The following is a 97,992-nucleotide window of genomic DNA, read 5'->3' as shown; positions in this document are numbered from 1 at the left end:
AACAACCCACCACCCCCCCCCCCCCCGCCCGCGGGCCCGCCCGGGCGGGGGGGGGGCGGGGGGCGGCCCCCCCCCCCCCCCCCCCCCCACCCCTCCGTCGTGTTGTCGGTCGGATGTGTCGGATGTGTTGGCGGCTGTGTCGGCTGCCGGAACGGGCCGGCCTAGGAGAAGCGGCGCGCCGCGCGCCTCAGGTCGTACTCGTGGACGATCGCTTTCGCGTGTCCGTACGCGAGGTCGTGCTCACTCCGCAGCCAGCTCACCTTCTCCTCGAAACGGACAAGGGATGGGCCGTCCTCGACGGTGCGGAGCCAGTCGGAGATCTCACGACCGGTGCAATGGGGGATACGTGCGAGCAGATTGCGATGGGTCTCTTCGGAGAAGACAAGGGACATCGGCGCCTCCGGACGCTCTGCGCTTACAGGGCCTTCTGGACGGATCCTTTCGGTCCTTCTGGTCCTTTACGCCCACCGTGCCTGAGCCGGGACGTGTTGGCAAGGGCTGTTGGCAAGCCGGTGGCCCCGCGCCCCGGGGGCCGCGTAGGGTCGGGCGGGTGCTCGATACAACGCCGCTGACAACTGCCGTGGACCGCTTCGCCGACCGGCTGAGGGCCGCCCCGCAGAGCCGGCTCCAGCGCGGCGCCGCGGCCCGCGCGCTGGGACTGGCCAGGGAGTTGTCCGTACGGGCGCAGCGGCTGGAGAGCCCGGGGACGGAACCGCGGATCATGCCGGACGCCGGTGTCTTCGCCGTCGCCGACCAGCTCGCGGTCGCGGCCGGCGACCTGACCGAGGCGCTGCGAACGGCCCCGTCCGAGGCGGAACTGGACGAGGCCGTACGGTCGGTGGAGAAGACGGTCGCCGAGGCGGCGCTCTGAGGCGTCGCGCTGGAGCGTTGCTCCGAGGCGTCGCTCCGGACGGGGCGGCGGGGGTCAGAGCGAGGCTATGACGCGGTCCGCGAGGATGTAGATGTGCTCGGCGCCGGCGTCGTCGTGCGGGTAGCTGTCGCCGCCGCAGGAGAACGTCAGGGTGTACGCGCCCGAGACACCGGACCCGCCCAGCAGGAACGGGGCCTCGCCCTCGCGCAGCGCGTCGGAGAGCCGCTCGGCGGTCTCACGGTGGCCGGGGGTCATGCACAGCGTCGTACCGTCCGCGAAGACGTAGACGTCGAGCGTGCCCAGCGGACCCGGGCGGACGTCGGCCAGCGCCGTACGCGTCCTGGCCAGCTCCTCCAGCCGGGCGACGGTGCGCTCGTGGTCGGTGACGACCGGGGTCTGCACGGGGACGAAGTCCGGGTGCGAGGGGTGGCGGCGGCGCGCGGCGGCCAGTTCGGGCGAGTCCTCCGCGAACTCGACGGCCTCGCTCATGCCGCCGTCGAACGCCTCCGTGGCGTCCAGGTCCAGCGCTTCCAGGGCCTCCAGCGACTCCAGGCCGACGAAGTCCATCTGGCGCGGCACGTAGAACGGCGTCTCCTCGGTGCCGAGTCCGGAGAGCCCGCCCAGCATCGACGGGGCGTCGGTGGCGTCGCGCGCCTCCTGCGCGGCCCAGAAGGCCCGGGCCTCGGCCAGCTCGCGCTCCCGCTCCTCGGCGAGGGCCTCGGCGACGGCGCCGCGGATGGCGTCGGCCTGGGCGGGGTCGGTGGCGCTTCTGGCCTGCGGGACAGCGGCGGCGAACCCACCGGGGTGCACCGCGGCCAGCTCGCCACGGAGGGCGCTGACCTGCCGACGCAGCGAGTGAGCGGCGTGCAGTGCAGCGACACCCACGGCCGTGGCGGTGGCCGTGGTCAGCAGCAGGGCAAGAGACATGGTGCTCACTGACTACTCCCGTTCCGATCGATACCCCCGACTTCCTACCTCAGCTTGTCGCGGGCGAGTACCGCCCGGCAGTGCATTACGTCATGAAATGGACAGGTCTTTCGGCCTTACGTATCGGCGCTTCAAGGTCCTGACCAGGGCAAACGAATCTCCCCCGGGCATAGGTCACATCCTGGGGGAGATTCAGTCACGACTGGGGATCGGGGGGCGCGGTCGTCGCTTTCCCGAACCGGATGATCACATTGGGTGAGTGTGGGGGTGGGTGAGCCCTTCAGCTGAGCCGCTCGTGTTTTCGGTCGCGCTGAGCTTCGCCTCCGCTGCGGGCAGGTGCCGCCCTCGTGCCTCGGGCGACCCCTACCCTCCGCTGCGCCTCAGCTCAGCCGCTCGATCACCATCGCCATGCCCTGCCCGCCCCCGACGCACATCGTCTCCAGGCCGAACTGCTTGTCGTGGAACTGGAGGCTGTTGATCAGTGTGCCGGTGATGCGCGCGCCGGTCATGCCGAAGGGGTGGCCCACGGCGATCGCGCCGCCGTTGACGTTCAGCTTCTCCAGGGGGATGTCCAGGTCCCGGTAGGACGGGATGACCTGCGCGGCGAACGCCTCGTTGATCTCCACCAGGTCGATGTCGCCGATGGTCAGGCCGGCGCGGGAGAGTGCCTGCCGGGATGCCTCGACCGGGCCGTATCCCATGATCTCCGGCGACAGGCCGGTGACGCCGGTGGAGACGATCCGGGCCAGCGGGGTCAGGCCCAGCTCGCGCGCCTTCGTGTCCGACATGATCACGAGCGCGGCGGCGCCGTCGTTGAGGGGGCAGCAGTTGCCCGCCGTGATCCGTCCGTCGGGGCGGAAGACGGGCTTGAGGCCCTGTACGCCCTCCAGGGTGACGCCCGCGCGAGGCCCGTCGTCCGCCGTGACGACCGTGCCGTCCGGCGTGGTCACCGGGGTGATCTCACGCTCCCAGAAGCCGTTCTTGAGGGCTTGCTCGGCGAGGTTCTGGGACCGTACGCCGAACTCGTCCATGTCCGCGCGCGTGACGCCCTTCAGCCGGGCCAGGTTCTCGGCGGTCTGCCCCATCGCGATGTACGCGTCGGGGAGCAGGCCGTCGGCGCGCGGGTCGTGCCAGTCCGCGCCCTCGCTCTGCGCCACCGCCGCGGTCCTGGCCTCGGCGTCCGCGAAGAGCGGGTTGTGGGTGCCCGGCATGCCGTCCGAGGAGCCGTTGACGGAGCGGGAGACCATCTCGACGCCCGCCGAGATGAAGACGTCGCCCTCGCCCGCCTTGATGGCGTGCAGGGCCATCCGGGAGGTCTGGAGCGACGAGGAGCAGTAGCGGGTGATCGTGCAGCCGGGAAGGTGGTCCATACCGAGCTGTACGGCGACGATCCGGCCGAGGTTGTGGCCCTGTTCGCCGCCCGGCAGGCCGCAGCCGAGCATCAGGTCGTCGATGTCGCGGGGGTCGAGCTCGGGGATCTTGTCGAGCGCGGCGCGGACGATCGTGGCGGTCAGGTCGTCGGGGCGCAGCTCCTTGAGCGAGCCCTTGAAGGCCCGGCCGATCGGGGACCGGGCGGCAGAGACGATCACGGCTTCGGGCATCACGGCTCCAAGGGTGCGGGGGTAGAACTCACTGGGAAGTTACCCGTACGTAGTGCACGGGTCACCCAGTGCGGCATGTGATGCGGGCCTCTTTTCTAAGCGCTTGCTCACCTGTTCCTGTCCTTGTTCCTGTCCTTGTTCCTGTTTCCTGGACCTCACGACTCCCGGACCCCGTGCGCCTCCGCAGTGCTCGGGTCCTCCGGGGTCGCCTCCGCGGGCGTGGGCAGCGGGTGGCGCCTGCGCCGGTGCTTGAGCAGGGCCCACGGTGCCCGGACGCCCGTGACCTCCGTACCGGCCCGGGACGCCGCCGCCGAGGCCGCCTTCGCGACCGGCAGCAGGTCCTCGTCGCGCGCGGCGTCGAGGCGGTCCGTCTCCGGCCACAGGCCGAGCACCGCGCAGAGCGTGGGCAGCACCGCCATGGCGGCGGTCGCGTACCCCTCCGCCGAGGGGTGGTAGTTGTCCGGGCCGAACAGCTCACGCGGGTTCGCCGCGAACTCGGGGCCCAGCAGGTCGCCCAGCGAGACCGTACGGCCGCCCTGCTCCACCGCCACGATCGTCTGCGCCGCGGCCAGCTGCCGGCTCGCGCGCCGGGCGAGCCAGCGCAGCGGCTGGTACACCGGCTCGATCGTGCCGAGATCCGGGCAGGTTCCGACGACCACCTCCGCGCCGGCCGTGCGCAGCCGCCGGACCGCCGCGGCCAGGCACCGTACGGACTCGGTGGCCGGCATCCGGTGCGTGACGTCGTTCGCGCCGATCATGATCACGCAGACGTCCGGGACGCGGTCCGCGACGGAACCGGATCCGGGGCCCGAACCGCCCCCGGGGCCGGAACCGCGGCCAGGGTTCGCCCACGGGCCCGGTGCCGTCAGGAGCTGACTCACCTGCCGCTCCAGATCGTCCGACCGGGCCCCGGGCAGCGCCACGTTCCGCAGGTCGACCGGGCGCTCCGCGACCGCCGCGAGCCCCGAGGCCAGCAGCGCCCCCGGGGTCTGCCCGGCCCGTCGTACGCCCTGTCCCGCCGCCGTGGAGTCACCCAGAATGCCCATCCGCAGCGGCTCCGTGTGGCCGAAGGCCAGTCCGTACCAGCCGTCGCCGCTGGGCGGTACGGGGGCGGTCCCGCCGCCCACCGACCGCTTCGCCAGCTGGACCTCCGCCAGTACCACCCCGATGCCCGCCGCTCCCAGCAGGCCGATGGATCCGCCGCCGTAGGCCGCGCCCGCCGCGATCCGTCGTGCCACCCTCGCCCTTGACACAGCGCGAGCCACCTCCTCGTCGTCCCGCTCGTCGTGCTACGCACGAGTACATACACCAGCTCATTGCCCCGTGAGGACGGTCACCCAATCCCGCCCGCGGGCGCATACGCTGGCCGGACCATCACGGAGACCCCGGAGACAACGGTGCAATTCCACGACTCGATGATCAGCCTGGTCGGCAACACCCCGCTGCTGAAGCTGACCAGCGTGACCGAAGGCATTCAGGCGACAGTCCTGGCCAAGGTCGAGTACTTCAACCCCGGCGGCTCGGTCAAGGACCGGATCGCCCTGCGCATGATCGAAGCGGCCGAGGAGAGCGGCGAACTGCAGCCCGGCGGCACGATCGTCGAACCGACGAGCGGCAACACGGGCGTCGGCCTCGCCATCGTGGCCCAACAGAAGGGCTACAAGTGCATCTTCGTCTGCCCGGACAAGGTCTCCACGGACAAGATCAACGTACTGCGCGCGTACGGCGCCGAGGTCGTCGTCTGCCCGACGGCGGTCGACCCCGACCACCCCGACTCGTACTACAACGTCTCCGACCGGCTGGTGCGTGAGACGCCGGGCGCCTGGAAGCCGGACCAGTACAGCAACCCGAACAACCCGCGCTCGCACTACGAGACCACCGGTCCCGAGCTGTGGGACCAGACCGACGGGAGGATCACCCATTTCGTCGCGGGCGTCGGCACGGGCGGCACGATCTCCGGCACCGGGCGCTACCTGAAGGAGAAGAGCGGCGGTCACGTACGGATCGTCGGCGCCGACCCCGAGGGGTCCGTCTACTCCGGCGGCTCCGGGCGTCCGTACCTGGTCGAGGGCGTCGGTGAGGACTTCTGGCCGACGGCGTACGACCGTACGGTCACGGACGAGATCGTCGCCGTGTCCGACAAGGACTCCTTCCGGATGACGCGCCGCCTCGCCAAGGAGGAGGGCCTGCTCGTCGGCGGCTCCTGCGGGATGGCCGTCGTCGCGGCGCTGAAGGTCGCGGAGGGGCTCGGCCCCGACGACGTCGTGGTCGTGCTGCTGCCGGACAGCGGCCGCGGCTACCTCAGCAAGATCTTCAACGACGAGTGGATGAACGACTACGGCTTCCTGGACCACGAGGGCGACACCGCGAGCGTCGGGGACGTCCTGCGCCACAAGGCGGGCCCGGTCCCGGCGCTCGTCCACATGCACCCCGAGGAGACCGTGGGTGAGGCGATCGACGTCCTCCGGGAGTACGGCGTCTCCCAGATGCCGATCGTGAAGCCGGGCGCCGGCCACCCCGACGTGATGGCCGCGGAGGTCATCGGCTCGGTGGTGGAGCGGGAGCTGCTGGACGCGCTGTTCACCCAGCGCGCCTCGCTCGGCGACCCGCTGGACAAGCACATGTCCTCCCCGCTGCCGCAGGTCGGCTCGGGCGAGCCGGTGGCCGATCTGATGGCCGCACTGAGCGGCGCGGACGGCGCGGACGCGGCGATCGTCCTGGTCGAGGGGAAGCCGACAGGGGTGGTGAGCAGGCAGGATCTGCTGGCGTACCTCGCCGGCGGCCTGGCCGGCGGCGCGAAGTAGCCACCTGTGGGCGGCCGGATCCGGCCGCCCACACACCCGTCGACGAGCTGTCAAGGGTCATGCGGAATCTCGGGTTCGCGAAAGTGGTACGAGCGCGACACGTCCACGCAGCACCCGCTTAACACGCGCCCTGCATAGTCGTTGTTGTCGGCGTCAAGGACCTCCGGAGCGGCTCCCGGACCTCCATGGACGCCAGGACACGGCAACCGGCCCTGACCCGGACCGTGTCCCTCGCGGGGACCGCCGTCGTCCCGCCCCCCGGTAACGGGGGTGCGGCGGTCCCCGCGACTATCTCCCCGGCGAGGCGCTCGTCCCCCGGTCCGCTCTGCTCCGCCTCAGCCGCCGCAGCCGCCTCAACCCTCCCAGTCGGACTCCGTACGCTGCCGCCGGGACGGCCACGGCACGCCGCGCGAGGCGTGCACCGCGTTGACCGCGACGATGCCGATCCAGCAGACGACCAGGCCCTTGAAATCCGCGTTCACCACGGCGATCGCGGTGAGCGGGACGGCGAGGACGAGGGAGACGAGACCGAACCCGAAGCGCTCCCCGAACCCTTCCACGGGGACGGCCGACGGCGCGCTGCCACGGGCGGCGACCATCTGCTTCTCCGCGAGTTGGCGCCGGACGCGGCGGTCGACCGTGCTGTCCAGACGCTGTTCCACTTTCTCCAGGAACGACTCGATGAGCGCGGAGTCGTAATCGGCTCCCAGCTCGCTGCGGGCCTGGAGCGTGGCGTCGAGTTCCTTCTTGAGCTCAGGGTCGCGGGCTTCCATACCGGTACGGTACGGAGCGGGCGGGCCCCGGTCATTGGGGCTAACCCCCGTCTTCGCCTGCGGTACACCCGAGGACCCCGGTTACACCCGAGGACCCCGGGGCCCTGAGCGCCGGTTCGTACTCAGGCCTTCTTCGTCAGGCCCCGCTCGGCCGTCCACGCCCGCGCCACGTCCTCCGGGTCCTTCTTGTCCTTGTCGACCTTGCGGTTCAGCTCCGTCAGGTCCTCCGTCGACAGCGCGTTGCCCAGCTCCGCCAGCGCCTTGCGCACGGTGGAGTCGGCCTTGCGGTCGGCGATCAGGGGGACGATGTGCTGGCCGGGGATGAGGTTCTTCGGGTCGGTGAGCACCACCCAGCCCTCGGCGGCGATGTCGGTGTCCGTGGTGAACAGGTTCGCGACGTCCACGTCCCCCTTCTTCAGCGCCCCCTTGACCAGCGGTCCCGAGGAGTCCAGCGACTTGAACTCCTTGAACTCCACCCCGTAGACCTCCTTGAGCCCCACGACCCCCACCACCCGCTTCTTCACCTCGGGCGCGGCGCCGATGACCAGCTTCCCGTTCTGCTTCCTCAGGTCCGCCAGCGTCGTGAGGCCGTACTTCTCGGCGGTCGCGCGGGTGACGGCGAAGGCGTCGGAGTCCTCGGCCTTCCCGTACGGGAGGACCTGGAGCCCCGCGGGGAGGGCGACGGCCAGGGCGTTCTGCATCTCGCCCTCCTCCGTGGCGGTGGCCTTGGGGGAGAGGTAGTGCAGCAGGGCGCCCTGGTACTCGGGGAGCAGATCGATGTCCCCGCCCTTGAGCGCGGGGATGAGGATCTCGCGGGTGCCGAGGTTGGGGCGGACCTTCGTCTTCACCCCGGCGGCGCCGAGGACGGAGGCGTAGAGGTAGCCGAGGATCTGGTTCTCGGTGAAGTTGGCGGTGCCGATGGTGAGGCCGTCCGCGCTGGAACCGCCGCCTCCGTTCCCGCCGCCGGAGCTCTGGCCGTCGAGGGAGGTGATGCCGCCGCTGCACGCGGCGAGCACGGGGACGGAGGCCGCGGCGAACAGGCCGCCGAGGAGGGTTCGCCGGTTCATCGGTGCGTTCATTGGAAGCTCTCCCGGAAGGGGGTGTACGGAGGGGGTGAGGGTCGCGGGGGCGGTGGGAACCGGTCGCCGCGTCAGGCGGGCGTGCGGTGGCGGAACAGGAGGCGCTGGAGCCCGGAGAGCGCCAGGTCCAGCACGACGGCGACCACCGCGACCAGCACCGCCCCGCCCAGCACCTGGACGAGGTCACGCTGCGCCAGGCCGTCGAAGACGTACCGGCCCAGGCCGCCGAAGCTGACGTACGCGGCGATCGTCGCCGTCGCCACCACCTGGATCAGCGCGAGCCGCAGCCCGGTCATGATCAGCGGCAGCGCGAGCGGGATCTCGACCTGGAGGAGGACCTGACGGCCGCGCATGCCCTGCCCCCGTGCCGCGTCCTTCACCTCCGGGTCGATCGCGCTCATCCCCGCGTACGTGTTCGTCACGATCGACGGGACCGCGAGGGCCACCAGCGCCACGTACACCGGTGTCATGGAGAGCCCGCTGGCCAGGAAGACCAGCACGACCAGACCGACCGTCGGCAGCGCGCGGCCGAAGGAGGCCAGGTTGATGGCGAGGAACGCGCCGCGCCCCGTGTGCCCGATCAGCAGCCCGACGGGGAGCGCGATCACGGCGGCGATCAGGGTCGCGAGCAGCGAGTACTCAAGATGCTCGGCGAGCCGGTGGCCGATGCCGTCGGCTCCCGCCCACTGCTCGCTCGCGGTCAGCCAGGTGCCGAGGTTCTTGAAGAGTTCGTACATGCCGGGTCAGACCTTTCCGCTCGCCTTGGGACGGCCGGGACGTCTCGTCCAGGGCGTGAGTACGTACTGCACGCCGACCAGAGCCGCGTCCGCGACCAGCGCGAGCAGCAGCGTCAGTACGACGCCGGCCACCACGGGGGTGGGGAAGTTGCGCTGGAACCCGTCGGTGAAGAGCTGCCCGAGGCCGCCGTCACCGATGTACGTGGCGACGCTGACGAGCGAGATCGACATGACCGTGGCGATCCGCACCCCCGCCATGATCACGGGGAGCGCGAGCGGCAGCTCGACGGTGAGGAGCGTACGGAGCGGGCGCGTGCCCATCGCGGTGGCGGCCTCGCGGGCCTTGGCCGGTACGGAGTCGAGCCCCTCGACCGTGTTCCGCAGGAGGACGACCAGGGTGTAGATCGTCAGGCCGATCACGGTGGTGGTCCTGGTCAGCCCGGAGACGGGCAGCAGCAGCACGAAGACCGCGATGGACGGGATCGTGAACAGCACGTTGGAGAGCCCCAGCAGGAACCCGCGCAGCGGGCGCACCCGGTGCGCCAGGACGGCGAGGGGGAGGGAGATCAGCAGCCCGAGCAGGACGGCGGTGAGGGCGGCCTGGAGGTGCGAGAGGGTGAGGGTGGCGAGGTCGCCCGCGTGGTCGGAGATCCACGACCATTGGATGGTCATGCGGCTCCGTCCTTGGCCGCCGTGTCGGTGGCCGTCGACGCCGCGCGGTGGCTGCGCCCGGCGTGGTCGTGGACCGCCTCGCGCGAGGTGACCCCCGTCAGCACGCCCTCCGTGTCGACCCTGGCTATGAGCCCCGTGGGCGAGGCGATCGACGCGTTCAGCGCCGCGAGCAGCGAGTCCGTGTCGCGCAGCGGCCGTACGGGGGCGAGGAGCGCCTCGCGCGCCGTGCCGGAGCCGGGGGCCGCGTCGGGGTCCAGCCAGCCCAGTGGCTCGCCCTTCGCGGTGACGACCAGGCGCGGCCCGCTGCCGCGCGCCGGCGCCGGCTCGTCCTCCCGTACGGTCGTCGCCCGCTCCACCGGCACCTGGGCGAGCGTCGTCAGCGAGAGCAGCTTCAGCTCGCGCTCCGCGCCGAGGAAGTCCGCGACGAACGCGTCCGCCGGGCGGGCCAGCAGTTCGGCCGGGGCGGCGCACTGGACGAGATGGCCGCCCGTGCGGAAGACGGCGATGCGGTCACCGAGCCGTACCGCCTCGTCGATGTCGTGCGTGACGAACGCGATGGTCTTGTTCAGCTCCTGCTGGAGGCGGAGCAGCTCGTCCTGGAGCTGCGTCCGTACGACCGGGTCGACCGCGCCGAAGGGCTCGTCCATCAGCAGCACCGGCGGGTCGGCGGCGAGCGCCCTGGCCACGCCGACGCGCTGCTGCTGGCCGCCGGAGAGCTGGTGCGGGTAGCGCTTGCCGGCGTCGGCCGCCAGCCCCACCGTCTCCAGCAGCTCCGCCGCCCGGCTCCGGGCCTTCTTGCGGCCCCAGCCGAGCAGCAGGGGCACGGTCGCGATGTTGTCCAGGACCGTGCGGTGCGGGAAGAGCCCGGACTGCTGGATGACGTAGCCGATGCCGCGCCGCAGCTCGGCGGCGTCCTGGTCGAGGATGTCCTTGCCGCCCAGCCTGATCGTGCCGGAGGTCGGGTCGACCATGCGGTTGATCATGCGGAGCGTGGTGGTCTTGCCGCACCCGGAGGAGCCGACCAGGACGGTGATGCCGCCCTCGGGCATCTCCAGCGTCAGGTCGTGGACCGCCGTGGTGCCGTTGGGGAAGCGTTTGTTCACCGCGTCGAATGTGATCATCAGTAGTCCCTTGAGTCGCCCCGCGTCTCGTGCCCGCGTCTCTTGCCTCGCTGCATATAGTCATGCAGAGTTCTTGTTCCCTGAATAGATTGTCAATGCCTGCGGGTAAATCACAGGTTACGGAAGACCGCAGGGCGAGACGCGAGGTCCGAAAAGAGGGATTTTGAGCATGATGTCGTCCCGCATGATGGATCCACGGGATGGGGACGGGGGTACCGGTCCGGCCGCTTCGGCCACTCCGTCGAATCCGTCGGATCCCGCGAATCCGTCGAATCAGCTGACTCCGTCGATTCCGTCGATTCCGTTCATTCCGGCTGTTCCGTCTGTCCCGTACGTCCCGTCCATCGTCGTGCTCGACGGACAGAGCCTCCCGGTCTCCGACATCGTCCGGCTGGCCGACGGCGCCGCCCGTCCCGTCCCCGGGACCGAGGCGATCAAGCGGGTCGAGCGGAGCTGGCACACCGCCCGCGAGCTGGCCGCTTCGGGGCGGGTGTACGGGCGCTCCACCGGCGTCGGCGCCAACCGTACCGAAGCCGTGCCCACCGAGGCGGCGGCCGACCACGGGCTGCGCCTGCTGCGGAGTCACGCCGGTGCCATAGGGGAACCGCTGCCCGCCCGCGAGGTCCGCGCCATGCTCGCCGTCCGCGCCAACCAGCTCCTGGCGGGCGGCGCCGGGCTGCGGCCCACCGTCGTCACCGCCCTCTGCGACGCCCTGGAGACCGGCGCGTACCCGCTGGTGCACGAATTCGGCTCGGTCGGCACGGGGGACATCGCCGCCCTCGCGCAGATGGGCCTCGCCCTCGCCGGGGAGCACCCCTGGCAGCTCACCGACGAGCACCCCGGGCGGACCGGACCGCCGCCCGCCGCCCAGCCGCTCGACAACAACGACGCCCTCGCCCTGATCAGCAGCAACGCCCTGACCCTCGGCCAGGCCGCGCTCGCCCTGCACGAACTGCGCCGCCTCGTCGCCGCCACCGAACTCGTCGCCGCGCTCTCCCTGCTGGCCGTCGACGGCTCGTACGAGGCGTACGCGGAGCCCGTGCACGCCGCGCGCCACCACCCCGGCTCGTACGCCGTCGCCGCCGACCTGCGCGCGATCCTCGGCGCCCCCGAACGGCCGGGGCCGCCGCTCGGCCGCATCCAGGACCCGTACGGCTTCCGCTGCGTCCCGCAGATCCACGGCCCGGCGCGGGACGCCGCCGACGCGCTGGAGCGGGCGCTCGCCGTCGAGATCAACGCCGCCGCCGAGAACCCGCTGATCCGTCCCGGCACGGACGAGGACCCCGTGCCCGCCGCCTACCACCACGGCGGCTTCTACCTGGCGCAGATCGCCCTGGCGCTGGACCACTTCAGGCTCTCGCTCGTCCAGACCGCGCGGCTCTCCACCTCCCGGCTCTCCGCGCTCAACGAGCCGGGCTTCACCCGGCTGCGGCCCTTCCTCGCCGACGCGGAGCCCGCCAGCTCCGGCGTGATGATCCTGGAGTACGCGGCCGGCGCGGCCCTCGGCGACCTGCGGGCGTTCTCCGCGCCCGCCTCGCTCGGCCACGCGGTGCTCTCGCGGGGCGTGGAGGAACAGGCCAGTTTCGCCTCCCTGGCCGCCCGCCAGACCCTCCGTCTCGCCGCCCCGTACCGGCTGGTCGTCGGCTGTGAACTCGTCGCCGCCGTAAGGACGTTGCGCCAGCGCGGGTTGCGGCCCGAGCCCGATCTGCCGGTGGGCAGGGCGTTCGCGCTGGCCGAGTCCGTGCTCGACGAGGCGGTGGAGGACCGGCCGTTGACCGATGATGTGACGGCGGCGGCCGCACTGCTCGACCGGTTCACGGAGCTGGCGAACGACCTGACCACCCACCCGCCGGCCACGACGACGGACCCCGACCCGTACCTGGACCGGTACGGCCCCCCGCGCCACGACCGACCCCAGGAAGGGAATTGAGGGAAACGCGCATGAGCGACAGCCCCGCCGCCCGGCTCCAGCAGCTCTTCGAGGGCCACCGCCTCACGCCCACGCAGCGGCGCATCGCGCACAGCATGGTGCGCCAGGCAGTGGACGCGCCGTTCCTGTCCAGCGTCGAACTGGCGGAGCTGGCCGGGGTCAGCCAGCCCTCCGTCACCCGCTTCGCGGTCGCGCTCGGCTTCGACGGCTACCCGGCGCTGCGCCGGCACCTGCGGGAGGTCTCACCGGGCGAACGGGCGGAGGGGGAGACCCCGTACAACGAGTACCAGCAGGCCGTACGCGGCGAGATCGAGAATCTGCGCCGGCTCGCCGACCTCCTCGCCGATCCCGCGCCCGTGGAGCGCGCGGGCCGGCTCCTCGCGGACTCGCGCCCGCTGCCGGTGCTCGGGCTGCGCGCGGCCTCCTCGCAGGCGCGCGGCTTCGCCTACTTCGCGGCCAAGGTCCACCCGGACGTACGGCTGCTGGACGAGGGCGGCACGATGCTCCCCGACCGGATCGACACGGCGAGGAGCGCGGGCGCGAGCGCGCTGCTCTGCTTCGCGCTGCCGCGCCATCCGAAGGAGGTCGTGGAGGCGCTGGCCTACGCGCGCTCGGCGGGGCTCACGGTGGTGACGGTCGCGGACTCGGCGTTCGCCCCGGTCGCCGCCCACAGCGACCTGCTGATCCCGGCGGCGGTCGGCACGGGCCTCGCCTTCGACACGGCGTGCGCGCCGATGCTGCTGGGCCGGGTGCTGCTGGAGGCGATGTGCGACGGGCTGCCGGACGCGCAGGCGCGGCTGGAGGAGTTCGACGCGCGGGCGTCGGCGCGGGGACTCTTCGTGGAGTGAGGGCCTTTTGGAGGGGCTCTTCGTGAAGCTTTTCGTGGGTGAGGATTCCTCGTTCTCAGGAAACGCTCAGAGTCCGTCACTAACCTGCCGCCACACGGTTGGGCAGCACGCTTGAGGAGGCGGGTAGGTCGTGGGGCGCGCGGGACAGTCTCTGGCACGGGTGGCGGTGGTCGTACGGGCCGGGGCGGCCCCCTTGTGGTGGCTGGGGGTGCTCGCCACCGGGATCGGGCTGCTGCTGCCCGGGATGACCGGACGCCGCGTCGGCGGGTACGCGGGCGCCGCGCTCTTCGTGGTGTGCGCGGTGGCCGTCGCTCTCGTACGGCGGCGCCGGTACACCGGGTGGGCGGACGCGGCGACGCGCGCCGGGAAGTTCGACTTCCTCCAGGACCGGGCCGTGACGGCGCGGAACTGGCGGCGCGCCCACCGGTGGTGGCTGCTGGCGGCCTTCCTCGCCGCCGTGGCGAGTTCGTTCGTGCTGCCGGCCGCCGCCGGGCCCGCCCTCGCGGGCGCGGGCGCCGGGCTGTGGCTCAAGGCGGCCTGGCTGGGGCGGCGCGAGGAGCGGGACGACGCGCTGCTGTGGGTCCGTACGGACTGGGCCGGAGCCGGGCGGCCCGTCGGCGCGAAGGTGAAGGGTTACCGGACGACGGGTCTCGGCGCGGGCGACGCCGTGCCCGGCGGGGCACGGCGTCGTCGCTGAACCGGTGGTCAGACCTCCAGCTCGGACTCGATCTTGCTGAGCTGGTGGCGGGCCATCGCCAGGTTCGCCCGCGACTTGTCCAGCGCCAGGTAGAGGAAGAGCCCGCTGTTGCCGCGGCCCTTGAGCAGCCGGATCAGGTGGTACTGGTTCCCGAGCGTGATCAGGATGTCCTCGATCTCGTCCTTGAGGCCGAGCAGTTCCATCGTGCGGACCTTCGACCGGACCACGTCGGTGTTGCCGGCCGCGGCGACGGTCAGGTCGAGATCCTTGCTGCCGCCGACCGTCCCGAGGGCCATGCCGCTGGAGTAGTCGACGAGGGCGGCCCCGAGGGCCCCTTCGATGACGGTGACCGCTTCTTTGAGAGCGGCTTCGGTGTTGGCCATGAACGTCGCACTTCCTTTCCGTCGTACGGACGCCCGGGGAGTTCCGGACGCCCGGGGGGCGCGTGTTCTTCGTGAGGGGGAGGGGGTGGAGGGGTTCAAGGAGTCGGAGGAGCCCGAAGAGCCCGAGGAGCCCGAGGAGCCCGAGGAGCCCGAGGAGGTGGAGGGAACGGAGGGGCACTGCGGGCTGGAGGAGGCCATGGGTCAGGCGTTCTCCAGCCGTTCGAGGGCGCCGTCGACCAGTTCCCCGATCCGGGCGCTCGACCGGCGCGCCTCCAGATGGAGCCGGCCCACGTTGATCCTGGACTCCGCCAGCAGGGTCAGCACCGCCGAGGAGCCCGCCGCGTATGTGGCGACGTACCCCAGCTCGCCCCGGATCAGCAGCTCCTTGAAGGCGCCCTGCCCGGTGGCGTCCGAGAGCCGCATGGAGACGCCGAGCGCGGCGGCGGTGAGCGCGGCGACCCCCTCGGCTTCCACGTCCGCGGTGTCCTGCGCCAGCACCAGACCGTCGGTACTGGCCGCGAGGGACCCGGTGAGCTGCGGGAGGCGCGCCCGAAGGCGCCTGAGTTCGCCGAGTACGTCGGCCTCCGCTGTCATCAGCTGTCTCCTCTCGGCGCGCGCCCGCAGAGCACGCCTCATGACGCCGTGGCTCGGCCTGTTCGGACCGGGCCGTACGGGCCCGCTCCCGGCCGGGGACCCTCGGAGTCTCGGTGGATGGGGCGGAAAGTCACAGGGTTGCCTCCAGTGCGTCACGGAGCCGGCGTAACAGGGCGATGTCCGGGGCCGCGGAGACCGTCGCGACCCAGGAGGGAACCGTCGCGTGGGGGGCCGACGACGGGTCGTCGGGTGTCTCGACCAGACCCGCGGCGGCCAGCCTGCGGATGTCGAGAAGGGTGTGGAACGCGGGCCGTCCCAGCGTCCAGGCGATCGCCACCGGGGTCCGTACGCCGTCGGCCAGCTCCAGCAGGGCCCGCTGCCTCCGGGTGACCGCCTGGCCGGGCGCCGGTCTTCGGGCGACGACGGGGGCGGTGTCGACGGCGGCGTACGGCCAGACCTGGTCGAGGAGTTCGCGCCGCCGCAGGGTCTCGCGCTCCACGGCCGACGCCGTGACGGGCCGTACGGGGCCGATCCAGTGGGCCGCTCCGTAGCGGAAGCGGGTGGGGCCGCTGGCGGGGGCGAGGGCGAAGAAGGCGGCGTCGAAGAGCGCGCCTGTGTGGGCTATCTCCAGCTCGCCGTTGTGGAGCCACCCGCTGTCCACGAGGAATCTGCCGACCTCGCGGCGGGTCCCCGCCCGGTCCACGGCCTCGTCCCACCCCGCCCGGGGCAGCCGGCCCCCGGCGGTGAGGAGGACGTCGATGCCGGGGGCGGCGGGGCTCTCGGCGTGTACGACGCGGCCGTCGCTGAGGTAGAGCGTGCCGTGGTCGCGCAGGAGGGCGCCGGTGGCGCGTTCGCCCGCGAGGCGCCCGAGCATCGGGGAGACGACGGAGGCGGCGGAGGAGGCTGCGGGGGCGTGGGACGTGGACACGGAGGCGGAGGTGGCGGCGGGTGAACGGGGTTGTGGTCTGCCGGTCATCCCAGCACCAGCCGTTCGGCGAGGCGGCCGAGGCGGAGCCGGGCGAGGGCGAGATTGCCGGTGTCGCGGTCCATCCAGAGGTGCAGGAAGACGCTGCTGTCGAAGGTCGTCTCGACGAAGCTGAGGATGTGATAGCCGGTGCGGGTGGTGACGATCAGGTCCTGGACGGGGGGTCCTTTGCCGCCCTGCCCCTCGCCGTCGTCGCTCGCGCCCGCGCGCGTACCGGCGTCCGCGCCCTGCGTGCCGCCGCCCGGGCCGCCCGAGCGGTCCCCGGCGGTCCTGCCGGGCGCGCCGGGTAACGCGGATCTGTCCGGCGGTTCGGGGGCGAAGGCCGTGTACTCGGCTGCGGCCCGCGCCAGTTCGGCGGTCTCGGCCGCCGTGGCCTCGTGGTCGCCGTTGGGCGACTGGCCCGCCGTGCCGAGGGCGAGCCCGCTCGTCCAGTCGACGATCGCCGCGCCGCGCGCTCCCGGTAGGCTCATGGCCTCTTCCAGGCACGCATCGATTCCGGGCACGCGGACTCCCCTCCCAGACGGGCGTGCGGGCGCACTGCCGTACAGCAGTAACCGCGAGATTACGCAACGTCCGCGCGAGGGGGAGGCGTTCTGGCATTTTCCATCGGAACATGCACGCGATTCCGAGGTACTTGATATGAAGAAGGCCGGATCTGGTGGTTCCCGCCGAGTCGTTCCCGCCCGGAACGTCCCGTACGGTCCGCTCCTGCCCGGATGTTCTGGTCCGGTCACTTCCGTCCGGCCGCTTCCGTCCGGTCGTTCCCGTGCTTTCGCGCCCGTGCTCCCGCTGCTCAGTCCAGCAGCGCGTCGGCGTACGCGCCGCCCGACTCGGCCACGATCCCGTCGGTCGTCTGCTGTTCTCGTACGGTAGCGAAGCGCACCTCGCCGCCGGTACCCGCTTTCACGACAAAGCCGTGAATCCCCGGCCTGGCAAGGCTGTTGTAGGAGTAGTGGGCGGTGAAGAAGTACGCTCCCGTGTCGAGCGCGGCGACGAGATCGCCCTGCTCCAGCAGGGGCATCGGCCGGTTCTCGGCGAGCAGGTCGCCCGCGAAGCAGGCCGGCCCCGCGATGTCCTGGGCCACGGCGGGCCCCGTCCTGGGCCGGCCCCCGGCGTCGTACGCGGCGATCCGCAGTGGCCAGGAGGCCGGGGCGTAGACGGTACGGGTGGCGACCTGCGCGCCCGCGTGGGTCACGGCGATGGGCCGGCCCCCGGCGGACTTGGCGTACTCGACGCGCGCCAGGACGGTGCCGTGCTTGGCGAGCAGCGAACGGCCGAACTCCGTCACCAGCCCGTACCGCCCGTCCAGCAGTCCGGGCACGGTGTCCTTGAGGAGCCGGGCGTACGTGGCGTAGGTGGGCGTCTCCTCGTCGGACGAGAAGTTGACCGGGAGTCCGCCGCCGATGTCGAGGGTGTCGATCTGCCGGCGTCCGGCCGCCGCGTTGATCTCCTCGGCCAGCTCGTAGAGGCTCCGTACGCCCTGGGCCATCAGGTCGAGAGGGATGCCCTGCGAGCCGGAGTGGGTGTGCAGCCGGGTGAGCCAGGGGCGGTCCAGATACGCCTGGACCACCCAGGCGCGGGCGCCCTCGTCGCGCAGCGCGACGCCGAACTTGGAGGTGGCGGTGGCGGTGGACAGCGCCCCGATGGAACCGGCGCCGAGCTGCGGATTGACCCGCACTCCGCACGGCGGGACGGGTGAGGCGGCGGGGCCCGGGGACCCGGTGGCCGGGGCCCGGGCGGCCGAGCCGACCAGCGCGTCGATACGGGCCAGCTCCTGCGGGTTGTCCGCGTTGACGGCGATACCGAGGGCGAAGGCGTCCCGCAGCTCGGCGGCGGTCTTGGCGGGGGAGTCGAGGACGGTGCGGTCGGCCCGTACCCCCGCCGCCCGTGCGAGCGCCAGCTCCCCGGGGCTCGCGACCTCGGCGCCGATCCCTTCCGCGGCCAGCAGGCGCAGTACGGGCACCAGGGGCGCGGCCTTGACGGCGAAGGCGTGCAGTACGGGCGTGCCGGGCGCGGTGACCTCGGCGAAGGCGGCGTGGAGCGCGGCGGCCGAGGCGCGGATCCCGGCCACGTCGAGCAGGGCGACGACCGGGGCCGCGTCGCCGACCAGCCCCTGCTCGACGGCGGCCCGTACGGCGCGGTCGCGACGGGCGGCGGGGGAGCGGGCGGGATCCTCGCCGGAGGGAGCGCCCGGAGCGTCCGGGGGCGGGGCCGAAGGCATGTCTGAGGGCATGGGCGCCAGCCAATCATCCGGTGGGCGGCTCCGCAGTGGTTGACTAGTTCTATTCATCCGGTCAGGATGTGAATAGATTGTTCAACAGGAGCGTCACGGAGGAGGCACCCGCCATGTCAGGACCCCGGCCCGTACGGGCACCGCGCGGTACGGAACTGAGCGCCCTGGGATGGCAGCAGGAAGCGGCCCTCCGCATGCTCCAGAACAACCTGGACCCCGAGGTCGCCGAACACCCCGACAAGCTCGTCGTCTACGGCGGCACCGGCAAGGCAGCCCGCGACTGGCGCTCCTTCGACGCCATGGTGCGGACGCTGCGCACGCTCAAGCAGGACGAGACGATGCTCGTCCAGTCCGGCCGGCCGGTGGGCGTCATGCAGACCCACGAGTGGGCGCCGCGCGTGCTGCTCGCCAACTCCAACCTGGTCGGCGACTGGGCCAACTGGGAGGAGTTCCGCCGGCTCGAATCCCTCGGGCTCACCATGTACGGCCAGATGACGGCCGGGTCGTGGATCTACATCGGCACGCAGGGCATCCTCCAGGGGACGTACGAGACGTTCGCCGCCGTCGCCGCCAAGAAGTTCGGCGGCACGCTCGCCGGGACGATCACCCTCACCGCCGGTCTGGGCGGCATGGGCGGCGCGCAGCCGCTCGCCGTGACCATGAACGACGGGGTCGCGATCTGTGTCGACTGCGACCCGCGCGCCATCGACCGCCGTATCGAGCACCGCTACCTCGACGTGCGGGCCGACAGCCTGGAACACGCCCTCCAGCTCGCCACCGAGGCGCGCGACGCCCGCCGTCCGCTCTCCATCGGGCTGCTCGGCAACGCGGCCGAACTGCTGCCGCGCATGCTCGCCGAGGGCGCGCCCGTCGACATCGTCACGGACCAGACCTCCGCGCACGACCCGCTGGCGTACCTGCCGATCGGCGTCGACTTCGACGACATGGCCTCGTACGCCGCCGAGAAGCCCGCCGACTTCACCCGGCGCGCCCGTGAGTCGATGGCCCGGCACGTCGAGGCGATGGTCGGCTTCATGGACGCGGGTGCCGAGGTCTTCGACTACGGCAACTCCATCCGCGGCGAGGCCCAACTGGCCGGATACGACCGCGCCTTCGCCTTCCCCGGCTTCGTGCCCGCCTACATCCGGCCGCTCTTCTGCGAGGGGAAGGGCCCGTTCCGCTGGGCGGCGCTCTCCGGCGAGGCGTCCGACATCCACAAGACCGACCGGGCGATCCTCGACCTCTTCCCCGAGAACGAATCCCTGCACCGCTGGATCAAGATGGCGGGCGAGCGCGTCCACTTCCAGGGCCTGCCGGCCCGGATCTGCTGGCTCGGCTACGGCGAGCGCGACAAGGCGGGCGAGCGCTTCAACGACATGGTCGCCTCCGGCGAACTCGCCGCGCCGCTCGTCATCGGCCGCGACCACCTGGACTGCGGCTCGGTCGCCTCCCCGTACCGCGAGACCGAGGCCATGCTCGACGGCTCCGACGCCATCGCGGACTGGCCGCTCCTGAACGCCATGGTCAATGTCGCCTCCGGTGCCTCCTGGGTCTCCATCCACCACGGTGGCGGCGTCGGCATGGGCCGCTCGATCCACGCGGGCCAGGTCTCGGTCGCCGACGGGACGCCGCTCGCGGGCGAGAAGATCCGCCGCGTCCTCACCAACGACCCGGGCATGGGCGTCATCCGCCATGTCGACGCCGGGTACGACCTCGCGGAGACGGTCGCCGAGGAGCGCGACGTCCGCGTCCCCATGCGCGAGGACGCGACCGCCGCCGCCGCGCCGGCCGAGGGCGCCACGGCATGACGGCCCCCGCCTCCGCCCACGAGCCCGCCTCCTCGCAGGAGCCTTCCTCCGCCCATGAGCCCGCCTCGTCCCAGGAGTCCGTCTCCTCCCGGGCCCCCGACTCCTTCCACGAGCCCGCCTCGTTCCAGGAGATGTGGCGCGATCTCGCCCCCCTCGGCCGCGACCCGGGCAGCGGCGGCTACCGCCGCTACGCCTGGACCGCCGCCGACGCGGACTGCCGCGCCTGGTTCCGCGCGCAGGCCGAGGACCGGGGTCTCACCTGCGAGGTCGACCGCAACGGCAACCAGTGGGCCTGGCTCGGCGACCCCCTCGCCGGGGACGCCGTCGTCACCGGATCGCATCTCGACTCCGTACCCGACGGGGGCGCCTTCGACGGGCCCCTCGGCGTCGTCTCCTCCTTCGCCGCGCTGGACGAGCTGCGGCGCAGGGGAGCGCGGCTCACCAAGCCCCTGGCCATCACCAACTTCGGGGACGAGGAGGGCGCCCGCTTCGGTCTCGCCTGCGTCGGCTCCCGGCTCACCGCGGGCCGGCTCACCGCCGCCCAGGCCCATGAGCTGCGCGACGGCGAGGGCGTCCCCCTGCCGAAGGCGATGGAGGCCGCCGGATACGACCCGGCCACCCTCGGTCCCGACCCCGAACGACTCGCCCGGATCGGCGCGTTCGTCGAACTCCACGTCGAGCAGGGGCGCGCCCTCGATCTCTCCGGCGACCCCGTCGGCATCGCGTCCGCGATCTGGCCGCACGGCCGCTGGCGCTTCGACTTCCACGGCGAGGCCAACCACGCGGGCACCACCCGTCTCGCCGACCGCCGCGACCCGATGCTGACGTACGCGGAGACCGTCCTGGCCGCCCGCCGCGAGGCGGAACTCGCCGGGGCCCTCGCCACCTTCGGCAAGATCTCCGTCGAGCCCAACGGCGTCAACGCCATCCCCTCCCTCGTCCGCGGCTGGCTGGACTCCCGCGCCGCCGACCAGTCCGCCCTGGACACCGTCGTCGCCGCGATCGAGGCCGCCGCCCGCGAGGCCGCCGACCGCGCGGGTATCGACGTGCGTGTCGTACGGGAGTCCTTCACCCCCGTGGTCGAGTTCGAGCACGCCCTGCGCGACGAACTCGCCCGCATCCTGGCCCACCGCCCCGGATCCGGCGGCCGTGAGGTGCCCGTGCTCGGCACCGGCGCCGGACACGACGCGGGCATCCTGTCCGGCTCCCTCCCGACCGCCATGCTGTTCGTACGGAACCCCACGGGCGTCTCCCACTCCCCGGCCGAATCCGCGGCCGAGGACGACTGCGTGGCCGGTGTCCTCGCCCTCGCCGACGTACTGGAAGGACTCGCGTGCGCATGAAGCGGCCGACCGCCTCCTCGGGCCGGACCCAGGTCACCGCCCGGCCGGAATCCGCCACCCCGGCCACCGGCACCGGCACCGCCCGGACCGGGAGCGCGGAGACCGCCGGCCCCGCCGGTCCGCCCGAACCGGCCCGCACCTACTGGCTGGAGCACGCCTGGCTCACCGACGGCCGGCCTCACGTCGAGCCCGGCGTGGCCGTCGACGTCACCGGCGGCCGGATCGCCGCCGTACGCACCCAGGTCACCACCCCGCCCCCCGGCGCCACCGTCCTGCGCGGCCTGACCCTGCCGGGCCTGGCCAACGCCCACTCGCACGCCTTCCACCGTGCCCTGCGCTCCACCGTCCAGGTCGGCTCCGGCACCTTCTGGACCTGGCGCGAGATCATGTACGGGATCGCCGCCAAGCTCACCCCCGACTCGTACTTCGCCCTCGCCCGCGCCGTCTACGCCGAGATGGCGCTGGCCGGCATCACCTCCGTCGGTGAGTTCCACTACCTCCACCACGCCCCCGGCGGGACGCCCTACGACCAGCCCAACGCCATGGGCGAGGCGCTGATCGCGGCGGCGGCCGAGGCCGGGATCCGGATCACCCTCCTCGACACCGCCTATCTCTCCTCCGGCATCGCCCGGCGGCGCGGCGGCGAACCCCCCGAGCGGCACCAGCTCCGCTTCTCCGACGGCGACGCGACCGCCTGGGCCGAGCGCGCCTCCGCCCTCGCCTCGGCCGTCAAGGACGGCGACCAGGCGCTGATCGGCGCGGCCGTCCACTCCGTACGCGCCGTCCCCGCCGAACAGCTCGCCACCGTCGCCGCCTGGGCCGGGGAGCACGGCGCCCCGCTCCATGTCCATCTCTCCGAGCAGACCGCGGAGAACGAGGCCTGCCTCGCCGTCCACGGCGTCACGCCCACCCGGCTGCTCGCCGACCACGGCGTCCTCGGCCCCCGTACCACCGGCGTCCACAACACCCACCTCACCGACGAGGACATCGCGCTCCTGGGCACCGCCGCCACCGGCACCTGCATGTGCCCCACCACGGAGCGCGACCTCGCCGACGGCATCGGCCCCGCCGGGCGCCTCCAGCGCGCGGGCTCGCCGCTCTCCCTCGGCAGCGACAGCCACGCCGTCATCGACCTCTTCGAGGAGACGCGCGCGATGGAGCTGAACGAACGGCTGCGCTCCCGCCGCCGCGGCCACTGGACGGCGGCGACGCTGCTCCACGCGGCCACCGCGGGCGGCCACGCGGCCCTCGGCCGGCCCGACGCGGGCCGCATCGGGCCCGGCGCGCTCGCCGACCTCGTCACGATCGCGCTGGACTCCGTCAGAACAGCGGGCACGCTGCCACGGCTCGGCGCGGAGACCGCCGTATTCGCCGCCTCCGCCGCTGATGTACGCCATACGGTCGTGGGCGGCCGTCATGTCGTACGCGACGGAGCCCATGCCCTGATCCCCGATGTCCCGGCAGCCCTCGACCGGTCCATCGCCGCCCTGCGCGGCTGACACCACGGACCGCGCGGATCGCACGAGCCCCCGCGCGGCCGGAGGAGATCATTCCTTCCATGACGACGACCACGGCCACGGCCACCACCACCGGGACCACCACCACCCTCATCACCAACATCGCCGGACTGGTCACCAACGACCCCTCTCTCGGTGACGGAACCCCCATCGGTCTGATCCAGGACGCGGCCGTCGTCATCGACGGCGACCGCATCGCCTGGGTCGGTGAATCAAGCAAAGCACCCGCCACTGACAACGCCGTCGACGCCGGTGGCCGGGCCGCCCTCCCCGGCTTCGTGGACTCCCACTCCCACCTGGTCTTCGCGGGCGACCGGACCCAGGAGTTCAACGCCCGCATGTCCGGCCGCGCCTACTCCGCGGGCGGCATCCGCACCACCGTCGCCGCCACCCGCGCCGCGACCGACGCCGAGCTGGACGCCAACGTCGCGCGCTACCTCGCCGAGGCGCTCCGGCAGGGCACCACCACGCAGGAGACCAAGTCCGGCTACGGCCTGACCGTCGCCGACGAGGCCCGCGCCCTGCGTATCGCCCGGGAGCGGACCGACGAGGTCACCTACCTCGGCGCGCACATCGTCCCGCCCGACCACGCCGCCGACCCGGCCGCGTACGTCGCCCTCGTCACCGGCGAGATGCTGGACGCCTGCGCCCCGTACGCCCGCTGGATCGACGTCTTCTGCGAGCAGGGCGCCTTCGACGGCGACCAGGCCCGCGCGATCCTCACCGCGGGCCGCGCCAAGGGCCTGCACCCCCGCGTCCACGCCAACCAGCTCTCGTACGGCCCCGGTGTCCAGCTCGCCGTCGAACTCGACGCCGCCTCCGCCGACCACTGCACCCACCTCACGGACGCGGACGTCGACGCCCTCGCCCACAGCTCCACCGTGGCCACGCTGCTGCCCGGCGCCGAGTTCTCCACCCGCGCCGCCTGGCCGGACGCCCGCCGGCTGCTCGACGCGGGCGCGACCGTCGCGCTCTCCACCGACTGCAACCCCGGCTCGTCGTTCACCTCCTCGATGCCGTTCTGCGTCGCCCTCGCCGTACGCGACATGGGCATGACCCCGGACGAGGCGGTCTGGTCGGCCACCGCGGGCGGCGCGGCGGCCCTGCGCCGGACGGACATCGGCCGCCTCACCCCCGGCGCCCGCGCCGACCTCGCCCTCCTCGACGCCCCGAGCCATGTCCACCTCGCCTACCGGCCCGGCGTCCCCCTGGTCTCCTCGGTCTGGCGGAACGGCGCCCGCGTCCACTGACACGGGGCCGTTCCCCGCCCGCGTCCACCGACCCGGGGCCGTTCCCCGCCCGCGGGCGGAACCTCCGCGCCCACCTACCCCTTCAGCGCGGCGACCTCGTCGATCCGGGGCCGCAGCTTCCGTACGGCCAGCGTCTTCGCGTACGGCTTCAGCCGCCGCCGCATCGTCTCGAAGTGCTCGTCCCCGCGGGCCGACGAGACGTGTTCGTAGTCGTCCAGGAACTGCCACCAGCTCCCGCACGCCGCCTCCAGATGGCCGAGCTCCAACTGGCGCTGCGCCAGCACGGCGAGGAAGTGGACACGCCCCTGCCGCTCGTGCTTCTGCTGCACCTGGAGGGACTGCTGGAGCGCGGCTATCGAGCCCGGCAGGTCCTTGAACTCGTACAGCACGTGCGACACGTGGAAGAGGTACGCGGTCCTGTCGTAGCCGCCGATCGACTCGCGCCGGTTGTCCGCCTTGGTCAGCGCGGCCTCCGTCTGGCGCAGCCGGCCGAACGCCTGCCGCTTGTCCCCGACCATCGCCGCCGCGTGCGCCTGCTGCCCCGACAGGAAGGCCTGGAGGCGCGGCTCGGCCTTCGGTGACGCCTCGGCGGCCGAGTCGGCCAGCTCCAGCGCCCGCTTGCCGTACCCGAGGTTCGACGCCTGGAGGGACATGCCGCGCAGCGTCCGGCAGTACGTGACGTGGTCCCCCGCGGAACCGGCCAGCTCCAGGGCCCTGAGGTAGTACTGCTGGCCCAGCCCGTGCGCACGCTCGTACATCGCCATCCAGCCGGTCAGGTAGACCAGGTCGGAGGCAGCGGCGAGCATGTCGTTGCGCACGGTCTCGGCGGCTTCCGCCTTCAGCCACGGCATGACCGTGTTCACCAGAAACGCCGCCGCCATCGGGCGCGCGTGACCGCCCCCGAGTTCATCCAGAATGTCCGCTATCCGGTCCGTCATTGTGCGTACGGCCTGTACCTGCGGCGCGCCTATCCGTACGGTCCGCTTCCCTGGAGCGGGGGTCGAAGGGGGCGCCGCGTGGGCCAGATCGGGGAAGAGCGGGACGACGACGGCGGCGGAGAAGAGCCCTGCGGCGATCAGGCCGCGACGTGATGGATCCATGTCTGCTCTCCCCATGTCGGCCAGTTCTTCGATCGTGTTGACACCGGCGGGGCCGGTGGAGCCGACGGAAGCGGTGTAACCGGCGGAGCCCCCCGGGACGCCGGTGAAGCCGGAGCCCGGAGGGCCCGGGCGCGCGACGGGCAGTCCGGCCTCGGCGTGCGTGACCGGACGGCCCAGTTTCCGCGCGAAAGCCTCCACGATCAGCGGCCTGACCTGGTCCTTGGGCATGGTGCCCGCGACCCAGTGGGAGACCGCCGACTGGTCGTAGTGGAGTTCGAGCCCGGCCTCGGCGCCGATGCGGTTGATGATCAGTGCGAACTGCGCACGGGACCACTTGGCCTGCGCCAGCAGACCGGCGAGACCGGTGTTCGGAGTGCGGGAATTACTCGCCATGTGTCCAACTCCCCCAAGCGTTCATGGCTTTCATCATCAGACTGTTCTCCACGGTACTCGCGGAGGGTCATAAGGCTGTTTTCTGTTCAACAGGGCCAAGCAGCACAGCACACGAAGACGGGGGCCAAGGTGAACACAGTGACAGACGACAGAACAGGTGGCACAGCAGAAAACGCGCACACCACCTACAACGCCGACTCCGCGCAGACTCCTCACACTTCACACACTTCGGAGTGCGTGGACCACAACGCCATAGGGTTCGACGCCGATCGCGCGCTGGCGCCGCATCGCATGATGCCGCCGCCCGCCGAGATCGCGGACCTCACCACCCGGCTCGTCGGCCATGGCGCGAGGCTCGTCTCCATCGTCGAGGCGATCCCCGAGGCCGAGCACACCGTACGGGCCAAAGGAGCACTCAAGGACTGGTACGACCTGACCGACAGCGGACCCGGGCCCGGAGCCATGGCCCACTGGGTCTACATGCGGGCACTGGCGCGCATGTGCCGTACGTTCATGGATTACCTGCGGGAACGTGACCGCGAAGGCCGGCAGCGGCCATGAGTCCGGAAGGGAAACAGCAAGCCTGGTTCGTGATCGCGGTATGCACACTGGGGCTGACCATCGCACTCGCCGTGGGACTGCGCCTCTGAGGCGGCCCGTCGCTCGGCGCACAGTTCGGCGCAAGGTTCGGCGGAGAGTCAATTCAGGGCGCCGGTCCGGATCAGGCCCCACTGGTCCGGATGGGCGCACACCGTGTCCACCGTGCCTCCGGGCACCTTCAGCACCTCCTCCACCTGCTCCACCTCTTCCACCTCCCGCACTCTTCTGCACCACCCGTTGCGCGCGATTCCCTGATCCGTGACGAGATGGGCGAGTGGCACTGTCCCGGAATGATTTGGGCCGGTACCGTCCTGTCGAGTGCGGGCCCACGGGAGACACGGGTCCGCGGGGGGATGCGACCGGGGGGTCGAGTTGGTCGAGTTGAACGATGTGCACCGCGCTGCGCGCCTGCGCGTGGTGGCACCCGCGGATCTGGACGACGCGGAGATCGAGTCCTGGCGCGAGCTGCGCGCCAAGTCGGGGGCTCCCGCCAGCCCTTTCATGGAACCGGAGTTCACCCTGGCGGTCGGCCGCGTCCGGCCGGGCGCGCGCGTCGCCGTCGTACGGGAGAGGACGGGAGGCGCGCGGGGCGCGTCCGGTGCGGCCGCGGGCGAGCCCGGCGAGCTTATGGGATTCTTCCCGTACGAGCGCGGCGCGCTGGGGCACGGAAGGGCCATCGGCCTCGGCGTCTCCGACTGCCAGGGCGGGGTGTTCCGCAGCGGACTGCGGCTCACGGCACGCGAACTGCTCGCCGGCTGCTCGCTGGTGGCCTGGGAGTTCGACAACCTCGAAGCGGGCCAGCGGCTGTTCGTCCCGCCCGGCGCCGGTGAACCCGCCGGGTTCGAGTCCCCGGTCATCGAGGTCGGGGAGGGGTACGAGGCGTACGAGGCGGCCCTGCGGGCCCGGTCGCCCAAGTTCTTCCGTACGACGGCGGCGAAGGAGCGCAGGCTCGGCCGGCAGGCGGGCGAGGTCCGCTTCGTCTTCGACGAGCGCGACCCGGCGGCGCTGCGCACGCTCATGGAGTGGAAGTCCGCGCAGTACCGCAGGACCGGCCGCCGTGACCGCTTCGCGAAGGAGTGGATCAGCGCACTCGTACGGCAGCTCGCCACGACCCGTACACCGGGGTGCTCCGGCGTGCTCTCCGTGCTGTACGTGGCGGACCGCCCGGTGGCGGCACACTTCGGGCTGCGTTCGCGCACCGTGCTGTCGTGCTGGTTCCCGGCGTACGACCCGGACTTCGCCAAGTTCTCGCCGGGCCTGATCCTGCACCTGCGGATGGCGGAGGCCGCGGCGGCGGCCGGGATCGGGGTGCTCGATCTGGGGCGCGGCGCGGCGGAGTACAAGGACGCGCTCAAGACCGGCGGCCTACGGGTCCACGAGGGCGCCGTGACCCGCCCGGGCGTGCGGGCCGCCCTCTACCGGCTGGGCAAGGAGCCGGTCCGCCGGGCGCACGGCTTCGTACGGGAGCGGCCCCAACTGGCCGCGCACGCGAAGGCGGCGCTGAACCGGATGGGCCGCCTTCGGGACGGTCGCCTGCGGGACAGGTGACGAACGCGCGGCACGCGGCATGGGGGCGGCGGGCGGCGCATCAACCGACCAGGGGGAGCGATGACGCACACACCACGGACGACGGGGAGAGGCACCGGCCCAGGACCCGGTGGAGGGACGGGCCGGGGGGCCGACGGGGGGACGGGCCGCGCGGTCGGTGGAGGTACGGGCCGGGGGGCCGGTGGGGGTGGTCCTGACCGCCGTCCGCCGTTACGCCGCGCGCCGGTTCCGGCGGCCATCGCCGTCGCCGAACTCGATCTCCGCGCGGCCGACGGCACCGTCCGCTCGCTCCGCCCGGCGCCCGGGGGCCCGCCCCCCGGGGAGGGGGCGGTGTACGCGCTGGTGCGGATCGACGGCCGCCCGGTCGCGACGGTGACCTGCCAGGTGGCGGCGGGCCAGGACCCGGCGGAGGCGCTGGTGACCGCCTTCCGCGCGCGGGAGGCGGCCCCTGGGGCGGCGTCGCGTGCCGCCCCGGATCCGTCACCGCCGGCGCCCCTTCCCCCTCGTACGACCGTCGTCGTCGCCACCCGCGAGCGCGCCGGCCAACTCGCCCGCGCCCTCGACTCGCTCCTCGCCCAGGACCACCCCGACTTCCGCGTCCTGGTCGTCGACAACGCGCCCCGCACCACCGCCACCCGCGACCTGGTCGCCGCCCGCTACGCGGGCCGCGTCGACTACGCGCGCGAGCCGCGCCCCGGCCTCGCCGTGGCCCACAACCGTGGCGTCGCGGCGGCGGACCGCGCGGCCCCGGTCGTCGCCTTCACCGACGACGACGTGATCGCCGACCCGCACTGGCTCTCCGCCCTCACCGCGCCCTTCGCGGCGGACCCCGGCCTCGGCTGCACCACAGGCCTCATCCTCCCGGCCCGGCTGACCACCCCCGCGCAGATCCTGCTGGAGAGCCACGGAGGCTTCGCCAAAGGCTTCGCGCCCCGGCTGTACGACCCGGCGGCGCCGCCCGCGGGTGAACCCCTCTTCCCGTTCACGGCCGGAAGCTTCGGTTCCGGGGCCAACATGGCGTTCCGCGCCGACGCGCTGCGTGCCGTCGGCGGTTTCGACCCGGCCACCGGCACCGGCACGCCCGCCAGGGGCGGTGACGACCTCTACGCCTTCGTCCGTGTCCTCGCCGCCGGGCACCGGCTGCGCTACACCCCCGAGGCGCTGGTCTGGCACCACCACCGCGAGACCTGGCAGGACCTGCGGAACCAGGCGTACGGATACGGGGCGGGCCTGACCGCGTACCTCACGGCGCTCCTCGTACGCCGCCCCGCCCTGCTGCCGGCCCTGCTCGTGAAGGTGCCACGCGGCCTGGCGCACGCCCGCGCGATCACGGCGCACCGCCCGGACGACGCGCACGCCGGTGGTGCTGCAGGCGACATGACGCAAGCGCCGGGTGCGCACGGCGCGCAGTCGTACCCCTGGCCGCGCTCCCTCTCCCGCCTGGAGCGCCGGGGGATGCTGTACGGCCCCCTCGGCTACGCGAAGGCGCGGCTCCGGGCGCGCGGCGGCGCCACCGGGAGGACGCCGTGACGGACCGGCACACACCGGACCGGCACACACCGGACCGGCACACACCGGAGCGGCACACACCGGACGTGCACGCGCCGGAGTGGGACACACGTGACCGGCGCACTCCGGACTGGCGCACTCCGGACCGGCGTACTCCGGAGTGGGACACGCCCGACCGGATCCCCGTCCTCCTCTACCACGCCGTGATGGACGCTCCGCCCGCCTGGATCGCCGAATTCACCGTCACGCCCCGGGATTTCGCCGCTCATCTCGACGCGGTCACCGCCAGTGGCCGTACCGCCGTCCCCGTCAGCGCCCTGGTCCGGCACCTCACCCGGTGCGCGCCGCTGCCGCCCCGGCCGGTCGTCCTCACCTTCGACGACGGCTTCGCCGATCTGCCGGGCCCGACGGCCGAGGCGCTCGCCGCCCGTGCCCTGCCCGCCACCGCCTATCTGACCACCGGGGCCATCACTCCGGGCCGCACCAGCCTGCTGCCGCCCGCGCCGATGATGACGCTCGCCCAGGCGGGCCGGCTGGAGTCGTACGGCCTGGAGGTCGGGGCGCACACGGTCACGCACCCCCAGCTCGACACCCTGCGCGGCCCCGCTCTCCGGCGTGAACTGCGGGAAGCCAAGGACGCGCTGGAGGAGACGCTGGGCCGTGAGGTCGCGCATCTCGCCTATCCGCACGGTTACAACAGCCGCGCGGTGCGCCGGGCGGCCGAGAGCGCGGGGTACGCCTCGGCCGTCGCCGTACGGCACGCCCTCAGCTCGGGACGCGACGAGCCGTACCGCATCGCCCGGCTCATCGTGCGCCGTACCCACACCGCGGCGGACGTCGCGTCGTGGATGGCGGGCGGGGCGGCAGCGGGGGAGCGGGTGAAGGTGGCGCCGTACCGGGACTCGCCGGCCACGCTCGGCTGGCGGCTGTACCGGGGCGCGCGGGCCCGGGTGAAGGGGCCGGAATTCGCCGGGTAGTCGCCGATGCGTACGCACGGGCGGGTGGTCATGCCGGGTCGTTACGGACGGATGGTCATGAACGGCGCTGAACAGTGACGGATGATGACGAGGGGGGAAGGTATCTCATGACCGCGCGTACCGACCGCACGACCGGCTCAGGAACCAACGGCCCGGCACGCACGGACCAGGCACACGCCGACCAGGCGCCCACCGGTCCGTCGCCCACCGGTCCGCCCCGCACCGACCCGCGCCCGCCCCTCCCGCCCCGTCCGCCGCGCCGCGGCCCGGGCGCGTCGTTCCTGATCCGCTTCCAGCGGTTCCTCACCTGGCCACCGCTGCTGATCGCGGCCGTCCTCTGGACCTGGTCCTTACCCCGGATCGGCTTCCGGGACATCGGGGAGTTCGGTCTCCTCGACCGTTTCCCGGCCGCGTACTACGCCTCGCTCGCCGTGCTCTCCCTCGGCTTTCTCGTCAGCCTGCGCCGGGCCGGGACCGCCCCGTGGTGGCCGCTGACCTACTGCGTCGCGATGCTCGTCGCGCTCAAGGCGCCGCCCGGCATCCTCTACGACTCCGTGCGCTACGCCTGGGCGTCCAAGCACGACGCCGTGATAGCGCGGCTGCTCGCCGAGGGGACCTTCCACCCGCAGCAGCAGCTCTCCGGCGGAATGTCCGCGTACGACCAGTGGCCGGGCTTCTTCTCGCTCAACGCCGCGCTGATCAGAGCCTTCGGGGTGCACGGCGCGGCCTCGTACACCAACTGGGCTCCGGTGCTCTTCGGGCTGCTCATGCTCCCGGTGCTGATCCTGATCTACCGCACCTTCACCGACGACTGGCGGCTCGTCTGGACCGCGGTCTGGATCTTCCAGCTCGCCAACTGGGTGGGCCAGGACTACCTCGCGCCGCAGGGCTTCGCCTATCTGCTCTTCCTGACCGTGTTCGCCGTGGTCGTACGGCACTTCGTACGGCCCGGATCGGCCGGCCGGCTGCGCGAGCGCTCCCGCCTCGATCCGTCGGCGACGTCGGTGCCGCCACCCACCACCCTGAGACAGCGCGCGGTCTGCGTGGCGATCCTCGCCCCGCTGATCGGTGCCATCAACGCCTCGCACCAACTCACCCCCGTGATGCTCTGCATGACGCTGATGGCCCTCTGTCTGACCCGCCGCTACCGCAACATCGGGCTGCTCGTGGTCACCGGCCTCATCATGCTCGTCTGGGACCTGACGATGGGCCGCGTCCTCTTCCTGGACACCCTGGCCACCCTGCGGGACTCGGCGGGCGACCTGCTGAAGAACTCCCGCCCGGGTTTCGCCGGTGAACCGACCGGTCCCGGGCCGGAGCTGGTGGGCACCGCCAACATCCTGATGGTGCTGGTCCTGGGGGCACTGGCCGCGACCGCGGTGCTGCTGCGGCGCAGGCTGGTACGGAGCGCGCTGCCGCTGCTGCTGGCCGCGGCGGCGCCCGTACCGCTGTTCGCCGTGAACGACTACGGCGGTGAAATGCTGTTCCGCGTCTATCTGTTCGGGCTGCCGGGCACGGCGTTCTTCGCCGCCGCCGCGCTCGTACCGCCCGCCGCGGGACGGGAGAAGGCCCGGCGCCTGGCCCGCCGGGCGACGGCCCTGGTGCTCCCCGTGGCCCTGGCCGCCCTGCTCGTCGGCTTCCTGCCCTCGTACTACGGCAAGGAGGGCATGCAGTACGCGCCGCCCGCCGAGAACGCGTTCGTCGAACGGGCCTACGACCGGGCGCCGGACGGTTCGCTGATCCTCGCCACCACCGGTTCCTTCCCCGGCGCGTACTACCGCTACGACAAGTACGAGCGCTGGTTCTTCACCGAACAGGAAGTGCCGGAGAACCTGAGAATGCTCAAGGATCCCGCCCGCTATCTCGACGAGGGCATCCCGGACGGCCGTCCGGCGTACGTGATCCTCACCCCGTCCCAGGAGAAGGCCACGATCGGCGAGGGGTATCTGCCGGCAGGCGGTTTCGCCCGGATGCGCGAGGCGCTGAAGCGGTCGCCGCACTTCAAGGTCGTGGAGGAGAGCCGCTACGGCCTGCTGCTGGAACACGTGGCAACTCCCGCGCCCGCGCCCGCCCTTCGCACAGCCCCCGCCACACCACCCCGATGACGGACGCGGAGGCAGCCGCCATGGACCAGCACACCGCCCACCAGCCGCAGCTCCACTCCCGGCCCTGGCTCAGAGCCGGGCTCGCCCTCTCCGGATGGCCCGCCCTCGCGGCGACCGCGCTCCCCGACGGGGTGCCGCTGCGCTGGATCCCCATCCTGCTCTTCGTCACCTTCGGCCCCGGGTGCGCCCTGCTCCTCCCGCTGCCCGGCGGTCTGCGCCCGGCCGCCCGGCTGGAGGTCCTGGCGCTGGCCGCGCCGGTGAGCCTCTCCCTCGCGACGCTCACCGCCACCGCGCTCTTCCTCGTGGCGGGCTTCTCCGCCCCGCTGTTCCTCGGCTCGCTCGCGGTCTTCTGCACGGTCGTGGCCCCGCTGCCCGCCCTGCCGCTGCCCGCCGCGACCCGGGGCGCGGCCGAACGCGCCAAACCCGCTCCGGAAGGCCATATATGACGCGCGACCACATACGTACGGGAGTACGCGCGGGGGCGAGCCGCGGCACGTACCTGGCGCTCGTCCTCGCCGCCGTCGGCGCCCTGCTCGCCGGGCTCGGGGTCTGGGTCGCCCGGGCGGAGAAGGACGGACCGGGCCCGGACCAGGCCCTCCCGGAGAACGCCGCCTCCGGCGCGGTGCCGAACGGGCCGTGCGCGCCGGACGGGAAGCTGGCGCCGCCGTGCGGGGCCTGGTGGGGAGCGTACGTCCCGTACGCGGCGAACGGGTCGCTCACGGACGCCGTGCACGGCTTCGAGAAGAAGATCGGGCGCAAGCTCGATCTCGTCTACAACTACCACGACATGTCCAACACACAGCGCGACGGAGTGCTCCTCACCCCCGAGGAGCAGGAGCTGGGCCGGGACCGGATGCTGATGCTGGCCTGGGAGTCCACCGTGTGGACCGAGCCGCACCACGAGAACTGGACGGAGACCCAGCTCGGCTGGGCCAATGTCGCGGCCGGGAAGTTCGACGAGGAGATCATCGACCCGCAGGCCAGACGGCTCAAGGCGTACGGCAAGCGGGTCTTCTTCTCCTTCGACCAGGAGACGGATTTCCGTACGCCGGACGCGGGCACGCCCGAGGAGTTCGTCGCCGCCTACCGCCACATCTACGACCGGTTCGAGAAGCTCGGCGTGGACAACGTGGTGTGGGTGTGGACGGTCTCCGGCTATCTGGGGAACGCGGAGCTGATGAAGTCGCTCTACCCGGGCGACGCGTACGTCGACTGGATCGGCATGGACCAGTACAACTACTACCGCTGCCAGCGGAACGCGCGCTGGCTGGACTTCGACGAGAGCCAGCGCCCCACCTACGACTGGCTGCGCGCGAACATATCGGACCGCAAGCCCGTCATGCTCTCCGAGTTCAGTACGGCGCCCGACCCGGAGGACCCGGACCGGCAGCGCGGCTGGTACCAGCGGGTGCCGGAGGTGGCGCGGACGCTGCCGGGGGTGAAGGCGCTGGTGCAGTGGAACCGGCCGGTGCCGGGCCCGCACTGCGATCTGACCGTCAACCAGGGCCCGGCGCTGGACGGTTACCGGGAGGCGGGCCGGGACGACTACTTCCGCCAGCCGGTCCCGCCGCGCTGACGCCGTACCTCCTGCCGATCCCGTACCTCCTGCCGATCCCGTACCTCCTGCCGATCCCGTACCTCCTGCCGACCCCGTACGCCCTGCCGACGCCGTACGAGGAGGACCACACACGTCACCCCGAGCAGCGCCAGGAAGAGCGGCAGGGCCACCGCCGCCAGCGGATCCTGCGCCGACCACCCGGCCACCGCCAGCACCCACACCACCCCCGACACGGCCCGCCCGTCCGTTCCCAGCGCCCACAGGGTCACGGCGACCAGCGCCAGACAGAGCAGTTGCAGGACGACGGGCAGGGCGCGCAGCACCTGGTCGGGCGTCCCGGCGGCTCCCGCCAGCGCGTCCGCGATCTGCCAGTGCCAGGGACCCGACGCCCGGTCCGGCCGTACGCCGAGCAGCGGCGGCGCACTGTGCAGCGCGGCGAAGGTGATCAGCGGCCCGAGGGCGAGCAGGACGGGCCCGGGCCGTTCGAGCGAGACGGCGGCGCACTGGACCACGATCAGCAGCATGCCCGCGACGAGCGTGAGAGGCGGCAGTACGTCCAGGAGCTGGGCGCCGGTGAGCTGATCGCGGCCGATGTCGCCGAGCCGGGCCAGCGGTGTCCAGAACAGCCCGGCACAGAGCCCGAGCAGCAGCCACAGCACGGTGACGGTCCGGCTCTCGTCGATCCGGTCGGCGTGCCCCGGCGGGTGCGCGGGCGCGTTCCCGGAACCCCGTACGGGGACGGGTACGGGCATGCCGAAGGCCGGCGTCGGCGTGTCGTGGGCGCCGCGAAGATAGGCGGTGCGTCCGGCCCAGGTCGTGCCGTACGCCGCGTCCTCCTCGGCCCGCGCGTCGCCCGCCGCCGCTTCCCCGCCCGCCGCGCCCTGTACGGCGGCCCTGCGGGCCCAGGCGGTCCCGTAATACGACTCCGCCTCCCCGTCCTTCCCGCCCCGCCCCGCCCCCGTACGCCGGACACCGACCCAGTCGGCGCCGTCCTTCGTCCGGTGGCGGTGGCGCAGCGCCGCGCGCAGTCCCGGCGCCGCGACCAGCGCGATCAGCGTCATGGACAGCAGCATCGCCAGCCCGGCGCCGGAGATCCCGGCGGGCCCGAGCAGGACCAGCGCGCTGCCCAGGACCAGGACACACATGGCGCCCTGGAGCGCGGCGAGCATGCCCGTGCGGCCCTGGACCCGCAGCACCCCGATGTACAGCTCGACGACGACGCGGGGCAGCGCGGCGGCGGCGAGCAGCCGGAGCACGGTGGTGCCGTGCTCGGCGTAGTCGGCGCCGAACGGCGTGAGGATCTGCGGCGCGAAGAGCACCAGCACCAGCACCACGGGCACCAGCAGCAGCGTCATCCGGCGCAGCGCCCCGCGCACGCCCTCCGCCAGCCGGTCGGGGCTGTGCGAGGCGTGCGCGGTGAGGGAGGAGGCCATGTTGATGGCCATGAACTCCATCGTGCCGCCGACGGTGTAGGCGGTGTAGAAGAAGGCGTTGTGCGCGGAGTCGAAGCGGACCGCGACCATCACCGGCAGCAGGTTGATCATGGCGAGGCTGAAGAGCGCCCCGAACGAGTCACCGGCGAGGAACCGCCCGATCTCCCGGAGCCGAGGCGGTTCGCGGTCGTGGTCGGCGGCGGCCTGGCGCGGGATGAGCCTGCGGAAGATCAGCCAGCCCAGCGGCAGTACGGACAGGGCGATGGCCGCCGCCCAGGAGACGAAGACGCCGAGCACGGGCAGGGCGGTGGCGAACGCGGCGAGCATGAGCAGCTTGCCGATGGAGAAGACGGCGTTGCCGACGGGCACCCAGAAAGCTTTCCGCAGCCCGGTCAGCACCCCGTCCTGGAGGGTGAGCAGCGCCCACGCGACACAGGACGCGGTGAAGACGAGCCCGGCCGTCAGCCCGTCGAGGGGCGCGTAGGAGGGCCCCCAGAGGTCGAGGGTGGCCAGGAACACCGCGCAGGCGACGCACACGACGAGCGAACTGACGGCGTACGCGCGCCACACCAGCGGTCCGGTGGCCCGGCCGGCCCGGGGGACGTAGCGGACCACCGCGCCGATCATGGTGGTCGCGGTGATCGAGGCGAGCAGCCGCATGGCGGCGATGGCGGCGGAGCCCTGGCCGACGGCCTCCTCGGTGTAGTAGCGGGCGGCGACGAGCCAGAAGCCGAGGCCGAGGGCGGCGGAGACGCCGGTGGAGAGCATCAGCGCGTAGGCGTTACGGAACATCGAGTCGCCGCCCGGGTCGCCGCTGCCACTACTGCCGCTGTGAGCCGGCCCGGGGGAGGGGCCGGCGGTCCGCCCCGAACCGCTGTCGACGAGAAGGGACTCGCCCACCTCCAGGCGCGGCCCCGGATGCGGCTCCGGCCGCCGGGCGGTGTCAGCCACCGCTGCCGGTCTCCTCCAACTCCACCGGACGAGAACCCAGTTCGGTGAGTACGGCGAGTACGCGGTCGGCGTGGCGCGGATCGACCGGCAGGGCGTGCCGGGCGAACCAGGCCGCCGGATCCGGTGCGGGCGAGGGATCGGTGAACGCGGCGCCCGCGTAGACGTCGAGCGGCGGATCGTAGAGATAGCCGGTGGTGATGCGGTGCCGGGCGAGGGCGGCGATCGCCGCGTCGCGGTCCTCGACGAGCAGCGGCACCCGGAACAGCGGCTGTACGGGCCCCTCGGCGGCGCCCGGCGCGGCCCACGGGCTGTTCAGCAGCCGCCGCGTCCCCTCCCGGTGGGCGGCGAGCGTTCCGTCGAGTCCGCGCAGCAGCCGCTCGGTCCGTCGGAGGCGCGGGCGGCCGGGGCGGAGCCGGTAGTCGTGCAGGTCCACCCGGACCCAGGAGTGGAACCCGTCGAGCCCCGGCGCCGTGCCGAGGGCCTCCCGTAACTCTCCGCCCCGCAGGGGCATCCGGATCCCCTCCCGCTCCTCCTGCCCGAGCAGCCGCAGCGCGGCCCGCGCGGCCCGCGCCAGCCGCAGCCCGCGCACCCCGGCCTCGGCGTACGGCCGTACGGCGTAGGCGAGTTCGGCGCCGGTCCGGGTGGGCCGGAGCAGTGCGTCGCGGGCCCGCGCCAGTTCCGTACGCAGGTCCGGGTCCGCGACGGCGAGGAAGCCGCCGGTCTTGGCCCCGACGTGCTTGGAGAGGCTGAACACGGCCGCGTCCCCGAACCCGCCGACGGGCCGGCCCCCGATCTCGCTGCCGATGGCGTGCGCGGCGTCCTCGATCAGCGGGATGCCCAACGCGTCGCAGCGGGCGCGCAGTTCGGGCGCCGGGTCGGGGTTCCCGTACAGATTGGTGGTGAGCACGGCGGAGAGTCCACGCCAGACGGACCCGGGCACGGCCCCGGCGTCGAGGGACCCGTCGCGCGCGTCCAGCGGCGCCTGCACGGGGCGCAGTCCGGCGGCGAGCACGACGAAGAAGATCACGTCGTCGTTGACCGGTGACATCAGCACCCGCCCGCCGGGCGGACACCAGTGGCGCAGCGCCACGTACAGTCCCAGCCGGCACGACGGCACGTACAGACACTCCCTGCCCAGGCGTTGCCCCATCAGCGACTCCAGCACCGAGTACTCCGCCGGGCCGCCCTCCCCAAGAGCCATCACGTATCCCCATCCCCCCTGCCCCGGCTCAATGTGGCGCATACCGGACGCCCCGTCAATAAGGCGCAGCCTCACCGCGATACCGCCCGCTCACCCGCCCAGCGCGCGCACGAACCGCAGCCCGGGCCGACCGTCCAGCTCGAACTCGCCGACCTGCGTGAAGCCGGTACGGGCGAGCACGGCGCGCGAACCGGCGTTGTCCGCCGTCGTCCTGGCCCGCAGCGAGGAGAGCCCGTACTCGGCGACAGCCAGCTCACACACCCGCCGCACCCCGCTGCTCGCCACCCCGCGCCCGGCGGCCCACTCGGCCACCCGGTACCCCAACTCGGCGCTCCCGTCCGCCACGTCCACCAGATTGAACCGCCCCCACACGGCCCCGTCCTCGTCCACGAGCAGATGGAAGTGGCACTCCCCGGCCTCCTGCTCGTCGAGCAGCGCACGGTGCCGCTCCTCGAACCGGGCGAAGTACTCGTCACCCCGGTCCGGAACGGAGGCCGCGAAGTAGGCCCGGTTCTCCTGCTCGAACGCGAGCAGAGCGGCGGCGTGGTCGGCGTGAAGGCGCTGAATCTCAGGCACGGGCCCACGCTACGTCCGCCCGCGCGGTTGTGTCACAGAACGACGACAGCGCAACCGACCGGGCGGGTTCCCCACTCTTGCGGACCGACAGCCGCTGTCCGCCGCGTGCGCCGACCGAGGAGCCATCCGCCATGTCCGAGTCATCAACTTCCTTGTTCCGGCGGCTTCGTGGCCCGGTCATGGGACTCGCCGCGGCCGGTACGGCCCTCGTCCTCGCCGCCCCGACCGCGGCCACGGCCGCGACCGCGCAGGCCCGCGCCGCCGCGCCCGACCCGGTCTCCGTACTGAAGTACACCGCCAAGGAGCGCAAGGAAGCCGTCGCCTACTGGACGACCGCCCGCATGAAGGCCGTCGGGAAGTCCGTGGACCTCGGCCCGACCGGACCGAAGGCCAAGCCGTACAAGGGCACGCCCCTGAAGACCGTGGGGCGGCTCTTCTTCGTCAACGCGAGCGGCGCCGACACCTGGTGCACGGCCACCGCCGTGAAGAGCGCCAACCGCTCCACCGTGATGACCGCCGCCCACTGCGTGCGCCGGGGCTCCTCGCCCGGCAACACCAACATGCTGATGGTGTTCGTCCCCGGCTACAGCAAGGGCAAGAAGCCGCACGGCACCTTCGCGGTCCGCACCGCCGCGACCCCGCGCACCTGGGTGAACGACTCCACCAACGACATGGCCGCGCTGGTCGTCGACACCGACACGAAGGGCCGCAAGCTCACGAACGTGGTGGGCGGCCAGGCCATCTCCTTCACCCGCGCCGTCGGCGGCACCGTCTCCGCCCTCGGCTACTCCGCCACCCGCCCGCAGCGCGGCGAGGAACTCCTCCGCTGCGTCGGCAAGTCGAAGAAGGACGACGGCGCCCAGTCCATCCCCTGCGACCTGACCGGCGGCTCCAGCGGCGGCCCCTGGCTGGCCGACTTCGACGCCACCACCGGCAAGGGCGGTGTGCTGGTCTCGGTCAACGCCACACTGGACTCCCTGACACCGACCAAGATGTACGGAGAGGTCCTGAGTACCACGGCCAAGAAGGTGTACGACCGGGCCCAGAACGCCTGACGGGGGCGCTCGTTGACTACGGTTTCGGTGGGATGCGGTAGACGGAGACGTGGTCGCGCGAATCGGCGGTGAATTCGGCCCCCGCCCAGTCCGCGTGCCTGCTCTCCAGCTCGAATCCGGCGAGCTGCGCCATCAGATCGAGTTCGGCCGGCCAGATGTAGCGGTGCGGGCTGCGGAAGAGCTGCGCTTCTCTGCTGTCGCCGAAGTGGAAGTGGTGCGACACGACGTGCTGACGCAGCACGTCGTACGTGTCCAGACCGATGTACCCGGTCTCGGAGTGCCAGACGGTGGCCGCCTGCCCCGGCGGCAGCTTGCGCAGCTCAGGGACCCAGAGCTCGACCACGAACCGGCCGCCGGGTCCGAGATGGCGGGCGGCGTTGCGGAAGCACTCGACCTGTTCGGCCTGGGTGAGCAGGTTGGAGATGGTGTTGAAGACGAGATAGACGAGGGTGTACTCCCCGGGGGCGGCGGTGGTCGCCATGTCACCGACGACCACGGGGACCGTCGCCTCGTCGGCCTTGGTACGCAGCTGCCCGACCATCGGGAGGGACAGCTCGATGCCGGTGACGGGCACCCCCCGCTCGGCCAGCGGCACGGCCACCCGACCGGTCCCGACGGCGAACTCAAGCGCGGCCCCGCCGTCCGCGAGCGCGGCGAGCCGGTCCACGGTGGGCGTCACGACCTCGGGCGCGAACATACCGACGCCGGGCGTGTCATAGCGCTGGGCGGTCTCTGTGTCCCAGATCTCTTCCTGCTCCATGCGGCCCACGCTCCCCGCCCACCCCCACCCTGTCCAACGATTTTCCAACCGTCCCACGAGGCTGCTCGGCCTGCTGGAACCGTTCCTCGCCTCGGCGTGACCGGTGAGTGTGAGTGTCAGACCTCGGCGCGGTTCAGACGTCGACGCGGCCCGCCTTCACCCCGTCCAGGAAGGCGGCCCACTCACCGGGGGTGAGGTACTGGACGCCACGGTCAGGGTCCTTGCTGTCCCGTACGGCGCGGCCACCGTCTGCAGTGTGGGCGACTTCCACGCAGTCCTGGGCTCCGCCTGCTGAACGGCTGGCCTTCTTGAACGCCGTGACTATGTGCCGATTCTTCATTCTGCTTCCTTCGCGTCCTTGTCCGCAGGGATGTCCTTCAGTGTCGGTCTGATGAAGGCGGCGTGTCCGGCCGAGCCGTACGGCCCGTACGGGCGCGGTACCCGGCTCATGTACGCGGACCTGGTGGCCTGTTACGGCCGCCCCCGGTGACCCCGGCCGCCCGCCGGGCCGAAGCGCACCGCCCGGGGTTTCCCCCGGGCGGCAGGCCACGGCCCGTGCGACGAAGGGGCGCAGGGCTCAGCGCGTGAGGTGGCCCAGCGTCGCGCTGACCTGGTCCAACGGGGCGTCCCCGACCGGGCGCAGGACCACCGTGTCGGCGCCCGCGTCCCAGAGGCTCTCGATGCGGCGGGCGGTTGTCGCCGCGTCGCCCGCCGCGAGGAAGACCTCCTCGGGCGGGATGCCCAGCCACCCGGTGTACTCCTCGACCACCGGCGCGGTGGCCGTGGCGACGCGGTCGGGCCGGTCGTCCACGTACAGGTGGGTGAAGGCGATGAGTTCGTGCGGGCGGGGCGGGGTCGCGGCGGCGCGGCCCTTCCCGATGGTTTCGAGCGCGGCCTTGAGCACGTCCGGGCCCTGCCCCTCGGCCATGACCGTACCGTCGGCCACGCGGCCGGACAGTTCCAGCGAGCGCGGGCGTACGACACCGGCCACCAGCGGCGGTGCCACCTCCGGCGGGTGGACCAGGCGTACGCCGTCGATGTGGACCGTGCGGCCGTCCACGGTCGTGGTCTCACCGGCGAGCAGGCTCCGTACCGCCGTGATCGTCTCCTCCAGCAGCGCGAGCTTGGTGGGGGAGGCGGCGCCGACCTGCGCCATCCAGTCGGGGGCGCCGTGTCCGATGCCCGCGATGATCCGGCCCGGGAACACCCGTGCCAGCGTGGCGAGTTCCATGGCGAGGAGCGCCGGGTTGCGCAGCGGCGCCGGCATGATGCCGATGCCGACCCGCAGCCGGTCGGTGGCGGCCAGCGCGAGCGTCGCCGAGGAGACCGAGCCCGCCCAGGCCAGGTCCTCCACGACCCACAGGTCGTCCGCGCCGAGCTCTTCGACCGCGCGGGCGTACGCCGCCAGCTCTTCCGGGCGCCCGTCTCTGTCGAACATCACGCCGATACGGCGGGAGGAAGCGAAGTCACTGGTCATCCGATGACCCTACTGTGACCGCCTGCGGTCCGGGGAGCCGTCGAGCCGCGATCATCGAGCCGCGATACGGGTCAGTTCCGCGCTGAACTCCCGCAGTTCCGGCGAGGGCCGGGTGGCGGAGGCGTCGGCTTTCCCTCCCCACCCATGCGAACAGCCGTACCAGGCACAGCCGGCCCGGCTGTTGTGCGCGGCTGCCACGCCGGATTGAATCCGGGAGAAGACCAGCCACGAACAGCAGCGAACGGGGAACCTGTTGAGAGTTCGACACAGCGTCAGACGTATCCAGTCGATGCGAACCGCCCGCACCGTACTGTCCACCCTGACGGCCGCCCTCGCCCTCCTCGCCGCCCCGGGCGGTACGGCCACCGCGAGCGCCCAGCAGTCCCCGGAGTCCGCTCCCGCCGTGCTCGACGCCGCCTCCCTCAAGGTCATGGACTGGAACGTCCAGGGCGGCCAAGGCGCCGACGGTGTCACCGACTTCAGCCGCATCGTGCGCGGGATCGGGGAGCAGGACCCCGATGTCGTCACCCTCCAGGAGCTGCACGACAACCGGGCCGTCGGCGGGGCCAACCAGTGGCAGGTGCTGCTCGACGCCTTCCCCCAGTACGCCGCGCACTTCGCGAAGAGCGACACCAACGCCCTGGGCGGCGTCGCGGGCAACCTCATCCTCAGCAAGTACCCGATCAAGGAGAGGCTGACCTACCAGCTCCCGCAGTACCCCAGCGGCACCACCGCCGTCCTGCGCAGCCTCGGCGGTGTCCGCCTCGACGTCGACGGGACCGACGTACGCGTCTACACCACCCACCTCTCGGCCGGAGTCGGCACCGAGGCCACCGAGCGCCGCAACCGGCAGGCGCGCGCCGTCATCGACAAGGTGTCCGGCTCCCTGATGACGACCCCGATGCTGCTCACCGGCGATCTCAACGTGCGCCCCGACGACCCGATCAGGCCCTGGTTCGCCGCCGCCGGCTGGATCGACTCATGGACCCGGGTGAACGCCAATACGGGCAGCGGCGCCGTCACCCACCCCGGTGACGGGCTCGACGACTCCCGTATCGACTATGTCTACGCGACGCCCGCGTTCGACGTCGGCGGGGCCCGCACCGTCGCGACCACGGCCTCCGACCACCTGCCCGTCGTCACCGACCTGACCGTCCGCGCCGCGCCCGTCACCAGGACCGGGACCGTGCTCGCCGGCGCCGACTCCGGCGCGGGATGGGCCCAGCTCGCCGTGGCGGGCGACGGCAGCGCCACCCTGCGCGTCTGCGACAACAGGGCGGACGGCTGGGGCGTACGCGCCTACGTGTACGGGACGTCGGGCGGTGCGCAGGTCCTGACCGGGGCGGACGGCGCGTACGCGGACCGCTGCACCGCCTTCGGTACGGCGGCCGGGGCCGTGACCTCACCCGTCGTCAAGGTGTGCCTCTACCAGAGCGGTGTGGAGAAGGACTGCCGGCAGCGGCAGCTCGTCTGATCAGTTGAACAGTTCCGTCGACAGCCGAGTGCGCCCGTCCCCACGTTCAGGGGACGGGCGCACGGGGCGGACAACGGCGGCGAGGAGAGGAACGCAACTCCGGCCCGCTCACTCCTCCAGCGTCAGGCCCTTTCTGAGCTTGACCAGGGTGCGGGTGAGCAGCCGCGACACATGCATCTGCGAGATGCCCAGCTCCTCCCCGATCTCCGACTGCGTCATGTTCGCGACGAAGCGCAGGGAGAGGATCGTACGGTCGCGCGACGGCAGCGTCGCGATCAGCGGCTTCAGCGACTCGACGTACTCGATGCCTTCGAGCCCGTGGTCCTCGTACCCGATCCGGTCGGCCAGCGCGCCCTCGGTGTCGTCGTCCTCGGGCTGTGCGTCCAGCGAGCTCGCGGTGTACGCGTTGCTCGCGGTCATGCCCTCGACGACCTCCTCCCTGGTGAGGCCGAGGTGCTCCGCCAGTTCCCCGACGGTGGGCGCGCGGTCGAGGCGCTGCGCCAGTTCGTCGCCCGCCTTGGCGAGGTCGAGGCGCAGTTCCTGGAGCCTGCGCGGTACGCGTACCGACCAGGACGTGTCGCGGAAGAAACGCTTGATCTCGCCGATGATCGTCGGCATCGCGAAGGTGGGGAACTCGACGCCCCGGCTCAGTTCGAAGCGGTCGATGGCCTTGATCAGGCCGATCGTGCCGACCTGGACGATGTCCTCCATCGGCTCGCTGCGGGAGCGGAACCGGGAGGCCGCGAACTTCACCAGGGCGAGGTTCAGCTCGACCAGGGTGTTGCGGACGTACGCGTGCTCGTGGGTGCCCTCCTCCAGCGCGTCCAGGCGGGCGAAGAGGGTCTTCGACAGGGCCCGGGCGTCCACCGCGCCCACCTCGTCGAAGGGCGGAATCGCAGGCAGGTCCGCCAGGTCGGTGAGCCCGTCGGGGCCCTCGGGCTGCCGCGCGGCGTCGGACGGAGCGTCGGACAGCGCGTCGGACGGAGCGCCGGACAGAGTGACGTGGGTCTCAACAGCTGCGGGCGGAGTTGCCGACGGCGCGTTCTGGGTACGCGGTTCGTCGAGCCGGGGTGACATGGTCTCCTCCATACGTTCTCGGCATATGGCTGCCGAAGCCGATATGTGTTGCTCGGTTTGCGGCGCCTCCGAAGCCGGTCGCGGGCGGACGTGTCCCTACTAGCCCTACCCGGTAGGTGTGGACCGTTGCAAGTGTTAATTGCGGCATATGTCCATATTGTGGGGGACTTTGGGTACCGTCCGACGTGTGAAAGGCGTAATGTTCGACGGGCGTCATCCGCTGGTGATGACGCCGGGACGGACCACTGTCGGCATGATCGACACCATCGGCGAAGAGGGACGGGCATGGACCGCCAGACGGTCGGCAGCACGAACCGGGGCCGGCTTCAGGTCGGAGTTCGGGCCGAGGGCCCGAGTGAGGTAGTGACGGCGGTCGGTGAGCTGGATCACCACACGGCCGAGCTGTTGCGCGAGCCTCTGGAGGACGCCCTTGAGCGGGGCCGGGTGCGCCTGGTGATCGATTGTTCACAGCTCGAATTCTGCGATTCCACCGGCCTCAACGTGCTCCTCGGCGCCCGTCTGAAGGCGGAGGCCGCCGGGGGAGGGGTCCATCTGGCCGGGATGCTGCCCGTCGTCGCGAGGGTCTTCGAGATCACCGGGGCGGACGCCGTGTTCACCGTCCATGACTCGCTCGCGGACGCCCTGGCCGGCTGAGCGGGGGCCGGTCGCGGCCGGCACCCCGGCCTCTGCCCCGGTCCCGATCTTGGCGATGATCCTGGCGCCGCTCCCTGCCGCCCACCGGATCCGACCCCTTTCATGGCCTCTTTTCCGCCTTGTCGTGCCAGCGGAGGCCTCTGTGTCGCCTGTGTCACGATGCCCGATCGATGAAGTGGGTGTTGTCACGATTCGGAGGGGCAGAAGACCCCGGGCAGGCCCTGCGGGATCCTGGCTCGCACCATTGATGAAGCCGCATTGAAGTTGTACTGAAGTTGTATTGAAGTCGCATTGTTGAACTCACGCATTGGTGAATCGGTGAGGTGAAGCGCTGATGAGCACCACCCGGCAGCCGCCGCCGGGCGACCTCGGCCCCGAGTCGGACCGGTCGGGGCATCCCCCCATGGCGTCCGACGCGCGGGTGCGAACGCTCGTACTGGCCGGCGCCAGCGGTGTTGTCCCGCTCGCGCGTGACTTCACCCGCCAGGCGCTCCACGACTGGGGCTGGCTCCCGGCCGCGACCGCCGACCGCCGCGCCGCCGCGGAGGACGTCCTCCTGGTCGTCTCCGAACTGGTCACCAACGCCTGTCTGCACGCCGGCGGCCCCGAGGGGCTGCGCGTCGCGTACACCGCGAAGGTGCTGCGGCTGGAGGTCAGCGACCTCGGCACGGGCCAGCCGGCCCCGCGTACCCCGCATCGCGCGGGGCGCCCCGGGGGACACGGCATGTTTATCGTGCAGCGGCTCTGCCTCGACTGGGGCGTCGTCAGGACGCCCGGCGCGGTGGGCAAGACCGTCTGGGCCGAGCTGTCCGCTCCGGCGTGACGCGCGTAGGTCGTACGTACGCGAAGGGGCGCCGCGACCGGATGACCGGTGCGGCGCCCCTTCCCGTACGCCCGTGCCGACGCGTCCCGTATGCCCGTACGTAACCGGCTCACGGCCCCGGGCTCAGTGGCCCGGTGACTCAGCGGTTCAGTGGATGTCGCCCATCAGCGCCCTGACCTTCCGCCGGTACATGAAGACCGCGATCCCCGCCGCCGTGGCGAGCAGTGCCTCCAGGGCCACCACGCCCGTACGGCTCAGATCGACGCCGCCGATGGAGAGCAGCCCGGTCACCGAGTCGCCCGCCGTCACCGCCAGGAACCAGACGCCCATCATCTGGCTCGCGTACTTCGCCGGGGCCATCTTCGTCGTCACCGACAGGCCCACCGGCGACACGCACAGCTCACCGACGGTCTGGATCAGATAGATGCCCACCAGCCACATCGGGCTGACCAGCGTCCCCCCGTCCGCCATGAAGAGTGGGATCAGGAAGAAGAAGAACGAGACGCCGATGAAGAACAGCCCGGCGGCGAACTTCACGACCGTGCTGGGCTCCTGGCCCCTGCGGTTGAGCCACAGCCAGAACCAGGCGATGACCGGCGCCAGCGCCATGATGAAGACGGGGTTCAGCGACTGGTACCAGGACGTCGGGAAGGACAGCCCGAAGAGCGAGTCGGCGGCCTTCGTCGTGCCGAACGCCTGGACCGTCGAGCCGCCCTGGTCGTAGATCATCCAGAAGACGGCGGCGGCCACGAAGAACCAGATGTACCCGGACATCTTGGTCTGCTCGGTCGCCGACAGGTCCTTGTCGCGCTTGATCCTGATCAGCACGGCGGCCGGGATGGCCAGGCCTGCCAGGGTCAGCGGGACCATCGCCCAGTTGAGCGTGAAGTGGCCGCTGAGGACGACGGCCCCGTAGAAGACGGCCGCGATCAGCAGCCAGGTCAGGCCCTTGCGCAGCCAGGCGGCGCGCTCCTCGCGGGAGAGCGGGGTGGGGATCCGGCTGCTCTCCGGGCTGAGGTGCTTCGTACCGAGCAGGAAGGCGACCAGGCCGATGCCCATGCCGACCGCGGCGAGCGCGAAGCCGAGGTGCCAGCTGTACTTCTCGCCCACGGTGCCGATGATCAGCGGGGCGAAGAAGGCGCCGATGTTGATGCCCATGTAGAAGACGGTGAACCCGCCGTCGCGCCGCGGGTCGTTCGGGCCGTCGTAGAGATGGCCGACCATCGTGGAGATGTTGGCCTTCAGCAGGCCCGAGCCGAGCGCCACCAGCGCCAGACCGGCGAAGAACGTCCCCGAGCCCGGCAGGGCGAGGGTGAGGTGGCCCAGCATGATCGTGCAGGCCGCGATCGTGACCGTCTTGCGCGGGCCCCAGACCCGGTCCCCCAGCCAGCCGCCGGGCAGCGCCAGCAGATAGACCATCGACAGGTAGATGGAGTAGACGGCCGTGGTCGTGGCCAGGTCCATCCCGAGGCCGCCGCCCTGAAGCCCCTTCGAGGCATCGGGTCCGCCGGAGAGCAGATAGATCGTGAGCAGTGCCCTCATGCCGTAGAAGCTGAAACGCTCCCACATCTCGGTCATGAAGAGGGTGGCCAGTCCGCGGGGGTGGCCGAAGAAGGTCTTCTCCGGTCCGGCGGGTGCGCCGGGCGAATCGGGCGATTCCTTCATCAGGCTGGACGCCATGGTCGATCCTTCGTGGGGGGTCTGCACAGAAAAAGGACCTTCGGCGCTCAGCAGGCCAAAGGTCCCCGGGTGGTACTACAGGCGTCTCGCCACCATACGGCACGACAGAGCACCATATGGAAGGGTCTGAGAGATGGATCACAGGTTTTCGTGGAACCAAACGCTTATATTCGAAGGCTGATCATCCGATCGAACCACTGAGCCACAGGCGCCACACCGAACCCCGTCCGTATCCCCTCCGCGGCTCGTCCACGGCCCGCCGGACGCCCCACCGGGCGCCCCGCCGCGCCCCCGTGACGGTCGCCGAGCACTTCCCGACCGGCACCCTTCGCGGTCTACCATCACCCCATGACCCGTGTACTGCTCGCCGAGGACGACGCTTCCATCTCGGAGCCGCTGGCCCGCGCCCTGCGCCGGGAGGGATACGAGGTCGAGGTCCGTGAGGACGGTCCGACCGCGCTGGACGCCGGACTCCAGGGCGGCGTCGACCTCGTCGTCCTCGACCTGGGGCTGCCCGGCATGGACGGCCTCGAAGTCGCCCGCAGACTGCGCGCCGAAGGCCATACCGTCCCGATCCTGGTGCTGACCGCCCGCGCCGACGAGGTGGACACCGTCGTCGGTCTGGACGCCGGCGCCGACGACTACGTGACCAAGCCGTTCCGGCTGGCGGAGCTGCTGGCGCGGGTACGGGCGCTGCTGCGGCGCGGTGCCGCGGACCCCGTGCCGGCCCCGGCCACCCATGGCGTGCGGATCGACGTCGAGTCGCACCGGGCCTGGATGGGCGACGAGGAACTGCAGCTCACGGCCAAGGAGTTCGACCTGCTGCGCGTCCTGGTCCGGGACGCGGGCCGGGTCGTCACCCGCGACCAGTTGATGCGCGAGGTCTGGGACACCACCTGGTGGTCGTCCACCAAGACGCTCGACATGCACATCTCCTGGCTGCGCAAGAAGCTCGGCGACGACGCGGCGAACCCGCGGTACATCGCGACGGTACGGGGCGTCGGCTTCCGCTTCGAGAAGAGCTGAAGTGCTGAAGTACTGAAGAGCTGATGCCCGGAGGGCACCGTGCGCCGTCGTCTGATCAACTCCACGCTCGCCGTGGTGCTCGTCGTCATCGCCGTCTTCGGGGTGTCGCTCGTCATCGTCGAGACCCGCACGATCAGCAACAGCGCCCAGGAGAGCGTGGACTCCGAGGCGCTGCGGCTGGTCAGCATCGTCGACAGCCGGCTGATCGGCGGCGACCGCATCACGGCCAGGATCCTCTCCGAGCAGATCGACCAGACGCGGTACGCGCGGATCGAGATCCCCGGCCGCGCGGACGTCGAGATCGGTACGCGCCCCACCGGCAGTGTCATCCGCGCGAAGGCGGAGGGCGAGGAGGGCGAGACCGTCATCGTCGAGGAGGCGCGCTCCTCCGTCACCCGCGAGGTCGGCCGTACGCTGCTGATCATCGGCGCGGTGGCGCTGCTCGCCGTCGTCGCCGCCGTGCTGCTCGCCGTGCGCCAGGCGAACCGGCTGGCCTCACCGCTCACCGATCTCGCGGAGACGGCGGAGCGCCTCGGCTCGGGCGACCCGCGCCCCCGCCACAAGCGGTACGCGGTGCCCGAGCTGGACCGGGTCGCCGATGTCCTGGACTCCAGCGCCGAGCGGATCGCGCGGATGCTCACCGCCGAGCGCCGGCTCGCCGCGGACGCGTCGCACCAGCTCCGTACGCCCCTGACCGCCCTGTCCATGCGGCTGGAGGAGATCTCGGCCACCGACGATCTGGACACGGTCAAGGAGGAGGCCATGATCGCGCTGACGCAGGTCGAGCGGCTCACCGACGTGGTGGAACGGCTCCTCACCAACGCGCGCGACCCCCGGACCGGCTCGGCCGTCGCCTTCGACCTCGACGAGGTCGTCAAGCAGCAGATCGAGGAGTGGCGGCCCGCCTACCGCAGCGCGGGGCGCGCCATCGTCTGCTCGGGGCGCCACGGCATGCGGGCGGTCGCCACGCCGGGCGCGGTCGCCCAGGTGCTCGCGGCGCTGATCGAGAACTCGCTGATGCACGGCGGCGGTACGGTCGCGCTGCGCACCCGCGTCACCGGCAACCAGGCGGTGATCGAGGTGACGGACGAGGGGCCCGGCGTACCGGCGGACCTCGGGGCGCGGATCTTCGAGCGGACCATCAGCGGCCGGAACTCCACCGGGATCGGCCTCGCCGTCGCCCGTGACCTCGCGGAGGCGGACGGCGGACGGCTGGAGCTGCTCCAGCAGCAGCCGCCGGTCTTCGCGCTCTTCCTCAGCCGGGAGGCCCGCACCCTCAAGGCGACGAAGGACCCGGACCGCCCGGTCCGCTGACGCGGCCAACGGCGCGGTGGTCCGACGGGGCGTTCCGGAGTCACGGCCGGCCGGTATCCGCCGGCCTCCGGACGCACGAAAGCCCCCAGGTCAGCGAAGACCGGCCGGCTCTGACTCCGGCTGCTCCGCGTCGCCGGAGGCGGGCAGGGCCCTGAAGACCCAGGTGCGGTACGACCAGAAGCGGAACAGCGTGGCTATCCCGATGCCGAGGAACTTGAACACGTTGCTCTGGAGCGGGGTGTCCCAGCCGAAGCCGTACGTCGCCGCGTACAGCACCCCGTTCTCGATCACCAGCCCGACCACGCTGAACAGCAGGAAGAGCGTCAGCTCGCGGGTGCGGCGGCTCTTGTCGCGGTCCCGGTAGGTGAAGTAGCGGAACCCCACGTAGTTGCACGCGATCGCGACGACCGTGGCGAGGATGCTGGCCCGGACCACGGGCAGCTCCGTGGTCTGCCGTACGAGGTTGAAGACCAGCAGGTTGACCAGCAGGCCCACGCCGCCCACCGCCCCGAACCTGGCCACCTCGCGCACGAGCCGGCCCAGTCGCACGCGGAGTGCGCCCTCTTCGCTCATCTGCCCGTTCAGCCCCGTCCGGTCGGTATCGGTGTCGGTTTCGGTGTCGGCGTGCGGTTTTGGTGTCGGCATGCGGTATTGGCGTGCGGTGCCCGTGATCGGCACCGCCGGTCGGACCATGCTAACCAGCGCCCCCGGAGCCCGCCCCTCCGTCCACAGCCCGGCGGCGCCCGGCGGCGGGTGCCTGTGGACAAGTGGGCGGGCCGGGGCGGGCGGCGGCTACGCTAGGTGCGTGACGTTCCCGGTAGTCGGCATGGTCGGCGGCGGTCAGCTCGCCCGTATGACCCACGAGGCGGGCATCCCCCTCGGCCTCAGATTCAAGCTCCTCAGTGACACCCCTCAGGACTCGGCGGCCCAGGTGGTGAGCGAAGTCGTCGTGGGCGACTATCGCGACCTGGACACGCTGCGTGACTTCGCGCGCGGCTGTGACGTGATCACGTTCGATCACGAACATGTCCCCGTCGAGCACCTGCGCGCCCTGGAGGCCGACGGCATCCCCGTCAGACCAGGCCCGGAGGCGCTGCTGCACGCCCACGACAAGGGCGTCATGCGCGCGCGGCTCACGGAGCTGGGCGCGCCCTGCCCGCGCCACCGGATCGTGGCCGACCCGGCCGACGCCGTGGCCTTCGCCGCCGAGGCGGGCGGCTTCCCCGTCATCCTGAAGACGGTGCGCGGCGGGTACGACGGCAAGGGCGTCTGGCTCGTCCGGTCCGAGGCGGACGCCGAGGAGCCCTTCCGTGCCGGGGTCCCGGTCCTCGCCGAGGAGAAGGTCGACTTCGTACGGGAGCTGGCGGCCAATGTCGTCCGCTCGCCGCACGGCCAGGCCGTGGCCTACCCCGTGGTCGAGTCCCGGCAGGTCGACGGCGTCTGCGACACGGTCGTCGCGCCCGCGCCCGGCCTCTCGGAGGAGCTGTCGGGCGAGGCCCAGCGCCTCGCCCTGCGCATAGCCGCCGAGCTCGGCGTGGTCGGCCATCTCGCCGTCGAGCTCTTCGAGGTCAGGTCCGAGGACGGCACGCCCGGCATCCTCGTCAACGAGCTGGCGATGCGCCCCCACAACTCCGGGCACTGGACGCAGGACGGCGCGATCACCTCGCAGTTCGCCAACCACCTGCGCGCCGTTCTGGACCTGCCGCTGGGCGACCCGCGCCCGCGCGCGCCCTGGACGGTGATGTGCAACGTCCTGGGGGGCGACTACCCCGACATGTATGCGGCGTATCTGCACTGCATGGCCAGGGACCCCCAGCTCAAGATCCACATGTATGGCAAGGACGTGAAGCCCGGCCGCAAGGTGGGGCATGTCAACACCTACGGCGACGATCTGGACGACGTGCTGGAGCGCGCCCGTCACGCAGCCGGCTACCTCAGAGGAACGATCACGGAATGACCCCACCTGTCGTTGGCATCGTCATGGGTTCCGACTCGGACTGGCCCGTCATGGAAGCGGCGGCCAAGGCCCTCCACGAGTTCGAGATCCCGTACGAGGTGGACGTCGTCTCCGCGCACCGCATGCCGCGCGAGATGATCTCGTACGGCGAGGACGCGGCGGGCCGCGGCCTCAAGGCGATCATCGCGGGCGCGGGCGGCGCGGCTCATCTGCCGGGCATGCTGGCCTCGGTGACCCCGCTGCCGGTGATCGGCGTCCCCGTACCCCTGAAGTACCTGGACGGCATGGACTCGCTGCTCTCCATCGTCCAGATGCCGGCGGGCGTCCCGGTCGCGACGGTCTCGGTGGGCGGCGCGCGCAACGCGGGCCTGCTGGCCGCCCGGATCCTCGCGGCGTACGACCCGGAACTCCAGGGCCGGATGCGTGAGTTCCAGCAGGAGCTCAACGACCAGGCGTCGGAGAAGGGCAAGCGGCTGCGCGCCAAGGTCGAGGGCTCGGAGCACTTCGGGTTCGGAAAGTGACCGTGCCCGTTCCGGCCGTGGAGCCGGACCACCTGGCGGCGGCCCGCGCGCTGCTGGCCGACGCCCCGGTCGTCGACGGCCACAACGACCTGCCGTGGGCGCTGCGCGAGAACGTCCGGTACGACCTGGACCGCCTCGACATCGCCGAGGATCTGACGGGGCACCTCCAGACCGACCTGCCCCGGTTGCGGCGCGGCGGCGTCGGCGGCCAGTTCTGGTCCGTCTACGTACGGTCCGACATGGCCGGGGACGACGCGGTCAGCGCGACGCTGGAGCAGATCGACGTGGTCGGCCGGCTCCTCGCCCGCCACCCCGACCACCTGGTCCGCGCGCTGACGGCGGACGACATCGAGGGCGCGCGCCGGCAGGGCAGGATCGCGTCGTTGATGGGCGCCGAGGGCGGCCACTCCATCAACAACTCCCTCGCCACCCTGCGCGCCCTGCACACGCTGGGCGTCCGGTACATGACGCTCACGCACAACGACAACGTGCGCTGGGCGGACTCCGCCACGGACGCCCCGTCGGTGGGCGGTCTCTCGGCCTTCGGCCGCGAGGTGGTCCACGAGATGAACCGCGTCGGCATGCTGGTCGACCTCTCGCACGTGGCCGCCACGACGATGCGCGACGCGCTCGACACGACGGCGGCGCCGGTGATCTTCTCGCACTCGTCGGCGCGGGCGATCTGCGACCACCCGCGCAACATCCCGGACGACATCCTGGAGCGGCTGCCCGCCAACGGCGGCGTCGCGATGGCCACGTTCGTACCGAAGTTCATCCTCCCGGCGGCGGTGGCCTGGACGAGGGAGGCCGACGCGAACATGCTGGCGCACGGCCTGCACCCGCTCGACACGACCGCCGACGCGATGCGGGTCCACGAGGACTTCGAGGCGGCGCACCCGCGCCCGGTCGCGACGGTCGCCACGGTCGCGGACCACCTCGACCACATGCGCGAGACCGCGGGCGTCGACCACATCGGCATCGGCGGCGACTTCGACGGCACGGCGTTCACCCCGCGGGGCCTGGAGGATGTCGCGGGCTACCCGAACCTGATCGCGGAGCTGCTGGCCCGGAAGTGGTCGACGGCGGACGTCTCCAAGGTGACCTGGGGCAACGCGGTACGGGTGCTGCGAGCGGCGGAGGACGTCTCGCGGACGCTGCGCACGGAGCGGTCGCCGTCGCAGGCGACGATCACGGACCTGGACGGCTGAGGCCGGGCCTCCGAACGGGCCGGGCCTCAGCGCGAGCCGGGCCTCCGTGCGAGCCCCGGCCCGCACGGAGGCCCGGCCTGCTCGCTGGCTCGCCGGTTCAGCCGTCAGCCGGCGCAGAGGCAGAACGGATGCCCGGCCGGGTCCGCGTAGACCCGGAAGGACCGATTCCGGTCCTCCGTGTCGAGCGGTACGGCGCCCAGCGCCAGCACCTCCCGCTCCGCCGCGTCCAGGTCGGGCACCGTCAGGTCGAGATGGAACTGCTGAGACCCCTCCGCAGCGGGCCACGCGGGCGGTACGAAGCCGGGCGCGGCCTGGAAGGCGAGCGGCGTACCGGGAAAGCCCGCCAGGTCGACCCACCGGTCGTCGCCCTCCTGCACCTCCTGGACCTCACCCCCCAGCACCTGGGCGTAGAAGCGGGCGAGCGCGACCGGGTCGGGGCAGTCCAGGACGACGGTGCCGAGCGTGGCGACGGCCATGGTGTTCGCTCCTCAAAGATGGATGGTTACTGCTAAGCGACCTCAAGAGGTAACCGTTACCTCATGGTCCCGTATCGGAGGTAACGTCGCAACCATGAATGACCGCCCGCCCGCCCCCGGCGGGCTCGCCCTGGTCGAGTCCCTGGTCAACTCCCTGGACATCGAGACGGGCGCCGACCGGCTCGGCACGGCGGAGGGCCGCGCCGCCTTCGGCCTCGCGGAGCACGAGGTCCCGGCGGCCCGCACGCTCCGCGAGGCCCTGCGCACCGCCTGCCTGGCGCACGCGGGCGTACACCCCCGGGGCCGCTCCACCGCGGCCCTGGACGGACTGCTCGCCGAGGCGCCGCTCCGGGTCGCCGTCGACCCCGCCGGCGGGGTCGCGCTCCGCCCCGCCGCCGCGCCCGACGCCCTGCTGTCCCGCGTCGCGGCGGCCATCGCGGAGGCGTCCGCCGACGGGACCTGGCACCGGCTCAAGGCGTGCGAGGCGGAGGACTGCCAGTGGGCGTTCTACGACCGCAGCCCGGCCGGCCGCGGCCGCTGGTGCTCCATGTCGGTCTGCGGAGCCCGCGCCAAGATGCGCGCGTACCGGGCCAGACTGACGGACGGCGGCGCGACGCCCCACTGAGCCCGCGTGATGCGCAGGGGCGGGCACGTCGGCCCGGCCCGTCAAGGCCACCGGCGCGGCCCGCCCGCTCAGGCGCGCGGGCGCCCCATCGCGCGGTACGTCCACCCCGCCGCGCGCCACCGCTCCGGGTCCAGCGCGTTGCGGCCGTCCAGGATCAGCCGGCGCGTCGCCGCCGCGCCCAGGACCGCCGGGTCCAGCTCGCGGAACTCGCGCCACTCCGTCAGATGCAGCACGACATCCGCGCCGCGCACCGCGTCGAGCGCGGACTCCGCGTACCCCAGCGTCGGGAAGAGCCGCTTGGCGTTGGCCATGCCCTTCGGGTCGTAGACCGTGACCTGACCGCCCTGGAGATGGATCTGGCCCGCGACATTGAGCGCGGGGGAGTCCCGTACGTCGTCGGAGTCCGGCTTGAACGTCGCGCCGAGCACGGCGACCCGCTTGCCCAGGAACGACGAGTCGCCGCCCACCGCCTCCCGCGCCAGCTCCACCATGTGGCCGCGCCGCCGCATGTTGATCGAGTCGACCTCGCGCAGGAACGTCAGCGCCTGGTCCGCGCCCAGCTCGCCCGCCCGCGCCATGAACGCCCGGATGTCCTTGGGCAGACAGCCGCCGCCGAAGCCGATGCCCGCGCGCAGGAACTTCTTCCCGATGCGGTCGTCGTACCCCAGCGCCTCCGCCAGCTTCACGACATCGCCGCCGGCCGCCTCGCAGACCTCGGCCATCGCGTTGATGAACGAGATCTTCGTCGCCAGGAAGGAGTTGGCGGAGGTCTTCACCAGCTCGGCGGTCGGGAAGTCGGTCACCACGAGGGGCGAGCCCTCGGCGATCGGCGTCGCGTACACCTCACGCAGCGTCCGCTCGGCCTCCGTAGCACCCGTACCGCCTTCCCCCCGCACGCCGATCACGATCCGGTCCGGGTGCAGTGTGTCCTGTACGGCGAAGCCCTCGCGCAGGAACTCCGGGTTCCAGGCCAGCGTCACCTCCCGCCCGGCCGGCGCCACCTCGGCGATCCGGGCCGCGAGCCGATCCGCGCTGCCGACGGGCACGGTGGACTTGCCGACGACCAGCGCGGGCCGGCTCAGATGCTTGGCCAGGCTCTCGACCGCGGCGTCGACGTAACTCATGTCGCACGCGTACTCGCCGTGCTTCTGGGGGGTGTTCACGCAGACGAAGTGCACATCGCCGAAGTCCGCGACCTCCGCCCAGTCCATGGTGAACCGCAGCCGCCCCGTCGATCCCTCGATCCCGGCTACATGCTTGCGCAGCAGCTCCTCGAGGCCGGGTTCGTACATCGGGACGCGGCCCGTGGAGAGCAGCTCGATCTTCTCCGGCGCCACGTCGAGCCCGAGGACCTCGAAGCCCAGCTCCGCCATGGCCGCGGCGTGGGTGGCGCCGAGATAGCCGGTGCCGATCACGGTGATCTTGAGGGCCATGTGGGTGCTCCAAGGAGAGACGGGCAGGTGCGGGCCCGAGCATAGCCGCGCGTCGGAGACGCCCCGCAGGGGCACTTCTCTTCCTCCGGGGGCTCTCCGGTCCGCCCCGGCCTCCCTCCGGAGGCTCTCCGGGGGACGCTGTCGGCAAACTCACCTATGCCTGCGCCGTCACCGCCGACTAAAATTGGGTTACTTAACGGTAGTTAGCATCATGGGGAGTGAGAGACAGTGGCCGGATCAGCTGATTTCGACCTGTACCGCCCGTCCGAAGAGCACGACATGCTCCGCGACACCGTGCGCGCGCTCTCCGAGGCCAAGATCGCGCCGTTCGCCGCGGCGGTGGACGAAGAGGCCCGCTTCCCGCAGGAGGCGCTGGACGCGCTGGTCGCGTCGGACCTGCACGCCGTCCACGTCCCCGAGGAGTACGGCGGCGCCGGTGCCGACGCGCTCGCCACCGTGATCGTCATCGAGGAGGTCGCCCGGGTCTGTGCCTCCTCCTCCCTCATCCCGGCCGTGAACAAGCTGGGCTCGCTGCCCGTGATACTCGCCGGGAGCGAGGAGTTGAAGAAGAAGTACCTGCGCCCGCTGGCCCAGGGCGACGCGATGTTCTCGTACTGCCTCTCCGAGCCGGACGCGGGCTCCGACGCGGGCGGCATGAAGACCAGGGCCGTACGGGACGGCGACCACTACGTCCTCAACGGGGTGAAGCGCTGGATCACCAACGCGGGCGTCTCCGACTACTACACGGTCATGGCCGTCACCGACCCGGACAAGCGGACGAAGGGCATCTCGGCGTTCGTCGTCGAGAAGGCCGACGAGGGCGTCTCGTTCGGCGCCCCGGAGAAGAAGCTCGGCATCAAGGGCTCACCGACGCGCGAGGTCTACCTCGACAACGTCCGCATCCCGGCCGACCGTCTGCTCGGCGCGGAGGGCACCGGCTTCGCCACCGCGATGCAGACCCTCGACCACACCCGCATCACCATCGCGGCCCAGGCCCTCGGCATCGCCCAGGGCGCGCTCGACTACGCCAAGGGCTATGTCCAGGAGCGCAAGCAGTTCGGCAAGCCGATCGGCGACTTCCAGGGCGTCCAGTTCATGCTCGCCGACATGGCCATGAAGCTGGAGGCCGCCCGTCAGCTCACCTACGCGGCGGCGGCCAGGTCGGAGCGGGTCACGGCGGGCTCCGCGAAGGAGGACCTGACCTTCTTCGGCGCGGCGGCCAAGTGCTACGCGTCGGACGCGGCCATGGAGATCACGACGGACGCGGTCCAACTCCTCGGCGGTTACGGCTACACGCGCGACTACCCCGTGGAGCGCATGATGCGCGACGCCAAGATCACGCAGATTTATGAGGGCACGAATCAGGTGCAGCGGATCGTCATGGCCCGCAACCTCCCGTAGGGCGGTCGCGAAAGCCCGCGGCCCCGGTGCCCGCGGCCCCCGGCGTCACACCGGGGACCGCGGGCCGGCGGCCGAGACCGCGGGCCCAGGAAGTCAGCGGATGGTGACGGGGATCTCACGGCCGCTCGACGCGTAGTGCGTCTTCACCGTGTCGACGTGGCGCATCTGCCAGGTGCCGTTCTGCGACACCGTGAACTGCTTGCTGAACGTGCCGTTCGTGAGCGTCGTGGCGGTGCCCAGCTCCTTCCAGGCCGCGCCGGGCGTGGCGGCCTTGAAGTAGACGCGGACCTTCCGGCCCGCGTACGCCTTCCAGGTGGTGCCGGACTTCTGCATCAGCGTGCCCTTGGCCGTCAGTCTCGTGCCCTTGCGGATGCCCTCGGGTGCGACGCTGTCCTTCCGGATCTCGGTGTACGCGCGGCCGAGGTGGTACACGCGGCTCTCCACGCCCGGGGCGGCCAGGTGACGCAGGCGCCAGTAGCTGCCGGTCCCCCCCTTCGTAGGAGCGGTCCGGCTGAACGTGGCTCCGTACACGGCCGTGAACTGGCCGACGCTCGACCAGTTCTGGCCGTCCGGGGAGTGGTCGATGGAGACCTGACCGGTCGTCCCGGCGGGGTACGAGCCCGATGTGACGCCCAGCTTGCCGCTGAAGGTGACCTTCCGGTACTTGTCCACAGCGGCCTCGACCGACGAGAAGGTGCTCGTGGCGGCCGTCGTGAGCTGGAAGTCGTACGGGGACGCCCCCGCGAACCACGGCTCCTGGCCGACACCGACGCGCGTCGTGCCGTTCTTCGTGGCGGGGAAGGCACCGGCGAAGGTGCCGTCCTCCTTGGTGCTGGTGACGGGCCGGCCGCCGACCAGGACGCCGACGCCGCCGGCCGGCTTCTCGGTGCCGTCGTCGGCCGTACGGGTCACCCTGCCGCGCGCGGGGACGTCGCTGCCCAACGGGGCCGTGACCGACCCGGCGGGGGTGTCCACCGTCAGTTTCAGCGGCTGCCGCTGGACCGACACCGGGAACGACGCGCTGTTCTCCTGGAACCAGACGTTGATCCGCTCGTCGGTCTCGTAACCGCTGAACTCGAAGGGAAGGGAGAAACGTCCCGCCTTGTCGACCGTCTTCAGCGGCTGCTGCCGCAGCATGTAGCGGGAGTAGATCGAGGCTCCCGTGAACGGCTTGACCTCGCGCGTGTTCGGGTCCTGCGCGACGAGGGTGCCGTTCACCGTGACCACGCGGTGGTCGTACGAAACGGTCCGACGGTCGGCGGTGGCGGTCAGCTTCGGGTCGAGGCCGTAGTTCAGCTCACCGTTGTCGCGGTCGACGAGTTCGCCCGCCGTGCCGGCCTTGACCACGAGGTCGATGGCGTACACACCCATCGAGGGCAGCTCGACCGGGTCGGTCCAGAACTGCTGCTCCAGGCAGTCGTACGCGGTGGGGCAGCTGTCGGCGTCGTTGAGGCCGAGCGTGGCGAGCACCGCGTCGCTGCCCTTCGCCCGGATCCGGACGGTGACGTCGGACGGCAGGGAGTTGCGCTCCCAGTGCTCGTAGAGCACATGGATCCGGCCGTCCTTCTCGGCGCTCCACGCGAACGACCGGAGGTCGGTCTCGGCCGCCTGCGCGCCGGGCGCGACCACCAGCGTGGACACGGAGAGCGCGACGGCCGTGCCGACCACGGCCAGGATCTTTCTCAAAGGTCCTCCATCGGACATGTGCGTGGATCTACGGCACATTCGACGCGTCGACCAGGAGGAAGGTTGTACGCGCGGACACACCTGCCCGAACGCGGACCTGCCCGAACGCCGGGCCCGGCACGCCGTAGCCCCCGCGCCGCCGCGCCGGGGCGGCGGGTGCACGGGGGCTACGGACGACGGCGTCGGTCGCCGGTGCAGGTCGTCGGTGTCAGTCGCTGGTGACGGTGACCTTCTCGTCGTTGTTGAGCTGGTTCACCAGCTCCTTGACCTTCGCCTTGTCCCAGACCAGGTTGCCGCCCACGCTGCCCGAGATCGGCATGTTCATGGAGGTGCCGTCGCCGCCCGTGATGCCCTTCATCGCGAAGAACATCTGGCCCAGCGACCAGAGCGACATGTCCTTGTCCACGATCAGGGTGTCCAGGCCCGCGCCCATCGTCGGGTAGAGCTTGAACGGGTTCAGGATCGTGCCCGGCGTGGCCGTCTGCGAGGCCAGGGCCGCCAGGAACTTCTGCTGGTTCTTCGTGCGGTCCAGGTCACTGGCGGCGAACGCGTACCGCGTCCGTACGAAGGCCAGCGACTGCTCGCCGTCCAGGGTCTGCTTGCCCGCCGGGAAGTCGGCGCCCGACTTCTTGTCCTTGAACGCCTTCGGGATGTCCAGCTCCACCCCGCCGATCGCGTCCACGATGTTGGCGAAGCCGGCGAAGCCGATCTCCACGTAGTGGTCGATGCGCAGCCCGGTGTTGAACTCGACGGTGCGGACCAGCAGCTCCGGGCCGTCCTCCGCGTACGCCGCGTTCAGCTTGGTCTGGCGGCCCGTGCTCGGGTACTGCTTGCCGGACTCCGAGCCCACGAACGACGGGATCGTCACGTTCGAGTCGCGCGGCAGCGAGACCAGCGTCGGACCGTTCGACCCGTCGTGCAGGATCATCATCGAGTCGGTCCGCTTGCCCTCGGCGGAACCGGTGTGGAGCTTCTTCTTGTCCTCGTCGGTCATGCCCTCGCGGCTGTCGGAACCCACGATCAGGTAGTTGGTGCCGTCGCCCTGTTCCGGCCGCTCGATGACCTTCGAGAGATCGACCTCGCGCCGGAGCTTGCCGTCGGCCCAGAAGTACGTACCGATGGACGTGCCCAGCAGCAGCACCACGAGGACCAGCGCGCCGATCTTGATACGGCGCCCCCAGTCGGGCGCGTACCGCGGCTGGGAGGGCCCGCCGCCCTGCGGAGGGATGTAGCCGCCCCGCCCGCCGTCGCCGCCACCGCCGCCCGCGGGGGAGCCGTAGACCTGGCCCGTGTTGTACCCGCTGTCGTAACCGGGATCCCGGCCCTGGCCGTACCCCTGCGCCTGTTGGGGTACGCCGCTGCGCCGCACATGCGGCATGACCTGCGGTCCCTCGGGCTGCGTGCCTCCACTGCCGCGCCCGTAACGGTCGCCACGGTCGCCGGTCCATCCATCAGTCATGCGGACAGTGTGCCGGGCCGGGCCGGGCCCCATACAGGGAGGTGGGAAATAGGGTCGGCCCCGTTGCGAATCTGATGCAATACGAACCGGACTGGGGCCGTCCCGGAGGTTTGACCGCGCCGATGCCGGAAAGGCCCTACGGGCAGGCCACCTGATCGCCGGTCGTCGCGTCGAACTCGCCCTTCGCCGCCTCCTCCGCACGGACCGGCCGCACCGTCGTGTAGTCCGTCCCCGTCATCACCTTCAGCGTCGCGCCCTGCTGCTTCACCGCCCGCAGCTCGCTGCCCGGCAGCGCCGCCGCCAGGGACTTCGCCGAGCGGTCCCAGCGCGGGTCGTACATCACCACCGTCCGCTGCACCTCGCTCCCGTCCGAGCCGAGCGGCGCGCCGGTGGTACGGAAGCCGGTGGCGTGCAGCGCGTCGTCGACCTGCTGGCCGAGGCCGTCGATCCGCGTCCCGTTGTAGACCTGTACGCGGATCTCCCGCGGGCTCACCGCGACGACCGTGGCCTTCCCGGCGGCCGGGGAGCCGGAACCCTGCCGGTGCGGCGGCGTCAGCGGTCGGTCCTCGCGCAGCGCCTGGAAGAGCCGCTTCGACTTCACCGGGTCCCACTTCACCGTGGCGCCGACGCCCTTGACCGGGACCGAGGCGCCGCCGCCGGCCAGCGGCACGGAGGTGAACTCCGACGAGGCGGGGGAGAAGCCGCGCATCGCCTCGTTGACGGCGAGCATCTGCTCGGCGCCGAACCCGGTGTCGGCCCGCACCGAGCCCAGGACCGTCGAGGTGACCTCTTTGAACCGCACCGGGTTCAGCAGCACCCCGCTGCTGGTCGCCCGGCTGATCAGGGCGGCGACGAAGCGCTGCTGGCGCTCCATCCTGCCGAGGTCGGCGGCGCTGTCGACATGGCGGGACCGTACGTACTGAAGGGCCTCGCCGCCGTTCATCCGGTGCGTGCCGGGCGCCAGATCGAGGCCGGTGTACGAGTCCTTCATCGGCCGGGTCGTACAGATCTCCACCCCGCCCACCGCGTCCACCGTCTTCATGAAGCTCGTGAAGTCGACCTCCAGGTAGTGGCTGATCTTCACCCCCGTCATGCGCTCGACGGTACGGACGGTCAGATTCGGCCCGCCCTCCGCGTACGCCGCGTTCAGCTTCACCGGGTGCGGGGCGTGCTGCTTCTCCGTGGTGGCGTCGGTGTGTTCGGGCAGCTCGGCGAAGCTGTCGCGGGGCAGGCTCACCACGCTCGCGCGCCGCCCGTCCGCCGAGAGGTGGACCAGCATGATCGTGTCGGTGCAGTGGCAGGGCTCGCCCCCGAGGCGGTACTTCTGCCGCTCCTCCTCGGTGATCTTGTCGCGGCCGTCGGTGCCGACGAGCAGCAGGTTCAGCCCGCGGCCCGCGCCCGGCCGGTTCTTCATGTCCTTGAACGGGTCGATCCGCCCGATCCCGGAGTCCAGACCGGTCATGACGGCGTGGCCGATCCCGCCCGCCCCCAGGACCAGGACGGAGAGGGCCGTCGCCATCCGCATTCCCCAGCGGGGCCGCCCGGCCCTGCCGTCCTTCCCCGGCCCGTTCCCGCCACGGCCCCGGACACCGGCGCGGGTGCCGGCGCGCGCCGTCGTGGTGTCCGGCCGGCGGCGTGCGTCCGGCCGGCGGGTGGTGCGGGGCGGCGTGGGCACGAGGGACACCTCCGCGGTGAACGTGAGCGGACCGTGAGCGCAATACCGGTGGCCCGTGAGCGGGCCGTGAGCACGGTAAGCCCATACGATCAGCGCCCCCGGTGCGCAACCGGGCGGCGCGCTTCGCTGTCCCCCGTTCGCGGTAACGTGGGCGGACCGACCACTGCCCCGCCGTCTCGAACGCGCCCCCGCCCGAAGGCCCCGAAGGACCCCATGCCTGCCCTGCCTCCCGCAGTCTCCGTGATCATGCCGGTGCTCAACGAGGAACGTCATCTGAGGAACTCCGTCCGGCACATCCTGGAGCAGGAGTACGAGGGGGAGATGGAGGTGGTCATCGCCCTGGGCCCGTCCACGGACCGTACGGACGAGATCGCCGCGGAGCTGGTACGGGAGACCGCGTCCCACCCGCGCGCCCGGGTGCAGACGGTGCCCAACCCGACGGGCCGCACCCCCGCCGCGCTCAACGCGGCGATCAAGGCGTCCAAGCACCCCGTCGTCGTACGGGTCGACGGCCACGGCATGCTCTCGCCGAACTACATCGCGACCGCCGTCCGGCTGCTGGAGGAGACCGGCGCACAGAACGTCGGCGGCATCATGCACGCCGAGGGCGAGAACGACTGGGAGCACGCGGTCGCCGCCGCCATGACGTCGAGGATCGGCGTCGGCAACGCGGCCTTCCACACCGGAGGCCAGGCGGGTCCCGCCGAAACCGTGTATCTGGGTGTCTTCCGGCGCGAGGCGCTGGAGCGGCAGGGCGGCTACAACGAGGAGTTCATCCGTGCCCAGGACTGGGAGCTGAACTTCCGGATCCGCGAGTCCGGCGGCGCGATCTGGTTCTCCCCGGAGCTGCGCGTCCAGTACCGCCCGCGCCCCTCGGTCCGCGCGCTCGCCAAGCAGTACAAGGACTACGGCCGCTGGCGCCATGTCGTCGCGCGCTACCACTCCGGCTCGATCAACCTCCGCTACCTCGCCCCGCCGGCGGCCGTCTGCGCCATCGCCGCGGGACTCGTCGTCGGTGCGGTGCTCACGCCCTGGGGCCTCGTCGTGCCGGGCGGCTATCTCGCCGCGATCGTGGCCGGCTCCGTACCGGCGGGCAAGGGTCTGCCGCTCAAGGCCCGGCTCCAGATCCCGGTGGCGCTGGCCACCATGCACATGTCGTGGGGGTACGGCTTCCTCACCAGCCCGAAGGCGCTGGCGAAGAAGGTCATCGCGAGCCGCCGCCCGGCCGCCCGGACGGTCGGGGCCGAGGCCGAGGCTTAGGGAGGTCCCCGGAGGACCCGGAGGACCCGGAGGACCCGGAGCCCGCGCAGGAACGCCGACGCGCCCCCGTACAGCTGTGTACGGGGGCGCGGTCGCGTGCGTATGTTCGTTCTCGTTCGGAAGGGGTGTACGGGCTCAGAAGCGGTACGGCGCATACACGTCCATGCACGCGTCCTTCTCCGAGCCGTTGATGGCGTCCGCCGTGTCCGGGACCCCGCCCGCGGCCGGCGCGCTCTCCTTCGGGAAGGACGAGCCGTCGCGCCAGTCGGCGCCCACGATCACCGTGACGCCCGAGACGTCCGTGGACCGCTTCACCGAACTCGTCGGGATCCCGAGGGCCTTGGCGACCGCCTGGGCGTTCCCCTCCAGGTCCGCGCTCGGATAGCCGACCGTGGTCGTCTCCTGGGGCGTGAGCTGCCCGTCCGCCGTCGCCAGGGTGTAGCCCTTGGCCGCGAGGGCGCCGGCGATCTCGGCGGCACGGCCCTTCACGGGCGTCTGCGCGCCGCCGGTGCCGTTGCGTACCATCACCCCGGTCTCGGCGGGTGTAGTCGTCGGCTCCTGGACGGCGTCCTCCGTGGCCTTCTTCCGCTTGGCCGCCGCGGCGGCGGCCGCCTTGTCCTCGGCCGAGTCGCCGTTGCTGTCGAAGGCCACGTCGTCCCGGACCATCGCCCACAGGTGCTCCGCGTCGGCGCCGCCGGCCACGAGATGATTCGCGTCCTGCGGGTCGACCGCGGTCGGCATCGTCGTCATGGTGAGCCGGTCGGTCGGCACGCTCTTGAGCTGCATGGCGAGATCGAACAGCTTCTTGACCGTACCGATCTCCTCCGACACCTCCAGCGACTTCGTGGCCGCCTCGGCCAGGCCGGTCAGCCGGGGCGTGTCGGTGAAGACGTTCTGCGACTTCAGCTCGCGGATCATCGCGTTCATGTACATGTGCTGGGCCTTGGCCCGGCCGAGGTCGCTCTCGAAGGCGTGCCGGGTACGCAGCCACTGGAGGGCCTGCTCGCCCTGGATCTGGTGCTTGCCCGCCGTGAGCTTGAGACCGGAGCCACCGGGCACCCCGGGCAGGGGCCGGTCCCAGACGTTGTCCTTGACGCAGACCTCGACGCCGCCGATCGCGTCGGCCATCTTCACCACACCGGAGAAGTCGATCGTCATCCAGTGGTCGATATAGACGCCGGTCAGCTTCTCCCAGGTGGAAAGGGTGCAGCCGGGGCCGCCGCGGGCGAGCGTCTCGTTGATGATCGTGTTCGTCGCGGGATAGACCTTGCCGGTCTCCGCGTCCTTGCACTCGGGGATGTCGACCCGGGTGTCCCGGGGGATGCTCACGACCGAGGCGTTCTTCCGGTCGGCGGAGACATGGACGAGCATCTGGACGTCCGCGAGGGGCGGGCTGCCCACGGAGCCCCTGCTGCCGCCGAGTTCGACGTTCTCCGGCTTGTTACGGCTGTCGGAGCCGATCAGCAGGATGTTCAGCGGCCGCTGGCCCGCCGAGTTGGCCGCGGGCTGGTCCAGGCCGCTGGAGCCGTTGCTCCGCTCGCCGCTGCGGATGTTGCCGTTGAGGTGGCGGTAGTACAGATAACCGGCGCCGGCCGTCCCGAGTATGAGGAGCGAGAGCACGGCGGCGGCCCAGCGGAGTATGCGGCGCACCCGGGGACGCCGGCCCTTGGCCCCATTGGCCCCCTTGGCACCCTTCGCGCCGCCGGAGCCGCCTGTGCCGCCCGCGCCGCCCGTACTGCTTGTGGCGCCCGCGCCGCCTTTGCCGCCCGTGCCGCTCGCGGTCTCCCCGCTGTCCGCCGTGCTCCCGGCCTTCCGCGCGGTCACCGTACGGTTCGCGGTCACCGTACGGTCCGTGCCCTCCGCGGTGGGACCGGTGTCCTCTCCGCCCTCTCCGCCCGCTCCGTCCTCCGCGCTACCGCCCACGCCGCCGGGCGCGCCGTCCTCGTACAGGCTGTCGTCCCAGCCCAGTTCCCCGGCGTGTGGGCCGCGTTCGCGCGCCTCTTCCCGCCGTACACCGCTCGTACCCACCGGATCCCCCTCAGGCCGGCCGTACGAGCCGGTGTTCACGTGTCACTTCGAGCAGACCTGCTTGTCCGCTTCGACCTTCTGCACACCTTCCGGCGTCTTCGCCGCTCCGGTGATGGGCACTCCCGCGCCCTTGAAATCCCCGCCGAGGGTCAGCGTCATCGCCTCAAGACCCACCGCGTCCTCCGTGCCGGGCTTGAGCGCCGAGGCGGGCAGCCCCATCATCTCCGCGAGGGCGCGCGCCTGGTCCGCCTGGTTCGGCGCGTACTCCAGGGTCGTCTTCGCCACGTTCGCCGGGGCGTTGCCCTTGTTGGTGGACTTCGGCACGCCCTCGCTGTTCTGGAGCCAGTTGAGCGTCTCCTGCGCCGAGCCCTGCGGACCGCCGCCGTTGAAGACGTCGACCCGTACATCGGCCGGATCGGCCTTGTCGCCCTTCAGCAGCTCTTCCTGCTTGCTCGCGGCGGCCTTCTGGTCCGCCTTCTCCTTCGCCTCCACCTCGGTCAGCGAGACATCGTTCTGCATCATCGAGAACAGCGGCTTCGCCTTGGCCTCGTTGACGACGACGGTGGCCTTGACGACCTCCGCCGGGTTGTCGAGGACCGGCAGCGTGGTGAAGGTGATGTTCTTGGCCGGGACCTTCGCCATCTCCTGGGCGAGATCGCTCAGCTTCTTGATGCTGCCGATGCCGGTGTCGACCGTCAGCGCCTGCGTGGCCGCCTCAGCCAGGCTGAACAGCTTGCTGGGGCTGGTCAGGGTGTCGCCGGACTTCATCGTCCGGATCATCGAGCTGAGGAACTGCTGCTGGGTCTGGATCCGGGTGAGGTCGCTCTCGTCGCCGAAGGCGTGGCGCGTGCGGACGAAGGCGAGCGCCTGTTCCCCGTCGATGACCGTCTTGCCCTTCTTCAGCTTGAGCTTGGACTTCGGGTCGTCGATGTCCTTGTCCACACAGACCTCGACTCCGCCTACGGCGGTGGACAGCGTCTTCACCGCGTTGAAGTCGGCCATCATGAAGTGGTCGACCTCGATGCCGGTCAGCTCCTTGACCGTGCGCATCGTGCAGCCCGGGTCGCGGTCGTCCTGGCCGAGGCTCGTGTTGAAGCGGACCTGCTGCGAGCCGGGGATCACCGTGGTGCCGGAGTCCGTCTTGGTCTCGCAGTCGGGGATGTCGGTGATCAGGTCGCGCGGGATGGAGACCACCGTCGCGTTGGAACGGTCCTTCGCGACGTGGAAGAGCAGTGTGGTGTCGGCGTGGCCGACGCTGCCCTTGTCCCCGTACCCCTCGTTGCCCGCGCCGGTCCGCTTGTCCGTGCCGATCACCAGGATGTTGACGGGCTGGTCCTTCTTGAAGCCGCCGCTGCCCGCGCCCTCGACATCGATCGTGGCGATGTTGCCGTTGAAGTGCTCGTACGCGGCGTACGCGGCGATGGAGCCGCCCACCAGGACGAAGCCCATCACCCCGCCGGTCCAGACCAGCGCCTTCTTCTTGCCGGTCTTCCTGGGCTTGCGCTTGCGCCGGCCCGGGGCCGCCGCGGACTCGGCGGCCGGTCCCTTGCCCGCGCGCCGGCTGCGCTGTCCGGGGACGTCGGCGCGCTGCGCCCCGCTCCCGTTCCCGCCCCCGGCCGGGGCGGCGTTACGGCTCCGGCCGCCCGACCGGGGGCCCGGGGGCGTGGCGGAGCCGTCCTGCGGGGCAGGCTTCTTTCTTCTGCCACCGGCGCCTGCGGTGCCTGCGGGGGCGGCCGGCGACTGCCCTTCGGAGTGGTCCAGTCGCAGCTCGTAGTTACCTGTCTGCGGGTTGAGGACCCACTGGTCGGCGGGGTCGATCTCGTCCGCCTGTCCACGGCTTTGCGCATCCACGGTTGCTTGAATCCTCCGTCGGTGCCACGCGAGGCGTCTTCCCCCGAAGACGCTCGGTTTTCGATCCAGCAGTGTGCGACCGTACGGCCGGACGCACCGGATCGCGTCACACTATCCGCCCAGTTCAACGTCGAGCGACGTCCGTGACAAATTCCTCACCCCTTACAAGCGGGCAATCTGCCCAATCTCCATGGAGTGTGCGCTTCTCTTTGCCAATTGCTTTACCCGCACATGCCCGCCTCGGCATTGGAACCCGTGAAAGTCGGCGCCGGTGTGCTGCTCGGAGCGGGTGCGCCGGACGAGGTCGCCGCGGCCGGGGAACTCTTGTCCGAGTGCGATTTCGAGTCCGATTCCGGTGCCGATTCCGAGGCCGACGGCGACGTCGACGGTGACGCCGCGTCGGATGCCGCGTCCGTCCCGGTGTCCGTCCCGGTGTCCGCGACGGTGTCCGCGTCGGTGTCGGCGCCGGAATCGGCGTCGGTGTCCGCCGGTGAGGTTTCCGTGTCGATCGTGACGGGTTCGTCGTCCCGCAGCCGCTCGAAGAGCTTCCTCGCGCTGGACTCGACGAGCTCGTCGCGGTTCGGGTCCAGGGCGTACGGCTGCCGGGGCACGGTCAGGAACTGCACCTTCTCCACCGGCACGCCCCGCATCGAACTGGCCAGGTCGTACAGGTCGGTCAGGCTGTTCAGCCCCGCGTCGGTGGTGATCGACCGCGTCACCGCGTCCAGCACCGGATAGAGCCGCGTCGGGTTGAGCAGCACCCCGTCGCTCTGCACCTTCTTGAACAGGGCGCCGAGGAAACGCTGTTGCCGGTCCATGCGCTGGGTGTCGCTGCCGTCGCCGATGCCGTGCCGCGCCCGTACGTAACCGAGCGCCTGCTCCCCGGTGAGCGTCTGGCGGCCCTCCGGGAGCTTGAGGCGTGCCTGCCGGTCGTCGACCGGATCCTTCAGACAGACCTCGACACCGTCGACCGCGTCCACCGTGTCCTCGAAGCCGCTGAAGTCGATCACGATGTGGTGGTCGACGCGGATGCCGGTGAGCTTCTCGATCGTACGGATGGTGCACGCGGCGCCACCGAACTGGAACGCCCAGTTGAACTGCGCGAACTGGGCACTGGTGCGGCTGCCGTCCGCGGAACGGCAGCTCGGTATCTCCACCATCAGGTCGCGCGGTATCGACATCGCCGTCGCGCTCTTCCGGTCGGCGGCGAGGTGCAGCAGGATCGTGGTGTCGGAGCGCTGCGAACCGCCGTCGTCCTGCCCGTACTTGCCGTTGCCCGCGCCCGCGCGGCTGTCGGAGCCGATGAGCAGGATGTTCTGCGCGTCCAGGGCGACCGGGGTGGGGCGTTCCCGCTCGTACGTGTGGAGTTCGGCGGCGGCTGTGGTGTCGGTGGTGATGTTCCGGTCGAGCGTGCGGTAGGCCCACCAGCCGGCGCCGGAGGCCCCGAGCAGGACGACGGAGGTCGCGGCCGCGGCCCAGCGCAGCCAGCGCCGCTTGCGACGGGGCGGTACGGCGGCCTCGGCATCGTTGTCGGCCCGTTCGGCGCTCGCGGTCCGCTCGGTGTTCCCGGCCCGTTCCGTGCTTCCGGCCTGCTCGGCGCTCGCGTTGGTTCCGGTTCTGCCGGCGCTGTCTTCGTCGTCAGCGCTGTCGTCACGGAGTGCGGTGCCCGCCTCGGCTTCTTCGGGGTCCTCCGGCGTGGTGGAATCCGTGGACTTCTTCTCCGGCTCGGGCGGCGTGCCAGCACTTTCGGTCACGTCTTCGTCCATCCTTCAAGGCATCGGCGGCGCACACGGGCCGCCGGTCGCTGTCGTAGACGGGCGAGCACCGCGCTTGGTTGTGCTGCGCGTCGCAGGTTTCGCCGATCATGTGCTGCGGTTTGGTCACGGCGCTACGAGCGGTGGCTCATGAAGGAGAACGGGACGGGCCGGGCCCAGGTCATACGGCGCTGTCGGTCACCCGCTCACTGGTCACGCGCTCCGCGAGCGCCGCCGCCGGCAACTGGTCGAGATGGCGGCAGAGTACGACGGAACCGCCCGCCGCGAGGGGGGCGAACAGCCCCGCCGAGAGCCCCTCCCAGCTCTCGTACCCGAGCCCCGACAGCAGTCGCGAACCGGGCCCGAGCCCCCGCTCCGCCGCGTCCCCGCGCGCCCGCGCGAGCAGCGCGGCCGAGGTCAGCTCCGTACCGCCGACCCGGAGCGCGGGCGCGTCCGGATCCACCGGGGCGTACGGCGCGAAACGGTCGCCCTGGCCCGGCACCTCCACGGCGTAGTCGAGGAAGCCCTCCGGCGGCTGCGGGAACCGGCCGCCGAGCGGGCGCAGCGCGAGCGCCACCCGCTCGCCGGTGCACGCGCGCGCCGCGGCGAGCGACTCGGGGCCGGGCCCGCTGACGACGAGGTCGGCCGCGGCCGGGTCGCCGCCGATCTCTGCCGTCACGCCCACCGAGGAGCAGGCGAGCAGCCAGACCGCGCTCTGCCAGTGCGCGGGCAGCAGCAGCGCCACCCGGTCGCCCGGCTCCGCGGACAGCTCGCCCTGGAGGAGATTGGCGGTCTTGGACACCCAATTGGCGAAGGTGGCCACGGACAATTCGACGCGTTCACCGGTGGCGTCGTCGTAGAAGGTGATCAAGGGGCGGGCCGGGTCCGCGGTGAGAGCGGATCGCAGCAGGTCGGCGGGGGTGCGGTCGCTGGCGTTCATCGGAGAAAGGGTACGCGGACGGCCTACGCGACCGCCCCGTACCGGTGACGGGGTACACCGGTCGGCCGACGGGCCGTCAGTTTTCCCGCCGAGCGGGCCGCGTGGCGCGCGCCGAGGATCGGCCCATGCGTGCCTACCTTGCAACCTCGATCGGCGTGGTGTGCACCGCCGTACTCGTTCTCCCGCTTTCGCAGCCGGCCGGGGCGCTCGCCGCGTCCCCGGCCGCCCCGCCGGCCAGTCACCAGGCCGGCCCCCGGACCGGCCCCGGGGCCGCCCACCCCGCCGTGACTCCCGCGGGGGCCGTGCCGGGCTCCACCGAGTCCGTACCCCTGCGGCCGCTCGGCTCCCCGCGGTCGCCCGGCTCCGCCGCGGAGCAGGGTGTGGCCTCCCGGGAGGTACGGCCGTTCTCGCTGCTCGGCGTCGTCTGGGACGACGCCGACGACGAACTGCGCGGCACCGTCCAGGTCCGTACCCGCTCGGTCGCCACCCACGTCTGGTCCGACTGGCAGGACGTCGAGACGCACAACCAGGAGCACGGCGCCGACCCCGGGACGCAGGAGCGCGACTCGGGGACGGTGCGCGGCTCGACCGCGCCGCTGTGGGTCGGCGGTTCGGACGGAGTGGAGCTGCGGGTACGGGCCACCGCGGAGCCGGACGGGACGGGACCGGCCCGTCCGCTGCTGCCGCGGGGGCTGCGGCTGGAGCTGATCGACCCGGGCGACGAGCCGGGAACACAGCCGGGCGACGAGCCGGGAACGCAGCCGGGCGACGAGCCGGGAACGCAGCCGGGAACGCAGCCAGGGACGCAGTCGCCAACGCAGGGGTCCGGAACGGCGGTCGGCACCCCCGTCGGAACTCCCGTCACCATGGAGACGGGAACGGGAACGTCCCCCGCGAACGGCACCATGACCGGCGCGACGACGGGCCTCGCCCCCGCCATGTCCGCCGAGGACATGGCCAGTTCGTCCGCCAACGAGGGGCTCGCGGCGCTGGGCGCCGCCGAGATCCCCGCCCTCACCAAGGCGGAGGCCGAGGCAGAGGTGTCCGACGCCACCACGCGGGCGTTCGCCGCGCCGCGCCCGCGCATCGTCACCCGCAAGGGGTGGGGCGCGAACGAGTCTCTGCGCGAGAGGAAGTTCGGCTACACCGGTACGGTGAAGGCCGCGTTCGTGCACCACAGCGGGACCGGCAACAACTACACCTGCCGGCAGGCGCCCTCCGTTCTGCGCGGTATCTACCGGTACCACGTCAAGAGCAGCGGCTGGCGGGACTTCGGCTACAACTTCGCCGTCGACAAGTGCGGAACCATCTACGAAGGGCGGGCCGGGGGCGTGGCCAGGCCGGTGCTGGGCGCGCACACGCTCGGGTTCAACACGAACACGACGGGCATTGCCGTCCTCGGCTCGTACAACCGCACGAACCCGCCGTCGGCGGCGACCACCGCCGTCGCCAGGCTCACCGCGTGGAAGCTCGGTCTGCACGGGGTGAACCCGCGTGCCAAGGTGACCCTCACGTCCGGGGGCAGCGGGAAGTACGGGAAGGGCGCCCGGGTCCGCCTGCACACCATTTCCGGTCACCGGGACGGATTCAGCACCGACTGCCCGGGAAGCCGCCTGTACGGGAAGCTCGGCTCCGTACGCACGAAGGCGGCCGGGTACCAGGGCCGCTGACGCCGGATCAGTGCCGCTGACGCCGGACCAGGGCCGCCGGCGTCGGACGGGCCGCTGACAACGGCCGGTTCTTCGGGTGTACGCCTGTATGTATGTGCGTATGTACGTATGCACGAGGAATCGGCCCCAGGGGAAGCGGAGACGACACGGTGACTGAAGCGATCCTTCTGGTCGGCGGCAAGGGCACCCGGCTGCGGCCCCTGACGGCGCGCACCCCGAAGCCCATGGTCCCGGCGGCGGGTGTCCCCTTCCTCGCGCACCAGCTGGCGCGGGCGCGGGCGGCGGGGGTCGAGCATGTCGTCCTCGCCACGTCGTACCTCGCGGAGGTCTTCGAACCGTACTTCGGGGACGGCTCGGCGCTCGGGCTGAGCCTGGAGTACGTGACCGAACGCGATCCGCTCGGCACGGGCGGCGCGCTGCGCAACGTGGCGTCGCGGCTGTGCTCGGGGCCCGACGAGCCGGTGCTGATCTTCAACGGCGACATCCTGACGGGCCTCGACATCAGGGCGCTCGTCGCGACGCACACCGCGTCGGGGGCGGATGTCTCGCTGCACCTCACCCGGGTCGCGGACCCGCGCGCCTTCGGCCTGGTGCCGACGGACGGGGACGGGCGGGTGACGGCGTTCCTGGAGAAGCCACAGACCCCGGAGGAGATCGTCACCGACCAGATCAACGCGGGCGCGTACGTCTTCAGACGCTCGGTGATCGACGCCATCCCCGCGGGCCGGCCGGTCTCGGTGGAGCGGGAGACCTTCCCGGGGCTGCTGGCCGCGGGGGCCCATCTCCAGGGCATGGTCGACTCGACGTACTGGCTGGACCTGGGCACGCCCCAGGCGTTCGTACGGGGCTCCGCCGACCTCGTGCTGGGCCGGGCCCCGTCCCCGGCGGTGCCGGGCCGCTGCGGCGAACGGCTGGTGCTGCCGACGGCGTCGGTGGCCGCCGACGCGAAGCTCACGGCCGGCACGGTGGTCGGCGAGGGGGCCAGGGTCGGCGCGGGCGCGCGCGTCGCGGGGAGCGCGCTGCTGGCCGGCGCGGTGGTGGAGCCCGGCGCGGTGGTCACGGACTCGCTGATCGGCGCGGGCGCGCGGGTGGGGGCCCGTACGGTCCTGTCGGGGGTGGTGGTCGGGGACGGCGCGGTGGTGGGCGCCGACAACGAACTGCGCGAGGGCGTACGGGTGTGGTGCGACGCGGTGCTCCCGGCGGGCGCGGTGCGCTTCTCGTCCGACGCGTAGCCGACCGCGCGGGTCCGCTACGCGTAGCCGGCCGCGCGGGTCCGCTACGCGTAGCCGGCCGCGCGGGTCCGCTACGCGTAGCCGGCCGCGCCGGGCCCGCCGCGCGTCGTCGTCCGGTCCCCTGTGTGGTCCGGGCGGACCGGCCCCTGCGGGGGACGCCTGCGAGGGGCGCCCTACCGGGGGCTACCCTCGGGGGACCCCGAGGGTAGCCCCCGGGGACTTCACGATCCGGACGAGACGAGAGGCCCCAGGACCCCACCCGTGGCAGGACGCTTCGCCCCCCGCCCCGCGCGCGCCCCGTACCCCACGGGTCCCGCGCGCTCCGCGCCCGCGTCGGAGGGCCTGCGCCGGCGCTGGACGCCGCCGGACGGCGCGTACGACCTCGGGCTCACCCTGGGGCCCCTGCGGCGCGGCCCCGGCGACCCGACCTTCCGGGCCGAGCCGGGTGGCGCGGTGCGCCGTGCGAGCCGTACGCCCGCCGGGCCCGGCGCGCTGCGGCTCGTCGCGCGGGGCGGCGGCGTGGACGCCGAGGCGTGGGGCCCGGGCGCGGAGTGGCTGCTGGAGCACCTGCCGGAACTGCTCGGCGCGTCCGACGAGCCGGACGCCTTCGTACCGCGCCACCGGCTCCTCGTCGGGGCCCTGCGGCGCAGACCGGGACTGCGGCTCTGCAGGACCGGGCTCGTACTGGAGTCGCTGATCCCGTCCGTGCTGGAGCAGAAGGTCACCACGGTCGAGGCGTACCGCGCCTGGCGCCTGCTGGTCCGCGCGCACGGCGAGCCCGCGCCGGGGCCGCCCCTCGCCTCCGGTGAGCCGCTCCATGTCATGCCCGACGCCAGGACCTGGGCGCTGATCCCTTCCTGGGAGTGGCACCGGGCGGGGGTCGACGCCAAGCGCTCCTCGACCGTTCTGCGCGCCGTACGGGTCGCGGAACGGCTGGAGGAGGCCGTCGCCATGGAGCCCGAACAGGCGGCCGCCCGGCTGGAGTTGATCCCGGGCATCGGACCCTGGACCTCGGCGGAGGTGATCCAGCGGTCCAACGGCGCCCCCGACGCCGTCACGGTCGGCGACCTCCACCTGCCGGGCATCGTCGGCCACGCGCTGGCGGACGACCGGCACGCGGACGACGCGGCGATGCTGGACCTCCTCACCCCGTACGCGGGCCAGCGCCACCGGGCGACCCGGCTGATCCTCCTCAGCGGGCGCGTCCCGGCCCGCCGGGCACCCCGCATGCCGGTCCGCGACATCGCCCGTCTCTAGGGCCTCTCTCCGGCCCCCTCGCTGCGGGCTCCGCCCCGTACGGCCACGGCGGTGCCGACGGCGACCCCCGCGAGCGCGGCGAGGACCACGACGTTCACCCAGCCCGGGACGAGTTCGAGGTGGGTGCCGTCGCCCCAGCGGCAGTGGCTCGACAGCGGCAGGAACCCTTCGGCCACGGTGAGGGGACCCGGAGGACCCTCACCACCCGGGGGGACGCTCACCGCCCGCTCGCAGGCGGTGCTGATTCCGCCGCTGTCCCAGCCGACGGACAGCCCGGCCACATAGGCAGGGAGCCCGACACCGAGACTCAGCGCGATCAGCTCCACCCCACGCCAGGGGCCGCCGGCGGTACGGGCGAAGAACCAGCGCCGGCGGACGAACAGATGGACGGCCTTGACCAGGAGCAGCACGACGCCGAACGGCATGGTGATGACTGCCGCGTCGATCAGGATGTCGGTGAGGTCCACGTTCGGGACGGCTCTCTTCTCTCCTTGCGGCGGTCTTGTCTCTCCTCGCGGCGGTCGTGGCCGCGCCCGGTCGCGACCGGGCGCGCCGGGTGCTAACGCACCTCGATGAACGCCTCCGGCGACCGCCCCGGCCGTTCCTTCGGCGGGGCCGCCGCGTGGCCGACCGCGACCGTGCCCATCGGGTCCCACTCCTCGGGCAGGTCCAGGACGTCCCGTACGACCTCGCGGCAGAACATCGTCGACGAGACCCACGCGGAGCCCAGCCGCTCGCCCGCCAGCGCGACCAGGAGATTCTGCACGCCCGCGCCCATCGCCACCGTGAACATCTCGCGCTCCGCGCCGTCCCGCCGGGCGTCGCCGTAGGTGTGCGAGCCGTCCGTCACCAGGCACGGCACCACGAGATACGGCGCCTTGCGCAGCACGTCACCGCGCCGGACGCGGCGGGCGATCGACTCCTCGGACTTGCCGTCGCGGCGCAGGTCGGCGATCCACGCCTCGCGCATCGCGTCGAGGAGCCGCAGCCGCGACCCGGGGGATTCCAGCAGCACGAAGCGCCACGGTGTGGTGTGGTGCGGCGCCGGGGCCGTGATCGCCGCCGCGACCGCGCGGCGGACCGCGCCCGGGTCGACCGGCTCGTCGGTGAAGTCGCGGACCGTACGGCGCTGGGTGACCGCTTCCCGTACCGCCTCCGAGGTGCCGAGCCGGAACATGTCGTCGGCGGCGACCCGCACCAGCGCGCGGGCACCGGTGTCCGCGTCGTCGGCTCCGGACGCTCCGGACGGGCTCACGAGGTGTCCCAGTCCGCTCACCACCGCCACCGGCAGATTCCCGGTCTTGCCCTTCACCAGGTCACCGGCGGCCGCCAGCTCGTCCGCCAGGGCCACGACCGTCGCGGCCAGCGGATTGCCGTGCGCGTCCGTCCCGCCGCGCAGGTCCTCCAGGACCCGTATGCCCGCCGCGCCGATCGCCACATCCGTCAGCCCGTTGCGCCAGGGCCGCCCGAAGGTGTCCGTGACGATCACGCCGAGGTCGAGCCCCAGCGCGTCCCGCAGCCCCTCCCGTATCGCCCGGGCCGAGGCATCGGAGTCCTCGGGAAGCAGCAGGACCGTGCCGGGCGGGGTGTTGGAGGCGTCGACCCCGGCCGCCGCCATGACGAGGCCCTGCCGGTTCTCGACGATGCGGAGGGGGCCGCGCCGGGCGACGACCCGTACCGTCTCCGCGTCGATCGCCGCCTCGCGGTCCGTCGCCTCGAGGATCCGGCCCTCGGCCTTGGAGACGATCTTCGAGGTGACCAGCAGCACATCACCGTCGGCCAGCCCGGCCCCGGCCGCCGCGATCAGCTTCGCGAGGTCGTCGCCGGGGCGCACCTCGGGCAGTCCCGGCAGCGCGCGCACCCCGTACGAGGGGACCGCCGGCGCGGTGGCCGCCGGATCCGTGCCGTAGCTCATGCCCGTACCTCCTCGGCCAGCGCCAGTGCCTCGCGCGCCATCGCGGCGGTGGCGGTCACGTCCGTCATCATCAGCGGGACCGCCCGGCTGCGGATGCCCGCGCCCTCGATCGCGTCCACCGCACCGGCGTCCACCGTGTCGACCAGCCAGCCGTCGAGCAGCCCGGAGCCGTAGTGCAGCGCGACCGCCGTCGCCGTCGCCTCGACACCGATCGCGGCGAGCACCTTGTCCGCCATTCCGCGCACCGGCGCGCCCCCGACGATGGGGGAGAGGCCGACGACCGGCACGCCCGCCTCGGCGATGGCCTCCCGTATCCCGGGGACGGCCAGGATCGTGCCGATGCTGACCACCGGGTTCGACGGCGGGAAGAGGATGACGTCGGCGGCGCCGATCGCCTCCAGCACCCCGGGCGCCGGCTTGGCCTGATCGGCGCCGACGGGGACGATCGCCTGCGCGTCCACGGAGGCCCGCAGCTTCACCCAGTACTCCTGGAAGTGCACGGCCTTGCGCTCGCCCTCACCCGTGGCGGAGCCACTGTCGGGCAGCGTGACCGCGACATGGGTCTCCACGCGGTCGTCGGACATCGGCAGCAGCCGTACACCCGGCTTCCAGCGGGCGCAGAGCGCCTCCGTGACGGCGCTGAGCGGATAGCCCGCGCCGAGCATCTGCGTACGGACGATATGGGTGGCGAAGTCGCGGTCGCCGAGTCCGAACCAGCCCGGCCCCACGCCGTACGCGGCCAGCTCCTCCTTGATCAGGAACGTCTCGTCGGTACGTCCCCAGCCCTGTTCCTCATTGATGCCACCGCCGAGGGTGTACATCACCGTGTCGAGGTCCGGGCAGACCTTCAGCCCGAACAGATGGATGTCGTCGCCGGTGTTGCCGATCACCGTGATGTCCGCGTCGGGCGCGGCCTGCTTGAGGCCGCGCAGGAAACGGGCACCGCCGATGCCGCCGGCCAGAACCACAATGCGCATGGAAGACAGTCTGTCAGCCGGAGGCTGATCGTTGAGGGGTGGTGGTCGGGTGACGGGTGGGCTTGTCAGGCGGGTACGACATCCTGGGCCGCCGGGGCGCAGCGGGCCGAGTGCATCGGCATCTCGGTCAGCCCCGGGTAGTAGATGTGCAGGCTCACGGCCGGTTCGATCGCGGCGTTGACCACTTCGTGGACATAACCGGGGGCGAAGACCCGCTGCGCGCCCGGCGTGAGCGTCCGGCTCCCGCTCCCCGAACGCTCCGTCAGCTCCCCGTCGAGCACCGTCAGTACGCCGGAGGAGCGGCCATGGTCGTGCGATCCGCTGCCCTGTCCCGGCACCCAGGAGAGCAGCCACACCTCGTAGCCGGGCCCGGTGCGCAGCCGGTGGTACCAGCGGCTGGTGGCGTCGTACCGGACGTGCGGGGCCCACTGGGCGCGGTCGGCCGCGAGGGTACGGGCGAGGCCGGCGAACTCGGCCACGGTGACCGGGTGCTCCCGGGCGGGGCGGAGAAGGTGCTGGACCTCAAGGAGGTCACCGGCGATCTGGATGTCGCTGTCGCTGTTCATGGGGTGCTGTGGTTCCTCGGCAGGGAAAGGGCGTGCGCTACCGGAAAAGAGGGAGGTGAGAGAGGTTCGACCGGAGCCCGGAGGGCTTCAACAGACGGAACAGCTGGAACAGCAACAGCGGGCCTGGACAGCACTGCGGAATCCACGGAGGTGGGTCGCGGGGTGCGTGCGGTGCGCTGGCATGAGACCTAAGGTCGCGAATCCCCTTCCGGATGTCAACTCAATGACCGATTTGGCCGCAATCTTTCACCACATCCGGTTGCTCCGTCCGGAGAAAGGTTTGCCCATGAGGGGGCGCGGACACATGGGGCAGCGACCGCGCTCGTAAACGCCTCGGCGCCCTCGTGATCGGACTGTGATCCGGATCGCTTCCGCGCCCGGATCCGCAACAGGATCGGGGCGCGTGACGTCTCTCCTGTCAGGAGAGGGCCGGGAGGTGATCGGAAGGGGTGATTGCGGTGGTGCGGGCAGGCCAGTGGCATGTGTCAGGTTTTTGGCGATTTGAACACTTTCCGCATAGCCTTGGTTCCGCAGAGTGAATACCGGGCCCAATAGCAGATCTCGGCTTGACCGGACCGGAGCACGCACTTGTAATTTCACTCGTGTCGTTCGGCCGCCTCGACAGCGGCCATACCCACGGGGACGCAAAAGACAGACGAGGGGCGCACATGACCGAGCTGTTCCAGCAACTGCTGGTCGAGGACGCGGAAGAGGAACTCGGCTGGCAGGAGCGCGCCTTGTGCGCCCAGACCGATCCCGAGTCCTTCTTCCCCGAGAAGGGCGGTTCCACCCGCGAGGCCAAGAAGGTCTGCCTCGCCTGTGAAGTCCGGTCGGAATGCCTTGAGTACGCCCTCGCCAACGACGAGAGATTCGGCATCTGGGGCGGATTGTCCGAGCGCGAGCGGCGCCGCCTGAAGAAGGCCGCGATCTGAACGCCGTCGGGCCGCCGAGCGGCCGCGACACCGGAGATCCACCGTACGACCCCTTACGTATACGTATATGGCGCGGTCCGCAGTCTGCTCCTCCCCGCAGACAGCGGACCGTTGTGTTTCCCGGCCCGCGCTTCCGGCTCCGTTCCAGGCGCCGACTCCCGGAGCCCGCTTCCGGCCTGCGCTCCCGGCACTGACTCCCGGAGCCTGCTCCCGGCCCGCGTTCCAGGGGCCCACTCCCGGCGCCCGCTTCCGGCCGCGCCCTCCCCGCAACTCCCGCGCCCCCGTGTACCCGCGTGACCCCGCGCGCACGCCGGGGGCTCCGCCGGGCGGCGCGCCGGGCACTCCGGCGGGCCGCTGCGCCGGGGACATCGAGCGCCGGGCGCCCCGCGCGTATTCCTACCGTTAGTGTGGGGCCCCGTCCGAGACGCTCCAACGCCCCTTCGGGGCGACCCCCGGCCGGAGGGCCCGCCACCTCAATGTCCCCCACCACCGCCGCGTTCGTTCCCGCCACCACCAGCGCCCCCGAGTTCCCGCGCCATGTCGTCACCGCGGTGCTCGTCGCCCATGACGGCGCGCGCTGGCTGCCCGACGCCCTCGCGGGGCTGCTCGGCCAGGAACGCCCCGTACAGAACGTCATGGCCGCCGACACCGGCAGCGCCGACGACTCGGCCCGGCTGCTCACCGAGGCACTCGGCGACGAGCGCGTGCTGCACCTCGCGCGCCGCTCCGGCTTCGGCACCGCGGTCGAAGAGGCCGCCACGACGGCCGGGGTGCTCACCCCCGACGATCTGCCCTATTTGAAGCGGCCCGGCGGCTGGGACCCGGCCACCAGGACCTGGCGCGACGAGAACTACGACCTGCCCGAACTGCCGCACGGCGAACCGGTGCACTGGCTCTGGCTCCTCCACGACGACTGCGCGCCCGCCCCCGACGCGCTCGCCGAACTCCTGCGCGTCGCCGACTCCGACGCGTACGCCGCCGTCGTCGGCCCCAAACTCCGCGGCTGGTACGACCGCAAGCAGCTCCTCGAAGTCGGCGTCTCCATCGCCAACAGCGGACGCCGCTGGACCGGTCTCGACCGCCGCGAACAGGACCAGGGCCAGCACGACCAGGTCCGTACCGTCCTCTCCGTCTCCTCGGCCGGCATGCTCATCCGCCGCGACGTCTGGGAGGAACTGGGCGGCTTCGACCGCGGACTTCCGCTCATGCGCGACGACGTCGACCTGTGCTGGCGCGCGCACGCCGCGGGGCACCGGGTCCTCGTCGCCCCCGACGCCGTCCTGCGCCACGCCGAGGCGTCCGCGCGCGAGCGCCGTACGGTCGACTGCGCGGGCCGCTCCGTCGTCAACCCGCACCGCGTCGACAAGGCCGGCGCCGTCTACACCATGCTCGTCAACGCGCGGGCCGCCGTGCTCCCCTACGTGCTCTTCCGGCTCGTCCTCGGCACCGTCCTGCGCACCCTCGCCTATCTCGTGGGCAAGGCACCGGGACAGGCCGTCGACGAGGTCACCGGGCTCCTCGGCACCCTGCTCCGGCCCGGACGGATCATCAGCGCCCGCAAGGAGCGCGGCAAGGGCGTCGTCGAGGCGGCCGAACTGCGCCCCCTCTTCCCGCCGGCCGGCGCGACCGTCCGCGTCACCGTCGAGCAGATCGCCGCGAGCCTCGGCGGCGACTCCGACTCCGACTCCGGCGGCTCCCGCCACGGCGCCGTCGAGTCGGGACCGGGCGGCGACGACGCCGACTACATGGAGATCGAGCAGTTCGCCCGGCTGAAGAAGCTCGCGCACAAGCCAGGACCCGTCCTCTTCGCGATCCTCCTCCTGGTCTCGCTCGTCGCCTGCCGGGGCCTGCTCGGCGGCGGCGCGCTCGCGGGCGGCGCCCTGCTGCCCGCGCCCGCCGACATCTCGGGACTCTGGTCCCGGTACGCCGACGGCTGGCACCCCGTCGGTACGGGCGTCACCGACACCGCGCCGCCCTACCTCGCCGTACTGGCCGCCCTGTCGGTCCTCTTCCTCGGCTCCACCGGCCTCGCGCTGACGGTCCTCCTGGTCTGCTCGGTCCCGCTCGCCGGGGTCACCGCGTACTTCGCCTCCCGCTCGCTCGTCCCGTCCCGCCTGCTGCGCGCCTGGGCGAGCGTCGCGTACGCCTTCCTGCCCGCCGCGACCGGCGCGCTGGCCACCGGCAGGGTCGGCACCGCCGTCCTCGCCGTCCTGCTGCCGCTGCTCGCCCGTGCCGCCGTCTCCGCGTACGCGATGCGCGACGGCGCCGACCCGCAGACGCGCGGCAGCTGGCGCGCCACATGGGCGTACGCCTTCCTGCTCACGTTCACGATGGCCTTCACGCCCGTCGTGTGGCCGCTGGCGCTGGTACTGGGCCTCGGCGTGCTGGTGCTGCGCCGCGGTGAGATCGCCGCGTACGGATCGCGTGTCCTCGCCGGGCTCGGCACCCCGCTGCTCCTCCTCGCGCCCTGGTCGTTCTCGCTGCTCACCGATCCTTCCGCGCTCTTCCGCGAGGCCGGTCTGGAGTTCGGTACGGGCTCGGCCTCCGCGCTCGACCTGCTCGGGATGAGCCCCGGCGGCCCGAAGGCCGTCGGCGGTGTCCTGATGCTGGGCATCGTGCTGGCCGCGCTGGCGGCGCTGCTCCGCGCCGAGCGGCGGTTCGCCATCGGCTCGGCGTGGACCGTCGCGCTGGTCGCGCTGGTCTTCGCCGTCCTGACCAACAACTCCGGGTGGGCGGGCCCTGCCACCCTCGTCTACGGCCTCGCGATGATCGCCGCGGCCATCCTCGGCGCGGACGGCGCCCGGATCCGGGTCGCCGCCGAGAGCTTCGGCTGGCGCCAGCCCGTCGCCGTGCTCATCGCGGCCGCCGCCGGACTCGGCCCGCTGATCGCCGCCGTCGGCTGGATGCTCAGCGGCGCGGCGGGCCCGCTGGAGCGCCGCGACCCGGTGCAGGTGCCCGCCTTCGTCGCGGAGGAGAGCATCACCCGCGACCAGCCGCGCACCCTGGTCCTCGGCGGCACCTCGCCCGCCGAGGTCTCGTACTCCCTGGTCCGTGGCTCGGGCGGGCGGCTCGGCGACGCCGAGCTGACCGCGGCGGGCGGCGGCGACGCACGGCTCGACAAGGTCGTCGCCAACCTCGTCGCCGGCTCCGGCGCCGACCAGACCGACACGCTCAGCGGTTTCGCGATCCGCTACGTCCTGGTAAGGGACGGAGCCCCCGCCGAGACCGGCCGCGTTCTCGACACCACCCCGGGCCTGACCCGGCTGAGCCAGCTCGACGGCAGCGCGCTGTGGCGGGTCGACCGGCAGATCTCGCGCGCCACGATCGTCGACGGCAAGGGCGACGGCGAGTCGCTCGCGGTCGCCGCGGGGCCGGTCGAGGCGCACACGGAGATCCCGGCGGGTGCCGCCGGACGCGTGCTGCGGATCGCGGACCGGGCCGACGAGGGGTGGCAGGCCACCCTCGACGGCAAGGAGCTGACGAGGAAGACCGTCGACGGCTGGGCCCAGGGCTTCGAACTCCCCGCCGAGGGCGGCCGGCTCGACCTCACCTACGAGGACCCGATCACCCACACCGCGTGGGTCTGGACCCAGGGCGCGCTCGCGCTCGTCCTGCTGGTGCTCGCCCTGCCGGGGCGCCGCCGGGAGATCGACGACGACCTGCCCGACGAGGACGAGGGGATCCCCGCCCAGCCCGTGGAGGGCGAGGGCCGCAGGGCGCGTCGCCTCCGGGCGGCGGCCGAGGCGGAGGCCGGGGCCGAAGCCGGGGCCGAAGGGGCTGCGGGGGCCGAAGCAGCCGCAGTGGCCGAAGCGACCACCAAGACCGGCGAGCAGGCGGCGTACGGTGCGGTGCCCGCGCAGCCGGCGTACGACGAGTGGGACAGCTCCACGTACGCGAACGCACCCGCGACCGCACCCGCACCCGCGGATTCGGGCGCCGCCGCCGGCGCGCAGGTGGCGCCCGGCCAGGACCCGTACCAGCAGCAGTACCAGCAACAGCAACAGCCCTACCAGGGCGACCCGTACCAGCAGCAGGGCACGTACGCGGAGCCCGGCCAGTACACGGAGCCCGGAACGTACGACCAGCAGCCGTACCAGCAGCACCAGCAGCACCAGTACGACCCGTACGGCTACGGACAGCAGCAGCCCTACGCCGACGGCCGGCAGAACGACCCGCGTCAGCGCCCCGACGGGAGCAGCAACCAGTGAACCGTACAAGCCTCTCCCTCATCGCGGCCGCCACCGCCCTCGCCGCCGTCACCGGGTTCGCCTCGATGTCCGCCCCGGCGGACGCGGACACGACCACCGCGGGCGCAGCCGCCCGGCTCCCCGTCGAGCGCACCAGTCAGCTCTGCCCGGCGCCCAGCGTCTCGGACGTCGCGGAGACCACGTACACCTCCGTCACCCCCACGGGGAAGGGCGGCGCGGACAGCGCGCCCGCCGCCGACGCGGGCGGCACGGCCGAGCTCAAGGAGTCCACGGTCACGCTGGCCGACCCGGGCGGCGCGGACGGCGACAAGGCGGGCGACGGCAAGAAGGACGACAAGGAGAGTGAATCGGCGCAGGACGACGCGGGGAAGGGCGCCACCGGCGAGGACGGGAAGTCCTTCATGACCCTCAAGGAGCCCGGCACCCCCGTCTCCGCCGAGGCGAGCGGCGCCACCTCACCCGCGCTCGTCGGCACGGCCACCGGCCGCTTCGCCCCCGGCTGGACCACGCAGCAGACCACCACGGTGACCGTGGGCGGCGCGCGCGGGCTGCTCGGGATGACCTGCACCGCGCCCGACACCGACTTCTGGTTCCCCGGCGCCAGCACCGAACGCTCCCGGCAGGACTACGTCCACCTCACCAACCCCGACGACACCGTCGCCATCGTGGACATCGAGCTGTACGGGGCCGACGGCGCCGTCAAGTCCGAGACGGGGGAGGGCATTCCGGTGCCCGCGAGGTCCAGCGTCCCGGTGCTGCTCTCCACCCTGACCAGTGAGTCCGCGCCCAATGTGACCGTCCATGTCAGCACCCGCGCGGGCCGGGTCGGCGCGGCGGTGCGCGCCGCGGACGACGCGGGCGGCAGCGACTGGCTGACCGCCTCCGGTGCCCCGGCGGACAGTGTGGTGCTGCCCGGCATCCCGAAGGACGCGACGGACGTGCGGCTGGTGGTCTTCGCGACCGGGTCCGCCGACGCCGACCTGAAGGTGCAGCTCTCGACCCCCGAGGGCACGATCACCCCGGCGGGACTGGAGAGCCTTCACGTCAAGTCGCAGATGACGGCCGCGCTCGAACTGGCGGACGTCACCAAGGGAGAGGCCGGTTCCCTGGTGCTCTCCCCGTCCGGGAGTCCGGCCCCGGTGGTCGCGGCGCTGCGCGTCGTGCGGGGCAAGGGCGAGAAGCGGGAGATCGCGTTCATCCCGGCGACCGCCCCCATCACGGCGCGCGCGACCGTGGCCGACAACCGCGCCAAGGGTTCGACGCTCTCGCTGACCGCCCCCGGCGCCGCCGCGAAGGTCAGGGTCACGTCCTCGCCGGGCACCGAGGGGGGCGAGGCGACGGTGGAGACGTACGACGTCAAGGCGCGGTCGACGCTGGCCGTCACCCCGAAGGCGCCGGCCGGGCTGAAGGGCGCGTACGCGCTGACGGTCGAGCCGGAGTCGGGCGGCCCCGTCCACGCGTCGCGCACGCTGGAGCTGCCGGAGGACGGGGTGCCGATGTTCACGGTGCAGACGCTGCCGGACGACCGGGGCACCGTGTCCGTACCGAGGGCCAGGGAAGACCTGTCCATCCTGGACGACGGGAAGTAGCGCCCTTCAGGGACCCTCGGTCACTCCTGTCCGTACCGGGGGTCGACGGACTCGGGCGCCAGCCCCAGCAGCTCCGCGACCTGTTCGACGACGACCTCGTGCACCAGCAGCGCGCGGTCGTCGCGGCCTTTGGTACGGATCTCCACGGGGCGGCGGTAGACGAGGATGCGCGCCGGATGATCCTTGCCCGCCGGGGCGGAGCTGCCGAGCGGAACGGTCTCCTCCAGGGTGCTGGGCACCTCCATGACGAGGAACTCGACATCCGCGAGCTGCGGCCAGCGCCGCTCCAGCCGGTCCACGGAGTCCCGTACGAGATCACGGAACGACTCCGAGCGGCTGGTCGAGAGCGGCACCTGGGGCGGGGCGACCGGCCCGCGCATCCCCCGGCCGTGGCGGTCACGGCGGCGCGGCCGGGGCTCGGGCGGCCGGGGCGGTACTGGACTGTCCATCACTGACGCAGCGTAGCTCTCCGGGGCGCTCCATCATCGAGGCTCGGACCTCGTCGGAGGCCATGTCGCATGGCATGTCGCATATTGAGCATTCAGGCCAAGCTTGGGCTCGATTCCCGACGTACGCATGATCGTCGATCCCTCGCGCATTGACGGGTTTGTCCCAAGTCGCGACCGTGTCACGGGCTGTCGTCGGCTCGTCACTCCTCTTTCCGTGCAGGTCAGGGCAGTTGATTCCAGCCAACTTGTGCGGCATATCACGCCGCGACACGGTGGAGTGACCTGGTGGTGAGTCGTCGCAGCCCGCTCAAGAGTGCGGTACCGTCCAACATCGTGAGCCCTGTACGTCGCTGTTCGCGCACCGCGTGCGGCCGCCCTGCTGTCGCGACACTGACGTACGTCTATGCCGACTCGACCGCGGTCCTCGGCCCGCTCGCCACCTACGCCGAGCCTCACTGCTACGACCTGTGTGCGGAACACGGTCAGCGGCTGACGGCGCCACGCGGCTGGGAGGTCGTCCGGCTCACGGACGGCTCGGCCCCCGCGCAGCCGAGCGGCGACGATCTCGAAGCCCTGGCCAATGCCGTACGGGAGGCCGCCCGCCCGCCGGAGCGGTCGCCCGATGGCGGCGGCAAGGGCACGCGGGGGGCGGACCCGATGGAGGTCGGGCGCCGGGGACATCTGCGGGTGCTGCGCTCACCCGAGTCCTGAGCCCTGCCCCGCCTCGCACCGACGAGCCTTCCGGGTCCCCCAGGGTCTCCGTCCAGGGTTTCCGCCACGGATCCTGTGCGGACCATTGACCTTCTCTTGGCGCGGACACGACCATTCCTCCATCCGTGAGAGATCACTTTCCGTATCGCGGAATTCCGGAGGACTGTCGTGTTCGTACAGCAACTGGAACCTGTCGCCGACTCGCTCGCACTCTCCGCTCTCGTCGCCGCGCTGCCCCTGGCCACCGTGCTGATCCTGCTCGGCGGCGTCCGTATGCGAGCCCACCTCGCCGGGCTCACCGGCCTCGCCGTCGCCGTACTCGTCGGCTGGCTCGCCTTCTCCATGCCCCTCGGCCAGACGCTCTCGGCCGGCGCGCAGGGCGTGCTCTTCGGGCTCTTCCCCATCATGTGGATCGTCGTCAACGCCCTCTGGGTCTACCGGATGACGGTCAGGACCCAGCACTTCGACATCCTGCGGCGCTCCTTCGGACGCCTCTCCGACGATCCCCGTATCCAGGCGCTCGTCGTCGCCTTCTGCTTCGGCGCGCTCCTCGAAGCGCTCGCGGGGTTCGGCGCGCCGGTCGCGATCTGCTCGGTGATGCTGGTGGCGCTCGGCTTCGACCCGGTGAAGGCCGCCGTCGTCTCGCTCGTCGCCAACACCGCACCCGTGGCCTTCGGCGCGATGGGCACACCGGTCGTGACGCTCGCACAGGTCACCGGGCTGCCGCTGGACACGGTCGCCGCCGTCGTCGGCCGGCAGACCCCGCTCCTCGCCCTCGTCGTACCGCTGGTGCTCATCGGCCTCGTCGACGGGCGGCGCGGGCTGCGCGAGACCTGGGTGCCCGCGCTGGCGTGCGGAGTCGCCTTCGCCGTCGCGCAGTTCGCCGCCGCCAACTACGTCTCGGCCCAACTCGCCGATATCGCGGCCGCGCTGGCGGGGGCCGCAGCGTTGGTCGCGGTGCCCTCGGCGCGCCGGCCCGCGGCGGAGCCGGTACGCGCCGCCGTGCTCACGGGCGTACGGAGCGAGGACCTGGACCGCGAGGACCCGCGCCCCGAAGTGGTGCGCGCCTACGCCCCGTACGCGCTGATCGTGGCGATCTTCTCCGTCGCGCAGATCCCGCCGGTCAAGGAGATGCTGGCCAAGGCGACACAGGTCTTCGACTGGCCCTTCCTCGATGTCGCGAACTCCGACGGGGACCGGGTGGGCGCCAATGTCTTCACGTTGCCGCTCGTCGGCACCGGCGGCACGCTCGTCCTCCTCGCGGGGCTGGTCACGGCCGTGGTGCTGGGCGTACGGACGCGGGACGCGGCGCGCGAGTGGGCTGCGACCGTGCACGAACTGCGGTACGCGATCCTCACCGTCACCTCGGTGCTGGCCCTCGCGTACGTCATGAACCTGTCCGGACAGGCCGCGACCATCGGCCACTTCGTCGCCGCGGCGGGGGCCGGGCTGGCGTTCCTCTCGCCGATCCTCGGCTGGTTCGGCGTCGCGGTATCGGGCTCGGACACCTCGGCCAACGCCCTGTTCGGCGCGCTCCAGGTGACAGCGGCGCACCAGTCGGGACTCGCGCCGGAGCTGCTGGCCGCGGCGAACAGCTCCGGGGGCGTGCTGGGCAAGATGATCTCCCCGCAGAACCTGACGATCGCGTGCGCGGCGGTGGGGCTGGCGGGCAAGGAGGGAGACGTACTGCGCAAGGTGCTGCCGTGGAGTCTGGGGCTGTTGCTGGTGATGTGCCTGATCGTGGTGGGGCAGAGTACGGCGGTACTGGGGTGGATGCTGCCTTAACGGTGTCATCCGGCCCGGGTAGGTTGAACCGACTCACCGCACCGCACGAATCGCCGCACTGGACCGAGCGCACTGGACCGAGCGTGGTGAACCGACGGCACTGAACTGACCGCACTGAACTGACCGCACTGAACCGACCGCAGTGAACCGACCGCGGTGACAGGAACCTCTGGAGGGCGTGACCGTGGCCGACGTTTCGCATGCGCCGCATGTGCCACATGTGCCGGACCTGGCGCAGATCGTGAAGGCGTACGACGTACGAGGGGTGTACCCGGATCAGCTCGACGACCGGCTCGCGGAACTCTTCGGCGCCGCGTTCGCCGAGGTCACCGGCGCCGGGGCGATCGTCGTCGGCCACGACATGCGGCCCTCCTCGCCCGGTCTGGCGTCGGCCTTCGCGCGGGGCGCCCTCTCGCGCGGCGCCGACGCCACCCTCATCGGGCTGTGCTCCACGGACCAGCTCTACTACGCGTCCGGGAGCCTGAACGTCCCCGGCGCGATGTTCACGGCGTCGCACAACCCGGCCCGCTACAACGGCATCAAGATGTGCCGCGCGGGCGCCGCGCCGGTGGGCCAGGACACGGGGCTCGCGGAGATCCGTGCCCTGGTGGAGAGTTGGCTGCGGGGCACCGGGGAGACACCGGAGGGCACGGGAACCCTCACACGGCGTGACACGTTGGACGATTACGCCGCATATCTGCTCTCCCTGGTCGACCTCTCCGCGATCCGCCCGCTGAAGGTCGTCGTGGACGCGGGCAACGGCATGGGCGGCCACACGGTCCCGACCGTCCTCGCCGGCCTGCCGCTCGATGTCGTGCCCATGTACTTCGAGTTGGACGGTACGTTCCCGAACCACGAGGCGAACCCCCTGGACCCGAAGAACATCGTCGACCTCCAGGCCCGCGTCCTCGCCGAGGGCGCCGACCTCGGTCTGGCCTTCGACGGCGACGCGGACCGCTGCTTCGTCGTGGACGAACGCGGCCGGGGCGTCTCGCCGTCCGCCATCACGGCCCTGGTCGCGGCGCGCGAACTGGCCAAGCACCCGGGCGCGACGGTCATCCACAACCTGATCACGTCCCGGTCGGTCCCCGAGGTCGTCAGGGAGAACGGCGGCACCCCGGTCCGCACCCGTGTCGGCCACTCCTTCATCAAGCAGGAGATGGCCACGACGGGCGCGGTCTTCGGCGGCGAGCACTCCGCGCACTACTACTTCCGCGACTTCTGGAACGCGGACACCGGCATGCTCGCCGCGCTCCACGTCCTGGCGGCCCTCGGCGGCCAGGACGGCCTGCTCTCGGATCTGGTCTCCTCGTACGACCGGTACGCGGGCTCGGGCGAGATCAACTCCACGGTGGACGACCAGGAGGCCCGGCTGGCGGCGGTCCGCGCGGCGTTCGCGGCGCGCGAGGGGGTCACCCTCGACGACCTGGACGGCCTGACGGTGGCGTCGGCGGACTGGTGGGTCAACGTCCGCCCCTCCAACACGGAGCCGCTGCTGCGTCTGAACGTGGAGGCGCGGGAGGTGGCGACGATGGCGAGGCTCCGGGACGAAGCCCTGGCCCTGATCAGGGACTGACCGGGACCGACCGTCACCACCGCCCCTCGGACACCCGCCGTTCCCGGCTCCGGGACGGCGGGCGCGGGGCCTGCGGCGGTAGGCTGACAGGCGTCTAACCACCTGTTCGAAAGGACACCCACCCCATGCCGCTCGAAGCCGGCCTCCTGGAGATCCTGGCCTGCCCGGCCTGTCACGCGCCGCTCAGTGACCGCACCACGGCCGAGACGCCCGAGCTCGTCTGCACCGGTGCGGAGTGCGGCCTGGCGTACCCGGTCAGGGACGACATCCCGGTGCTCCTCGTGGACGAGGCGCGCCGCCCCGCGTAGACGCCGCCCTGCGCAAGCACGCCTCGCGTCAGCGCGCTCCGTGCACGCACGCACAACGCGCAGGTACGCCCCCACGCACGCACCCCGCAGGTACGTGGGTACGTGGGTACGTAGATGCGCACCGCGCAGACACGCCGCGTACCACCCGTAACAACCGCATCACTCGCATCAGCCCTGCTCATGTGCCACACCAGCGGAGGCCCACCCCTCATGCTCGACGAGTCGCTGCTCGACGCTCCCGACGCGCTCACCCGCGCCGACCACCACGGTCTGCTCCGTGACGCCGCCGAAGCCGGGGCCAGGGTCCGCACCGCGCTGCGGCAGACCGCCGAGGCCGGCGTCGCTGACCTGGCACCGGAAGGCCGCCCCCGTGGCGTACTGATCGCCGGTTCCGGCGCCGCCGCGACCGCCGCCGCCGACCTTGTCGCCGCGCTGGCGGGCGCAGCCGCGCCGGTGACCCGACTGCGCCCCACGGGCGTCGCCCCCGCCGCGGGCGCCCTGCGCTGGGCGCTCCCCGGCTGGGCCGGCCCCGTGGACCTGCTGCTGATCGCCACCACCGACGGCAGTGAGCCCGGCCTGGCCCTCCTCGCGGAGCAGGCGTACCGGCGCGGCTGCACGGTCGTCGGCGTCGCGCCCGGCCACTCCCCGCTGAGCGAGTCGCTCAACGGCTCGCACGGACTGCTCGTACCGATGGCGACGGCACCGAACGAGTGGGCCGACACCGTCGAGGAGGACACCCGCGCGACCGGGCCCGGCGCCCTCTGGGCCCTGCTCGTCCCGCTGCTCGCCCTGCTCGACCGGGTGGGACTCCTCACCGCGCCACCGGAGACCCTTCAGCGCGTCGCCGACCGGCTGGACCGTACCGCCGAGCGCTGCGGCCCGGCCATCGTCACGTACAGCAATCCCGCGAAGACCCTCGCCGCAGAACTCGCCGACAGCCTCCCGCTGATCTGGACCGAGGGAACGGCCGCGGCCCCCGCCGGACGCCGCTTCGCCGCCGTGCTCTCCGAACTGAGCGGCCGTCCCGCGCTCGCCGCCGAACTGCCCGAGGCGCTGCAGGCCCACGGCACGCTGCTCGCCGGCGACCTGGCGGGCGGCGCGGACCCCGACGACTTCTTCCGCGACCGGGTCGAGGAGAGCCAGGCCCTGCGCGCCCGCGTCGTCCTGCTCAGGGACCGTCCGACAGGCGGCCTCACCGCCGCCCCCGCCGCCCGCGAACTCGCCCTCGGCCACGACACGGCCATCAGCGAGCTGGAGCCGGAGGAGGGCACCGACATCGAGGCCCTGGCCGAGCTGATCGCGGTCACCGACTTCGCCACGGTCTATCTGACACTGGCCGCGGGCACTCCCGTATGACCTGACGCCCCCACGCATGCCGTTCCCGTACCGACAGCGCGCCGCCCACCCGCGCACCCGTACGCCCTCGCACGCCCGGCCCCCTTCGCCCTTCCCTCTTTCCGCCTTCCCCCTTTTCCTGCCATCCCGAGGCGCCGTCGCCCGGTCACCTCAGCCCTACCGGCACCTGATCGCACCTGGCGGGCACCTGACCGGCATCCGCCCAGCACTTCACCAGCACCTCACCAGTACCAGGGCGCCATCCCACCGCCACCGCGCCGCCACCTCGCACCAGAAGGCTCACCCCATGGACCGCCTCTCGAACACAGTGCGCCCCTACGCCTGGGGCTCGACGACCGCCATCCCGGAACTGCTCGGCACCCCGCCCACGGGCGAGCCGCAGGCCGAGATGTGGCTCGGCGCCCACCCCGGCGCCCCCTCGCGGCTCGACCGCGGACACGGCGTGGGTGAGCAGGCGCTCTCGGACCTCATCGACGCCGACCCCGAGGCGGAGCTCGGGGCGGCCACCACACGGAAGTTCGGTCCCCGGCTGCCCTTCCTGCTCAAGCTGCTCGCCGCGGGATCGCCGCTCTCCCTCCAGGTGCACCCCGACCTCGCCCAGGCGAAGGAGGGGTACGCGGACGAGGAGCGCCGGGGCGTCCCGATCGACGCCCCGCACCGCAACTACAAGGACGCCAGCCACAAGCCCGAACTGATCTGCGCGCTCACCCCCTTCGAGGGGCTCTGCGGATTCCGCGCCCCGGAGGACGCCGCCGAACTCCTCGCGGGGCTCGACGTCGACGCGCTCAAGCCGTACGTCGACCTCCTGCGCGCCCACCCCGAAGAGGCCGCGCTGCGCGAGGTCCTGACCGCCGTACTGGGCGCCGACCCGGAGGAGATGGCCGCCACGGTCACCGAGACCGCCGCCGCCGCGGACCGGCTCGGCGGCGCGTACGCCCCGTACGCGTCGATCGCCCGCCACTACCCGGGCGACCCGGGTGTCATCGCCGCCATGCTGCTCAACCACGTACAACTCCAGCCGGGCGAGGCGCTCTTCCTCGGCGCCGGTGTGCCGCACGCGTACCTCGACGGCCTCGGCGTCGAGATCATGGCCAACTCGGACAACGTCCTGCGGTGCGGCCTCACCCCCAAGCACGTGGACGTCACCGAACTCCTGCGTGTCGTGCGGTTCGAAGCGACCGAGCCGGCCGTTCTGCGCCCCGAGGCCTCCGCCTCCGGCGAGGAGCTGTACGACACCCCCATCGACGAGTTCCGGCTCTCCCGCTTCACCCTCGCGCCGGGCGCCGCCCCGCGCGACCTGACGGCCGCCACCCCGCAGATCCTGCTCTGCACCGCGGGCGCCCCCACGGTGGGCGATCTCGGGCTGACGCCCGGCGGCGCGGTCTTCGTACCGGCGGGCGAGAAGACCGAACTGTCCGGTACCGGCACGGTGTTCCGGGCCACAGTGGTGGTCTGATAGTCCGGCCGCTCCGGCGGCTGCAACAATGTCCCGCCGTACGGCGGCGCCAGGGCCGCATACCTAGGAAGGGACACCACGCACCCATGAGCGCGTCCGGCGGAACCAAGGCGATTGTGGCGGCGCTCGGCGCCAACCTCGCGATCGCAGTAGCCAAGTTCGTGGCATTCGCCTTCAGCGGGTCGTCGTCGATGCTCGCCGAGGGTGTGCACTCCCTCGCCGACTCCGGCAACCAGGGACTGCTGCTCCTCGGCGGCAAGAAGGCGAAGCGCGAGGCAACGCCGGAGCACCCCTTCGGCTACGGGCGTGAGCGCTACATCTACGCGTTCCTCGTCTCCATCGTGCTGTTCTCGATCGGCGGCATGTTCGCGATCTACGAGGGCTACGAGAAGATCAAGAACCCGCACGAGATCGAGGCCTGGTACTGGCCGGTCGGCGTGCTGATCTTCGCGATCATCGCCGAGTCGATCTCCTTCCGTACGGCCATCCTGGAGTCGAACGCCCTGCGCGGCGCGCTCTCCTGGAAGGACTTCATCCGCCGGGCCAAGGCGCCCGAGCTGCCGGTGGTCCTGCTGGAGGACTTCGGCGCGCTGATCGGTCTGGTTCTCGCCCTCGGCGGCGTCGGTCTCTCGCTCGCGACCGGCGACGGCATCTGGGACGGCATCGGCACGCTCTGCATCGGCATCCTCCTCATCGTGATCGCCCTCGTTCTCGCGGCCGAGACGAAGTCCCTGCTCCTCGGCGAGGCCGCGGGCACGGAGGACGTCGAGAAGATCAAGGGTGCGATCGTCGACGGCAACGTCGTGACCGGCATCATCCACATGCGCACGCTCCACCTCGGCCCCGAGGAGCTTCTGGTCGCGGCGAAGATCGCGGTCGAGCACGACGACACGGCGGGCGAGGTGGCCGCCGCGATCAACGCGGCCGAGTCCCGCATCCGCGAGGCCGTCCCGATCGCCCGGGTGATCTACCTGGAGCCGGACATCTACAGCGCCTCGGCCGCCGCCGCGGGTACCAACCCGGCCAAGGACACGAACACCCCCACGAGCCCGGACACCCCCACGAGCCCGGACACGACGGAGTAGCCCGCGGCGCCGGCCCCCGAGACCCCCTCCTCCCTCCCCTACGACTCTCCTCCCTCCCGTACGGCTCTCCCGGGCTTTCTCCCCGGGCGTGTGTTCCCCCACATGCGTTCTGCTCCTTCCTGGTTCGGCTGTAGGTCGCTGGGCCGATCGGTGTAGATTCGTGACCAGAGCCAGACGTCGCTGCTGATGGCGGTCGGGCGGTCCGCGCTGCGGACCGGCCGAGGGAGAGAGGGCCTCCGACGGACTGCCCCGCGTAGCCCGGGCATTCGTATGCCCGCCGCCGCAGAGTCAGCCGTACGTATTCACCCTCGACCCGATTTACGAGGAGCAGCTCGTTATGACGACTGTCGCCAACCGACAGGACTTCAAGGTCGCCGACCTCTCGCTCGCCGAGTTCGGCCGCAAGGAGATCACCCTCGCCGAGCACGAGATGCCCGGCCTGATGTCGATCCGCAAGGAGTACGCGGCGACGCAGCCCCTGGCCGGTGCCCGCATCACGGGATCCCTGCACATGACGGTGCAGACCGCGGTCCTCATCGAGACGCTGACCGCGCTGGGCGCGGAGGTCCGCTGGGCGTCCTGCAACATCTTCTCCACCCAGGACCACGCCGCCGCCGCCATCGCGGTCGGCCCCGAGGGCACCCCGGAGGCCCCCAAGGGCGTCCCCGTCTTCGCCTGGAAGGGCGAGACGCTGGAGGAGTACTGGTGGTGCACGGAGCAGGCTCTGACCTGGCCGAACACGCCCACCGGCGGCCCGAACATGATCCTGGACGACGGCGGTGACGCCACCCTCCTGGTACACAAGGGCGTCGAGTTCGAGAAGGCCGGCGCGGCCCCCGACCCGGCGACTGCGGACAGCGAGGAGTACGGCCACATCCTCACCCTGCTGAACCGCACCCTCTCCGAGAGCCCGCAGAAGTGGACCCGCCTGGCGTCCGAGATCCGCGGTGTCACGGAGGAGACCACGACCGGTGTGCACCGCCTGTACGAGATGCAGCGCGACGGCGTCCTCCTCTTCCCGGCGATCAACGTCAACGACGCGGTCACCAAGTCCAAGTTCGACAACAAGTACGGCTGCCGCCACTCCCTGATCGACGGCATCAACCGCGCCACCGACGTCCTCATCGGCGGCAAGGTCGCGGTCGTCTTCGGCTACGGCGACGTCGGCAAGGGCTGCGCGGAGTCCCTGCGCGGCCAGGGCGCCCGTGTGATCATCACCGAGATCGACCCGATCTGCGCGCTCCAGGCGGCGATGGACGGCTACCAGGTATCGACGCTGGACGACGTCGTCTCCATCGCCGACATCTTCGTCACCACGACGGGCAACAAGGACATCATCATGGCCTCGGACATGGCCAAGATGAAGCACCAGGCGATCGTGGGCAACATCGGCCACTTCGACAACGAGATCGACATGGCCGGCCTGGCCAAGATCGAAGGCATCGTCAAGGACGAGGTGAAGCCCCAGGTCCACACCTGGACGTTCCCCGACGGCAAGACGCTCATCGTCCTGTCCGAGGGCCGCCTGCTCAACCTGGGCAACGCGACCGGCCACCCCTCGTTCGTGATGTCGAACTCGTTCGCGGACCAGACCCTGGCCCAGATCGAGCTCTTCACCAAGCCGGAGGAGTACCCGACCGACGTCTACGTGCTCCCCAAGGCCTTGGACGAGAAGGTCGCCCGTCTCCACCTCGACGCGCTCGGGGTGAAGCTCACGACGCTCCGCCCGGAGCAGGCCGCGTACATCGGTGTCGAGGTCGAGGGCCCGTACAAGCCGGACCACTACCGCTACTGATCCGCAGCGCGCGCCCGCGCGGGCGCGCCCGCCGACGGGCCGGCCGGTGGTGACGGATCACCGACACGGCCTCGGCCCTTCGGCACCCGGCTTCCGCAGCTCACAGAACAGGCCCCCGCACCCCCGTGTCGGGGGCTTGTTCCGTGCGCACGGCGCCGAGCCGCCAAGGCGTTGACGTACGGTGTGCTGTCAGTTGCCGCGTACCCGAAGGACCCGGAAGACCCCATGCCCCGCGGCCGTTATTCGCTCCATGACCCGCACGATCACACCCCTCTCGGCGACGAACACTTCCACTGCGCGCCCGGCCCCTCCGGCTGGCGCTACGTCTCCCAGATCACCACTCCCTCCGGCGACCACTCGGGCTCCGTCGATCTGGCCCTCGACGAGCTCGGCCGCCCCATCCGGCTTCAACTCCACGCGGCGAGCTGGCAGATCCGCGGCGCCGCCCTCGACGGCGTCACCTGGGTCCGTACCGACCCCACCGGCGCCCACGCCACAGAAGGCAATGTCAAAGCCCACGCCTTCACCGGCACATCCCCCGCCTTCCTCGTCGCGACGACCCGTCTTCTGCGCCTCACCCCCGATTCCCCCACGACACGCGTCCGCCTTGTGGCCTTCACCGATCCGGTCCTCGCCCCCCGCACGATCGACCAGTCCTGGGCCCTGGTGAACAGTGAAGCGCACGCCACTGACAACGGACCCCTGATCGTGGACGAGTACCAGGTCAGCGCCCTGGACACTGGTGAACAGCACACCGTTCACATCGCCGGCGACGTGGTGCTCTCGGCCCCCGGCATCGAGCTGGAAGACCTGGAAACCCCGCCGTCGCCACCGACCTGACCGGTTCCGCCGCCCGTGGACGCCTACGCGGGCGGGACGAACCCCGTGACGGACGGAGGGGGCGACCCGGCCCCGGGGCCCGGGGCCACGGGCGGGGCAGGAGACAGGGAAGAAGGGGAAGACGGGGTGCCCCCGGGAGGGACGACAGGCGGAGCGAGAGGAAACGCAGAAGAACCGACAGCGGAGCCCAGGCCCCCCGAGGCTCCCGGAGCTCCCGTGGCCCCCAAGGCCGGCGTGGTGCCGCCGAAGGCCCGCCGAGCATCCCGTGACTGCCGCTCGTTCACCACCGCCGCGAGATACGCGCCCGCAGGCACCTCCTGAGGCGCCGGGGTACCGGTACGAGCCGCCAGATCACCCGCCAGACGCTCGGCCATCGACCGGCTCACCCCCGCGTCGAGCTGCCCCATCCGCGTCAGGTACTGACGTATCGCGAGCCACAGATCATCCGGCACGGCAGACAGATCCAGCTCCGCGAAGCGCCCCACGAGCCACGGCGGAGGCGGCGGCACCGCCTCCATGTACGACGTCGGCACCCTCTCCCGTACGACGAGGGTCCCTGCGAACACGTCGCCGATCCGCCGCCCCCGCGCCGACGTCAGCGACGCGACACAGGCGACCACCCCGACCGAGAACAGAATCTCGACCACGCCCATCGCCCCACGCACCAGCGCGTGCCGGAACCGTATGGGCCCGCCGTCGTCCCGTACGACCCGCAGCCCGCAGGCCAGCTTGCCCAGCGAGCGCCCGTGGCTGAGGGTCTCCACGGCGATCGGACCACCGACCAGCACCAGAAGGAACGAGGCGACGGCCAGGGCTGCGACCGCGGCCTCGTCCAGCGAGCCGGCCGACAGCACGATGCCGACCGACACCATCAGATACGCGGCACCGGCCACCGCGAGATCGATCGCCGTCGCCAGCGCCCGGCTCGGCAGCCGCGCCGGGCGCAGCCCCAGTACGACCGCGTCGCCCGTCACAAGCTCATCCACCGGTGCCCACCCTTCGCCGACCTTCCTCCGCTCTGGAGAAGGTCAGTCTGCCAAGCTGACCCACAACACGCCGCAGTCAGCCGTGCCGACGTAGTACGACGTAGTAGTACGGACGCCAGCAGTACGGACCGTTCGCACCCAGTGCCTGGAGCAGAGCCGCCCATGGACCTCGATGTCTTCGTGACCAGCCACCGCGCCGAGTGGGACCGCCTGGACCACCTCCTGGGTCGCGGCCGGCGTCTCACCGGCGCCGAGGCCGATGAGCTCGTCGGCCTCTACCAGCGCACCGCCACACATCTCTCGCTGGTTCAGTCCAGCGCTCCCGATCCCGTACTCACCACCCGCCTCACCCAGCTCGTGGCCCGAGCCCGTGCGACGGTCACCGGCACGCGCCGGGCCGGCTGGCGGGACGCCGTGCTGTTCCTTACGGCGGGATTCCCCGCCGCCGTCTACCGAGCCCGGCGGTGGTGGATACCGACCGCTCTCCTCTCCACTCTTCTCGCCGCCGCCATCGGCTGGTGGACCGGCGCTCACCCGGAGGTACAGGCGGCGATCGGGGCACCCGAGGATCTGCGCCGGATGACCCGTCCGGGCGGTGAGTACGAGACGTATTACTCCAGCCATCCGGCGGCGTCGTTCGCGGCACAGGTCTGGACGAACAACGCGCAGGCCGCGGCCATGTGTCTCGTCCTGGGGGCGTTTCTCTGCCTGCCGGTGATCTGGATCCTCTTCGTCAACGTGCTCAACCTGGGCGTCGGTATCGGGCTGATGTCCTCGGCGGGCCGCCTCGACACGTTCCTCGGCCTGATCCTGCCCCACGGTCTACTGGAACTGACCGCGGTCTTCGTGGCGGCCGGCACCGGTCTGCGCCTCGGGTGGACCCTCATCGACCCGGGTCCGCACAGCCGCCGAACAGCCATGGCCCAGCAGGGCCGCGCCGCGCTCGGCATGGCCATCGGCCTGGCGCTGGTCCTCTTCGTGTCAGGCGTGATCGAAGGCTTTGTCACTCCGTCCGGCCTGCCCACCTGGGCGCGCATCACCATAGGAGTCGTCGCAGAACTGGCCTTCCTCGCCTATGTCTACATCCTCGGCGGCAGGGCGGCCCGGGAAGGCGAGACGGGCGACCTGGAGGCAACCGGCCGCAGCGCCGCGCTTCCTGTCGCAGGCTGATGTGCATGAGGCGTACTCGACCTGTTAGTCTCCTCTTCGCCCCACAAAAACCGTTGACACGGCTGGAGTGGGGAGGTAGATTTGAACGGTTGCCTCGGAGTTGGACAAGCTCCGGGTTCGCTGATTAACATCTACGTTGCTCCTGGTGGGATCGAATTCCACGGAGCACCCCTCGATTCGACAAGCAGCTGATTCTGGCCTGTGAAATTCAGGCCTCCATGCTTCTGCTAAAGTCGGGTCAGTCGAAAGGCGAAAAGGCCAATCCGAAGGCCACTGGAATTCTGAGGCAGAACAAGCCGAAAGGATCTGGTAGAGTCGGAATCGCCGGAAAGGGAAACGCGAAAGCGAAGAACTGGAAAGCGAACCCCGCTCCGACGGGGAATCGGACACG

84 protein-coding genes are annotated in these 97,992 nt (G+C 72.0%); 44 read left to right on the top strand and 40 right to left on the bottom strand.

Annotated features, from left to right (window positions below; all coding sequences use genetic code 11):
* Positions 1-161: 161 nt before the first annotated feature.
* The gene (locus ACFXKG_RS26255) at positions 162-392 is read right to left on the bottom strand and encodes a DUF4287 domain-containing protein (RefSeq protein ID WP_384843802.1); all 231 of its coding nucleotides are present in this window, start codon (positions 390-392) and stop codon (positions 162-164) included.
* A 158-nt stretch (positions 393-550) separates the two neighbouring features.
* Here ACFXKG_RS26255 and ACFXKG_RS26250 point away from each other — a divergent pair, with 158 nt between their 5' ends.
* On the top strand, positions 551-871 hold the full coding sequence (locus ACFXKG_RS26250; RefSeq protein ID WP_384843800.1) for a hypothetical protein: 321 nt from the start codon (positions 551-553) through the stop codon (positions 869-871).
* 54 nt (positions 872-925) lie between these two features.
* Here ACFXKG_RS26250 and ACFXKG_RS26245 read toward each other — a convergent pair whose 3' ends face one another.
* The 3 genes from ACFXKG_RS26245 to ACFXKG_RS26235 all read right to left on the bottom strand — a co-directional run bounded on the left by ACFXKG_RS26245 (position 926) and on the right by ACFXKG_RS26235 (position 4,637).
* Positions 926-1,798: a hypothetical protein gene (locus ACFXKG_RS26245; RefSeq protein WP_384843936.1), complete on the bottom strand. Its 873-nt coding sequence runs from the start codon at positions 1,796-1,798 to the stop codon at positions 926-928.
* A gap of 380 nt (positions 1,799-2,178) precedes the next feature.
* Positions 2,179-3,399 carry an acetyl-CoA C-acetyltransferase gene (locus ACFXKG_RS26240; protein WP_384843797.1) on the bottom strand — a complete coding sequence of 407 codons (1,221 nt, stop codon included), beginning with the start codon at positions 3,397-3,399 and terminating at the stop codon, positions 2,179-2,181.
* 155 nt (positions 3,400-3,554) lie between these two features.
* Positions 3,555-4,637 carry an SGNH/GDSL hydrolase family protein gene (locus ACFXKG_RS26235; RefSeq protein ID WP_384843795.1) on the bottom strand — a complete coding sequence of 361 codons (1,083 nt, stop codon included), beginning with the start codon at positions 4,635-4,637 and terminating at the stop codon, positions 3,555-3,557.
* A gap of 159 nt (positions 4,638-4,796) precedes the next feature.
* Between ACFXKG_RS26235 and ACFXKG_RS26230 the strand changes: the two genes are divergently transcribed.
* Positions 4,797-6,203, top strand: coding sequence for a cystathionine beta-synthase (locus ACFXKG_RS26230; protein ID WP_384843792.1), 1,407 nt, complete (start codon positions 4,797-4,799; stop codon positions 6,201-6,203).
* Between the two features lie 353 nt (positions 6,204-6,556).
* On the opposite strand, the gene ACFXKG_RS26225 is transcribed toward ACFXKG_RS26230, so the two are convergent.
* From ACFXKG_RS26225 to ACFXKG_RS26205, 5 genes are all read right to left on the bottom strand, one after another.
* Positions 6,557-6,976: a hypothetical protein gene (locus ACFXKG_RS26225; protein WP_384843789.1), complete on the bottom strand. Its 420-nt coding sequence runs from the start codon at positions 6,974-6,976 to the stop codon at positions 6,557-6,559.
* 122 nt (positions 6,977-7,098) lie between these two features.
* Entirely contained in the window at positions 7,099-8,043 is a 945-nt protein-coding gene (locus ACFXKG_RS26220) for an ABC transporter substrate-binding protein (RefSeq protein ID WP_384843786.1), read from the bottom strand.
* Between the two features lie 83 nt (positions 8,044-8,126).
* Positions 8,127-8,792: an ABC transporter permease gene (locus tag ACFXKG_RS26215; RefSeq protein WP_384843783.1), complete on the bottom strand. Its 666-nt coding sequence runs from the start codon at positions 8,790-8,792 to the stop codon at positions 8,127-8,129.
* Positions 8,793-8,798: 6 nt separating this feature from the next.
* Positions 8,799-9,464, bottom strand: a complete 666-nt coding sequence (locus ACFXKG_RS26210) for an ABC transporter permease (protein ID WP_365808332.1) — start codon at positions 9,462-9,464, stop codon at positions 8,799-8,801.
* On the bottom strand, positions 9,461-10,585 hold the full coding sequence (locus tag ACFXKG_RS26205) for an ABC transporter ATP-binding protein (RefSeq protein WP_384843779.1): 1,125 nt from the start codon (positions 10,583-10,585) through the stop codon (positions 9,461-9,463). Before ACFXKG_RS26205 ends, ACFXKG_RS26210 begins: the two co-directional genes overlap by 4 nt.
* Before the next feature lie 169 nt (positions 10,586-10,754).
* Here ACFXKG_RS26205 and ACFXKG_RS26200 point away from each other — a divergent pair, with 169 nt between their 5' ends.
* From ACFXKG_RS26200 to ACFXKG_RS26190, 3 genes are all read left to right on the top strand, one after another.
* Positions 10,755-12,515 (top strand): aromatic amino acid ammonia-lyase, encoded by a 1,761-nt coding sequence (locus ACFXKG_RS26200; RefSeq protein ID WP_384843776.1) that lies wholly within the window; start codon positions 10,755-10,757, stop codon positions 12,513-12,515.
* An 11-nt stretch (positions 12,516-12,526) separates the two neighbouring features.
* Positions 12,527-13,363, top strand: a complete 837-nt coding sequence (locus ACFXKG_RS26195) for a MurR/RpiR family transcriptional regulator (protein ID WP_382894038.1) — start codon at positions 12,527-12,529, stop codon at positions 13,361-13,363.
* Between the two features lie 130 nt (positions 13,364-13,493).
* On the top strand, positions 13,494-14,060 hold the full coding sequence (locus tag ACFXKG_RS26190) for a hypothetical protein (RefSeq protein WP_384843773.1): 567 nt from the start codon (positions 13,494-13,496) through the stop codon (positions 14,058-14,060).
* An 8-nt stretch (positions 14,061-14,068) separates the two neighbouring features.
* On the opposite strand, the gene ACFXKG_RS26185 is transcribed toward ACFXKG_RS26190, so the two are convergent.
* The 5 genes from ACFXKG_RS26185 to ACFXKG_RS26165 form a co-directional block, all read right to left on the bottom strand.
* A complete protein-coding gene (locus ACFXKG_RS26185) occupies positions 14,069-14,443 on the bottom strand; it encodes a hypothetical protein (protein ID WP_365808339.1) in 375 nt (124 codons plus the stop codon).
* Between the two features lie 201 nt (positions 14,444-14,644).
* A complete protein-coding gene (locus ACFXKG_RS26180) occupies positions 14,645-15,037 on the bottom strand; it encodes a roadblock/LC7 domain-containing protein (RefSeq protein ID WP_384843769.1) in 393 nt (130 codons plus the stop codon).
* Positions 15,038-15,167: 130 nt separating this feature from the next.
* Positions 15,168-15,911 (bottom strand): transcriptional regulator, encoded by a 744-nt coding sequence (locus ACFXKG_RS26175; protein WP_384843933.1) that lies wholly within the window; start codon positions 15,909-15,911, stop codon positions 15,168-15,170.
* Positions 15,912-16,009: 98 nt separating this feature from the next.
* A complete protein-coding gene (locus ACFXKG_RS26170; protein WP_384843767.1) occupies positions 16,010-16,525 on the bottom strand; it encodes a hypothetical protein in 516 nt (171 codons plus the stop codon).
* Positions 16,526-16,815: 290 nt separating this feature from the next.
* Positions 16,816-18,255: a diaminopimelate decarboxylase gene (locus ACFXKG_RS26165; RefSeq protein WP_384843764.1), complete on the bottom strand. Its 1,440-nt coding sequence runs from the start codon at positions 18,253-18,255 to the stop codon at positions 16,816-16,818.
* A gap of 113 nt (positions 18,256-18,368) precedes the next feature.
* Between ACFXKG_RS26165 and hutU the strand changes: the two genes are divergently transcribed.
* The 4 genes from hutU to hutI all read left to right on the top strand — a co-directional run bounded on the left by hutU (position 18,369) and on the right by hutI (position 24,173).
* Entirely contained in the window at positions 18,369-20,063 is a 1,695-nt protein-coding gene (gene hutU / locus ACFXKG_RS26160) for a urocanate hydratase (RefSeq protein WP_384843760.1), read from the top strand.
* Positions 20,064-20,194: 131 nt separating this feature from the next.
* Complete coding sequence (locus tag ACFXKG_RS26155; protein WP_384843930.1) at positions 20,195-21,406, top strand: allantoate amidohydrolase; 1,212 nt, start codon at positions 20,195-20,197, stop codon at positions 21,404-21,406.
* On the top strand, positions 21,403-22,905 hold the full coding sequence (locus ACFXKG_RS26150) for a formimidoylglutamate deiminase (RefSeq protein WP_384843757.1): 1,503 nt from the start codon (positions 21,403-21,405) through the stop codon (positions 22,903-22,905). The genes ACFXKG_RS26155 and ACFXKG_RS26150 overlap by 4 nt, the downstream gene beginning before the upstream one ends.
* 59 nt (positions 22,906-22,964) lie before the next feature.
* Positions 22,965-24,173 (top strand): imidazolonepropionase, encoded by a 1,209-nt coding sequence (gene hutI / locus ACFXKG_RS26145; RefSeq protein WP_384843753.1) that lies wholly within the window; start codon positions 22,965-22,967, stop codon positions 24,171-24,173.
* Between the two features lie 74 nt (positions 24,174-24,247).
* Here hutI and ACFXKG_RS26140 read toward each other — a convergent pair whose 3' ends face one another.
* Positions 24,248-25,666 (bottom strand): hypothetical protein, encoded by a 1,419-nt coding sequence (locus ACFXKG_RS26140; protein ID WP_384843750.1) that lies wholly within the window; start codon positions 25,664-25,666, stop codon positions 24,248-24,250.
* A 237-nt stretch (positions 25,667-25,903) separates the two neighbouring features.
* Between ACFXKG_RS26140 and ACFXKG_RS26135 the strand changes: the two genes are divergently transcribed.
* A complete protein-coding gene (locus ACFXKG_RS26135) occupies positions 25,904-26,227 on the top strand; it encodes a DUF6415 family natural product biosynthesis protein (protein ID WP_384843747.1) in 324 nt (107 codons plus the stop codon).
* Between the two features lie 137 nt (positions 26,228-26,364).
* Here the strand turns inward: ACFXKG_RS26135 and ACFXKG_RS26130 are convergent, their stop codons facing one another.
* Positions 26,365-26,487, bottom strand: a complete 123-nt coding sequence (locus ACFXKG_RS26130) for a hypothetical protein (protein ID WP_384843744.1) — start codon at positions 26,485-26,487, stop codon at positions 26,365-26,367.
* Between the two features lie 151 nt (positions 26,488-26,638).
* Between ACFXKG_RS26130 and ACFXKG_RS26125 the strand changes: the two genes are divergently transcribed.
* The 6 genes from ACFXKG_RS26125 (at position 26,639) to ACFXKG_RS26100 (ending at position 33,981) form a co-directional block, all read left to right on the top strand.
* Positions 26,639-27,814 (top strand): GNAT family N-acetyltransferase, encoded by a 1,176-nt coding sequence (locus ACFXKG_RS26125; RefSeq protein WP_384843741.1) that lies wholly within the window; start codon positions 26,639-26,641, stop codon positions 27,812-27,814.
* Positions 27,815-28,051: 237 nt separating this feature from the next.
* Complete coding sequence (locus ACFXKG_RS26120; RefSeq protein WP_384843927.1) at positions 28,052-29,344, top strand: glycosyltransferase family 2 protein; 1,293 nt, start codon at positions 28,052-28,054, stop codon at positions 29,342-29,344.
* 185 nt (positions 29,345-29,529) lie between these two features.
* Positions 29,530-30,300 carry a polysaccharide deacetylase family protein gene (locus tag ACFXKG_RS26115; protein ID WP_384843924.1) on the top strand — a complete coding sequence of 257 codons (771 nt, stop codon included), beginning with the start codon at positions 29,530-29,532 and terminating at the stop codon, positions 30,298-30,300.
* A gap of 107 nt (positions 30,301-30,407) precedes the next feature.
* Entirely contained in the window at positions 30,408-32,405 is a 1,998-nt protein-coding gene (locus ACFXKG_RS26110; protein ID WP_384843738.1) for a hypothetical protein, read from the top strand.
* Positions 32,402-32,851 (top strand): hypothetical protein, encoded by a 450-nt coding sequence (locus tag ACFXKG_RS26105; RefSeq protein WP_384843735.1) that lies wholly within the window; start codon positions 32,402-32,404, stop codon positions 32,849-32,851. Before ACFXKG_RS26110 ends, ACFXKG_RS26105 begins: the two co-directional genes overlap by 4 nt.
* Positions 32,848-33,981 (top strand): glycoside hydrolase family 26 protein, encoded by a 1,134-nt coding sequence (locus ACFXKG_RS26100; RefSeq protein ID WP_384843732.1) that lies wholly within the window; start codon positions 32,848-32,850, stop codon positions 33,979-33,981. Before ACFXKG_RS26105 ends, ACFXKG_RS26100 begins: the two co-directional genes overlap by 4 nt.
* Here the strand turns inward: ACFXKG_RS26100 and ACFXKG_RS26095 are convergent.
* The 3 genes from ACFXKG_RS26095 to ACFXKG_RS26085 all read right to left on the bottom strand — a co-directional run bounded on the left by ACFXKG_RS26095 (position 33,951) and on the right by ACFXKG_RS26085 (position 38,124).
* Positions 33,951-36,347 (bottom strand): lipopolysaccharide biosynthesis protein, encoded by a 2,397-nt coding sequence (locus ACFXKG_RS26095; protein ID WP_384843729.1) that lies wholly within the window; start codon positions 36,345-36,347, stop codon positions 33,951-33,953. The two genes, ACFXKG_RS26100 and ACFXKG_RS26095, sit on opposite strands and share 31 nt — an antisense overlap.
* Positions 36,340-37,497, bottom strand: a complete 1,158-nt coding sequence (locus ACFXKG_RS26090; RefSeq protein ID WP_384843921.1) for a DegT/DnrJ/EryC1/StrS family aminotransferase — start codon at positions 37,495-37,497, stop codon at positions 36,340-36,342. The genes ACFXKG_RS26095 and ACFXKG_RS26090 overlap by 8 nt, the downstream gene beginning before the upstream one ends.
* A gap of 141 nt (positions 37,498-37,638) precedes the next feature.
* On the bottom strand, positions 37,639-38,124 hold the full coding sequence (locus ACFXKG_RS26085; RefSeq protein WP_384843726.1) for a GNAT family N-acetyltransferase: 486 nt from the start codon (positions 38,122-38,124) through the stop codon (positions 37,639-37,641).
* Positions 38,125-38,255: 131 nt separating this feature from the next.
* On the opposite strand from ACFXKG_RS26085, the gene ACFXKG_RS26080 reads away from it, so the two are divergent.
* Positions 38,256-39,179, top strand: coding sequence for a trypsin-like serine peptidase (locus ACFXKG_RS26080; protein WP_384843723.1), 924 nt, complete (start codon positions 38,256-38,258; stop codon positions 39,177-39,179).
* A gap of 16 nt (positions 39,180-39,195) precedes the next feature.
* Here the strand turns inward: ACFXKG_RS26080 and ACFXKG_RS26075 are convergent, their stop codons facing one another.
* From ACFXKG_RS26075 to ACFXKG_RS26065, 3 genes are all read right to left on the bottom strand, one after another.
* Positions 39,196-39,939 carry a class I SAM-dependent methyltransferase gene (locus ACFXKG_RS26075; RefSeq protein WP_384843720.1) on the bottom strand — a complete coding sequence of 248 codons (744 nt, stop codon included), beginning with the start codon at positions 39,937-39,939 and terminating at the stop codon, positions 39,196-39,198.
* A gap of 133 nt (positions 39,940-40,072) precedes the next feature.
* On the bottom strand, positions 40,073-40,279 hold the full coding sequence (locus ACFXKG_RS26070; RefSeq protein WP_384843717.1) for a DUF397 domain-containing protein: 207 nt from the start codon (positions 40,277-40,279) through the stop codon (positions 40,073-40,075).
* Positions 40,280-40,516: 237 nt separating this feature from the next.
* The gene (locus ACFXKG_RS26065; protein WP_384843714.1) at positions 40,517-41,416 is read right to left on the bottom strand and encodes an LLM class flavin-dependent oxidoreductase; all 900 of its coding nucleotides are present in this window, start codon (positions 41,414-41,416) and stop codon (positions 40,517-40,519) included.
* A gap of 289 nt (positions 41,417-41,705) precedes the next feature.
* Here ACFXKG_RS26065 and ACFXKG_RS26060 point away from each other — a divergent pair, with 289 nt between their 5' ends.
* Positions 41,706-42,890, top strand: a complete 1,185-nt coding sequence (locus tag ACFXKG_RS26060) for an endonuclease/exonuclease/phosphatase family protein (protein WP_384843711.1) — start codon at positions 41,706-41,708, stop codon at positions 42,888-42,890.
* A gap of 108 nt (positions 42,891-42,998) precedes the next feature.
* Here the strand turns inward: ACFXKG_RS26060 and ACFXKG_RS26055 are convergent, their stop codons facing one another.
* A complete protein-coding gene (locus ACFXKG_RS26055) occupies positions 42,999-43,979 on the bottom strand; it encodes an RNA polymerase sigma factor SigF (protein WP_384843708.1) in 981 nt (326 codons plus the stop codon).
* A 273-nt stretch (positions 43,980-44,252) separates the two neighbouring features.
* On the opposite strand from ACFXKG_RS26055, the gene ACFXKG_RS26050 reads away from it, so the two are divergent.
* Positions 44,253-44,621 carry an STAS domain-containing protein gene (locus ACFXKG_RS26050; RefSeq protein WP_365808385.1) on the top strand — a complete coding sequence of 123 codons (369 nt, stop codon included), beginning with the start codon at positions 44,253-44,255 and terminating at the stop codon, positions 44,619-44,621.
* 334 nt (positions 44,622-44,955) lie between these two features.
* The gene (locus tag ACFXKG_RS26045; protein WP_384843704.1) at positions 44,956-45,444 is read left to right on the top strand and encodes an ATP-binding protein; all 489 of its coding nucleotides are present in this window, start codon (positions 44,956-44,958) and stop codon (positions 45,442-45,444) included.
* Between the two features lie 147 nt (positions 45,445-45,591).
* Here the strand turns inward: ACFXKG_RS26045 and ACFXKG_RS26040 are convergent, their stop codons facing one another.
* Positions 45,592-47,124 carry a peptide MFS transporter gene (locus tag ACFXKG_RS26040; protein ID WP_384843702.1) on the bottom strand — a complete coding sequence of 511 codons (1,533 nt, stop codon included), beginning with the start codon at positions 47,122-47,124 and terminating at the stop codon, positions 45,592-45,594.
* A gap of 348 nt (positions 47,125-47,472) precedes the next feature.
* Between ACFXKG_RS26040 and ACFXKG_RS26035 the strand changes: the two genes are divergently transcribed.
* Together ACFXKG_RS26035 and ACFXKG_RS26030 are read left to right on the top strand one after the other, a co-directional pair.
* Positions 47,473-48,150, top strand: coding sequence for a response regulator transcription factor (locus ACFXKG_RS26035; RefSeq protein ID WP_365808391.1), 678 nt, complete (start codon positions 47,473-47,475; stop codon positions 48,148-48,150).
* A gap of 39 nt (positions 48,151-48,189) precedes the next feature.
* Positions 48,190-49,464 carry an ATP-binding protein gene (locus tag ACFXKG_RS26030; protein WP_384843699.1) on the top strand — a complete coding sequence of 425 codons (1,275 nt, stop codon included), beginning with the start codon at positions 48,190-48,192 and terminating at the stop codon, positions 49,462-49,464.
* A 90-nt stretch (positions 49,465-49,554) separates the two neighbouring features.
* On the opposite strand, the gene ACFXKG_RS26025 is transcribed toward ACFXKG_RS26030, so the two are convergent.
* Positions 49,555-50,037 carry a GtrA family protein gene (locus tag ACFXKG_RS26025; RefSeq protein ID WP_384843919.1) on the bottom strand — a complete coding sequence of 161 codons (483 nt, stop codon included), beginning with the start codon at positions 50,035-50,037 and terminating at the stop codon, positions 49,555-49,557.
* A gap of 253 nt (positions 50,038-50,290) precedes the next feature.
* Between ACFXKG_RS26025 and ACFXKG_RS26020 the strand changes: the two genes are divergently transcribed.
* From ACFXKG_RS26020 to ACFXKG_RS26010, 3 genes are read left to right on the top strand one after another with little or no spacing between them, the layout of a single operon-like run.
* Complete coding sequence (locus ACFXKG_RS26020; protein ID WP_384843917.1) at positions 50,291-51,421, top strand: 5-(carboxyamino)imidazole ribonucleotide synthase; 1,131 nt, start codon at positions 50,291-50,293, stop codon at positions 51,419-51,421.
* Positions 51,418-51,942: a 5-(carboxyamino)imidazole ribonucleotide mutase gene (gene purE / locus ACFXKG_RS26015; protein ID WP_384843696.1), complete on the top strand. Its 525-nt coding sequence runs from the start codon at positions 51,418-51,420 to the stop codon at positions 51,940-51,942. The genes ACFXKG_RS26020 and purE overlap by 4 nt, the downstream gene beginning before the upstream one ends.
* Positions 51,939-53,150: a dipeptidase gene (locus ACFXKG_RS26010; protein WP_384843693.1), complete on the top strand. Its 1,212-nt coding sequence runs from the start codon at positions 51,939-51,941 to the stop codon at positions 53,148-53,150. Before purE ends, ACFXKG_RS26010 begins: the two co-directional genes overlap by 4 nt.
* 104 nt (positions 53,151-53,254) lie before the next feature.
* Here the strand turns inward: ACFXKG_RS26010 and ACFXKG_RS26005 are convergent, their stop codons facing one another.
* Positions 53,255-53,626, bottom strand: coding sequence for a VOC family protein (locus ACFXKG_RS26005; RefSeq protein WP_384843690.1), 372 nt, complete (start codon positions 53,624-53,626; stop codon positions 53,255-53,257).
* A gap of 94 nt (positions 53,627-53,720) precedes the next feature.
* On the opposite strand from ACFXKG_RS26005, the gene ACFXKG_RS26000 reads away from it, so the two are divergent.
* Positions 53,721-54,251 (top strand): CGNR zinc finger domain-containing protein, encoded by a 531-nt coding sequence (locus ACFXKG_RS26000; protein ID WP_384843687.1) that lies wholly within the window; start codon positions 53,721-53,723, stop codon positions 54,249-54,251.
* Between the two features lie 68 nt (positions 54,252-54,319).
* On the opposite strand, the gene ACFXKG_RS25995 is transcribed toward ACFXKG_RS26000, so the two are convergent.
* A complete protein-coding gene (locus ACFXKG_RS25995; protein ID WP_384843684.1) occupies positions 54,320-55,684 on the bottom strand; it encodes a UDP-glucose dehydrogenase family protein in 1,365 nt (454 codons plus the stop codon).
* Between the two features lie 228 nt (positions 55,685-55,912).
* Between ACFXKG_RS25995 and ACFXKG_RS25990 the strand changes: the two genes are divergently transcribed.
* Positions 55,913-57,085, top strand: a complete 1,173-nt coding sequence (locus ACFXKG_RS25990; RefSeq protein WP_384843681.1) for an acyl-CoA dehydrogenase — start codon at positions 55,913-55,915, stop codon at positions 57,083-57,085.
* 93 nt (positions 57,086-57,178) lie between these two features.
* Here ACFXKG_RS25990 and ACFXKG_RS25985 read toward each other — a convergent pair whose 3' ends face one another.
* The 3 genes from ACFXKG_RS25985 to ACFXKG_RS25975 form a co-directional block, all read right to left on the bottom strand.
* Positions 57,179-58,771: a hypothetical protein gene (locus tag ACFXKG_RS25985; protein WP_384843678.1), complete on the bottom strand. Its 1,593-nt coding sequence runs from the start codon at positions 58,769-58,771 to the stop codon at positions 57,179-57,181.
* A gap of 208 nt (positions 58,772-58,979) precedes the next feature.
* Positions 58,980-60,230: an LCP family protein gene (locus ACFXKG_RS25980; RefSeq protein WP_384843675.1), complete on the bottom strand. Its 1,251-nt coding sequence runs from the start codon at positions 60,228-60,230 to the stop codon at positions 58,980-58,982.
* 136 nt (positions 60,231-60,366) lie between these two features.
* Entirely contained in the window at positions 60,367-61,755 is a 1,389-nt protein-coding gene (locus tag ACFXKG_RS25975) for an LCP family protein (RefSeq protein ID WP_384843914.1), read from the bottom strand.
* Positions 61,756-62,118: 363 nt separating this feature from the next.
* On the opposite strand from ACFXKG_RS25975, the gene ACFXKG_RS25970 reads away from it, so the two are divergent.
* Positions 62,119-63,165: a glycosyltransferase family 2 protein gene (locus ACFXKG_RS25970; protein ID WP_384843672.1), complete on the top strand. Its 1,047-nt coding sequence runs from the start codon at positions 62,119-62,121 to the stop codon at positions 63,163-63,165.
* Positions 63,166-63,300: 135 nt separating this feature from the next.
* Here the strand turns inward: ACFXKG_RS25970 and ACFXKG_RS25965 are convergent, their stop codons facing one another.
* The 4 genes from ACFXKG_RS25965 to ACFXKG_RS25950 form a co-directional block, all read right to left on the bottom strand.
* On the bottom strand, positions 63,301-65,193 hold the full coding sequence (locus ACFXKG_RS25965) for an LCP family protein (RefSeq protein WP_384843669.1): 1,893 nt from the start codon (positions 65,191-65,193) through the stop codon (positions 63,301-63,303).
* Between the two features lie 42 nt (positions 65,194-65,235).
* Positions 65,236-67,044, bottom strand: coding sequence for an LCP family protein (locus tag ACFXKG_RS25960; protein ID WP_384843666.1), 1,809 nt, complete (start codon positions 67,042-67,044; stop codon positions 65,236-65,238).
* Between the two features lie 221 nt (positions 67,045-67,265).
* Complete coding sequence (locus tag ACFXKG_RS25955; protein WP_384843663.1) at positions 67,266-68,810, bottom strand: LCP family protein; 1,545 nt, start codon at positions 68,808-68,810, stop codon at positions 67,266-67,268.
* 169 nt (positions 68,811-68,979) lie between these two features.
* Complete coding sequence (locus tag ACFXKG_RS25950) at positions 68,980-69,738, bottom strand: TIGR03089 family protein (protein ID WP_384843660.1); 759 nt, start codon at positions 69,736-69,738, stop codon at positions 68,980-68,982.
* A 125-nt stretch (positions 69,739-69,863) separates the two neighbouring features.
* Between ACFXKG_RS25950 and ACFXKG_RS25945 the strand changes: the two genes are divergently transcribed.
* From ACFXKG_RS25945 to ACFXKG_RS25935, 3 genes are all read left to right on the top strand, one after another.
* Positions 69,864-71,408 carry an N-acetylmuramoyl-L-alanine amidase gene (locus ACFXKG_RS25945; RefSeq protein WP_384843657.1) on the top strand — a complete coding sequence of 515 codons (1,545 nt, stop codon included), beginning with the start codon at positions 69,864-69,866 and terminating at the stop codon, positions 71,406-71,408.
* Positions 71,409-71,557: 149 nt separating this feature from the next.
* A complete protein-coding gene (locus ACFXKG_RS25940) occupies positions 71,558-72,640 on the top strand; it encodes a sugar phosphate nucleotidyltransferase (protein WP_384843654.1) in 1,083 nt (360 codons plus the stop codon).
* A 261-nt stretch (positions 72,641-72,901) separates the two neighbouring features.
* Positions 72,902-73,897 (top strand): DNA-3-methyladenine glycosylase family protein, encoded by a 996-nt coding sequence (locus ACFXKG_RS25935; RefSeq protein WP_384843651.1) that lies wholly within the window; start codon positions 72,902-72,904, stop codon positions 73,895-73,897.
* On the opposite strand, the gene ACFXKG_RS25930 is transcribed toward ACFXKG_RS25935, so the two are convergent.
* From ACFXKG_RS25930 to ACFXKG_RS25915, 4 genes are all read right to left on the bottom strand, one after another.
* Complete coding sequence (locus ACFXKG_RS25930) at positions 73,894-74,364, bottom strand: hypothetical protein (RefSeq protein ID WP_384843648.1); 471 nt, start codon at positions 74,362-74,364, stop codon at positions 73,894-73,896. The two genes, ACFXKG_RS25935 and ACFXKG_RS25930, sit on opposite strands and share 4 nt — an antisense overlap.
* Positions 74,365-74,456: 92 nt before the next feature.
* Complete coding sequence (locus tag ACFXKG_RS25925; protein ID WP_384843645.1) at positions 74,457-75,812, bottom strand: coenzyme F420-0:L-glutamate ligase; 1,356 nt, start codon at positions 75,810-75,812, stop codon at positions 74,457-74,459.
* Positions 75,809-76,789 carry a 2-phospho-L-lactate transferase gene (cofD, locus tag ACFXKG_RS25920; RefSeq protein ID WP_384843642.1) on the bottom strand — a complete coding sequence of 327 codons (981 nt, stop codon included), beginning with the start codon at positions 76,787-76,789 and terminating at the stop codon, positions 75,809-75,811. The genes ACFXKG_RS25925 and cofD overlap by 4 nt, the downstream gene beginning before the upstream one ends.
* 65 nt (positions 76,790-76,854) lie before the next feature.
* Positions 76,855-77,355 (bottom strand): cysteine dioxygenase, encoded by a 501-nt coding sequence (locus ACFXKG_RS25915; RefSeq protein ID WP_384843639.1) that lies wholly within the window; start codon positions 77,353-77,355, stop codon positions 76,855-76,857.
* 668 nt (positions 77,356-78,023) lie between these two features.
* Here ACFXKG_RS25915 and ACFXKG_RS25910 point away from each other — a divergent pair.
* From ACFXKG_RS25910 to ACFXKG_RS25900, 3 genes are all read left to right on the top strand, one after another.
* Complete coding sequence (locus ACFXKG_RS25910) at positions 78,024-78,287, top strand: WhiB family transcriptional regulator (RefSeq protein ID WP_030742398.1); 264 nt, start codon at positions 78,024-78,026, stop codon at positions 78,285-78,287.
* 476 nt (positions 78,288-78,763) lie between these two features.
* Positions 78,764-82,495, top strand: a complete 3,732-nt coding sequence (locus ACFXKG_RS25905) for a glycosyltransferase family 2 protein (protein WP_384843635.1) — start codon at positions 78,764-78,766, stop codon at positions 82,493-82,495.
* Positions 82,492-84,084, top strand: coding sequence for a DUF5719 family protein (locus ACFXKG_RS25900; RefSeq protein ID WP_384843632.1), 1,593 nt, complete (start codon positions 82,492-82,494; stop codon positions 84,082-84,084). Before ACFXKG_RS25905 ends, ACFXKG_RS25900 begins: the two co-directional genes overlap by 4 nt.
* 20 nt (positions 84,085-84,104) lie before the next feature.
* Here ACFXKG_RS25900 and ACFXKG_RS25895 read toward each other — a convergent pair whose 3' ends face one another.
* On the bottom strand, positions 84,105-84,533 hold the full coding sequence (locus ACFXKG_RS25895; RefSeq protein WP_365808434.1) for a metallopeptidase family protein: 429 nt from the start codon (positions 84,531-84,533) through the stop codon (positions 84,105-84,107).
* Between the two features lie 285 nt (positions 84,534-84,818).
* Between ACFXKG_RS25895 and ACFXKG_RS25890 the strand changes: the two genes are divergently transcribed.
* From ACFXKG_RS25890 to ACFXKG_RS25850, 9 genes are all read left to right on the top strand, one after another.
* Entirely contained in the window at positions 84,819-85,244 is a 426-nt protein-coding gene (locus tag ACFXKG_RS25890; protein ID WP_384843629.1) for a DUF3499 domain-containing protein, read from the top strand.
* 168 nt (positions 85,245-85,412) lie between these two features.
* Positions 85,413-87,029, top strand: a complete 1,617-nt coding sequence (locus ACFXKG_RS25885) for an L-lactate permease (protein WP_384843626.1) — start codon at positions 85,413-85,415, stop codon at positions 87,027-87,029.
* Between the two features lie 211 nt (positions 87,030-87,240).
* Positions 87,241-88,605, top strand: a complete 1,365-nt coding sequence (locus tag ACFXKG_RS25880; RefSeq protein ID WP_384843623.1) for a phosphomannomutase/phosphoglucomutase — start codon at positions 87,241-87,243, stop codon at positions 88,603-88,605.
* A gap of 125 nt (positions 88,606-88,730) precedes the next feature.
* On the top strand, positions 88,731-88,913 hold the full coding sequence (locus ACFXKG_RS25875) for a Trm112 family protein (protein WP_365808440.1): 183 nt from the start codon (positions 88,731-88,733) through the stop codon (positions 88,911-88,913).
* A 210-nt stretch (positions 88,914-89,123) separates the two neighbouring features.
* Positions 89,124-90,269: an SIS domain-containing protein gene (locus ACFXKG_RS25870; protein WP_384843620.1), complete on the top strand. Its 1,146-nt coding sequence runs from the start codon at positions 89,124-89,126 to the stop codon at positions 90,267-90,269.
* A 286-nt stretch (positions 90,270-90,555) separates the two neighbouring features.
* Complete coding sequence (gene manA, locus ACFXKG_RS25865) at positions 90,556-91,725, top strand: mannose-6-phosphate isomerase, class I (protein WP_384843616.1); 1,170 nt, start codon at positions 90,556-90,558, stop codon at positions 91,723-91,725.
* An 86-nt stretch (positions 91,726-91,811) separates the two neighbouring features.
* Positions 91,812-92,810: a cation diffusion facilitator family transporter gene (locus ACFXKG_RS25860; protein ID WP_384843613.1), complete on the top strand. Its 999-nt coding sequence runs from the start codon at positions 91,812-91,814 to the stop codon at positions 92,808-92,810.
* Positions 92,811-93,147: 337 nt separating this feature from the next.
* On the top strand, positions 93,148-94,605 hold the full coding sequence (gene ahcY / locus ACFXKG_RS25855) for an adenosylhomocysteinase (RefSeq protein ID WP_384843610.1): 1,458 nt from the start codon (positions 93,148-93,150) through the stop codon (positions 94,603-94,605).
* A gap of 225 nt (positions 94,606-94,830) precedes the next feature.
* Positions 94,831-95,445 carry a hypothetical protein gene (locus ACFXKG_RS25850; protein WP_384843607.1) on the top strand — a complete coding sequence of 205 codons (615 nt, stop codon included), beginning with the start codon at positions 94,831-94,833 and terminating at the stop codon, positions 95,443-95,445.
* A gap of 23 nt (positions 95,446-95,468) precedes the next feature.
* On the opposite strand, the gene ACFXKG_RS25845 is transcribed toward ACFXKG_RS25850, so the two are convergent.
* Entirely contained in the window at positions 95,469-96,431 is a 963-nt protein-coding gene (locus ACFXKG_RS25845) for an RDD family protein (protein WP_384843604.1), read from the bottom strand.
* A 162-nt stretch (positions 96,432-96,593) separates the two neighbouring features.
* Here ACFXKG_RS25845 and ACFXKG_RS25840 point away from each other — a divergent pair, with 162 nt between their 5' ends.
* Positions 96,594-97,601 (top strand): stage II sporulation protein M, encoded by a 1,008-nt coding sequence (locus ACFXKG_RS25840; protein WP_384843601.1) that lies wholly within the window; start codon positions 96,594-96,596, stop codon positions 97,599-97,601.
* Positions 97,602-97,992: the final 391 nt, after the last annotated feature.

This window comes from Streptomyces sp. NPDC059255, from assembly GCF_042752355.1.
Taxonomy (GTDB): Bacteria; Actinomycetota; Actinomycetes; order Streptomycetales; family Streptomycetaceae; genus Streptomyces.
The sequence above is the reverse complement of the archived record's forward strand: the minus strand, read 5'-3'. Positions and strand labels throughout refer to the sequence as shown.

Excerpts from the sequence above, each read along its gene's own strand:
- ACFXKG_RS25910 (WP_030742398.1), top strand. The coding sequence starts at position 78,024 with ATGACCGAGCTGTTCCAGCAACTGCTGGTCGAGGACGCGGAAGAGGAA.
- ACFXKG_RS26075 (WP_384843720.1), bottom strand. The coding sequence starts at position 39,939 with ATGGAGCAGGAAGAGATCTGGGACACAGAGACCGCCCAGCGCTATGAC.
- ACFXKG_RS26165 (WP_384843764.1), bottom strand. The coding sequence starts at position 18,255 with ATGCCCTCAGACATGCCTTCGGCCCCGCCCCCGGACGCTCCGGGCGCT.
- ACFXKG_RS26240 (WP_384843797.1), bottom strand. The coding sequence starts at position 3,399 with ATGCCCGAAGCCGTGATCGTCTCTGCCGCCCGGTCCCCGATCGGCCGG.
- ACFXKG_RS26080 (WP_384843723.1), top strand. The coding sequence starts at position 38,256 with ATGTCCGAGTCATCAACTTCCTTGTTCCGGCGGCTTCGTGGCCCGGTC.
- ACFXKG_RS26050 (WP_365808385.1), top strand. The coding sequence starts at position 44,253 with ATGGACCGCCAGACGGTCGGCAGCACGAACCGGGGCCGGCTTCAGGTC.
- manA (WP_384843616.1), top strand. The coding sequence starts at position 90,556 with ATGGACCGCCTCTCGAACACAGTGCGCCCCTACGCCTGGGGCTCGACG.
- ACFXKG_RS26225 (WP_384843789.1), bottom strand. The coding sequence starts at position 6,976 with ATGGAAGCCCGCGACCCTGAGCTCAAGAAGGAACTCGACGCCACGCTC.
- ACFXKG_RS26035 (WP_365808391.1), top strand. The coding sequence starts at position 47,473 with ATGACCCGTGTACTGCTCGCCGAGGACGACGCTTCCATCTCGGAGCCG.
- ACFXKG_RS26105 (WP_384843735.1), top strand. The coding sequence starts at position 32,402 with ATGACGGACGCGGAGGCAGCCGCCATGGACCAGCACACCGCCCACCAG.
- hutU (WP_384843760.1), top strand. The coding sequence starts at position 18,369 with ATGTCAGGACCCCGGCCCGTACGGGCACCGCGCGGTACGGAACTGAGC.
- ACFXKG_RS26115 (WP_384843924.1), top strand. The coding sequence starts at position 29,530 with ATGGACGCTCCGCCCGCCTGGATCGCCGAATTCACCGTCACGCCCCGG.
- purE (WP_384843696.1), top strand. The coding sequence starts at position 51,418 with ATGACCCCACCTGTCGTTGGCATCGTCATGGGTTCCGACTCGGACTGG.
- ACFXKG_RS25955 (WP_384843663.1), bottom strand. The coding sequence starts at position 68,810 with ATGGACGAAGACGTGACCGAAAGTGCTGGCACGCCGCCCGAGCCGGAG.
- ACFXKG_RS26210 (WP_365808332.1), bottom strand. The coding sequence starts at position 9,464 with ATGACCATCCAATGGTCGTGGATCTCCGACCACGCGGGCGACCTCGCC.
- ACFXKG_RS26245 (WP_384843936.1), bottom strand. The coding sequence starts at position 1,798 with ATGTCTCTTGCCCTGCTGCTGACCACGGCCACCGCCACGGCCGTGGGT.
- ACFXKG_RS25840 (WP_384843601.1), top strand. The coding sequence starts at position 96,594 with ATGGACCTCGATGTCTTCGTGACCAGCCACCGCGCCGAGTGGGACCGC.
- ACFXKG_RS26025 (WP_384843919.1), bottom strand. The coding sequence starts at position 50,037 with ATGAGCGAAGAGGGCGCACTCCGCGTGCGACTGGGCCGGCTCGTGCGC.
- ACFXKG_RS26040 (WP_384843702.1), bottom strand. The coding sequence starts at position 47,124 with ATGGCGTCCAGCCTGATGAAGGAATCGCCCGATTCGCCCGGCGCACCC.
- ACFXKG_RS26060 (WP_384843711.1), top strand. The coding sequence starts at position 41,706 with ATGCGAACCGCCCGCACCGTACTGTCCACCCTGACGGCCGCCCTCGCC.
- ACFXKG_RS25905 (WP_384843635.1), top strand. The coding sequence starts at position 78,764 with ATGTCCCCCACCACCGCCGCGTTCGTTCCCGCCACCACCAGCGCCCCC.
- ACFXKG_RS26155 (WP_384843930.1), top strand. The coding sequence starts at position 20,195 with ATGTGGCGCGATCTCGCCCCCCTCGGCCGCGACCCGGGCAGCGGCGGC.
- ACFXKG_RS26205 (WP_384843779.1), bottom strand. The coding sequence starts at position 10,585 with ATGATCACATTCGACGCGGTGAACAAACGCTTCCCCAACGGCACCACG.
- ACFXKG_RS26000 (WP_384843687.1), top strand. The coding sequence starts at position 53,721 with ATGAATGACCGCCCGCCCGCCCCCGGCGGGCTCGCCCTGGTCGAGTCC.
- ACFXKG_RS25850 (WP_384843607.1), top strand. The coding sequence starts at position 94,831 with ATGCCCCGCGGCCGTTATTCGCTCCATGACCCGCACGATCACACCCCT.
- ACFXKG_RS26150 (WP_384843757.1), top strand. The coding sequence starts at position 21,403 with ATGAAGCGGCCGACCGCCTCCTCGGGCCGGACCCAGGTCACCGCCCGG.
- ACFXKG_RS26110 (WP_384843738.1), top strand. The coding sequence starts at position 30,408 with ATGACCGCGCGTACCGACCGCACGACCGGCTCAGGAACCAACGGCCCG.
- ACFXKG_RS26020 (WP_384843917.1), top strand. The coding sequence starts at position 50,291 with ATGGTCGGCGGCGGTCAGCTCGCCCGTATGACCCACGAGGCGGGCATC.
- ACFXKG_RS25875 (WP_365808440.1), top strand. The coding sequence starts at position 88,731 with ATGCCGCTCGAAGCCGGCCTCCTGGAGATCCTGGCCTGCCCGGCCTGT.
- ACFXKG_RS26140 (WP_384843750.1), bottom strand. The coding sequence starts at position 25,666 with ATGGCGAGTAATTCCCGCACTCCGAACACCGGTCTCGCCGGTCTGCTG.
- ACFXKG_RS25895 (WP_365808434.1), bottom strand. The coding sequence starts at position 84,533 with ATGGACAGTCCAGTACCGCCCCGGCCGCCCGAGCCCCGGCCGCGCCGC.
- ACFXKG_RS26090 (WP_384843921.1), bottom strand. The coding sequence starts at position 37,497 with ATGGGGCAACGCCTGGGCAGGGAGTGTCTGTACGTGCCGTCGTGCCGG.
- ACFXKG_RS25980 (WP_384843675.1), bottom strand. The coding sequence starts at position 60,230 with ATGACTGATGGATGGACCGGCGACCGTGGCGACCGTTACGGGCGCGGC.
- ACFXKG_RS26200 (WP_384843776.1), top strand. The coding sequence starts at position 10,755 with ATGATGTCGTCCCGCATGATGGATCCACGGGATGGGGACGGGGGTACC.
- ACFXKG_RS26185 (WP_365808339.1), bottom strand. The coding sequence starts at position 14,443 with ATGGCCAACACCGAAGCCGCTCTCAAAGAAGCGGTCACCGTCATCGAA.
- ACFXKG_RS26100 (WP_384843732.1), top strand. The coding sequence starts at position 32,848 with ATGACGCGCGACCACATACGTACGGGAGTACGCGCGGGGGCGAGCCGC.
- cofD (WP_384843642.1), bottom strand. The coding sequence starts at position 76,789 with ATGCGCATTGTGGTTCTGGCCGGCGGCATCGGCGGTGCCCGTTTCCTG.
- ACFXKG_RS26070 (WP_384843717.1), bottom strand. The coding sequence starts at position 40,279 with ATGAAGAATCGGCACATAGTCACGGCGTTCAAGAAGGCCAGCCGTTCA.
- ACFXKG_RS25970 (WP_384843672.1), top strand. The coding sequence starts at position 62,119 with ATGCCTGCCCTGCCTCCCGCAGTCTCCGTGATCATGCCGGTGCTCAAC.
- ACFXKG_RS26175 (WP_384843933.1), bottom strand. The coding sequence starts at position 15,911 with ATGCTCGGGCGCCTCGCGGGCGAACGCGCCACCGGCGCCCTCCTGCGC.
- hutI (WP_384843753.1), top strand. The coding sequence starts at position 22,965 with ATGACGACGACCACGGCCACGGCCACCACCACCGGGACCACCACCACC.
- ACFXKG_RS26195 (WP_382894038.1), top strand. The coding sequence starts at position 12,527 with ATGAGCGACAGCCCCGCCGCCCGGCTCCAGCAGCTCTTCGAGGGCCAC.
- ACFXKG_RS25945 (WP_384843657.1), top strand. The coding sequence starts at position 69,864 with ATGCGTGCCTACCTTGCAACCTCGATCGGCGTGGTGTGCACCGCCGTA.
- ACFXKG_RS26065 (WP_384843714.1), bottom strand. The coding sequence starts at position 41,416 with ATGACCAGTGACTTCGCTTCCTCCCGCCGTATCGGCGTGATGTTCGAC.
- ACFXKG_RS26215 (WP_384843783.1), bottom strand. The coding sequence starts at position 8,792 with ATGTACGAACTCTTCAAGAACCTCGGCACCTGGCTGACCGCGAGCGAG.
- ACFXKG_RS26220 (WP_384843786.1), bottom strand. The coding sequence starts at position 8,043 with ATGAACCGGCGAACCCTCCTCGGCGGCCTGTTCGCCGCGGCCTCCGTC.
- ACFXKG_RS25995 (WP_384843684.1), bottom strand. The coding sequence starts at position 55,684 with ATGGCCCTCAAGATCACCGTGATCGGCACCGGCTATCTCGGCGCCACC.
- ACFXKG_RS25950 (WP_384843660.1), bottom strand. The coding sequence starts at position 69,738 with ATGAACGCCAGCGACCGCACCCCCGCCGACCTGCTGCGATCCGCTCTC.
- ahcY (WP_384843610.1), top strand. The coding sequence starts at position 93,148 with ATGACGACTGTCGCCAACCGACAGGACTTCAAGGTCGCCGACCTCTCG.
- ACFXKG_RS26005 (WP_384843690.1), bottom strand. The coding sequence starts at position 53,626 with ATGGCCGTCGCCACGCTCGGCACCGTCGTCCTGGACTGCCCCGACCCG.
- ACFXKG_RS25915 (WP_384843639.1), bottom strand. The coding sequence starts at position 77,355 with ATGAACAGCGACAGCGACATCCAGATCGCCGGTGACCTCCTTGAGGTC.
- ACFXKG_RS26055 (WP_384843708.1), bottom strand. The coding sequence starts at position 43,979 with ATGGAGGAGACCATGTCACCCCGGCTCGACGAACCGCGTACCCAGAAC.
- ACFXKG_RS25975 (WP_384843914.1), bottom strand. The coding sequence starts at position 61,755 with ATGCGGATGGCGACGGCCCTCTCCGTCCTGGTCCTGGGGGCGGGCGGG.
- ACFXKG_RS25860 (WP_384843613.1), top strand. The coding sequence starts at position 91,812 with ATGAGCGCGTCCGGCGGAACCAAGGCGATTGTGGCGGCGCTCGGCGCC.
- ACFXKG_RS26180 (WP_384843769.1), bottom strand. The coding sequence starts at position 15,037 with ATGACAGCGGAGGCCGACGTACTCGGCGAACTCAGGCGCCTTCGGGCG.
- ACFXKG_RS26255 (WP_384843802.1), bottom strand. The coding sequence starts at position 392 with ATGTCCCTTGTCTTCTCCGAAGAGACCCATCGCAATCTGCTCGCACGT.
- ACFXKG_RS25925 (WP_384843645.1), bottom strand. The coding sequence starts at position 75,812 with ATGAGCTACGGCACGGATCCGGCGGCCACCGCGCCGGCGGTCCCCTCG.
- ACFXKG_RS25870 (WP_384843620.1), top strand. The coding sequence starts at position 89,124 with ATGCTCGACGAGTCGCTGCTCGACGCTCCCGACGCGCTCACCCGCGCC.
- ACFXKG_RS26045 (WP_384843704.1), top strand. The coding sequence starts at position 44,956 with ATGAGCACCACCCGGCAGCCGCCGCCGGGCGACCTCGGCCCCGAGTCG.